The following is a 115,343-nucleotide window of genomic DNA, read 5'->3' as shown; positions in this document are numbered from 1 at the left end:
TCCCGGAAAGCCATGAGTCCAGAGGGGATCGTCTTTAGCTTGTTGTCATCGATAAAGATGATAGAGAAAAGAAATTCATTCCACGAAAAGTAGGCGGTGAGAAGTGTCGAGGTGAGCAAGATCGGTGTGCTGAGCGGCAAAAAGACTCGCGTGAAGACACCGAAGCTGCTGCAGCCATCGAGGTAAGCCGCTTCCTCAATTTCTTTCGGGATGGTTAAAAAATGCGCACGGATCAGCAGGATCGTAAAGGGGAGACGATACGCCACATAAGGGATGATTAACGCCCAATACGTATTGAACAAGCCTAAGCTTTGGATGAGCTTGTAGAGCGGAATCAAGCTTACCTGCGGGGAAAGCATCAGGCCACCGAGAATCAAGATCAAGATAAGGTTCTTGCCGCGAAATTGGAACCGTGTGAGCCCGTAAGCCCCAAGAGCGCTCAACAGGACTGTCAGAAAGCAGGTCAAGCTGGTCACAATCACACTGTTCAGGAAGTATTCCGAGATCCCTTGTTCCCAAGCTGTTACGTAATTCTCAAACAGCCACTGAGTTGGCAGCGCCCAGCTATCGCTGAAGATTTCGGAGGATTCCTTGAGGGAGTTCATCACCATCCAAAATAGAGGATAAGCGATAGCCACAAAGTACAGCAGGAGGACGAGAAAAAGGGAGTATGTACCCAGCTTAGGCGAACGCTTTCGCTTTGCGAGGGGGAGGAGGGGAGTAGTACTTTGCTCTGAAACCGTTTCCAAATTTCTCTCCATGTAAGTTACTCCTCTCCTGTTTTGGATAGTTTCATTTGAACGAGCGATATAACGAGGGTAATCGCCAAAATGACATTCGCAATGGTGGAGGCATATCCCATCTGGTCATTTATGAATGCGGATTGGTAGAGATAGGTCCCCAGTACCTCTGAAGCATGACCAGGACCGCCGCCCGTGAGAATGTACACTTCGTTGAAAACGGTAAAGGCACCCGCTAACGTAATGGTAGAAGTAACGAATGTCATCTCCCTTACCTGTGGGACCGTCACATGGAAAAACATTTGGACTTTACTCGCGCCATCCATTTCGGCTGCTTCGTATAGTTCCTGTGGGATTTTCTGGATCGCTACGATGAACAGCATCATGATGTAGCCGATACTCTGCCACTGGGAAACCGCGATCGCTGCGAAAATGGCAGTGGCGGAATCACCTACCCAAGCCCTTGTCCAACTCTCAAGGCCAATGGCAGACAAAAATCCGTTTAATAGACCGACTTGCGGATGATAGATGAAGTCGAACAACAGGGCGATCACTGTGATCGAGATGATGACAGGTGTAAAGAAAACGGTTCGAAATAAAGGGGAGAATCTTCGGAAAACCTTATCCTCGAGAATAGCTGCCAGGACCAGTCCGCCGCCTACCTGAAAGATCATGGAGATGACCGCGTAGTAGATGTTATTCGTCAATGCCTTATAAAAAATCGGATCGTGAAACAGCTGAACGTACTGGGTAAGTCCGACGAAAGTCCTCTCTGGGGAGAAGGCGCTCCACTCAAACAAACTAAACTCGATGTTTTGAACAATGGGGAAGTAAATGAAGATGAGAATCATGAGGAAACAAGGAAGTACATACAAGTATCCAGTAAATTTCCGCTGAAGCATATGGTCATCCCCCTTTCTGTATGAAGAGACAGTGGAGTCGTTCGGACTCCACTGCCACCTAGTCTACTTGACCTGTTCCCGCACTTGCTGCGCTGCCTTCCGAACGTCTTGCAGAACATCCTCTGGCGTCTTTTCCCCATTGAGCATCTGCTGTGTACCAGCCAAATAAGCATCAACGATCTTGATATCCAGGTCCGTATCCAGCCATAGAGCCAATCCTTCTGCACTGGTCACACGTTCGACTGCCTCGATTCCGAGTGGGGAGGCCGTGTTTTCATTCACAGCACCTTTGACTGCACTGTACTTGCCTACATCTTTAACGAACTTTTCGGCTTGTGCCTTTGAAGTTAAAAACTTGAGGAATTTTACCGCTTCCTCTGGGTGCTTGGTCGTAGAGGAAATCATGAAGCCTTCCGGGGCACCGGTTAAATAGTTCGGATTCCCTTTGCCGCCCTCGATCGCCGGAAAATCGAGGAAGCCCCATTGGAATTTGGTCTTCGGTTCAACAAGCCGGACTTCTGCGGTTTCCGCATAGAAGATCGCTGCCTTTTGGTCGACGAACATCTGTCTCGCAAACTCATGATCCAGCCCGTTCACGTCCTTATTGAAATAGGGGACGAGCTCCTGCAATTTTCTCAGTGCTTCCACGTAGCCAGAGTCTTCAAACGTACCGGATGCTCGATTGTAGTCCTTCTCCCGGACGCTTTCCTCGACCATGCGTTGATTGAGCGTCCCAATATAGTGGGAAGAGGCCCAAGGCGCCTTGTTCCCGAAAGTGATGGGGGTGTAGCCGTTGTCCTTAATCGTTTGCAGGGCAGAGATGAATTCCGACCAGGTCTTCGGTACTTGAAGGTTCAGCTTGGAGAAAATCTCTTTGTTGTAGAAAAACGTCTTGCCGTCAATCGTAAGGGGAACGCCATACAGTTTGTTGTCCAGACTGAACGGTACCAGCTGAGATTCCATCAGCTGTTCAGACCAAGCTTTGTCCTGCTGGGCATAATTCGTCAAATCCAAAGCTTTTCCACCACGTACGAACTTGTAGGCGTACTCACCGCTCCACGAAAAGTAGATGTCGGGGGGATTATTCGTGCCAAGCAATACGCTTATTTTTTCCTTGTAGGCATCATTGAGCACAGCCTCGGTTTCGATGTGGATGTTTGGATTTTCTTTCTCAAACTCCTTAACCACCTGTTCAAAGTACGTTTTGTCAGGGTCCCTTGGCCAACGATGGAAGAGGCGCAAGGTAATCTGCTCGCCCGAAGCAGGAGTGACTGCATTGCCACCGGGATCTGCAGAGGCTTGCGGCTTGGACGAATCTGCCGTGGAACATCCTGTTGCGAGAGAAAGAACGAGCAATAGACCAGTCGTGAATCTAACCATTCTCTTCATGACGTTGCCCCCTTTTATCTTGCAGGAAAAATATAACATAATATAACATTATATTACGATGTAAAATTAAGAATTGTCAAATAACTATTTTCCTGTATGGCCTAATAAGGGACCTTCCACATGTACCTGCGAGTGGATAGTGGGTGATTACGGGCATCCGCCAATTCATTTGCAAACTGGCGCAGGACAAAATTCAGGACGAGTGGCGAGATGTAGCCTTTGAGATCTTCATCGATGCCGGACAAGTCAAATTCTTTGGCGTCGATCACGATCAGCTTTTCGCCATATTGTCTACTGAAATGCAGGGCGCGCTCCTCCAGCGGGCGAGTCTCATCAAGTCCAAGAAGCTGGATGATCGGCACGGTTTTATCAAGAATTTCAAAGGGGCCATGGAAGTATTCGCCGGCGTGGATGGCGTGAGAGTGAATCCATTGCATTTCCATGAGGATGCAAATCGCAAAAGAGTAGGCGACGCCGTAGTTTGCTCCGCTCGCCATCGTGTAGATGACTTTCTCGTCCTTGTTGCTGGCAGCAAATGCTTTTGCCTGGTCAGCGAACTGAATCTTCGCACGATCATAGGCACCTTGCAAGCCTTGCAAGGAATGAATCATGCGGTGGAATTTCGCATTTTCTTCTTTTACGTAAAGCAGCCCCGACACCAGCTGGTACATGATCGAGTAATTGGTTTCGAAAGCCGGCGCTTCTGGTCCGTAGCTGTATTTGATGACATGCTCGGATGCTTCCGCCAACGGAGAAGCAGGCTCGTTCGTTAAGGAGACAGTGAGTGCCCCCTTGCTGCGAGCAAATTTTGCTGCCTCGGCTGTCTCTGGGGTATTGCCGGAATGTGAGCAAAGGATAACCAGGGATTTGGAGCCTAGTCGTACGGGGTTGCGGTGAATAAATTCGTTGGAGCTATACAGGTCAGCCGCTATAGTCTTCGCTTCCCGATCCAGGAAATATTTGCTCGGGTACATCAATGCGGATGAGCCTCCGCATGCGACGAGAAACACATTCTCAATGGGGCGGGAGCTGATCGCATCCAAAGCCTGCTGAACTTGTGGGTGTAACATGAAATGACCTCCTTAAATGGATGAATTGGTTATATAACAATATATAACATCTTATCAAAAGGTATTCAACTGATTTGTCAGAAAAATAAAATAAAAATCGTATAGACATAAAAACACTGGATTCTTCGTCCAGTGTCAGTTGTTGCGGGTGTGTCCTGTATTGATCGTGAATGTGACGCGGTCCGTGGGGATGAGAGAACAGGAGGAATGGAAGGGCTTTTCTTGATCATCGTAGGCAACCTTGTCGATTTGATAGAGAGGGGTACCAATGGGACAACGCAGCAATTGGGCTTCTTCTTGTGTGGCCATAATGACATTTAGCGTCTTCAGATTGGAAGCGGGCTGGATATCATAGTATTTCTTCAGCACTTGGTAGGTAGAAATCGATTCGGCAATATGCTTTTCTAGGTTTGGAAACCGGGTCAACGGATAATAGACGGTTTCCCATACGAGTGGGGCGTCGTTCACATAATGCAGCCGCTTCAACTGGAGTATGGATGTTCCGGGCGAAATTTGCAGAGGGGCAGCAATGACTTCATCTGCTTCAAGAATCGTAGTAGAAACGATCCGTGGCTGCGGCATCTTGCCGGTCTGGGTGAGAAATTCTGAAAAACCGTTCACGGCGATCAGCTCGCGTTTTAATTTGCTGGCTGTGACGAAGGTGCCTTTGCCTTGCTGACGCTGCAAGATTCCCGCTTCAACCAGCTCTGTTATCGCTCGGCGGGTTGTAATCCGGCTCACACCGTACATTTCGCAAAGCTCTCCCTCTGGAGGAAGCTGCTGTCCGACTTTGTATACGCCACGATTGATATCTTCCTTGATGACCTCTTTTAGCTGGAGATAAAGCGGCTTGAGGCTGGAGTTGTTTAATTTCATCGTTTCGTCTCCGATCAAAAAAATTTTGAATCGTCATATAATAATATATCACATTTTATTCAGGCAAGCATTTTACTAAATTTCGTTCTTTCCTAAGCGGGGAAAGACGAAGCCTTCGTCTGCGGCCCCCCTAAAAGCTCAGTTTAATCAGAGGGTTACCATGGTCGAGAGCGTGCCCTCGCGTTTTGATATAAAATAATATTCTGAATAATCTGGACGAATTGCAGGTGATGTGCTAATAATATAGAGAAGCTACTTTATAAAACCAGTGGAGAAAGTAACTGATATCTGCGATTGGAAGGGAGGAGGGCAGCAGTGGATAGAAACGAGTACGCAATCGGGCTAGATTTGGGTGGAACGAAGATTCTGGCTGGATTGATAGACGGCAGGGGACAGATTGTAAGCCAAAAGCAGCTGCCGACTTCTTCGGATGATGGTGAACAAGCGGTAATCAATCGGGTTTTGGCCGCGATCGAAGCCGTGATGGCAGACGCAAGCGTGGAGGGAAATCAGGTGCGAGGGGTGGGAATCGCTTCGGCAGGAGTCATCGACAGCGCGAAAAACGAGGTGATTTTTGCGAGCAATCTCGGGTGGCGCAACGTTCCCATCGGCCAGCTGATTCAGGAGAGATTCGACCTTCCTGCGTATTTGATGAATGACGCGAATGCTTCGGCGGTAGCCGAGTGGATGTGGGGAGCGGGCAAAGGAACGCAAAATATGATTTACGTCACTGTAAGTACAGGCGTAGGTGCGGGGATCATTTGTAACGGTCGCCTGCTCACAGGAAATGATGGCAGCGCAGGCGAATTCGGGCACATATCGATCGATTGGAAGGGGCCGATCTGCCGCTGCGGGAACAGGGGGTGCCTGGAGAACTATTCGTCAGGCACTGCGATTGAAAATATGGCGCGAACAAAAATAGCAAACCGCGATTCATCGTTTTCCGGAAGCTTATTGGAAGGGCACGAAGCGCTAACGGCAAAGCAGATTGGAGAAGCGGCTCTCCAGGGAGATCGGTTTTCGATCGGCATTTTGAAGCAGGCGGGCTTTTATTTAGGGATTGGAGCGACGAATTTAATCCATTTATTTAATCCGGAACTGCTCGTGTTCGGCGGTGGGGTCATGAACTCGGCTCCTGTTATTTTGGAGGAGATTGAAAAAGGCGTGACAGCGCATTGTATACCCGGCTTGGCGAACCAAGTTCGCGTGGAGCTAAATCAATTAGGGACAGAATCAGGCGTCATGGGAGCGGCAGGCTTGCTATTTTCTACGCAAGAGAGAGCTGGAAAATTTTCATTTTTATAACTGAACATGTATTGCAAAAATTGAGATAATTTTGTATCATCTATTTAATAACTCCAATGGAAAAATTAATTAGCGATGAAGACAGATCATTAGGAGGCTAAACGTGAGAAAAGTAAAGGTCGCGGTAATCGGCGCAGGTTCCATTTCAGACATGCATATGCAATCGTACCAAAACAATGAAAAAGCTGAGCTGTATGCTGTCGTAGATTTCAATCAGGAACGAGCCAAGGAGAAAGCGGAAAAGTTCAATGCCAGAACCTATTATTGTCGATTGGAAGACGTATTTGCAAATGAAGAAATCGATGCTGTAAGCATTTGCACCTGGAACAACACGCATGCAGAGATTTCGATCGCGGCTTTGAACGCAGGCAAGCACGTCCTGCTCGAAAAGCCTTTATCCACATCGGTTGAAAGCGCTCTGGAAATCGAGGAGGCAGTAAAACGCAGCGGCAAGGTCCTGCAGGTCGGGTTTGTCCGAAGATACGATACGAATGCTCAGCTCTTGAAGCAGTTCATTGATGCGGGAGACCTCGGGGATATCTACTACGCCAAAGCATCCTGCCTGCGCCGTTTGGGAAATCCGGGTGGATGGTTTGCTGACAAGGAGAGATCCGGTGGAGGGCCGCTGATCGACTTGGGCGTCCACGTGATCGATCTTTGCTGGTACTTAATGGGTTGTCCGAAAGTGAAGACGGTCAGCGGAAATACATACAACAAGCTTGGTAATCGCGCCAACGTCAAGAACCTTTCCTTTTACAAAGCAGCCGATTACGACCCCGGAAAAAACACGGTAGAGGACTTGGCCAATGCGATCATTCGCTTTGAGAATGGAGCCTCGCTCATGGTGGATGTAAGCTACACGCTCCATGCGAAAAAAGAAGAGCTGTCTGTCAAGCTATATGGCGACAAAGGCGGTGCCGAGGTAGAGCCACAGCTTTCCATCGTAACGGAAAAACACGATACGATCCTGAACGTCAGCCCGCAGATCGATAAATTATCGTTTGACTTTAAGCAAGGCTTTCAAAATGAAATTGATCACTTTATCTCCAGTGTTCTTGGTGAGAAAGAGACTCTCAGCCCTGTACAAGATGGCGTAGAGATGATGAAAATTCTTTGCGGAATCTACGAATCGGCGCAGCAAGGACGCGAAATCGAATATTGAGTCAGGCTATTGGCAGTGTACCTTGGGACATCCAGATTTCATCTATCAGATAAAAATTGTAAGGGGGAAAAGGTTATGAAAAAAGTGTCCTATTTTCGAGCAGCATCTGTCTTCCTTTTTTCAGTAGCTTTACTAATTGGGTGTTCCAGCGGTAACAGTCCTACGAGTTCAGGCAGCAGCAGTGGTGGCAGTGCTGCTCCAAGCACTTCCACTGCACAAGAGACGCCATCGACAAAGAAAGATGAACTGGTGGTGGCGGTCAATGAGAACTTCATCACGATGGACCCGCAAAATACGGGTGACGCTTTGTCATCTGGTGTGCAGACCTCGATGTACGAAGGGCTGATGATCTATGACAAAGATCTAAAATTGATCCCCGGACTTGCGACTGAATATTCTGCGAATCCAGAGGCTACGGAATACACGTTTAAACTGCGCCAAAACGTGAAGTTCCATGATGGTACCCCCTTCAACGCAGAAGCGGTCAAAATCAACTTTGACCGTATGAGCAATCAGGAAAACAACCTGCGTGCGTATCGAAATTATAAGTATATCAAGAGCACGGAAGTCGTGGATGAATACACGGTAAAAGTGACACTGAACCAGCCGTTTAGTGCGATGATCAACAAATTTACTACGGGAATCATCAGTCCGCAAGCTTTGGAGAAGTACGGAAAAGACATTGCGAAGAATCCAGTAGGAACCGGGCCTTACAAATTTGTAGAGTGGGTGCAGGGCGACCATCTGACGGTCGAGCTGAATCCGGATCACTGGAACAAAGGTGCAGCGAAGGTTGCCAAAATTACGTACAAACCCGTTCCTGAAAATGGCTCTCGCGTAGCGATGCTCAAAACAGGTGAGGCAGACGTCATTTATCCGCTGCCTGAACAGCAAGTAGAGACTTTGAGCGGAGCAGAAGGCGTTAAGGTAGAACGTACGCCATCGACGATTACCCGTTATGTATCGATCAATATGGTGAAGAAGCCATTTGACGACCCGCGCGTCAGACAAGCCATCAACTATGCAGTAGACAAGGATGCGTTCATTAAAGTAGTCAAAGCGGGTTATGGTGCGAAGCTGGAATCCCTCATGTCGCCTACGATCGCTCACTACGCCAAACAGGGTGAGTATGAGTACGACGTGGAAAAAGCGAAGCAGCTGCTCAAGGAAGCTGGCTACGAAAACGGCTTTTCGACAGAAATCTGGGGCAATACCAACTCGGATACGATGAAAGGTATGCAGTTCATTCAGCAGCAGCTGCAAAAGGTCGGCATCACGGTAGATGTGAAATCGATGGAAGAAGCCACCCTGTCTGACGAAATCTACAACATCAAATCACCAGAAGAAGCAAAAATGCAGATGTGGTATGTAAGCTGGTCTTCTGCAGACCCTGACAACGCGATGCGCTCCCTGTTCAGCAGCGAGAACTTCCCGCCAGCAGGAGCCAACACCGCTTTCTACAAAAACGATCTGGTCGATAAGAGCATCAAGGAAGCTACCCAATCCTCTGACCAAGCGAAGCAAAAAGAACTGTATGGAATTGTACAAGAAAACGTATTTAAGGAAGCGCCATGGATTTTCCTCGCAGTCGATGAAATTTTGTACGGAAAACGCAGTAACGTAGACGGTGTTTACATCACGCCAAGCGGCGGCATCTACGTCAGAGAAGCGGAAATAAAATAAATCGAAAAAGTGGCGTTGGGTCACAAGCCTGTTGCCCAGCGCCGCTTTACTTTTCCCTATTTAGGAGGAACCGATATATGTTCCGTTATATCGTGAAGAGGCTTATCGGGATCATTCCGATCATTTTCATCGTGTCGCTGCTCATTTTCTTCTTCATTCACTTGGTACCAGGTGATCCTGTACGTTTAGCGGCGGGAAAAGAGGCAACGCTGGAGGAAATCACGCGGGTTCGTCAGGAATTGGGATTGGATAAACCATTGGCTGTGCAATACCTGAACTATATGAAAAACTTGTTCACAGGTAATCTGGGTCACTCGTTAAAGACAGGTCTTCCGATTAGCGATATGTTCGAAAATCGGTACGAGATATCGTTGAAATTGACATTTATGAGTCTAGGCTGGGCGCTTGTTCTGGGTTTAGTAATCGGTACGATCTCTGCTGTGTTCCGCAATAAATGGCCCGATTTTTTAGGGATGCTTACGGCGATTTCAGGCATTTCCTTACCCGGATTTTGGCTGGGACTCATTCTCATACAAGTGTTTTCCGTTCAGCTCGGTTGGTTTCCGACAGGTGGGACAGACAGCTGGAAAAGCTATGTTCTTCCTTCCATTACGCTGGGAGCCGGAATCATGTCGATGCTAGCGCGCTTCACCAGATCCTCGCTGCTCGAAACCTTAAAGGAAGACTTTATTCGGACCGGTCGGGCAAAAGGCTTGAAGGAATCGGTAGTCGTACGCAAGCATGCGCTGAAAAACTCGATGATTCCTGTCGTCACGATAGCAGGCCTGCAATTCGGATTTTTGCTGGGCGGCTCGGTTGTGGTGGAAACCGTCTTCAGCATTCCGGGAATGGGGCGGCTTCTGATTGACTCGATTGCCTTCCGCGACTACCCAGTTGTGCAAGCGGTCATTCTGCTGTTCTCGCTGGAATTCATTTTGGTGAATCTCCTGGTGGATATTTTATACAAAGCGCTCAATCCGAAAATCCGCTTTGATAGCTAACCAAAAGGGGTGAGATGTTTTATGGAAGCAGTGAAAGAAGTGAGTCAAATCTCTTTGGTTTCCGAGGAAAAGAAGCGCTCGAGGATGAGTGAGTTTTGGACAAAGTGGAAGAAACAAAAAACGGCATTTTGGGCTGGCTTTTTTATCATCTTCCTGCTCCTCGTCGCCGTATTTGGACCCATTCTTGCGCCGTACGATCCTTATGAGCCCGATTATGATGCGATCCTGCAGACACCATCTCAAGCGCACTGGGCAGGGACGGACGAATATGGCAGGGATATCTTGAGCCGGATCATCGTAGGTGCCGGCATATCACTCAGTGTCAGCTTTACCTCGGTCTTGGTGGGAGCGGTGATCGGGACGATTTTGGGATTGTGCAGCGGTTATTATGGGGGCTGGCTGGATCGCCTCATCATGAGGTCCAGCGACGTGATGTTTGCCTTTCCTGATCTTCTCCTGGCGATTGCGATTGTCGCGATTCTCGGTCCTGGCTTAACGAACGTGGTGGTTGCCGTAGCCGTATTCAGTATCCCTTCCTTTGCTCGGTTGATTCGCGGGAACACGCTTGCTGCGAAGGAAGCGGTTTTTGTAGAGGCGGCGAGATCCATGGGAGCCAGAAGCAGCCGGATCATTTTTCGCCACATCTTTCCGGAGACCGTCTCGAGCATGATCGTTTTCTTTTCCTTGCGTATCGGAACATCCATCTTGGCAGCGTCGAGCCTTAGCTTCCTCGGATTGGGAGCAAAGCCTGAGAGTCCTGACTGGGGAGCGATGCTGAGCATGGGGCGCGATTATCTGGACACCGCACCGCACGTCGTGATGATCCCTGGTTTGGTCATCTTCCTGTCCGTGCTGGCGTTCAATCTGGTGGGCGATGGCTTGCGAGATATTATGGACCCGAAAACGAAGAATTAATCGAGGGAGTTGGGGCAGATGAGTGAAAACATCATCGAAGTAAGGCATCTGCAAACGCAATTTACGAGAGATAACAAAAAGACAGTCGTCTTGGACAATGTCAGCTTTCACATAAAAAAAGGCGAAGTGCTCGGCCTTGTCGGTGAATCAGGCTGTGGAAAGAGCGTGACCTCCCTTTCGATCATGCGTCTGTTTAAAGATACGACAGGGGAAATCACGAACGGAGAAATCAAGTATAACGGAACGAACCTATTGTCCATTTCTGAGAGCAGCATGCGCGGGATTCGCGGAAAAGAAATCTCGATGATTTTCCAGGAGCCGATGACGTCCCTCAATCCCGTGATGAAAATCGGTGAGCAGCTCATGGAGTCGATTCGTCTGCATCTAGGCTATTCTGACAAGCAGGCGAAAGAGCACGCGATAAGCATGCTGACCAAGGTAGGGATTCCGAGACCCCAAGAGATTATCAGCGAGTATCCGCACCAGCTGTCCGGGGGGATGAGGCAGCGCATTATGATTGCGATGGCCATGTCATGCCGACCGAATTTGCTGATTGCAGATGAGCCTACTACCGCGCTGGATGTGACGATCCAAGCGCAAATCCTCGATGTGATGAAGCAGCTCCAAGCCGAAGAGCATATGTCGATGCTTTTGATCACACACGACTTGGGTGTAGTCGCGGAGATGTGCAATCGCGTGGTCGTCATGTACGCAGGACGAGTGGTGGAAGAAGCATCTGTCTACGATTTATTCGATGATCCCAAGCATCCGTATACAAAAGGCTTGATCGGCTCGGTTCCAAAGCTGGGGCAAAAGCGTTCCAGGCTCGATTCGGTACCAGGCAATGTGCCCAATCCGAATCAAATGCCAAAAGGGTGCAAATTTGCTCCGCGCTGCAAGGAAGTCATGCCCGTATGCTGGGAGGAAGAACCGACGATTACAGCCACAGGTTCAGAACGCTTTTGCCGCTGCTGGCTCTATCGCGAAGAAAGTAGGGATGCGCATGTCTAAGTCGCTGGTGGTAGTAGACGGGATCAAAAAGACATTTCCCATAGACAGTGGATTTTTGGGCAGCAAAAAAAGCGTGAAGGCAGTCAATCATGTCTCCTTTGAAATCAAGGAAGGAGAGACCTTCAGCTTAGTTGGCGAGAGCGGCTGCGGCAAGTCCACTACTGGGCGTCTGGTGACGAGGCTGCTGACTCCCGATGAGGGGAAAATCTGGATCAATCAGGAAGAAATTTCAAAAATGAATGAAAACCGGCTACGGGAAGTGCGAAAGCAAGTACAGATGGTGTTTCAGGACCCGTACGCTTCGCTCAATCCGAGAATGAAAATTCGCGAAGTCGTAGGGGAGCCTCTCGTCATCCATACCAAGCTATCTGCTGCAGAGAGAGAAAAGATCGTAGAAGAAATGCTAGATGTGGTCGGGTTGAACAGCTACCATGCTGATAAATTCGCGCACGAGTTCAGCGGCGGTCAGAGGCAGCGGATTGGCATAGCGCGTGCACTCATATTGAAGCCGAAGTTAATTGTGGCGGATGAGCCGGTTTCTGCACTGGATGTGTCCATTCAATCTCAAATTTTGAATCTGCTGAAGGATTTGCAGGAAGAGTTTCAACTGACGTACTTGTTCATATCCCATGATTTGAGCGTGGTGGAGCATATCAGCGATAAAATCGGCGTGATGTATTTGGGCTCCTTGGTCGAATCGGGACCGAAAGAATCCATTTTCGCAAATCCCCAGCATCCGTATACCAAAGCACTGCTCTCCTCTGTTCCGATTCCCGACCCACGAGCAAAAAGGGAGCGGATTATCTTGCAGGGGGATGTGCCCAGCCCGGTAAACCCGCCATCCGGCTGTCTTTTCCATACTCGCTGTCCGTACAGCATGGATATGTGCAAATCCACTGTCCCTCGCTTGCGGGAAATAGAGGTGGGCGGTCATTTTGTAGCTTGCCACTTATAAGCAGTTATTCTACGAAGTAAAAGGAAGGGTACCATGCGCAGGACGGGTGATTTAAAGCTAATCCAAGAGTTGAATCGATCCATCGTACTCGACACGATCCGTCATTATGGACCCATTTCCCGAAGCGAAATAGCGAAACGGCACAAGCTGAGCCCTACAACCGTTACGTCGGCAGTCAGTGAACTGATTCGTGACTCGCTCGTCAGTGAAGTTGGAACAGGAACTTCAAATGGAGGACGAAAGCCGATCTTGCTGCAGTTCTCGCCCGACAGCCGTTTCTTAATCGGGATCTCGATTAGTGGGTCTAAAATAACGATTGCGGAAATGAATCTGGAAGCAAAGGTCCGCAAAAAAGAAGTATTCACGATCAAGCCCTATCAAGGTGACCAGGTTATCGCGTACTTGCTGCAAATCATGGAGCAGTTCGTTTTGCCCTATGAAAGCTTAGACAACTGCGTTGGCATATCCATCGTGACGCAAGGAATCGTGGATTCGGACAATGGAGTCATCCGCTATAATCCAAAGCTGAAATTAAAGGACATTCCGGTGAAAGAGATCGTAGAAAGCCGCTTTCACAGCAAAACCTGGCTCGACAATGACACCAATGCCTATCTGCTTGCCGAAAAGAGCATCGGTGATTTCAGCCATTATCAAAACATGATCTATGTGACGATCGGGGATGGCTTGGGCTCCAGCATTCTCGTGAACGGCTCCATCTACCGCGGATTTGCTGGCGGAGCCGGGGAGTTTGGGCATACCACGATTGACCGCACGGGCGTTCGCTGTGATTGTGGAAATATTGGTTGTTTGGAAAATTATGTAAGTTGGCCAGCGATTTACGCCAAGCTTTTGTCTGCGCTTGCAAAAGGGAAGCAAAGCTGTATTTTTGAGCTCGCCGGTCACGACGTCAATCGTATTTCCGCAGCGGTTTTTCGACAGGCGCTATCGCAGAACGACCCGCTCGCTGAGAGCATTTTAGAAGAAACAGCTTCTTATTTGGCGTCAGGTCTGGTGAATCTCGTCCATCTCTTTAATCCGCAGGCCATTATTCTCGGCGGAGAAATTGCGTTTGAAAATGAACTGCTCGTCTCCAAGGTAACGGAATATGTCCATGAATATGCCCATGGCATTTTTACCGAGGGACTTGCGATCCGTCTCAATTCCCTTGGAGAAAATGTGGAAGTCGTAGGGGCAGCTGCAGTCGTGCTGCAGGATACGTTTCAATTTTCGTTGTAGAACTTGATTGATTTGGAGGTGGGATGTCACATGTGGAAAGTAGTCATCGCGGATACAGCAGCAGGGAGCACGCAGCAGCAGTGTGCCTGGCCCGAGGTAAACGAGATAAAGATCATAGGTGTGGCAGACAATCTAGCTGTCTTTGGAGAATGGGTAAAAGATCAAGAGGTCGATGCTGTCGACATCGCCCCGAGTGTGACGGCACCTGAAAAATGGATCGAGCTCGCAGTAGAAGCCAAAAAGCATGTGATCTGTGATGCCAATGTGCAAATCGATATCGAAGCAATCAGTGAGCTTCAAGCAATCTGCGAGAAACAAGGCATAATGCTGCTGCTGCCAAATGCATGGCGCTTTTCCCCCGTGTATGTACAGGCTCGCGAGCACGTCTTGCAGGGCGCGATCGGCAAGCCAGGTGTGATCCGGATGCAACGGAGTGCACTGCCGGCGACAGAAGGATGCATTTTCGACGTCTTGGGTGCCGAGGTATTCGATTGGCTGAGGTGGACTTTCGGTGATGTCTTGCGAGTCATGGCCAGGAGTGTCAAGCACATGGACGAAACGGGGCAAGCAGTCGAATATGCGCTGGTTATCGTGAAGCATGCCGATGGAACGATTGCGCATATCGAGCTGTCTTTGGCAGAGGAAGACGAGCGGTCCTCTTTTGAATTGACAGGTGCCTCGGGCATGCTTCAGTACGACAGTGACGACTGTAAGCCGATTGTGTGGGACACGAATAGGAAGCTGGTACACACGGAATTTGCTGCCAAGCGTTTTGCTGGTGGAGCCGCTGCCGAACGTTGTACCAGCCGCAGAACGAACTTTATTCGCGCTGTGTCCGGCCAAGAGGCGCTCCGAATGACTCCAGAAGACGTGAGGATGGCGCGAATAATCGCCCAGGCTGCACGACAATCGGCTGGGGCGGGGCAACCGGTTCAGCTCATGGACGGGGGTAGTGCCAAATGAAAGTAGGGATCATCAGTTTCGCTCATATGCATGCTCACAGCTATGCTACTTACTTGCAAAAGCACCCAGATGTCCAACTCACGGCTATCTGGGATCACGACGAGGAGCGAGGGAAAACAGCAGCTGCAACCTATCAGGTCGATTACTATGGCGATCTGCGGGAATTTTTGCAGACGGATGTGGAAGCGGTCATTGTCTGCTCGGAAAATGCCAGGCATAAAGAGCATGTAATCGCTGCTGCCAAATCCAAAAAGCAGATTTTATGCGAAAAGCCGATTGCGACTGAAGTGAAGGATGCCGAAGAGATGATCCGCACCTGCAAGGAAGAAGGGGTCATCTTGCAAATTGCCTATCCTGTCCGTTTTGCGCCTGTAATGGAGCAGGTCAGGCAGCTGATAGAATCCAAGGCGATCGGAGAAGTTTTGGCGATCAATGGGACGAATCACGGGCAAATGCCTGGCGGATGGTTCATTGAGAAAGAGCTTTCCGGCGGGGGAGCCGCTACCGACCACATCGTTCATGTAATGGATCTCGTTCGCTGGCTGCTAAAGGATGAAGGGAAAAGTGCGTACGCCGAGCTGGATACCCGTTTTTACGACATCGATGTGGAGGATTGCGGAATCGTTTCACTGGAAATGGAGTCTGGTGTGATCGTGACCATCGACCCGAGCTGGTCCAGACCGAAAACATTTCCGACGTGGGGAGACGTGACCATGCAAATCGTAGGGACCAAAGGCACGCTGTCGGTCGATGTGTTTAAGCAGCATGCTCTCTACTACAATGATCAGGCCAACAGGGTGCTGCATCTCCCGTGGGCAAAGGATATGGACGAAGGGCTGATTGCGGATTTCATTCAATGTGTCCAAGAAGGAAGAGCACCATCGATTTCAGGAGAGGATGGTCTGCGCACACTGGAAATCGTCAAAGCCGCTTATGAATCAAACCGCTGCAAGCAAGCTGTCATCATCGACAGGGTGACTTTTCCCGAGTGATTCTTGCAATGGGAAAGGAGGGATGGAGCCAAAACCAAAATGATGTACAGAGCGTGCTGGATGACACGTAACCCATTGACCATGATAAAAAAGAAGAGGTGGATCTCATGAAAATTGGATTGAGCACATATAGTTTGCTGACTGCCATCAGAGCTGGAGAAATGGATGTCCTGGATGTTGTGCAATGGATTGCGGACAACGGTGGCGAGCATATGGAAATCGTGCCCTACGGCTTCACCTTGGTCGACAACTATGAGCTGGCCGACGCCGTACGGGACAAAGCCAAGGCTGTAGGGATTGAGCTGTCCAACTATTCGATGCCGACCAACTTCATTCAGGAAACAGAAGAAGCTTTTGAGGCAGAGGTCGCACGTGTAAAAACGCATGTGGATCTCCTAAACCGAATGGGCATCAAGCATATGCGTCACGATGTATCTGCGTTTACGGTTCCTGTAGAGCAAACGACGATCGAATATTTTGAGAACAACCTCGAAATCATGGTGGAAGGCAGCCGGCAAATCGCCGACTACGCAGCCCAATTTGGCATTACAACGACCATTGAAAACCACGGCTGGCTCGTCCAAGCGAGTGATCGCGTCCAACGTGTCTTGCAAGCGGTCAATCGCCCGAATTTCAAAACCACCCTAGATATTGGCAACTTTATGTGCGTGGATGAGCATTCTCTGGTCGGTGTGAAAAAGAATTTGCCATACGCCTCGCTTGTTCATTTCAAGGACTTTTATTTCCGTCCGTATTACCAAGAGCCAGGCGGCGGAAAGTGGTTCAAGACGGTTCTTGGCAATTTCTTGCGCGGAGCCATTGTCGGCCAGGGCGATATCCCAATTCGCGAAGTCGTCAAGCTGGTGAAGGAATCTGGTTACGACGGCTATATTACAGTGGAGTTCGAAGGAATGGAAGATTGCCGGGAAGGCTCAAAAATTGGTATGGACAACTTGCGGCGTTTCTGGGAAGAAGCGTAGGAGGAAAGGGGAGAAGCATTGCGATCTGCATCGTGATGCTTCCTTCTGTTTTTCGTTAGAAAATGCAGCTGTTTGCAGGAAAGAAGGTTTAACAAGGCCATGTCGTTCTCCTGGAAAAGAAATCTCGTGGTTCTGTGGATCGGGGTATTTTTCTGTAGTACTGCTTACTCCCTTTCGATCCCCTTTTTGCCGCTCTTTATGTACAACACGCTTGGGGTTCGCGAGCATTTGGAGGCATGGTCGGGAGTCTCCTTCGAATGCTGGAAGGTCTTTTAGCTGGCTTTGTACCATCCGCGATTGCGCTGGTCGCGACCAACACTCCCGAAGCACACGCAGGCTACGCTTTGGGAATCATGGCGACAAGTGGAGCGACGGGAGGCATTGTGGGGCCCTTGATTGGGGGCGTTGTCAGTCATTTGTGGGGCAATCGGGAAGCCTTTTCTTTTTTCCTCGGGTCTCGTACTTGTGGCAGCGCTGATTGCTACCTTCTTTGTCCGGGAGGTTCACGTCACTTTTAAGCAGCGGTCAAAAGTCCGGGACGATTTGCGTGTGGCGATGCTGAACCCTCGTTTCATGATTGTTCTGGGAATCAGCTTGATGGTGACCGTTTCCGTCATGCTTTTAGAGCCACTGCTGACCGTGTACGTGCTGCAGCTTGGAGCAGCGCAGCAGGATGCTTCGCTTAGCTCGGGCATCATTATTTCTGCGATTGGCGTAGCGACAGTCCTGGCAGCTCCGCACTGGGGGAAAATCGGAAGTAAAATCGGCTACACCAAGGTCTTGGTTTTCGGGCTGGTAGGCGGTGGAATCGGAAGTGTGCTGCAATACTTTTTTACCAATCTGTACGGGTTTGGTATCCTGCGATTTTTGTACGGCTTGTTTTTCGCTGCCGTTTATCCGGCGATCAATGCCCTGATTGTCAAAGTGATTGAGCCTGATTTTCGTGGAAGAGCTTTCGGGTTGAACCAGTCTGCCGTCCAATTTGCCAATATGATTGGGCCAATCCTTGGAGGTTTTCTCGGAGGTATCGTGCCGATCCGGGTCATTTTTATCATGAATGGGGCAGCGCTTCTGCTGACGTCCCTCTATGTCAAATACAAAGGGCTGGATGAGGCGGCCGTTCACCAATCTACTAGATAGCAGCCATCCGGGAGAGTCGGGTGGTTGTTTGCTGTGCCGTTGACGAACGCTAGGCGGACAGGTAGTGTAAGGATTACATAGAGAGGTATAAGGGAATGTCAAAGGTAAGAGGGGGTAGTAGCTATGAAAAAAATCGTAAAACATGACCAGGACGTAACCAAACAACATAACAAGCAAATGATACTCGATATTATAAAAAAACAGCGACCTATTTCCCGAGCCGAAATAACGAAAATCACCAAGATGAGTGCGACGTCGATCGGCAGGTTTGTCAGTGAGCTTTGCGAGGAAGGCTTTATTCGCGAAACGAATCTGACGTCTTCGGGTCTGGGCAGAAAAGCCGTCATGCTGGATATTGAGCCGGGAGCGATTTACTCCATCGGTGTAGACATCGAAAAAAAGCGGATCAGCTTTGGATTAATGGATTTTAGTGAAACCGTGACGGTCTATCGCCGGGTAGACTATCAGGCCCAAAAATCTATGCCTGAGGAGACGGCTGAGCTGATCTGCCGGGAGATACGCGCGATGGTGGAGGAACAAAACCTTCCCTGCGAAAAAGTGATCGGGATCGGGATCGGGGTCCCTGGTGTTATCAATTACGAGCAGGGCATTGTCCAATTCTCCGCAACCTTAGGGTGGAAGAACGTAGCGTTCGCCAAGATGATCGAAGCAGAGCTGCAGATCAAAACGGTGATCGATAACGATCTGAAAGTAAAAATTCTTTCGGAGTATCTGTACGGTTCTGCCAAAGGCTCAAACAAAACGGCCTTGATCGGGATCGGTACTGGCATTGGATCTGCGCTCATCATCAATGGAGAGGTTTTCCGGGGTGGCTCCAATAGCGCCGGAGAGCTTGGACATACGACGCTCGATCCAAACGGCAATCTGTGTGACTGCGGAAAGCGCGGTTGCCTGCAAACCTATGTCGACGAGAATTCACTGATCATGGAAGCGCGGCGTGTAAGTGAAATTACGGATGTTCGCCAAGTATACTCAGCCGCGAGAAACAACGAGCGCTGGGCAAAGGAGATCATCTGGCGTACCGCACTGTACATTGGCATTACCATTAACAACATCGTTTGCATGTACAATCCAGATACCGTCATTCTGAGCGGAGAGCTGATTGAGAATTATAGAGAGATCGTAGACTTGGTGGAAGAACATAGTGAGCAAGTGATTTGGGAGCCGTTTCGAGGCACATTCAAGGTCATCCCGTCCGAACTGAGGGGAGATGGCATCGTCATGGGAGCAGGTGCTTTGGCCATGCAGCATTTTGCACCGCTCGCGGGTCGCTTGTCAGAGGAGTAAGCGGAGGGAGAGCCTGCCAGACTGCAAATGGGCAAAGCTCCATTCCTCCTAGTGGCGTAGGTACTGGAAAAGACGGTTGAATGCGTCGAGTGACGATGCATTTCAAGCGTCTTTTTCGTTTCATTATTATTCTGCTGCCGAGTATTGCAATCGCTTTCATGATCACATATGATCGAATTAATATTTTGAACTGATCAATTTCTGATTATTCATGATTTTTAATTGATCGTATATGATCATTCGTGTATCATTTCACTCAAGAGGAGATCGATAAGCATGGCGACAGATCGCGAGAAAGACATTCTGAATTTTCTGAACGAAAAATCCCCGTTGTCGGTGGAAGAACTTGCTGCTTCCCTGTACGTTTCCGAGGTTACCGTCCGCAGAGACTTGGCCGCGATGGAGAAGAAAGGGATGATTGTTCGCAAAAGAGGAGGAGCTTCTCTACCCGAGCTAGGATTTGAGCCGATGTTTAATCAACGGCAAAAGAAAAACAACGAGCTCAAGCAATCAATAGCCAAGTATGTAGCAAACACGATTCAGGAGGGAGAGGTCATCGCACTGGATGTCGGTACTACGACGGCGGAATTGGCGAGAGAACTGGCCAAGCGCTCGGGGATCACGGTATTTACCTCCTGCATCCAGGTCGCTTCGATTCTCGCCAAGAGCAATCTTCAGGTGTATATGATCGGTGGGCTGATTCGTAAAACGGAAATGTCGATGGTCGGCAGCATCGCCCAAGAGACGATTAGGAAATTCACTTTTGATCGCTTTTATCTCGGGGTAGCGGGCATCAATCTGGAAACGGGTCTCACGGATTACAGTATCGAAGAGACGGAAGTGAAACGAGCATTTATCGATCGCTCCAAAAGAGTCATCGCCCTTGTGGACAGGACGAAATTTGGACATTCTTCCTTGATCCAGGTATGTGAAGCCGAGCAGATCGATGAAATGATCACGAACAAAGGCGACTTTGGCGGGGAGCTTCCAGAAGACCATTTCAAAGGAAAAATTACTTTCGTCTAGTCATGTCCAGCGCACTAGAGGCGATCTACTTGGGCTGCGAGGGGAGTGAAGAATGTGGCTTATGTGCTAGGGATAGATATCGGGACCTATGAATCAAAGGGAGCGTTGGTAAACGAGGCCGGCAAGCTCCTTTTGAGCGAGTCGGTGGCCCATCAGCTGGAAATCCCGCAACGCGGTTGGGCCGAGCATGATGCGGAGCATACGTGGTGGCACGACTTTGTGCATTTGAGCAAAGCCATCACGCAAAAGGCCGCTGCCAAATTCGGGATCCGACCGGACGAGATCAAAGCCGTGGGAGTCAGCTCGATCGCCCCAGCCGTCGTCCCGGTCGATAGCGAGGGAAAGCCCCTACGCAAAGCAATCTTGTACGGAGTCGATACGCGATCGCAAAAGCAGGTCCATGAATGTAACGAAAAAATAGGGGTAGAGCGGATCTTCCAAGTTGGGGCACAATCCTTATCAGCCCAATCGGCAGGACCGAAAATACTCTGGATCCGCCAAGAGGAGCCGCATGTGTATGAGCAAACGGCCAAGTTTCTCTGTGGTTCGGGGTATCTCGTCTACAAGCTTACGGATGAGCAGGTCATCGATCGTTACACGGCTGCGTCTTACTCACCGCTTTTGGACATTCATCAGTTGAAATGGAGCGAGGAAATGGCGGGTGCTATCTGTGAGTTGGACAAATTGCCCCGACTCACCTGGAGCCACGAGATCGTAGGAGAAGTAACGAAGCGGGCAGCCGCACAGACTGGACTTGCCCCCGGAACGAAAGTGATTGCTGGTACAGCCGACGCGCTTTCCGAGGCGATTAGCGTAGGAGCGGTGAACAAAGGCGATCTGATGCTGATGTACGGCAGCTCTACCTTCTTCATTCTTGCTGCTCCCCATTTGCCAAAGACACATACCTTATGGGCCAATTTGCACGCGGTTCCTGGCTACCACACCATTACGGGTGGCACGGCTACAGCAGGCTCACTCACCCGCTGGTTTATCGATCAATGCTTGTCGGCAGCTGGACAAAAGGGAAATGGCATGACGGTCGATGAAGCCTACACGTATGTGACGAAGCTGGCAGAGCAGAGCCCACCTGGGGCAAATGGGCTGCTCACCCTTCCCTACTTTAGCGGAGAACGGACGCCTATTCATCACGCTGCGGCAAAGGGTGTGTTTTTTGGACTCACCCTCCATCACACGCAGTCTGACATGTACCGCTCGATTTTAGAGGGCATTTCCTTTTCCATTCGCCACAATATGGACGAAATCCGAAGCATGGATGTTCCGATCCATCGAGCCATTGCGGTAGGAGGTGGTGTTAGAAATCGCCTTTGGCTGCAAAGTGTGAGTGACATTTGCCAACTGACTCAGATCATCCCGGAAATTACACTGGGTGCCTCTTACGGAAACGCCTTTTTGTGTGCGCTTGGACTCGGCTGGTATCGAGATCTTACGGATATGGCTCAATGGGTAAAAGTCAAGGAAGAGGTTGCACCGCAGAAGACGCATCTGCTTGTCTATGAGCGCTACTACGAACTCTATCAAAAACTGTATCAGCGAACACGAGATTTAATGGATGAGCTCACTTAACCAAACAACGGGGGAACGAAAGCATGATTCCAGACTATCAAAAAATGAAAGAGGTTCTGCGTGATTTGACGTCTTGCCTGGCTCTGTCCGGATACGAGGATTCTGTCATCCGTTATGTAAAGGATAGGCTGGCAGGAGCGGCGGAGCATATTCAGGTCGATGCGCTCGGGAATGTCATTGTGCGAATGAATCGGATCCAGGCGGAAAATCCGTTTCGGGTGATGGTGTTCGCTCACATGGACGAACTCGGATTGGTAGTTACCAAAGTGGAGGAAAGCGGCTTTTTGCGCTTGGAGCGGCTGGGCGGAATTCCGGAGAAGAGCTTGGCAGGTACGACTCTTTTGATCGAAGTGGAGGGAAAGCGGTGGAACGGGATTGTCGGCACGAAATCCCACCATGTCACAAAGCAAGACGAGAAATATAAGGTGCTTCCGGTAAATGAGATCTATGCGGACTTTGGCTTTCGGAGCAAGCAGGAGGCGCTGGATGCAGGAATTTCACCAGGTACACCGGTAGGCTACGCCCGGCAGTTTTTTGACAATGGCTCGATCGTATTTGGCAATACTCTCGATAACCGTGTGGGCTGCCTGACCTTGCTTGAGCTGGCAGACCGTTTGCAGCATACCGAGCTGCCCTGCGAGCTGTACATTGTCTTTTCCGTGCAGGAAGAGTTTAACCTGCGCGGGGTGCTGCCAGCCGTGCGAAAGATAAATCCGCACTTGGCAATCACGCTGGATATTACGATCGCGACAGATACACCTGATCTAAAAGGCAGCGGGGATATTCGTCTTGGTGGAGGCCCGAGCCTTGGCATGTACACCTTCCATGGAAGAGGCACTTTGGGTGGACTCATCCCCAATCCCAAGCTGGTGAAGCATGTGCAAAAGATTGCAAGCGAACAGGAAATCCCGCTGCAGCAAGCAGTCTTTATGGGCATTCTGACGGATGCTTCCTTTAGCCAATTGGAAAATGACGGCATTCCAATGATCGATCTCGGCTACCCAGCCCGTTACACACATGCGCCAGTAGAAGCAGTGGATTTACAGGATGTGGAGCAGCTCATTTGCTTGCTGGAAAAGCTTTTGCTCACTTTCGACCAAAATTTGGATCTTAGCCGCGGATAACCTATTATCTACCAGAGGAGTGGAGTCAAATCATGACTTGGTTAAAAGACGTAATCGGAACGGAAAAAGCAATCATTGCCATGTGCCACCTGCTTCCTTTGCCAGGAGACCCTTCCTTTCAGAAAGAAAAAGGGATGGAATACGTCGTGGAAATGGCGCGAAAGGATTTGCGAGCGCTCCAGGACGGTGGCGTGGATGCCGTGATGTTTTCCAACGAGTTTAGTCTGCCGTATTTGACCGAGGTAAAAACGGAGACAGTAGCAGCGATGGCGAGAATCATCGGAGAACTCAAAAGCGATATTCAAATTCCTTTCGGAGTCAACGTGCTCTGGGATGCGAAAAAATCACTGGATCTGGCTGCTGCAACTGGGGCACAGTTTGTCCGTGAAATCTTTACGGGCGTTTACGCGAGCGATTTTGGCATATGGAACACCAATGTTGGCGAGACGGTACGTCATCAGTATCGGATCGGAGCAGAGAATGTAAAGCTGCTCTTCAATATCGTTCCAGAAGCCGCGAAGTACTTGGCAGATCGGGATATTGAGAATGTCGCGAAATCCACCGTATTCAACAATCGGCCGGATGCCTTGTGCGTATCAGGATTGACGGCAGGGACAGAGACCGATTCGCAAATTTTGAAGCGGGTAAAGGATGCTGTTCCCGAAACAGTCGTCCTGGCGAACACCGGAGTCCGCATGCAAAATCTGGAGCAGCAGCTATCCATTGCGGACGGAGCAGTCGTCGGAACAACGTTTAAATTAGACGGAAAATTCGAAAATCATGTAGACCTAGAGCGAGTAAGAGCGTTCATGGAAAAGGTAAAAGCGTTTCGGCAGAGGTAGTGCATGACATGTGACCATGTCATTTTCATTACAAACAGAAGATAAGGGAGGTCGACGATCATGAACAGACAGAGAAGAAGCTTGACGCTCGTGAGCCTGATGCTGGCTGTATTGCTGCTCTTACTGTCAGCATGCAGTGGCGGCGAAAGTACACAGCCACAAGACCAGACAGGACAACAGGCCAGCGGGAAAAAGTACAAGATCGCCACAGTGGTCAAATTGACGGGTGTCGCATGGTTTGATCGAATGAACGAGGGAATCAAGAGGTTCGGTGAGGAAACAGGCAACGAAACGTTTATGCAAGGGCCGCAGAAAGCAGATGCGGCGCTGCAAGTGCAAATTATCGAGGACCTGATCGCGCAAAAAGTAGACGCGATTACTGTCGTCCCGTTTTCTGCCGAAGCGTTGGAGCCCGTGCTGAAAAAGGCACGTGAAAAAGGTATTGTAGTCATTACACACGAGGCAGACGGCTTTGAAAATACAGACTTTAATATCGAAGCGTTCGACAACTTGGACTACGGTGCTTTCTTAATGGACAGTCTGGCGAAATCGATGGGCGAGCAGGGCGAATACATGACAACTGTGGGCAGCTTAACGACGAAATCGCACATGCAGTGGGAAGAAGGCGCGTACAAACGCCAACAGGAGAAGTACCCGAACATGAAAGCAGTCGCCCGCAAGCTGGAAACGAATGACGATCAGAAAACGGCGAGTGAGAAATTCCGGGAAACACTGAAGGCTTTTCCAAATCTGAAAGGCTTCCAGGGCGCGTCGGGGAACGATGCTGCTGGTGCGGCACTGGCAGTAGAAGAAATGGGGCTGCAAGGAAAAGTGAGCGTCGTGGGCACAAGCGTACCGTCCGTGAGCAAGCAATATTTGGAGAGCGGTGCGATGAGCATGATTGGCTTCTGGGATCCCGCTGACGCCGGGTATGTGATGAACAAGCTGGCTGTCATGGTACTGGATGGTAAGAAAGCAGATATCAAGGAAGGTGCAAATCTCGGGGTGAAGGGCTACGAAAGCATCAAGGTCGTCAATGACAAATACTTGTTCGGCAGCGCTTGGGTCGGGGTCGGAAAAGATAACATGAATGATTACAACTTCTAATTCTACACACGTTTAGAGAGGGTGAACCGCAATCATGTCGCTCATACAATTGTCTGGGATCAGCAAATCATTTGCCGGTGTCCAAGCCCTGAAGGATGTCAGCATCGAACTGGATTATGGAGAAATCCACTGTTTGGCCGGAGAGAATGGTTGCGGGAAATCCACTCTGATCAAAGTCATGTCCGGTGTGCACGCACCGGATCATGGCGAAATGCGGATACATGGTCAGAAACGCAAGCTGCTGACTCCCATCGATGCGATTAATGAAGGGATTCAGGTAATTTATCAAGACTTCTCCATCTTTCCGAACCTGACCGTAGCAGAGAATATCGCTCTCAATACCGAGCTGGCCCAAAACAGAAAGCTGGTTAATTGGCGCAAGATGAAGCAGATGGCCAAGCAGGCACTGGAGAAAGTCAACATCCAGCTGGATCTCGACGCAAAAGTGGAAACGCTGTCGGTAGCCGACAAGCAGCTGATTGCCATTTCACGAGCGCTGATGCACAAAGCCAAGCTGATTATCATGGATGAACCGACGACAGCATTGACGCAAAAAGAAGTGAGCTCACTGTTCTCCATCATTAACGGCCTGAAAAGAGAAGGAATGACGATTCTATTCGTCAGCCACAAGCTGGAAGAAGTCTTTGCGATTTCCGAGAGAATCACCATATTGCGCAATGGCAAGAACGTGGTATCCGAAAGGGTCCAACAGCTCGATCGTGACAAGCTCGTCTTTTACATGACGGGAAGAAAAATTGAAGAAAGCTATTACGAGATAAAAGAAGATGCCAGCATCCCTATCCTGCAAACAGAAGATTTAGGATTGCAGGGGTGCTTTGAACATATTTCGCTGCAGGTCAAAGCAGGGGAAATCGTGGGTTTGACGGGCTTGCTCGGATCAGGTCGAACGGAGCTGGCGGAATCGCTCTTTGGCTTGAGAAGCGCTACGAGCGGCAAAATCTTCATCGAGGGCAAGGAGCAAAAGATCCATTCTGTACAGGATGCGATCGCGCAGCGAATTGCGTATGTGCCAGAGGATCGTCTGACCGAAGGCTTATTTTTGGAGCAATCCATCGAGCGGAATATGGTGATCAGCGTGGTCGATCAGCTGTCCAGCCGCTTAAACATGCTGAATCAAACAAAAGTGAAAAGTACGGTTCAGGATTGGATCAAGAGCTTGGGGATTGTCGCACACTCTCCTGCATTGCCGGTCAAGACACTATCCGGTGGCAATCAGCAGCGTGTCGTTCTTGCGAAATGGCTTGCAACCCGGCCGCGGCTGCTCATATTGAATGGGCCGACCGTCGGGGTAGATATCGGCTCGAAGGAAGACATTCATCAAGTGATACGTGCACTGGCACAGGAGGGCATGGGGGTATTGATGATCTCCGATGACTTTCCTGAGCTCAAGCATAACTGCAATCGGATACTGGTCATGAAAAATGGTCGACTAGTGGGAGAAATGGCCGGTAAGGAATGGAGCCAAGAAGAATGGACGCGATTGCAAGAAACCACATCGTAGTGAGGCGGCAGGGGGAGAGCCAATGAAAAAGGTCATGCAAACCAGTGAATTTTATGTAGCCATCGTCGTCCTTGCGCTGTTTCTCGTGATCGGCAGCCAAAGCAGTGCCTTTTTTACCATCACCAATCTGTTCGATCTAATCCGAAGTGGAATCGTCCCCGGAATCTTTGTGATGTGTGCCATGCTGGTCATTATTTCGGGAGGGATTGATGTTTCTTTCCCTGCCATTGCGACCTTCAGCATGTTTTGCTCCACGAAAATTCTTCATTCCATGCACTATGACGGCCCCGTGCTCGTTGCTTTTCTGCTGTCCGGGTTGATTGGTCTGTGCCTGGGTCTGATAAATGCTGTCTTTATTTCTCTGTTCCGTTTGCCCACGCTGATCGTGACCTTGGGTACCTCCTCCATGTTCAGCGGGTTTCTCCTGACTTTTGTAGGGAGCAGCCAGATCAGCGATTTGCCGAAGCCGCTCTTAACCTTTTCCAAAGAGCAGATTTTCAAGTTTACGAATGACAGCGGAATTACTGTAGGGCTACCGGTCGCGGTCCTTGTTTCGCTCGGAGTGATTGTACTCGTAGCATTGCTGCTGCGATATACGATGATGGGCAGAGGTATCTATGCGCTCGGAGGTGATGCCGTATCTGCGCAAAGGATCGGATTTTCTCCCATTCGCATTCAGTTTTTTATTTATGGCTTTGTCGGGCTAATGGCCGGGGTCGCAGGCATGATTCATACGACAATGATGCGAAATTCCAATCCGGTTGACTTGCTGGGAACGGAGCTGCTGATTATAGCAGCGGTCGTGCTCGGGGGGACGCGAATTACTGGCGGACATGGAACGGTGCTGGGCTCCTTGCTGGGATTATTACTCGTTATCACGATCCAAAACAGCTTGATACTGTTGGGTATTCCTTCCTACTGGCAGCGATTTGTCATCGGTGCCTTGATCCTGATCGGAACGGGCGTTGCGGCATATCAAGTGAAGAGATCGATCATGAAGCGAAAATCGATCGTTTCCTAACTATGAAAGGAGGGTAGCTATGACAAACCCAAACGGGAATAGTCCTGAGCCAATTACGCCAATCAGTAGGTCGTCTTTTTCTTTGCAGCGCTATTTGCCACAAGATGCAAGCATAACCCGATTGTTCATCATCATGCTCGTCGTCTTTGTATTGATGGCAGGATTAAGTCCAAACACTTTTTTGTCGCTGGACAGCTTTACCTCGATGTCGTTTCAATTCCCCGTTTTTGGTATTTTTGCGTTTGCCATGATGCTCTCGATGATTTCCGGAGGTATCGATCTATCCATTGTCGGGATCGCCAATCTCACCTCGATCATAGCGGCTTCGGTTATGGTGCGAATGCTGCCTGCGGAAGCATCCGCGAGTGAGAGCCTTTTGTATATCCTGCTTGGCGTAACTGCTGCACTCATTGTCGGACTCGTATGCGGTCTATTTAACGGCTTTGCGATTACAAAGATTGGCATTCCTCCCATTCTGGTGACCTTGGGCACGATGCAGCTATTTATGGGGATTGCCATTATTGTAACGAAGGGGCAAGCTATTGTCGGGTTACCTGAGCTGTATACCAAAATCGGAAACGGAAGCTTGTGGATCTTTCCTGTACCGCTGCTTATGTTTTGCTTGTGTATTCTGGGGACGTATGTGCTGTTGAACAAGCAATCGTATGGGATGAAGCTGCAAATGCTGGGAGCAAATCCAACAGCTTCCGTCTTTTCGGGCGTAAACAACACGCGTGTACTGCTTACGACCTATGCAATCAGTGGTGTGTTGGCTGCTATAGCTGGTCTGGTCATTGTCGCCCAAACCAATTCGGCAAAGGCGGACTATGGGACGTCGTACATTTTGCAGGCCATATTGGTAGCGGTGATGGGTGGAGTGGATCCAAGGGGTGGCTTTGGAAAGATAGCGGGGATCGTGATGGCTGTCTTGACGCTGCAATTTTTATCAAGCGGCCTAAATGCCTTGCACGTGGGGAATTTCTTCAAGGATTTTATGTGGGGCATCGTTCTCTTGCTCGTCATGGTCATCAACGAATGGAGCAATCGAAGGAAGGTAAGGAGTATTAGTTAGGGAAGATTGTTTTTCCAAAAAGATGGTAGCTGTGGCTGTCATCTTTTTTGTTGGTACGAAAGAAGATTTAGCTGTCTCCATTAGGAAAAACAATCAGTTCAAAGCAGCTTTAGGCGACATTTACGAGAAGGTAAAATCCGGAGAGATCACACGAGCGCAAGCAGCGGAACTTCTACAGAAATAGATTTATGACGGCGATCGGCATAAAGAAAGCGCAGAGAAAGATGAAGTGACCCCGAAAAGGTAGACAGGTTATTTACTTAAGCAGCTTGTAAGGTTTGAGTTCGGATTGTTGCCCTAGCACAAATCTATTGTAAGTGGCGGGCATCGGCCTAACCGCTTTCCTCAAACTAAAAGCGACAATGAAAGAAGCTGGAGAAAAACGAATTGTTTTTCACAGCTTCTTTACTTTTTTAGAGGCGAATTAGAAAGCCAAACCCATTAGCATACATTAGAAACGAAAAAATTGACAAAGTTCATAAATGGTGGTAGCATTTATTTGAAAATACAGAATATTTATAGGAGGGATCAGCATGCAGCAAACGCCAACCCCGTCTTGGATCCAAGCAGGTACGCTGAAGGCGATTCAAGAGAATGGCCACAAGCTAATCCACGGCGGTATCGCAGTGTTTTATCATGAGGAACAGGTGTATGCGGTGGACAATCGCTGTCCGCACTTGGGATTTCCTTTGCATATGGGCAGCTTGTGCGATGGAATACTTACTTGCCATTGGCATCATGCGCGCTTTGACGTCTGCAGCGGCGGAACGCTGGACCCGTGGGCCGACGATGTTCCATCCTATGAGGTGAAAATTGAAAATGGGATCGTTTGGGTGAATCCGCAGCCAAAGCAGACGAGTAGTGTTGAAAGATACAAGCTACGGCTGCGGGAAGGTCTGGAGCAAAATCTAGGTCTTGTCATTGCCAAAGCTGTCGTTGGCTTGGTGGAAGCAGGGGTTCCAGCAGCGGAAATCACGCAGATCGGCATCGAGTTCGGTACCGTTTATGGGAGAGGCTGGAGTTCTGGACTTACTATACTCACCGCGATGGCCAATGTGCTGCCGAAGCTAGATAAAGCAGGAACCATTCTCGCGCTTTATCAAGGGCTGCGTCATGTAGCTCGTAACAGCTCCGGTGCCCCGGCTCGGCATCTGCTTAAACCGCTGCCAGGAGACGGCGTACCGTTTGAGAGACTGACGGAATGGTACCGCAACTGTATCGAGGTCCGCGATACACAAGGCGCGGAAAGAGTCTTGCTTACGGCGATTCGCCAAGGGGCTTCCCTAGAACAGCTTTCGGAGATGATGCTGATAGCGGCGACCGACCACTTTTATTTGGATGGCGGCCATACGTTTGATTTTCACAATAAAGCCCTGGAAGCGATTGACCTTATTGGCAAAGCGCACACCAAGCAGATATTGACCGCACTGGTTCCGCTCCTCGAAAATCCTACCCGGAGCGAGGAACTTCATCAGTGGCAGTCGCCAGTGAATCTAGTTGCTCCGCTAAAGGAAGCCTTCGCGCAGCTGGATAGCTTTCCTCTTGTAGAGTCTTATGCAGATATTTCCGAAGTGGACGAGAAGAAAATTGTGGATCAACTGTTAAGCGACGAACCACTTGAAACGGTGCATCTGGTGACTAAGGTCCTGAAATCGGGAGCAAATCCCGCTCAATTGGCGCAGCTGGTTGCTTTGGCAGCAGCCGAGCGGATCGTCCGCTTCCATACCCAAAATGATTTTAGTGATTGGATTTCCGTACTGCATACCTTTACCTATTCCCATGCCGTGCATAAGCGTTTGCGCGGTTCGACCCATCCTCTGCTGCTACGGGCGATCTATCACGGAGTCATCCGGATCTACTTAGATCGTTTTTTGAACATCCCTGCGGCACCCCGCCCAGATGGCTCGATAGTCCCCGCCGTGGACACTGCCAAACCGGAGCGGCTGCTGCAAATGATGGATCTTCGCCAGCAGGTAAACGAAGCGGCCCGCTGGACAGCTGGTTACCTGCACGCAAGCGGTGACCCTGATGCCATTCTAAATACATTGGGACATGCGCTTTTGCGCGAAGATGCCGAATTTCATTCCTTCCAAATGTACGAAGCGGCGGTCTCTGAATATGAGCGATGGGCTACGCGCGATGATGCCTTTGCTGCCCGCGCTGGTGAGACGATGCTTTTGGCAGCAACCCGCTATCTGGCTGCCCATGCGCCAACCCCGCGCGAACAGTCGCACACTGCCCGCATTGCCACTCGGTTGTATCGGGGCGAGCGGCTTTTCGAAGAGGCGTAAGCCGTTAGCGAAGCTTTGTTTCTCATAAACAACTGAGGCTGCCGATAGAACTCGGCAGCCTCGTGCAATGTATGATTGTATGATAGAAATGCAACCATAGTATTTTCCCCAAGAGAAGGAGATTTTCAAAGGAGAGGGAGTATGAAAGAATCCATTAAAAAATCGTATCCGAATTCAATATACAGTGCGCTAAACCCCTGTGAGCTCTTTGGCGGCTTGAATGTAGCGGGTCAGCGTATCCATAAACGCCCTTGCGGCAAAGCCTACATATTTGTCCGAGCGATACACGATACAGATATCCTGGCTGGGAGTGGGATTCACCAGTGAAACGACCGCAATCTCCTTTTTGCCGAGAGATTCCAATAGCAGCCGGGGCAGTACGCATGCGCCAATCCCTTGCTCTACGAGAGAGAGAAGAGAGGACAAGGTCGTCGTTTCGATATGGGGCTGCAAACGAAAGCCTGCCTGCAAGCAATAATGGCCAATCAGCTGCCTGACTTGATGATCAGGTGGAAACATCACCATTTTCATGTCACGAAGCTGCTCGAACGCCACCTTCCCTTTTTCCGCAAGAGGATGATCAGAACGAACAGCCAAGGCGAATTCCTCGTGAAACAGCGGGACAACCGTGAAGCGCTCATCTGGAGAAGGGGTAGTCGTGACACCGATGTCGATAGTGCCGGCAGCGACCTGTTCTATGATTTTCGTCGTTTCAATGACAGAAAGGGACAATTTGGGGTAGGTTTGGTGAAATTGCACGAGCAGCGCATTGAAAAGCAGATCGGCGTCTCCTGGGAGGACACCAATCGTAATGGAGCCGCCTTGCATGTCTTTCATTTCGGCAATCGCATCACGTGCATAGGCAATATGGGAAAAAACATGACGACTCTGATCGAGCAAGACTTTTCCGGCATCTGTCAGGGCGATCCGCTTGCCCATTCGGTCAAACAGGGGAACGCCCAGTTCGTTCTCCAAGAGCTTGATCTGCTGGCTGAGGTTGGACTGCGTGGTACATAGCTTTTCAGAGGCTCTGGAGAAATGCAATTCTTCGCAAACGGCCATAAAGTATTCAAGCTGTCTTAGCTCCATAGATACACACTCCCGGTGAGACATCATTACTGCTACTAATGATTATAATCGGAATTACGTGATTGTTGGATGTTTTTGTAAGGGATACACTTGGTTTGACGATAAGCGCGCGCAGTCAATCGAGGAAAAAACGGAGGAGATCCCTTATGTCCCAAAGCATGATTCGTACAGCACTTTCTGTTCGCCAACTGGTCCTGCATCAGATCCAATCGATTCCCGAGGATTTATTTGATAAGCAGCCACCACAGTTTGCTAATACAATCAGATGGAATGTCGGGCACATTGCTTTTTGCCTGGATTACTTTCTCACGCTCGGGCTTCCGTTTTCTTCTAGCCTGCCAGGTACCTACGCTGCTTTCTTCCATACCGGGACGAAGCCAGCCGATTGGACTGCGGCACCGCCAAGTAAAGAGGAGCTGGTTCAATGCTTATCGGCTCAACTGGCCAGCCTATCCGAAATCTCTCCCCACGTCCTTGAAAATAAGTTGGAGTCGCCCATAGAAATGGGGCCGCTGCGCTTTGAAACTGTTGGAGAAGTATTCAATTTTGCCTTCATCCATGAAACCATGCACTTCTCGACCATATCCTGCCTGTTGAAGGTTCTGCAATACGAGCGCGAAGAGGGGAAGTGATCACCCATGCCATTCTTTGAAACGCGTGACGGTACACGACTGTTTTACCAGGATTGGGGAACGGGCAAGCCGGTTGTTCTAGTTTCCGCTGCCTTTATGAACTCCGAAATGTGGGAGCTGCAAATGCCGTTTCTCGTCTCCAACGGGCTCAGATGTATAGCCTACGACAGGCGTGGGCACGGACGTTCCGATTGGCCGGCAGAGGGCTACGACTACGATACGCTCGCCAGTGACCTCGCCGCATTGATCGATTGTCTCGATCTGCAAGACATCACGCTTGTCGGCTACTCGATGGGGAGTGGCGAAGTTGTTCGCTACCTGTTTCGTTACGGCACGGAGCGTATTGCACGGATCGCGATACTGGCGGGTACCGCACCGTTTTTGCAAAAGACCGATGACAACCCTGATGGGATCGACCAGAAAATGTTTGATTCCATGGTCGCGATGCGTTCCCAAGATCGGCCGAAATGGTTCGCGGACAACGCCCCGCCCTTTTTCGGCGTAGGTTTGCCGGGGATTTCGGTATCAGCAGAGAGGATACAATTGGGCACGCAGATGTGCATGCAGTGTTCAGCGAAAGCTACTATTGATTGCAGCGAGGCTATTTTTCACTCGGATCTCCGAGCACAGATGCGGGACATTCACGTACCGACTTTGATCATTCACGGTGACTCGGATCAGTCGGCACCTATTCACCTATGCGGGCGAAAATCCGCGCAGCTTGTCCAAGACAGTCAGTTCATCGTGTATGAGAATGCGGCACACGGTTTATTCATCACCCATGCGGACCAACTCAATATTGATCTGTTGAATTTCATCAACAGCTAAGTGGAAGAGCAGAGAAGAGGACCAATCGTATAGAAGTCAGGTAAGCAAACACCTCAAAAGGAACTGATTTCCTTTTGAATACACGTACATTAAAAAAGGTTTTCAATATATATTTCGTATTTTTTGAAGAAAACTCTCTCTTGGTGAGAAAATTTACGGGGGTTATACTTTTGAGTTTGATAAGCTGCTTGCTAAAATCCGAATGATATCGAATTTGAAAAAGAGAGAAGAGCAAAAACTTTTCAAGCGATTGTCAGCTACGTACATCTTGAATCCCATCGTCAATAACAGAAAGAAATAAAACCAATGTGTCCAGGTGGAATACTGAAAAAACACCCACTTACCAACGGAATTGCAAAAAACGAGGGGGCTCTTGGCTCCCTTTTTCCGTTTTAAGCGGTCGGTGCTTTCGTATGCTATTGTTCCCATATGGTGAGATTGTTTTCTTCCAGGATCCGTTCAAGCCGCTGGAAGTCTTGTTTGGCCTGTCCTTCCAACCTGCGGCCGCTTTCGTGTGCCAACAATTCATTAATCAAAATGAGTGGCACGCATGAGAGCAAGCTGTCGATTTCACCGGCAGAGTTTACCACGCGAGATAGACTGGTCAAAGGGTGCTGATCCTGGTTGCCAGTAGTGATGAGCATCACTGGAATCCCTAGTTTGTGGCAAAGTCCTGGATTCAACCTGATCCATCTGGAGAACAGGTGTTACAAGATGAAAGGGAGGTCCAAATAAATGGAAAAGATCGGTAAATAGTTATCGGAAAAATGTAATGGTGAATAAAAGGAAGAGTAAACGAACATACGAACACTGCTGTAAACAAAAACGAATAACATTGAAATCGAAAGTAAATCTAATCATCAAAATAATAGTCTTTAAAATACGTTTGATTATCAGTTCATGAAAATGCTATTTCATGAACTGATATTTTTTATAAAAAATATAGGGCGTACCTTTGTCGACTTGTGAAGCTGGTTGTACAGCTGGTACTTAATCCTATTTATTCTAAATAACATTACATTACATCAAATCAATCATGTTATTCCATGCAGATGAACTTTGTCACATTGATTATAAACGCTTTGAATGACCTTAACCAGCTACGATAGATTCTTATTTAAAACCACATACAGTGATCTAATCATCCAGGTATGGCGCTTACCAAAGTGCGAAAATTTCTAAAACGATTAAAGCCATCTATTTGTACAGGAAATCCATGCAGTTAATATCAAATATCTGGTCATTACACACATCCAGATTTCTTCTCTTTTTATAAGTTTACATAATATATATTATCGGACTCAAAATAAACAGCGGTTTTACAGCAAGGGAGTACACTCTGTTCTTATGAAACATGACGTCATTTGATTGCAAATCATCATGGTTCGCTCACCAGCACATCCGGATCTCCGACAACGTAAATCAGCATGAATAATCATTGCTGGCTATCCTTCAAATCAGTTACGAAATCTAGCAGCGTCCAAAATCTTGATCGAACCTTGATTGTTTATGTATCGCTAGTTTAGTTTCAAACAAACATATCAAATGACACGGCGTGGAGAAAAAATGCTAGCTTCATAGATTCACAGCAATCCTGGATACGCGTTCACGTGTTATTTATCGATGATACGCTGCATTAGCAGCTGTTACGTTCGTAGGTTTCAAATTGAGCCTTTGAATCGTTCATTATCATGCTGATCAATGTTGTCGTTGGTGACCGATCCATGAGGTTTCACCATGCAACTGCCAAGCTATAATTTAACCGAGAAAAAACTTTTTAAATAATTTTAAAAAAACTATTTACATTATTTGTAAATTCACTTATATTATAATTAAGATAACTATAACTAAAAATGACCGGAGGCCCACCATGACGAAAGTAAAAGCGAAACCAAATACAACCACTACTACGCAAAAGAAAAGATCCTACGAAGATACCTTGAACAACCTGGCTCACTACCTCGAAAGAAACAAGAAAAAATAAAACGAAAGGAGTGCCAAAGGGCGGCACTCTGCTTCGTCGTGTTACGGGTCCTCCGTTCTCCCGATACTCTGTATTCTTTATTCCTTTATTCCGCTCTCTTCATTCCCTCTCGCCTCTCCGCTTATTCCAAGTGTCCTGCACAGCTAACCGCTCCCATAACGCACAGCTTTAGCTCACTTCATAAACTACATGTTAAGGCATTTCAGTTCGGATTGTTTCTTACAGATTGCGAAGCTTGCTGAGCTTCCATGCAAAAAGAGAGCTGTCACCATAAGCGACAACCCTCCTCTGTCCTTCTTGTGCTGCTTATACGCAGATCATCGAGCCCAAATCTCTTGGGTAGTAAGTGAGCATTTCCATCCCATTTTCTGTCACGAGGACCGTATCCGAATGACGGAATCCGCCCAGTCCGCGTACGTAAATCCCCGGCTCCACCGTCATGACCATTCCGGGCTGCATGATGGTGTGATCCCCCAGATCGAAGAAAGGCGCTTCGTGTCCCAGTAGACCGATCGCATGGCCTGTGTGATGGGAGGTCAGATGCGAAATTCCGTTTTCTTTAAAGAAGGCTTGAACCGCCTCTTCTACATAGGACATAGGTTTGCCGGGCTTGATGTGTGCAAAAGCGATATCTTGCGCCTGCACCATGAAGGAAAAGTATTTCTCCTGTTCTTCGTTTGCCTCTTGGACAAACATCGTCCGCTCCAGCTCACTATGGTATCCCCAGACATCTGCCGCGGCTCCCGTCACCAGGGTATCTCCTTTTTTCAGCACGAGGTTTTGGGTAACGGCATGCGGGAAAGCAGACATCGGCCCGACCTGACCGCGGAAAATGGCATAGGCCGTATTTCCGTGTGGCTTATAGTCTGCCCCCAAGGTTTCGATCATGGCCATGGTCGCCTCGGTAGAAGCCTTCGATGTGATTTCAATTTCGCTCAAGCCTGGCTTGGAATACTTTTGCAGCAAGCGATGAGCGAGATTTCCCCAACGGCACGATTCTTTGATCAGCTCAATTTCAGCTGCCGACTTGACGACTCGCATTTCCTCGACCCAGCCATAAATCGAGGTGAAATCTTTTGCCTCTAAAAATTGACGAACCTTTTGTCCACGATACCCCATCGAGGAGCCGTAGCCTTCTGCATCAAAGCCGACTCGTTTTCCAGAGAAATTGGCTTCGACCAATGCATCCTTCAGGTACTCCATCGGATGACGAAGCCCGGGGTACTCCGGATAGGAATGAACATGGTCTACGCTGGCGAATTCTTCTGCATGCTCATGCTCAAGGGCAGGAACAAACAGATGGGTCTTCTGCTGCGGGTCGATGAAAAAGCCGATCGGTCTTTCAGTTGGGTGAAAATGAAAGCCCGTCAGGTAAAAGATATCGACAACACTGAAGAGAATGGCGCAATCCAGCTCGTTTGCCGAGAGCTTCTCCATGAGCTTTTTCTGGCGGCCGATGAGTTCTTCCTTAGAAATGGCGAGTAGCATGTTGATCTCCTCTTTTCATCTGTTTTCAGTTGCATATGAGTGGCAAGCGACGACATGATCTCCCACTTCCACGACTGGCGGCTTTTCTGTCTTGCAAATTTGCATGCAGTCAGGGCAGCGTGGATGGAAATGGCATCCCTCTGGTGGGTTAAGCGGACTGGGAACGTCTCCCTTTAAAACGACTCTTTCTTTTTCCTCATCTGGATGTCGGATCGGTACAGCAGATAGAAGGGCTCTTGTGTAAGGATGCTTGGGGCTTCGGAATAGCTCCTCTGTCTTGGCTTGCTCGACCAGCTTTCCCAGATACATCACACCCACACGGTCAGTCATATGCCGGACTACCCCTAAATCATGGGAGATAAAAATATAGGTGAGATGAAAATCGCGTTGCAGCTGTAAAAGCAGATTTATCACCTGTGACTGAATGGAAACATCCAGGGCGGAAACTGGCTCGTCGGCGATAATCAGCTCAGGCTGCAGGATGACGGCGCGGGCAATGCCGATACGCTGCCGCTGACCACCAGAAAATTCATGCGGATAGGAATGCAGATGATATTCAGACAATCCCACGATCTCGAGCATTTCAATGGCCTTTTGCACGCGTTCTTCCGGCGTGTACAGCCCATGGACGCGCAAAGGCTCCGTCAAAATTTGCAGGATGGTCTTTTTCGGGTTCAAGGAAGCGTATGGGTCCTGAAATACCATTTGCATTTTTCGGCGCAGCTGCCTCATTTCTGTATAAGGAAGCCCGGAAATGTCTCTCCCCGCAAACCGAATTTCACCGGATGTGTGCTCCTGCAGTCGGAGAATGGCCCGCCCTGTAGTCGACTTTCCGCACCCGCTCTCTCCGACCAACCCAAACGTCTCGCCTTTATACACGGTGAACGTGACATCGTCGACGGCACGTACCTGCTGCATGGGCTGGAACCAACCTTTCTTGATCTCGTAGTACTTTTTCAGCTGCTTGATCTCGAGTAATGGCTCAGGTAGCATGTGTCACCTCCGAGGGCTTGCTGATGGGATGCCAGCAACGGGTCCATTGGTTCTCGTATGCTTGCAGCACAGGCCGCTCTTGCCTGCATCGGTCGGTAGCGATGGAACAGCGTGGCGCAAATGCACAGCCAGGCGGTATTTCATCTGGGCGCGGAACACTGCCTGGAATAGACGACAGCTCTCCTTTGCGCTCATTGGCGGTAGGCATGGAAGCTAACAGTCCTTGCGTGTAGGGATGCGTCGGCCGGTTGAAAATCGTACGAACGTCGGCGCTTTCCACTACCTGCCCCGCGTACATGACCATGACCCGATCGCACATTTCTGCTACGACACCCAGATCATGTGTGATTAGCATCATCGCCATATTCGTAGTGGCTTTGATCGCTTTCATCAGCTCCAGAATTTGCGCCTGGATCGTCACATCCAAAGCCGTAGTCGGTTCATCGGCAATCAACAGCTTTGGCTGGCAAAGCATGGCAAGCGAGATCATGACTCGCTGCCGCATACCCCCCGAGAGCTGGTGTGGATATTCGTCGATGATCTGCTCAGCTCTCGGGATCCCGACCGATTGCAGCATCGAGATAACGGCATTTCTTACCTCTTTTTTGTTCAGCCGTGTATGCTGCTTCAGTGGTTCGCTGAGCTGTTGGCCAATGGTAAAAACGGGATTCAGCGACGTCATCGGCTCTTGAAAAATCATGGAGATGTCATTTCCGCGCAGCTTGCGCATTTCTTTTTCAGACAGCTGCGTAAGATCTCTGCCCGCAAAGTGAATATGCCCTGACTCGATATAAGCCATCGGTTTGGGAAGCAATCCCATTACGGCCAGAGAGGTCATACTCTTGCCGCAGCCTGATTCCCCGACGATCCCCACCGTCTCCCCTTCATAAATGGTGAAATCTACTCCATCTACCGCTTTCACGATTCCGTTTGCCGTCTTGATATGGGTCATTAGCTGTCTTACTTCCAGAATGGGGGCACGCTCTCGCATGTTTTTCACCTCTTTCAATTGCCCTTCAGCTCTGGATCGAGTACATCTCGTAGCCAGTCCCCAAACAAATTGACCCCTAGCGCCGTGATGACAATCGCGATTCCCGGGAACGTGATCAGCCACCAGGCGCTGAAAATGTAGTCCTTTCCTTCGCTCAGCATATTGCCCCATGCTGGCTGTGGAGGTTGAACCCCGAAGCCCAAAAAGCTGATCGATGCTTCCGCGATGATGTAGGTGGCAATCTGCAGAGACGATAGCACAATAATCGGTGTAAACAGATTCGGGACGATGTGCTTGAGGATGATTTCCCAGCGTGGTACTCCTGTAGCTACACACGAGACGATGAATTCCTTTTCCCGCAATGCCAGTACCTCACTGCGTACCACTCGTGCATAAATGACCCAGCCTGCGATTGCCAAGGACAGAATGATGTTTTTCAACCCTGTTCCGATCACAGCGTTGATGACCAGAACGAGCAAGATAAACGGGAAGCTGAGTACGACATCTACCAGCCGCATGATGATGGTATCAACCCATCCTCGAAAGTAACCGGCAATAACGCCCAAGGTCATCCCGACAGCTCCCGCTACCACCACCGCGCAGCTCCCGATGATGAGAGACACGCTTGTTCCGTGTATCAATCTGGATAAGATGTCGCGCCCGAGCTGGTCCGTTCCAAGCAAATGGCCCTCTGACATCGGGGGAAGCAGCTTTTTACTGAGCTCCGCCAGATTGGGATCATAAGGAGCGACCCAAGAGCCAAAGATGCCCAGAAACAGGACGATCAAGATAATCACAAAGCCTGCCATCCCTGACGGACTCTTTTTCAGCTGTCGAAGGTAGAGGCCCGCTTTTCCAGAGCCTGCCTTTCTCTTTTTCAGCAGTTGCGGGTTGACATTGGATTCCGTTACGGTTGTTTGGTTCATCTGGTGGCCCTCCTACTTATACCGAATTTGTGGATTCACGTAGGCATAGAGCACATCCACCACAAAGTTAATCACGGAGTAGATGAAGGCAATCAAAAACACGCCAGCCATGACCACCGGAAAATCGCGATTGAGCAAGGACTGCATGAGTAGACGTCCGAGCCCCGGCCAAGCAAAGACTACTTCCACAATAACCGCACCACCGAGAAGCACGCCCAAATCGAGTGCGACGAGGGTAATGATCGGAATGAGCGTATTCTTCAAGGCGTAGACAGACAGGATTTTGTACATCGGAATGCCTGATGCTTTAGCCGTCCGGATATAGTCTTTTCTCAGAACATCCAGCATGGTCGAGCGGGTAAACCGTGCAAATCGTGCCACACTGTACGCCGCTAGTGTCAGGGCGGGCAAGATGAGATGAATCATCGAACCTCCTCCGCCCGTCGGCAGCCATTTGAACTGCACGGCAAAGACGTAGATGAGGATCAGCCCTAGCCAAAAGCTGGGGAGCGCCTGCCCTAAAACCGTAAAAGCCACTCCTGTCTGGTCAAAGAGGGTGTTGCGCTTGTAAGCCGAGTTGATGCCGATCGGAATGGCAATCAACAAGGAAAGTCCCAGAGCTGTAAAGGCCAGCTGAAAGGTTGCAGGAATGCGGTTGAGCACTGTCTGCAAAGCATCCTCTCTCGTACGCAAGGAGTTTCCGAAGTCTCCTTGCACCGCATTTGTAATAAACTCCGTGTATTGCACATACAGAGGGCGATCAAATCCGAGTGCTTTGCGGAATTCCTCCAACTGCTCCCGTGGCGCATCCGGTGGCAAAAACAGTGCTGTTGGATCTCCCGATAGGCGGATAATGAAAAAGACTGTCGTCAGAGCCAAGAAGAGAACGACTAGCACTTGCACCGTCCGTTTGATCAGATAGTCTAGCATAGAGTCCTCCTATTTCCTGTCGCTTCCTACTTGGCCCATTTCATTTCGAACACAGCGAATTTTTCATCCGCACGCGGAGTAAACTGCAGATTTTTGTCTACGGCATACAAATCGCCTTGCTGCCAAAGCGGGACCCATGCTGCTTCCTCTACCAGCTTGTTCTGCAGCTCGTCAAATCCTTTTTTGCGCTCTACTGGATCAAACACAGGCAGCGCTTTTTGAATCATGCCCTCTACTTCTTTATCGTAGAATCCGCTGTAAGGCGCTTTTTCGGTAAACAGATTTTCTATCGTACCTTGGGCATCAAAAGCAGGTCCCCATCCGAGGATAAACATGTCTTTCATCTCGTGCTGGCGGATTTTGGCGAGGTGATTTCCCCACTCATTGACTTGAACGTTTACCGTGATCCCGATCTTTTGCAGCTGCGATGCAATCGCTTGGGCTACATGCGTATCCATGGGGTAACGACCATTTGGCGTATCCAGCTGCAGCTTCAAGGTTTTCGGGTCGATATTGGCTTCGTTCAATAGGGCAATCGCCTTGTCCGGGTCATAGCCATAATCTTTCGTTTCCGTGTAGTCGGCGTTTACCTTGGATAATGGACCCGTCATTTTCGTTCCATTGCCGTTCAGTACCGACTTCAACAGCTCATCCACGTCAATGGCGTAGTTAATCGCTTGGCGTACCCGCTGGTCTTTGAGTGGACCATCGTAGAACGTATTTAGGGCAACGTAGTTGATCCTTGACGATCCTACCATCTCGATCTTGCCGTTTTCGCTATTTTTCACCCGATCTACCGAGTCTACGGGAACATTTTTAAACAGATGAATTTCTCCACTCAGGAACGCAGACAAACGTGCGCTGAACTCAGGAATGATTTTAAACGTCAGTTTTTTAATCGAAGGTGCGCCCTGCCAGTATTCTTCATTGGCTACCAATTGAAGAGACTCGTCTCTTGTCCACTTCTCAAACTTGTAGGCACCAGTCCCAACCGGATCGGTCGCTGCTTTTTCCAAACCAACTTCCTGGGTATGCTTGGGTGCCATGATCAGCAAATCATCAGCAATGCGGAGCAGCAGGGTCGGGAATGGCTGAACGGTTATAATCTGCACCGTATGATCATCGATGACCTTTACTTCTTTGATATCCTTCCATCTCGAGCGATAGAACGAGTTGTTCTTTTCATCCAAAATGTAGTCGATGTTGAATTTGACAGCCTCAGCATTGAAAGGCTCGCCATTGGTAAATTTCACTCCTTCTCGCAGCTTGAACTCCCAGGTCAGCGGATCGATATTCTTCCATTCCGTAGCGAGTACCGGAATAAGCGCGCCATCTTTGTCCCGATCAATGAGTGGGTCATAGATATTGCGGATCTGAATGTCGGTCACGTAGTTCACATCGGTGTTCGCCAGCATCGTGGCTGCATCTGCTTCAAAGCCGATAACCAAATCTTGCTTGGGCGGGGCTGAGGGGGCTTCGCTACTGCCTGCTTGCTGGGTAGTGGGCGGTGGGTTACTGGGAGTCGTACCCGCTGTTTCAGGTGTGCAAGCTGTAAGCAGTAATGCAACGAACAAAAACAAGTACAGCAGTGTCTGGTTCTTCCGTAACATTTCAATCCCCCTCTTATCAATTGCTAATTAAATTTTCTGAATACATTAAATTTTATCAAAGAGGGCTTTTCTTTCTACGTATGTTTCTATGAATTTCGCTTACAAAACTTGTATGTTTTACACGAAAAGCTAGGTAGACCGTATCCTTCTAAATAAAAAAAGAACCCCAAAAAGCTGGAGTTCTTAAAATCTTGCTTGTACAACAAAAGGATATTTATGCTCGCAGCCTGCGCGCGGCTACGATCAAACCACTCTCGATCTGAATCTGCACCAGCTTTTGAATCGGAACGACCGTGTAGTCGAGGTCTTGCTCGAGCTTGTCGCAGCTTTTCACTAGATAGGCTGCTGCCCGGTTTCTCGCGTCTTCCAGGTCTGCCAAAGCTTGCTCTTCGGCATTTCCTTCCTTTTTCAGCCTTTCCATCTCGTACTCTGCACCGCGAGCGATCAGTCCCGCCGACAAGCTGTTGTAAAACCGTGCAATGACAGTGTTATCCAAGACCTCGGAAACCTTCGCTGGGAGCTCGAATTCCGGTGCCTCTGCCCATTTACGTTTGGCACCCTCTGCCGATTTGGTAAAGGTAATCATCTGTTCTACCAGAATCACAATTTGTTCCGCAATCGGCACCATCGGTTTATCCGCTACGAGAAGCTTTTGCGCTTCTTTATAGAAAGGAGCCCGTTCATCTTCTTTTACCAGAGCAGCACCTTTCTTCAGATTTTCGTCCAGCTTCGGATTGGAGTACTACATGATGTTCATCGTACCTTCAGATGCAAATCTACCATACAGTTCACCTGGGTCCGGCCCTTGGTAGCCGCTGAGGAGCGTAAATTCATAGTTTTTGTTATTCCATACTTTTTCGTCCCAAGCAGCGCCTTCCATGACATTGATCTTCACGTCGATTCCGATGTCCTTTAAGTTATCCTTGAGTACCGTCGCGATATCCGGGAACGGCTCGGAATTAAAGACATCGAGTGTGGCAGTTAGGTACATCCCTTTGCTGTCCGCTTTGTAGCCGGCATCTTCCATCAGCTTCTTGGCTTTTTCGACATCGCGATCCGGATAGACATCCGTAGAATTTAACGCCCATTGGTACAAAGGCGTCATGGCCGTCTTCGCACTCAGTCCTACTCCTTTTAGCGCCTTTTTGATGACTTCATCCCTGTAGATGCCATAAACCACAGCCTCTCTCAGCTTAAGATTGGCAAATGGTCCTTCACTGACGTTAATTAAAAGCGACATGGAAGCGGGACGGCCAATTCTGCTTGCCTGCCTTCAGCTGCGGGTCGCTCATAAATCGCTCTGCCTCGGCAAGGGGTGGCTCGATTCCCAGGAAGTCCAGCTGTCTGTTGTACAAAGCCTGCGTCGCTGTATTGGAGTCCGACATGATCGAATAGACCACCCGATCTAAGTACGGCACATCGCCCCAATATTCGTCATTTCTTTCCAACGTGATGCTGACTCCTTTTTGATGCTCGACAAACTTGAACGGCCCTGTCCCAACGGGTTTTTGGTTCGCAGGATTCGTTCCCCAATCTGTTCCTTCATACAAATGCTTGGGCATGATAAAGCATCCATACCAAGACAAGTATCCCAAGAGAGCGGAGTCATTTTGCTTGAGCTTGAAGACTACTGTATTGTCGTCCGGTGTGGTAATTTCCTGAATCCTCAAACGTCGTTTCCTTGATAATCCCCTCTTTTTCTCTCTGCATGTTTTCTACGAAAATCAAGAGAGGATGATCCAAGTTCTTTTATAATAGAGATGGGTGTCCCTACCAGGTAAGCCCGCTTTTCCCATCCTCTCTCTAGTAAAGGTGGCCACATGAAAAGTGATCTGAGTCACGGACAATTGCAGATGTTGATCCAGGTGTCCAACGCGATTAATTCCACGCTTGACCTGGACGTTGTTTTCAATACCATCATGAAAGAAACGCTCGCTGTTATTGAAGCGGCTGATGAAGGTTTCCTGTTTCTGTACGATCCAACAGATGACCACTTGGTTGCAAAAAGCGTTTTTCTCCGAGACAATGACGTGCTTTCTGTCGTTCGCCTCAAGCCTGGCGAATCGATGACAGGCATTACCTTTCTTCGAAAAACGTGCACGCATTTTCCCGATCGCGACAGTGTGCAGCGAGCGGCAAGTACCATGTCTACGTCCAATCAACAGAGACTGCGTGAGGCTGACCCGATCTTTCCCACCTCAGCAGCGAGCGCTCCTATCATGTCCAACGGTGAGTGTATCGGCGTCATCACTCTGGACTGCTTTCGACCAGATGCTTCTTTTAAACCCGAAGATCTGCAGCTGTTGGAAGCCATCTCGCATCAAGCTGCGATCGCTTTGGAAAAAGCCAATTTATACCGGGACAAAGAAAAATCGGTTGAGCTGCTGGAAACGCTGAATACCCAGATGAAGAAGCAAAATCATCTACTAAACCGATCATTGGAGATACATCAAAGCTTGGCAGCCCTTGTTTTGCAAGGAGAAGGCGTGAGCGCAATCCTCGATCATGTGAATCATCTCATGGAGCAGCCGATCATTCTCTTGGATCAAATGGGAGAAATCCTGTCTTCCGCCCCTGCCTTCACGGAATTGGGATATCAGGCAAAAACCAAGCTGGAAACCATTCAGCACTCGATTCCATCTGCCTTGACGCATGGAGCGGCCTATCCTCCTTTTGGCACTAGGAAGACGCCCAATGGCTGCATGGTTTTCCCGATAGGCGCCAAGCCGAATTTTTTAGGCTATCTCGCGCTTCTCAGCGAAAAGCCACTGGACGAAGTGAACATGGCCGCTCTCGAGCACGTATGTACGGTCATCTCTTTTGAATTGGTTAAGGAGCAAGCCGTCTTTGAAACGGAGCAAAATCTGAGAGGGCAATTTATTGAACAGCTTTTTACAGGCCATATCAGCTCCCGCTTAATCGAACAAGCCAAGCATTTGCATATGGACCCTCACCGATCCTATCAAGTGCTTACAATCAACTTTGAAAATGATCGACGTAAATCCACTGACTTTTACGATCGCTTGCTTGCCGCTCGAAGGAATCTCATACAGATCGCTACAGACTCCTTTCTAAAGACGCATCCCCTTGGAATGATCGTAGCCAAGCAGGAGCAATTAGTGGTCTTGCTCTCTTTTGCGAGTAATCAATCCTGGAAGGACATTCGAAGTGCTATTGAAGACCAATGCCAAAGATTCGCAGCTGCCATCTACATAAAAAATTGGGGGCTGAAGGCATCGATAGGGATTGGAGGCATCAAAAAGGGTCTTAAAGATGTCTATAAATCTTCGGAGGAGTCCATTCGCTGCGTCTCCTTTTTGAAGAATTACAAAATGGAGCAACCCTATTTGAGTTACCCGGAGCTGGGGAGCAAACGGCTGCTGCTCCAAAATGATACAGAAGATTTATTGGACTACGTCTTAGAGAACTTAGGGCCACTGCTGCGCTATGAAAAATCAAGGAAAAGAGAGTTTTTACATACGCTCACATCCTTTCTGGATCATAGCCTGAAGATGAAAGAAACAGCAAGCGCACTCAATATCCACCTGAATACGTTGATTTATCGTGTAAAGAGAATGGAAGAAATTTTAGGGATATCCCTGGCAAACCAGAGGCAGTTTCTCGATATCAGTATCGCCATTGAGATCTATCAGCTGTTGGAGACAGAGATAGAAGAACGGCTTACGCGAGAGACGACAGTCTACCTTTGAAGCAGATGAACGAATTAGGTTCTAGGTATGAGCATTCTCATAAAGAGAGATCTACTTATTATCTTGCTAGCCCTGCTGTGTGTACAGGAAACAAAAAATAAGAGGGCACCCCTCGGTATCGACGTTGGACGCACCATTCAGGTGAATCCACTCCGTTTGTCAGGGGTGCCTATTTCTTCCTATTATTCTACGGTCTTAACCTACGTGTGAAATGACCTGCTCGGAAACCTCTCTATGTGGTCAGAAAGCAGATATTCCGCAAATTCTCGTGCGCTCACAAAAGGCCAAGCTCCTAGCGCCGCAGCTTTCCACCTTTTGAAGTATAGCCTCATCCATTATCTCAGCTGCTGACTGTATTTCGTATCCTGCATTCCCAAGACTGTTGGCTCGATTGTCATGGGCTAAGCGATCAACGGAATAATACCGGTGTTTCTCTCCATAATTTTAGCGCTAGCTTTTCATCAATTGCCCACGGGCGCACGCCTTCCCGATTGCTTTCATCGAGGGCAACTTTTGCAATATCACTATTTTCACAGTAAACGCCACCATATCCGTCCAGATCTGAACTTACCGCGCACCAAACAATCGTCGCCGCCCCTTCTGGAATCGTTTTGTTCTCGTCGTTGTAGCTTGTAAATCTTCGTTCCCCACTTGCTGTAATCGCACCGATAGCCCTCATTTCCTCGTCCGTTAAGGAATCAGAGAGATTGGTAACAATACTTCCCGGATGCACGGCAAACGAACGAATCCCGTCCGCTTGATAAAGCATATCGAGTGCTACGGTCATTAAAGACATCGCCGTTTTCGAGTGCCCGTACGCGATCCACTTATCGTAGCGGGTATCTGCAAAATTTGGGTCATCGAAGTTAAAGGGCCCAAACCAGTGAGCACGAGAGGAAAGATTCACCACTCTAGCGCCCTTTGCGTTCTTTAATGACGGCAAGAGCCCCTTTGTTAAGTAATAGTGCCCTAGGTAATTACTGGAGATTTGCAGCTCATTCCCCAAAGAATCAGTCTGGTAGGGAATGGCCATAATTCCAGCGCAGTTGATGAGAATGTCCAATGTGTGAAAATGCTCCTGAAACCACGAGATAAACAATTCGACAGTGTCTCTTTTGTTTAAATCGAATTCAGCCGGATATAACACCACATTCTCTACTTCAAATAATGCCTCTCTCGCCTTCCGGATGTTTCTTGCCGGAACGATAACGGTAGCCCCCCCTTTTGCCAAGGACTTGGCCGTTTCCAATCCTAGTCCAGCCGACCCACCGGTAACAATGACGACCTTTCCGTGCAAGCGACTATTTTTGATCACTTCTTCTGCAGTTGTTCGTGCAGTGTAGTTTGTTTCTAGCGGCTGCTGCATGCTTTCCCCTCCATCCAATGATGCTCATTTATACCCAAGTGAATAGACTGCTTATAACGGTGAAAGCTAGCTCCTTTGACAAGATTCATTATTTTGCAAGCTCGCGGCGCACAACAGGTGCGACTTTGGTTGCCAGCAATTCAATTGATTTTGCTACCTTCTCATAGGGCATTCCCCCGATATCCATTTGGAGCATCAATCGGGTATGTCCAAAAAGCTTATGTTGATGCAATATTTTTTCAATTAGCTGCTCCGGACTTCCCACGGCAAGTACTGTAGCTTGCCTCGCGGAATAATCGAAATCGGAACGAGGTATTCTCCCTCTTCCTGTCCTCTTTCCAGAAAATTGGTAAAAGTATTGGCTGTAATACGGATAAAACTCATCCCTGGCTTGCTGCGAGGTCTCCGCTACGTAACCATGACTCGAGACAGCTACACGAAGCTTCGACGAGTCATGACCATGATCTCGACCGGTGAGACGATACAGGTCGACTAGAGGCTTAGCCCTCTCTGGTTCTCCACCTAATAGGGCTATTGCCATGCCTACACCGAGTTTTCCGGCATTCACCGCACTTTCGGGTGTTCCGCCGACACCGATCCATACAGGGATCTCGGGCTGAAGAGGTCGTGGAGAGATTTCCGCATCATTGAGCGCACTGCGGAACTGACCGCTCCATGTAATCCGTTCCTCCTTACCCAGTTTCAGGAGCAGATCCAATTTTTCGGTGAAGAGACGATGGTAGTCATCTAGGCGATATCCAAATAAAGGGAATGAGTCGACAAATGCTCCACGTCCGGCAATGATTTCTGCTCGCCCGCCCGACACTAAATCGAGCGTAGAAAAATCCTCGAACAGACGGACAGGATCTATCGTGCTCAGTACGGTCGTCGCACTGGTCAGCTTGATTCTTTTGGTTGCCTGAGCAATGGCTGCCAAAATAACGGACGTGGAAGATACTGCAAAATCAAGATTGTGATGCTCCCCGACTCCGAAAATATCAAGCCCGGACTCATCGGCCAGTACAGCAGCGTCTACCATTTCCTGTAAACGCTGCCTTGCACTGATCCTTCTTCCATCATCCTGACTGGGAACAAGATCGCCAAACGTGTACAGCCCTATTTCAAAGCGAGATGCGGTAACGTCAGCCTGTTTTGGCTCGATGTTCATCAGGATCCCTTCTTTCACACTTCAGATGGTAGTAAGTTTTCTTAGGAGAACGGATAACGGATACCATCTATATTGATAAATACCAAAATGATTGCGATCACACCGAGTACAAAGGCCGGCATTGTTTTGGAAACAGGATCTTTCACTTTCAGATGAGCGATGCAGCCAAAGAGCATCGTAATAGCGAGCCAAACTCCTGCCCAAGCTGTTACCCATGGATGCCAAAAACCGATAATGAGACCGGTTACCCCGATATATTGGACAAGACCGGTAATGACCCGAAACCATTGAGGCAGGCCCAGATGATTGAAAGCTTCTACTTGAGCCTTTGCCCCCGCAAGCTTACTGCCTCCTGCAAGAAGGAAGATGAGAATTAACAGACTTTGAATAATGATGGAAAGTGTCGTCATTCTGTTTACACCCCTATTTTTTATTGACTTCGAATGATAAGATAGATGCGTTTCTTCCGGTTTTTCAGTGAATAGTTTTGACGTCATCAACACCCCTAGAAATCCAACAAGGAGCGTGCGATATATGGAGCACACAATGGAGGCTTGTGCGCTAGATCCGGCGCTGGATGTAATTGTCGGGAAATGGAAGTGTTCCATTCTATTCCATCTGTTTCACGGTACGAAACGGTTTAGCGAACTGCAAAAAGGGATTCCCGACATTACGAAGAAAATGTTGACTTCACAATTGCGTGAATTGGAGGAGCACGATATCATCCAGCGTGTTGTTTACCCGGTCGTTCCTCCAAAAGTTGAGTATTCGCTCACCGAATACGGCCGTACGCTTGAGCCTGTATTAAGTTCGATACATCAATGGGGAAGATCTCATGCAGAGCATATGCGTGTGCGAAGATCGAGCCTGATCCTTGAAGATACTAGGCAAAGCCTGTAAGAAACGTCGTGAACCTCCAGCTGTCTCAAAAGCCATACCTTTGGCATTGGGGCAGCTTTTTTCATGTCTTACTATGTTGTTCATGGTTGCGTCTCCCTCCTCTGTATATGGACTGAATATCGTTATTCGATATCCGCATAGTCATTATGTTTTCAAACCAATCAATTGAGAAGTAGGTACATTTATGTGTCAAGGATACATTTATGTAACCTAAGCAAATTGCCAGGAGCTTATTGAAACAAAAAATGCCCTCACGATCTGCTCATTGCAGCGTGAAAGGCACTTGAAAGCTGGCTTCCGTTACACCGAATAAAAACCCTCGCCAAGTGTCCAAGTATTGGCGAGGGAATGGTTATTAGCGATTTCTGTTCATTTTTGACAATTGATCTCCGATATCATCAATTTGCTTGGCCAGCCCGTCTCCTTCGTCTTCCCCTACTATATCTGCATACTTCCTGTAGAGATCGTCCCACGCTTCGTTGATCTTAACAAGCATGGCTACTCCCTCCTCCGTTACGTATAGCAAGGAGTGCTTTCCAGACTGCTCACTGTACAAAAGCCCTTTGAATTGCAGCTTCTCCACAAAGCGAGTAATGGTAGACGGAGCAGTATGCAGGAGCTCGGCAAGTTCTTTTTGAGAAATACCCGGTTTCTCATGGACAGCCAAAATGATAAAACCATAGGTTGGGGAAAGCCCCGTTGACCGAAATGATTCCTCCGCCAGCTTATCAAGAATTCGGTCCAGCTTTTTCACTGTAAAGAATAGACATTCCTTCAAAAACTCTTCGATTCGATCCCTTCGCATCATGAAACCTTCTTTCAGTCTTACTTCGCTAAAATTGCGTGCACAAGCAAATTATTTGGTAACCCGATTTTATCAATTGAGTTAGCTGGATTCAAATGCTTTTCTCTAAGATGCAAACGGAGAGGTCCACAGATGACGCTCAAAAAGAGTTGACAAGGAGACAGATCGTCCGTAATATAAACATCAGTTGCATGTGCAAGCAACTAAAATTCAACTCTTGAATAAGGAGTGATCATTTCTCATGATGTAGCCTTGCATTTAATAAGTCGGGAGCTGAAATAATATTCTCAGACGAAATAAATTGCATGTGCACGCAATTATATTGTTACAAGAAGCGCATGAGGTTCCTTTTTCGTCTCCAGCTTTTATAAAACTTCGGTGCGAGAGAAATTCTAGATAAGGGCACGATCGCCTGAGGCATAGCTCGCTGCAAATGCTTTCCTACTTATGCAGCCTTCTAACATAAATTCGCTAGGAATGAGGAGTGTATAAATAATGTCATCTACCCAAAAAGTTTGGTTTATCACTGGTGCCTCTCGAGGTTTTGGACGACTCATGGTAGAAAAACTGCTTAGTCAGGGTCAAAAGGTCGTTGCGACTGCACGTAAGCCAGAAGCCATCACGGATTCACTCCAGCATAGCTCTGAACAGCTTCTAGTGCTCCCACTTGATGTTACAGATGAAAATCAAGCCCATGCTGCAGCAAAAGCAGCTATCGAGAAATTTGGGCAAATCGATGTGCTGGTAAATAATGCAGGCTACGGCATTTTGGGCGGCGTCGAAGAAACGAGTGCGGCTGAAGTAGAGAAAAATTTTGCAACCAATGTGTTCGGACTGCTTAACGTTACTCGTGCGGTACTGCCCTACATGCGAGCGCAGCGTTCCGGGCACATCCTGAACCTCTCCTCCATCGGTGGTCAATTTGGCTTTATCGGCTGGGGGGTTTACGGCTCAACGAAGTTTGCTGTTGAAGGTCTTTCAGAATCACTCGCGCAAGAAGTTGCTCCCTTGGGGATTCATGTGACGATTGTAGAGCCAGGATTTTTCAGAACGGATTTTCTTGCGGGAGAATCTCTTGCTCGCGTAGAGAATGTGATTGCTGATTATGAAGAGACCGTAGGCAGCATGCGTAGCCAAATGTCAGCAGCAAACAAGCAGCAGCCGGGCGATCCTCAAAAGGCAGCTCAAGCCATGATTGATATTGCTTTTGTAGAGAATCCACCGCTCCGCCTCATGCTAGGTGCAGATACACTTGAAATGGTTGCCACCAAAATCAAGCATCTCCAAGCAGATATGGAGGCTTGGAAGCACGTATCTGTAAGTACAGGCTTTGACGAGTAAACCATCCATAGCGATCACTCCCTTTACCGTTTGGGGAGTGATCGCTTTTGTTTTGAACCTGTCCTCTCCATCGAGCCATTTTTCTTGAATACCCAAGCACTGGATTGGTAACCATATGATTGGACAGATACTGGCAGGTGGTTCCCTATGCAAGATACGCTATTCAATTCTTTGCAAAAGCTTTCGAAGTCCCATGATTTTACTCAGAAAAAGGTACGAACGAAGTGCAATGTAGTCCATTTAACCTATTACCAATCCGTGATCAGCAATGAACAATTGCATCACGATCTGCTCCCCTTCTTTCAAAATACAACAAACAACATACAGACTGTCCACGAGCTTCGCACATTAATACCCATCCAGGATTTAGTCATCTCATCAGACCTGGATGAAATCACACAACATTTGACGAAAGGCTATATCTTTATCCAGCTGGACAGCTACCTGGATGAAGGTGTTTTGGTAAACATAAAAGATCAGGAAAGTGGCGCCAGAAAGTACAACAACACTGAAAATGAATATAGCGTTGTCGGACCGAAAGTTGGATTTGTAGAAGATATCGATACCAATTTGAAGCTGATCCGCCGGATTATCATATCGGATAAGCTGACTTTTGAAGAGTTAACAGTGGGCTCTTTATCGAAAACCAGGGTCGCCATCGCCTACATAGAAGGGATTGCCAATCCAGAGCATGTCAATACCTTGCGTCAGCGACTCTCCGAATTTGATTTTGACGTCATTTTTGATAGTGCGCTGATCGATCAAATCATCGCAGACAACTCCAATTCCATTTTTCCGCAGTTTATGACGTCCGAGCGCGCAGACCGAATCAAATACGGGTTGATAAACGGGCAAGTTGCTATCTTTTGCAACGGATCTCCCTATGTGATGTTTGGTCCATCGACTATCTTCGATTTTTTCATATCGCCAGAAGATTATTACCTGCCGTGGATCCTTGGCTCATTTTTTCGGCTGATTCGCTATCTTGGGGTTATTTTTTCTGTCATGGCAACCCCGATTTACGTCGCCGTTTTAAGCTTCCATTATTCGGTCATTCCCAAAAATCTGTTGGGGCCGATTATCGAATCACGAGTAGATGTGCCGTTTTTGCCGGTCGTAGAAGCATTGTTCTTGGAAATTACAATCGAGCTGTTGCGAGAAGCAGGAGCCAGATTGCCGACAAAAGTAGGGCAAACCTTGGGGATCGTGGGTGGTATCGTCATCGGACAAGCTGCCGTTGCTGCCGCTCTGACAAGCAACATCTTGCTCATTTTCGTTTCATTGTCGGCTCTCGCATCGTTCACTACCCCGATTTATAAAATGTCCAACACGATTCGATTTTTACGTTTCCCTTTGATCGGACTGGCTGCCGTATGGGGGGGACTGGGCATCGTAATGGGACTTGTCATCATTTTGGGGCATCTACTCCGATTGCAGTCGCTGGGCACACCTTACCTTGCCCCCGTCTATCCATTTCGCTATAAAGATTTTCGAGACAGCTTCATTCGCGCTTCGACAGAGTATACGTATTTACGCCCAGGATTTCTTCGGCCCGTTTCGATGAAAAGGTATAAGGTCCATCCTCAAAAAGACAATCCGAACAGCTACGACAACGAATAAAAATCTCAAGGACAGGAGATAAGAAGATGAAATACGCCTATCTAACCTTATCCCTTTTTCTTGTCCTGACAGGCTGTGCCAAACTGAAAGTGATTGATCAAATCAAAATCATCCAGGGCTTGGGATATGACATCGAGGGAAAGAACATTCGTGGCATCGCCCTTTACCCGTTGTACAAAAATACGCATAGAGGCAACCCGCTCATCCTGTTAAACGGCCAGTCAGATACGATACAAGGAACGGTTACGTCCTTCACAGCCCAGTCACAGCACCAGATTGAGCTGGGTCAAACACGAACGGTGGTTTTAGGGGACGCCTTCGCAAAAAATGGGATATCCGAGCTTGTCAGCGTACTGGTGCGAGATCCCCTCCTAGGCAGCAACGCAAAAGTAATCCTTACGAATCAAACGGCAAGCAAAGTATTAACTCAGTCTTTGAAACAGCCGCCATACTACCTAGCGAATCTAGTTGAGCAAAATATGACGGAAGGAAATACCCCGATAACCAATTTCCACTTGTTGCTCAACCAGTATTATGGCAAAGGTCAGGATGTATACTTGCCCATTTTAAATATAGCTGAAAAGGGTCTAATTACCATGGACGGAGCAGGGATCTTTAAGGGCGATAAATTACATGTAAAAATCCACAGTAAAGAGGCATTGCTTCTCAAGCTGTTGACAGACCGAGATCTAACCGGAAAATACGAATTTACAACAGGAAAAAATGAACGTGTCTTACTTTCCTTTTTATATGGAAAACGTTCCATTTCTTTATTGGAAGATAAAACGGTTATATCCCTTACACTACATACCCAGCTTCAGGAATATCCAGCTTCCGTCAGTCCGCTAAGTGCGAGTGAGATGAACCGTTTCAAGAAACAAATCGAGGAGGAGCTTCAAAGCAAGATAAAAGAGCTTTTGACGAAATTCCAGACGAATGGTGTTGATCCAGTAGGATTCGGAGAGTTGTACAGAGGAAAACAGCGGGAATGGACAGAGGAACATTTCCAAAAGGATACCTATCCTAACCTTCACTTTGTTGTGAAGCCAGAAGTGATCTTGTCTCAATCAGGGGTGGGTTCTTAGTGCAAACAATCGTAAAGGAAAATTACTTGATTTCCGGATTTTTTGTGTTTTTTCTCATCCATGCCTCTCAAACCGGGATCGGCATGCTTCAGTTTCAAAGGATGGCGATTTACGGTGCTGAGCAAGACTCTTGGCTTGCTGTTCTATTTACAGGCATCAGCCTTCATCTTGTGTTATGGATGATGTATCAAATGTTGCGGAATCCCTCGAAGGATGTAATCGAGGTTCATCAATTTTGCTTCGGAAAATACATGGGAAATGCCGCTTCGCTTTTGTTGATTGCCTATTTTTTTATGACTGCTCTCACCGTCCTGCGTGTCTATATTCATGTGCTGCAGGTCTGGATATTCCCATCCCTGCAAACCTGGGAGTTATCCCTGATTTTTATTGGCATTCTCTCTTATTTAGTCACAGGAGGATTTCGGGCACTGACGGGCTTCTGCTTTTTTAGTGTCATCTTATCTACTTTACTTATGGCCGCCTTTTACTTTCCGCTCGAATATGGTCAGCTCCATCATCTACTCCCGGTATTCAATCATTCCTTATCTGACTTACTCTTATCCGCGCAGTCATCGAGCATCATCTTTCTTGGCTTTGAAACCTTGCTGCTGTATTTCCCTTTTCTCAGAACTCCTCAAGAATCCATGAAATGGGCGCACTTGGGCTTGCTCTTTAGCACTCTAAAATATGCGGTTCTACTGGTTATTACACTTCTTTATTTCAGTCAAGGTCACTTGATCCACTCTCTTTGGCCGACTTTGGAGATGGCTAAAATTATCGAAATCCAGTTTCTTGAGCGATTTGAATTGTTGTTTATTTTCTCATGGTTTATGATCATCATTCCGACTGTTTGCATCCCCTTATGGTGCTGCACAAGGATCCTCAAACGAGTTTGCAGAATCAAGCCAAGTTGGTCCCTCGTAATACTGATGACCTGTCTTATGGTCGCCTCCATCTTGGTTCAGGATCAATTAGAGGTGGATTTTCTGGGCAATTTCTCTTCCGTCACCGGACTTTACTTTGTTTACGTTTATATCCCCCTGTTATTTATTTTCTATAAGATCATCGAGAGGATCAAGCTGAGACGTAATCATCTGTGAGATCGGGAATATGGATTAGTTAATTTCTTAAGAACCGAAGGAATTCACTTCCGGTATTCGCCTTCCATGAATTCCTAACCTACTCGGTGATTTAGGACACTATCTTAAAATTGTCGAGCAAGCTCCATTGCTTTATGAATGGCCTTGTCTTTGATAGCTGGTGCCAGATCAGGAGTAGCGCCCATTCCTTCAACGAAAATCGCTTCAGTGCTAGACACTCCTAAAAACTTCATAATCACTTCCCAGTGGCGGTGACTCATTTCAAAGCTAGCTTGAAGTGGGCCTTCGGATAAAATGCTCCCGCTCGCTTGAATATGGATGGCTTTTTTGCCTGCAAGCAGTCCAACTGGTCCTTGATCCGCCACATATTTAAATGTTTTCCCCGCAACGCAAATCGCGTCGATGTATGCTTTCATCGCTGGAGGATAAGAGAAGTTCCAAACAGGATTCACGAACACATATTTGTCGGCTGCAACGAATTGGTCTACAAGCTCACCAAGACGACTCACCTTCGCTTTTTCAGCACTGGTTAGGTTATCAAAAGCCTCTCCATTTCTTAGCTTGAACCAACCATTTAATACGTCTGCGTCAATTTGTGGAAGGTCCGTTTTATATAAATCGAGGTGGACGACTTCATCATTTTGATTTTCAGCTCGATAAGCCTCTACAAATTCCTTTCCGACAGAAAGGCTGTAAGATGCCTCTGTATCGAGTGGATGTGCGGTAATGTAAAGTACGGTTGCCATATAACTATTTCCTCCTGTTACCTAAGTGCTAGATATCAACTGTGTTCTATCTGCACTGTCATTATGTTTTCAAAAAGCAAGTTTGAGAAGTAGTTACATTTATGTGTCAAGGGCACATGGATGTAACCATGAGTGGATCAACCGTTCCTTCACGCAAAAAAAGCCTCTAGATGAGAGGCTGATCGTCTTGATCTATTTGACTAACCGACAAATTTATAGCCAACGCCCCAAACCGTCTTTATGCTTTGATTTTTTAGGGCGAGCTTTGATCGCAAATTCTTAATGTGTACGGTTACCGTATTTAAATCTCCGTATCCAAACTGTCCCCAGATGGCGTCATAAATCTGCTCACGGCTTAAAACACGGTTTTTATTTTGAACCATATAAAACAAAATTTCAAATTCCTTTGTAGTAAGGGACACTTTTTGGTTCTCGTGATAGACCTCATAAGTATCTTTATTAATGACAAGATCACTTGTTTGTATAGTATTTGTTAAGCATACATACCGATTTTCGCGACGCAAGTGAGCTTTAATACGAGCAACTAATTCATTTACACTAAATGGTTTTGGGATATAATCATCTGCTCCTACTTCCAATCCAATGATGCGATCGAGCTCTCGATTTTTCACACTCAATAGTAAAATCGGAATGCTGACGTTGGGTCTGATTTTTTTGCAGACTTCCAGCCCATCCCCATCCTGAATCATGATATCGAGTAAAAGAAGTGAGATATCTGGATCCATTACTTTTTTTACGATTTCCTCTTCAGATTTGAAGCTAGTGGCTTGAATCCCCTCTTCTAGGAGGGCTTCTGTAAGCAATTGGACAACATTTTGATCTTCAGATGCAATCAGAATGGTAGAACCACTCATACGTGAACCTCCTGTCATCGTAGTAGTTTTCTTTCCTTGTGATCATACCCCCTTGAAATCTGTTGTTGAAGTAGGCACCTTGAAGAGACAAGGTTTAAAAAAAGTAACCTAGAAAAAACAGTTTGCTTCTATCCCTTGAATATTTTCTTGAAACGTTTATGAAATAACTGTCGTCAGAATGTACGCAACCAACTTCATCGGCATAGCAGAGGTGATGGAAAACAAATAGTTACGAATAAGCTGCTAGAATCGAGCTGGGAAAAATGCTCACGAGTGTTCCGAGTGCAGAAGAAAAAACAAAAAATAAATCAGTAAAATTCCATGTAACACTTACGAATTACCACCGTCTAAAGAATAGTAACTAGCAACACGAAAGCTGAGGTGGGGAAACGGACAGACTAACAAGCATCATGACGATTGCTGGTAGAGGTAGTACTCAAAATGGCTTCAATCGGGTCAACAAATACAAGAATTTCGTGACGTGTCGCTAGAGCAGCACATCTAAGTTAAGTTTCGTTAAAGTATAGGCTTTAGTAAGTAAGTAGATTTGAAGCGGATGCAAGTTCACGCTCCCCTTGAAATCGTTCAACCAATCAACTACTCATAAGAAAAGGTGGTCACTTCCATGAAAATGAACCGTACCATTCTCGCACTTTCCACTTTCGCTCTTCTGTCTGCAGGCTTCCTGCAGCATGACGCATCCGCTGCTACTTTCTTCACGGATCAAAATACTACTGTGGATAAAGATACCATGCACATCATGGTTGACCAGCAAACTCAAGATGAGTTGGCAGCTGACTTTTTCCTGCCGGAAGCTACCATTACGACGGCTGAGGGGATTCAACTGATCGTTAACGCCTTTGATTTAAATTTGGACACGATTCGTTTTGTGAAGCCCCCGCTTGCCAGTGATTACTACAAAAACGCGAACAACAGCGCCTGGTATGCCAATGCGTTAATCATTGCTGCAAACAACGGCTTGGAGTTACCGGCAGATCTTGAGCCGAATAAAATGTGGACAAAAGAAGAGTTCGTCTTCCAGCTGATGCGCGCTATGGAATCGAAGAACGCTCTCCCCATGATTAACGTGGTTCCTGCTAAGCTAGCGGATGAGGCCGAGCTGAATATTGCCTATCAAGGTGCCATTCAGCGAGCACTCGCGCTTGGCTTCACGAAGCTCGATGAAAAAGGAAACTTCAATCCAAAGGGCGAGATTAGCCGTAAAGAGTCTGCCGAGCTGATCCAAAAGGCGCTGGAGTATGTGAAGGCACGTACACTCCCAGCTCAGCCATAAGGGTAACCGATTAGACAGCACATAAAAAGGAGCGTTAGCCTACACAGCTAATGCTCCTTTTTATGTGCTCTTTTTATTTTCCTGCTATTGTTCATGGATAATAAAGACTTAGACTGCCTCATTGAACTATCGAATCTGTTAGCGTAATGAGAGTCATTTTTATGTTAAGATAGTCTCATCTAAGATATCCGACCTTGGGATGTGAAAATATGACAAGAGACGAATTGAGCAAATTAATTGAACGGCGTGAAGAAGGAAGAGCCAAGCAAGATCAAGCAATATTAGGTGAGGTTAGAAATCACTTATTAGAACTACTTTCCTATTACCCTGATGATGCAGAGATCAATTACCAAACCGGAATAGCCCATGACAATTCCGGCCTTGGACGTGAAGCTATTCCATATTATGAGCGAGCTCTTGAATTGGGTCTTTCTGGGCCTGATCTTGAAAGATGCCTAATGGGATTGGGGAGTACATACCGCTACTGGGGACACTACCAAAGAGCCGTTGAGACGTTACGCAGAGGAATGAGTGAATTTCCAGAGAACCAGGCAATTAAAGTGTTTCTCGCTATGGCCCTGTACAATAGCCAAAGTTACAAAGAAAGCGTTGAGCTGCTGATTACAAATTTAATGGAAACTACCTCAGATGAAAAACTTCATTACTTTAAACGGGGAATATTGGCTTACAACGAAGACCTTGATGAAATAGCCGAATAAGTACAAATTAAATGCAACTATCACGGTTGCTTTTTCATTTTATCTGTTTTTAGCCTCCAGTTTCTAGGTATACTATCGATCCCTAGTATTCTGCCCGTTAGCGTAACAAAGCTGCCGGTCATCATCGCTGCAGCTTTGTCGTGGTTTGTTTTTGCGTTATCGATCCCGTTACTTCAACAACTTCTCCGTATTTGTTATACGGTTACGATTACGGTCATACCTGCAGTAAGTAAGGGTACTCGATGTAGGAATCTCAGTGGCACTCGCACGCAGATAGACAAGATACAGAGCAGCAAAGATCTATCACTTCATCCATTGCTCTCTTTTATCGATGGCTCATGCAATCCCCTTGCTACGGGAATGCCTGATAAAGCGAAGAAAAAAAGGGTATAGAACAGGAGATGGTAATCCATTAGCAAACTTACTAAAACGGAAGCGATCATACCGCCCACATAGCGGAAAGTGGAAAAGATACCAGAGGCAACCCCAGACATCTCCTTTGAAACAGCTTGCAGCGAAGCCGTTTGCATAGATGCTGAACCTATTCCTGCCCCTAGTCCTCCGATGACCAGGCCAATTGCGATCGTTGCGAGTGAATGGTTGGAATAGAATCCTACATATACGCCCACTGCTACGGCTGAGAAAAGAAAGGAAAGCAGAACTATCATTTTCTTTCCAACACGATCTGTTAGGTACCCGCCAACCCATGAAAACAGAGACATCGACAGCGAAAATACAAAGAGCAGCACGCCAATCGTTTCCACGGAGAAGTGGAATTCATTTTGCAAAAGTATCGGCATCACCAGGATGGTACTATACATGATGGCATTGCTAAACAGAATAGAAAAATTGGCACTGGTAAACATGCGGTTTTTGAATAATTGAAATTGAATGAGCGGTTCCTCACATTTCTTTTCCTGCCGGATGAACAGAAGAATTAGCATACATAGGAGTCCCAATGTCCAAATCGTCCTATATTCATTATGCGTCACTAACAGAATGAGCGATATGAGACTGATACCTAGAAGGACCGATCCATAGATATCCAGCGTTGCAGTCTTTTCCTTTTTGATGGCTGGTAAAAGAAAAAACGATGCACATAACGACACCAAAGCAAAGGGGACATTGATCCAGAAGATGGACGTCCAGCCCCATAAGCTGATTAAGATCGAGCCCATTAATGGGCCAAGCGCAGCGCCAATGCCCATGGAGAAACCAAACATTCCAAAGGTCTTGCCCATTTTCTCTCTGGGTGTCACATACCTGATGATGGCGCTGGCATTCGGAGCAGCCAATGCACCACCGACAGCCTGGACGGCTCGAAAAATGATCAACCACAGCAAATTCATCGTAAACAGACATGCGATGGAGGAAAGTAGAAAAAGCAGCATGCCTAAAAGAAACATCTCCCGATTGCCATAAATATCCCCAAGTTTTCCGGCAATCGGCTGAAGCACGGTCATCACGATCAAATAAACGGTAATGATCCAAGAGGCATGAGTCAGGCTGCTATGCAAGGATTCAACAATGCTAGGCAAACCAACAGCAATCATGGTTGAATTGACAGGGACCAAAAAAGTCCCTGTCAATATGGAGAGCAGCATGAGTCCGTGCCTATTGTTTTCCAAAGTGAACCACTCCGTTGGTACCATCTACTGTTACGATATCTCCATCCCGAAGAACGCTCGTCGCTACTTTTGTACCCACTACAGAAGGCACACGGTACTCTCTGGCAACGGTTCCTGCGTGAGATAAGATCCCGCCCGCATCGGTCACGACCGCTCCCACGACTGAAAACAGAACCGTCCATGGCGGGGTCGTTGTTTTACAAACCAGTACATCGCCAGCCTGAATTTTGGAAAAATCCTCAGGCCCTCGCACTACCTTTACAACTCCCGTGTACTGCCCCTGTGAAGCCGCATATCCGGAAAAATGTTTCTCCTGCTCATTCACGTCTGGTGTCTTTATTCCAAATACACGCTCCAAAATGGGATCGTCTGGAACTTGTTCTGGTGGTGTTCCATAAACGGGCGGCACGTTTTTCTGTTTGTTCTGCTCATGCTCCTGTTTCCGTCGCTCTATTGTTTGAGATACCAAAGCGGGTTCTGACAATACGTCGAGCAACTCATCATAGTACAGAAAGAAGATATCATTAGGAGCTTCCACTACATTCGCGTCCACAAGCATCTCCCCTACACGTAACAAGAAGAGCCTAGATTTCGCGGGGAGCATCGCATCAATATAGAAGTGGTGGTCCTCATCCAGCCCCCAGGCCTCCAGCGCCCATTGATGCAATTGTATAAACGCCTGCTTTCCTTCTCCCTCTGGCATTTTGGCTAACGTTTCAAGTAACTTCTCCTCGCGCTTTTGAACGATTTGCGCATATTCCTTTTCAAAATCATACTCTTTCTGCAAGTAGGCGCTGATCATGTATAGAACCTGATTGGGATTTTCGATCCAAGTTTCATCAAGGAATTCATGGGAGTTTGGGGAACGGTACCCGTATACATCGAGAAATGCCCGCAGGCCTGTTAAAAAAGCTCTTCCTTCTTCCTGTTGATCGAGCTGTGATACGATTTCTTCAGTGGGAAATCCGGTGAATATCCCTTCTAGTACCGCAGACTGTTTCACCCGCACAGCCAGTTTCCATAGCTCCCGATCTGTCTCCAGCGTCTTGTTCATCACACCTGACAGACATTCATAAACGGCCGTTGCATCCGACTCGTTGGTTAGTCGAGTGTACAGCTCCTCCAACGCCATCGAATGTCCGCTTCTTGGCATCACAATTTCAAAATGAAGCTGCCATGCTTTCTCGTAGAACGCAAATAGTTCCTCAACTCTTTGTTTGGCTTCATCTAATGTAGCCGTTTGGCTTCGATATGCATCCAATTGGCGATAAAAAGGGGAGAAGATATGTTCCACGGAATCCATCAGTCTTTGCTTTTGAATGGGAAACAAGGGACCTACCAGCTCTTGATGCTCTCGAATCCGTGAGGGCATATCTCCTTCATGAGGAAGTGTTGCTTGATAAAGGCGACCATCCGCCAATTTCATCATGAATTGACGGAGTGGCATTTTGAGATTTTCAAAGGCCGTTTTCGTTCCTTTTGTCATCGCCGGAATTTGAAACGACGCAAACAACGGGCTTACGGCATGGGCCAAATGAACATCATCCTGTATCCAAAAATAGTTCTGTTTGTCTTCTTCATTCAGAATGATCTCTCTTTGAAATTCTGTCAGTTGCGTCATCAATCCTGGCCTCCTCTTGTGGTAACAGGTCTCACTTGCAGGATGTAGATGTGGTCAGCCTTGATCGCAAATTCGACATCGACGGGATGCTGGTAGAATGCTTCCATTTTTTTCGTTTCTCTTACCAGTGACAATAGTTGCTCATCTGTGAGACAAAAGCACTCTTGCTCTTCACTAGTTGTCTCTACTTCTTTTACGCCCTTTTGCCCATAAACCAGTTTCATTTCTTTGCTGCCCAGATCTCTGTGAATGTAAGCAAGCTGTTTACTGAAACGAAAGCTATCTGGCGTAACCATGCCGGAAACAATTGCTTCTCCCAGCCCATAGCTCGCGTTAATCACGATCTCTTCCTTGTTTTGGGTTACCGGATTCATACTGAAAACGACACCTGAGACATCCGCTTCGATGCACCGTTGAATCAAGACCGCCATCGGAAAATTTTCAGCCGCAATCTTTTTTTGCTGGGCATATTGCTTCACCCTGTCTGAAAACAAGGAGCTCCAACACATTTTCACGCTCTCCATGAGATGAGGGAAATCTTTCACGTTTAGAATGCTTTCATATTGGCCTGCAAAAGAAGCTCCTTGCAAGTCCTCTGCTGCAGAAGAAGAACGAACGGCAACAGAAAGATCCGATTCTTTCGTCTCCACTTTCAGTCGCTCATAGGCGGCTGCAATGTCAAGCTCAATCTCTGACGGTACAGTCGCCTCCCATATTTTTTCCTTTAAATGATTCTCAATCATGAAGCGAGCGAGTGCATTTGAAGTAACGATAAATCCTTGTGGTACTCGGAAGTTTTCTTGAACCAATTGAGCTAAATGAAATGCTTTTGTACCCACTCGAAGGATGTCTTCCTGACCTGCCGATTGTAGGGATACCGTGTACAACCATATGCACTCCTTTACCGTAATGTAACGAAAATTTTACGAATGATTTATAATCCTTAAACAGTATTCAAGAGTGACCCTAATATTCGAAAAAAATATTCTACTGAGTAATGATTCCTTTGTACGGTGAAGCACGCTAAATTTCCTCAACGTGAAAAAGACACGAATTGTTGGCTTCATGCCTTTCGAAGTGTTGCCTGTCGTTTCGCTTAACTCCCCCGTCTTCCCATGTTCACGGGGTATTGAAGTAATGTCACTTTGACTGCTTTCCAGGTATTCCATTTATCGTTCCGTTTTTCAGCAAATCCGAATGTGACTCGAATGTTTTATCCTCTTTCTAAAACTCGCGAAAATGCACCCATTTTGACTATGGGGTCAGAGTGGTTTTTTACAGACAATACACTGTTCACGAACTTTCTCGGCAAAAATGTGGAAAACGAACGGAATTTTGTGTAATATTTGCTTTGAAGAAACGAAAATGTTTGGAATTGGGCGATGCCTTTGAGCCAAGCCCAGTAATGCATACCCATTAGGAGTGAGTGAAGTGAGTCAAAAAGTAAACCGCGCGTACAATTTTAATGCTGGACCATCTGCTCTCCCATTGCCAGTGCTGGAATTGGCTCAACAAGAGCTGATCGATTTCCGTGCAACAGGCATGTCCGTGATGGAGCTGAGTCATCGTAGCGCAGCATATGAAGTCGTTCATAATGAAGCGATCAGTAACCTGCGTGACTTGTTGTCCATTCCTGAAAATTATGAAGTATTGTTCGTCCAAGGCGGAGGAAGCCTGCAATTCTCGATGATTCCGATGAACTTTTTGCAGTCTGGTCAAAAAGCAGGCTACATCATGACTGGGGCATGGGCAGAGAAAGCGTTCGAGGAAAGCAAACTGTTCGGTGACGTGTATGAGGTTGCTAGCACGAAAGCAGGCAACTACCGTTCCGTTCCTTCCATTGATGAATTGAAATACCATGCAACCGATGCATACGTACATTTGACTTCTAACAACACGATTTTTGGTACACAATGGAAGCAGTTCCCGAACACAGGCGACGTTCCTTTGATTGCGGACATGTCGAGTGACATTTTGTCCAAGCCAATCGACGTGAGCAATTTCGCGATGATTTATGCTGGCGCACAAAAAAATCTCGGTCCATCCGGCGTGACGGTTGTCATCATCCGCAAAGACCTGCTTGAGAAAGCGAACAAAAACATCCCTACGATGCTCAAATATGGCATCCATGCGAAAAATAACTCGCTGTACAACACGCCTCCAACATTCGGCATTTATTTGCTTGGCGAGGTTCTTAAATGGGCAAAAGGCTTGGGCGGTATCCATGCATTGGAGAAGCAAAACGAAGCGAAAGCGAAGCTCATCTATGACGCGATCGATCAAAGCAACGGGTTCTACGCTGGTCATGCAGAACCAGCCAGTCGCTCGCTGATGAACATTACGTTCACACTGAAGGATGAAGCTGCAGAAAAACGCTTCCTCGCAGAAGCGAAGCAAGCCGGTTTCGTCGGGCTGAACGGTCACCGCTCGGTTGGCGGATGCCGTGCATCGACGTACAATGCAGTACCGTATGAAACGTGCAAAGCACTGAGCGATTTCATGGTTCAGTTCCAGAAGGTAAACGGATAATTGTTCCTTCTGTTCAGTGATAATAGAGTTTTAGACCGGAACCCCTTATGGTACAGGGGTTCCGGTCTTCTAAATTACCAGGTAATTGAAAATAGTTTCAGACTGACCAACGGAGTGCTCATATTCATTAAAGTAATAGGTTTTCAAAAATGACAATGTATATTGAACTAACCAAACTTCCATAGACAGACTTGGGTTCCATCCTAACCTTGTGTAACCATCTCCAAAAAACAAATGCTTCCGTGGGCGTCCAAAACGCTTTGTATATTTCATCGACACAATGCCATCCCCAATGCAAACTATTAGTATGATATTGTTTTTTATTGAACGTGTCCTTTGTTAAATAAATACCATCAGCAACCTCTGCTTTATCTCAAGCACTGTTAGAAACAGTAACTTACCGGGTGGAGATGGTTGACACCCTGTTTTCCAGTCAAAAGAGGATGCAATTTTGCATATTCAATCGCGGCTTCTAATGGCATTTGGGGGGGCATTTAACAATTAGTTGTTGCGCGTCTAAATGGGCATTCGTATGCTAAGAAGATGAGAAAAAAGAGAGAAGGTAGATACGAGAGAATGAACGGTAAGCGTAGTGCCTTCGTCCTGTTTTTTGTGCTAGCTTGGATGAAATGTGTCCTGTTTTACGGATTTCTCCTGGATGAGAGTCATGACACATCCCGATTTTTCTTGAGTTTTGTCATGATCCTTTGGCGATTTCCCTTTTACATCGGATTTTTGGGCTTGTTTCTCTGTCTGCTTTTCCTGTTTCGCGGGCGCGCAAAAGCGTGGATAGGCTGGGGACTTCTTGCGATATTATCGGCCATCGTCGTCAGTGATTTGTGGTATTTTCGTGGGTTTGAAACCTTGCCGTCTTTGCATGTGTTGCAGCAATCAGGGAACCTGCAAGACCTCGGCGGTTCCATTCGTTCCATGGCGCGCCCTTGGGACTTGTTGCTGATCTTCGATGTAATGATCATCCCGATCCACTTGTGGATGCGTCCGACTTGGTTTCAAGAGGAGGTGCGTTCATGGAGGGCGTTTTCCTGCTGGCTGATCGTTTGCCTCTTATGCACAAGTGCGATCCCTGCGCTGAAGGCCTATACCCCGCTTCGCGATTCTTGGGCGCTGTATTCCACGATCGACTCAGAGGGTACCGCCTACAATCTCAGTCCGATCGGCTATCACATACTAGATGCGATCGAAACGGCGAAAGAAGGAGAAACGCTTGCCCTTGACGCAAGCGAGAAAGAGAAAATCAAGGACTGGTACGCACAAAAAGAAACGAACTTGGAAGAAGCTTCGCGTGAGCCGTTCGGGCAGTTTCGTGGGTACAATTTGCTTCTTCTACAAGTAGAATCCTTGGAAGCGTTTGTGTGGGGACAGTCGGTAGAAGGACAAGCCATCACCCCCACTTTAAACGAAATGAAACAACATAGCTATTGGTTCTCTCGCTTCTACGAACAAGTGGGAGAAGGAACCACTTCGGATGCGGAATTTACTGCGAATACGGGCGTGTATCCTCTGAGAAAAAGCAGTGTATTTGTTCGCTTTCCGATGCACCGCTATCCATCGCTACCGAAATGGTTTGAAGAGAGCGGCTATTCAAGTATTTCCATGCATCCTGACAAAGGAGCGTATTGGAACTGGAAAACAGCCCATCAGTCTCTTGGCTATGACACCCGTATCGATTCGCTTGATATTGGCGAGTCAGAACGGATCGGCATGGGGATTAGTGACCAGGCTTTTTTGCAAGAAGTATCCCAAACACTTGCCAAGCAGCCACAGCCGTTTGTTTCTTTTGCGGTGACCTTGTCTTCGCATGCTCCCTTTGATTTGGATGAGAAGTATCGATCGATGCGCTTGCCCGCGCAGCTAGATCAGCATCGGATGGGCGGATATTTCCAAAGTATACATTACGTCGATGCCCAAATCGGGAAATTGCTTGCCTCGCTTCGCGAAAACAACCTGCTCGATCGCACTGTCGTCGTCGTTTATGGGGATCACGAAGGCATTCACAAATACTACGATGACGAAGTCGCAACAACTCCGCTTGCAGGGAATTGGTGGAAGGAAAATCACAAACGCGTCCCGTTTCTGATCTATCATCCTTCCCTTTCCGAAAAAGAAATTTCGATTCATGGCGGACAAGTTGATATATTGCCGACTCTCGCTCATTTGTTCGGGCTTCCTGCATCACCCCTCTCGCAGGCAACCCTTGGGCGAAATTTATTTACGACCGCTGACGACTTTGCTGTTCTCCGAAAGGGCGATGTCGTTGGAAATCTGCCCAATGAGCGGGCAACTTGGGCGAAACAAGGACCGCTCTATGCCGACAGGCTGATTCGCAGCAATATGCTTCTTCCATAAACAAAGCTCTCTTCTTCGAACAAAAACAGCCAAATCGGCTGTTTTTTTCATGATAGCAATAAACAGAAAATGATTGATTTTCCCATTCTTTTGAGTTTGTTTGTAAGTCGCTCCTTAAAGAACGCAAAAATAAAATGAATTCGTCCTTTGTTTGTCTCATCCCTCTCTTTTTCATTGTTTCAGAACCTTTATTACGTTAAACTGCCTGTTAGCGCAACAAAGCTCCATAAAGTCATAAATTACATTTTCTAAGCAAATAGAGTCAACTTTGTAAAGTGAATTTTTTATTAAAAGGTAGGAGCAGGTGGTTCGCCTATTTTCATACGGAGTAAACTATAAGGCTTTTGCCGCAGGTCATTTCCATAATGAAATCTTGCCTGCCGATGTAATTGGTTCACGATGAAATATAAGTATTGATCTGGACCTATAGAAAAAGTATCCGGCCATAAAATTCTCGGATCATGTGCGATGGTTTCCATTATTCCATTCGGCAATATCTTTCGAATACTATTGTTTTCATAGTCTCCAGCGTAAACGTTTCCTTTTGCATCGGTGATCATTCCATCTGAAGCACCTTTTTCTCCCCAATACTTCACGTGATGCTGTAAATTCATATCCGGTATCCTTCGGTCTCTAAGGGCTTCCGTTGAAATCGAGTACAGATGACGACTGGAGAGAGGACAGAAATACAACATCTTGCCGTCCGGGGAAATCGCTATACCATCGGATGCCAATCGAAAGGGTGAAGTAGATCCGTCTTTGTTTCGATTCATCAGGATTTTACCTTCAACTTTCGGTAAGAAAAAGAGATCGGGCGAAGTTGAATTTGCCCCGTTTAACCGTCTCCAAGCATAACCCGTTTCTAAATCAACGACAATAATGGCTCCTGGTCCTCGGGAAGACGAATCCGTTATATAAGCATAACCTGCTTTACCAACACGAAAATCAAATCGCACATCATTCAGATAAGTGGTTGGCAGGACAACATCTTCCGTAAATGTATATACACTTCTTATTGTATTTGAATGTAAATCTACAGCGACTAACTTCGCCCCCCCTTTGATAGGTTCTGAGAAATTAGGAGCTCCTGTATCCAGTACCCAAAGTGTTCCATTTCCATCAGCAACGACACTTTGGACACTAATGAAGGACTTTGTGATATTCGATGGGCTTACCACATTAGCGTCTAAACTAGGATAAGGCTGTAATGTATCGTGAACGATTTCAGCCACCGTAAATTTAACGTCGTCTCCCCATTTCGGAAAGCAAATAAAAATACGTCCGGTTTCAGAAACAGTAACGCCTGTAGGCATGGCTCCGTAAAATAAAAAAACCGCCTCAAACTTACCGAAATACTTTTCACTCGGTAACATCACTTGTATAAAATCCTCCTCAATAGTTTCGAACTGCTATCACCTATATATGACTGAATGTGGTTCAAGTGCCTGGATAATAAAATATTTTTACGGGAACCCCGCAAGTTGTGGAAGCGGCAAAACAAAAGAACGCAGCCAGTACGAACGTTCTTAAATAGGGGGATCCCCGAAGACGTCTCCCAGCTTGCACTGCCGCGCACCTGCTGTCGCCGCGCTGTAGTGCTGAAGAACGTCATCATTTTAACGACCAACCCGTAATACTAGGAAGCAGAAGCAAAAGGGAGGCTCCTTAAGGGCCTCCCTTTCGCTTGTCATGATGAGAGTGTCGGCTGACATTAGTGAGCTTGACTCCACTTGTATCCGAAAAAGAAGGAGAATCTCTGCCACTACCAAAGCTACCGATTTATTGTTGGTCCGACAGTCGTAATGCGGTGCACCTTCTGCCGTTTTCTTGCTTTTTCGGTGGAAGGATATTTGGCATGCGCATCTTTAGTAGATCATCGAGTTTTAATGAATTTAGAGATCATTATTGACAAGATATTAGCTGGTTTTATTTTAACAACTTTTCCGTTCGTTATGATACGGTTCACCTTAACGGTCATAGCGGCGAAAAGTGCAAAGAGACTGCCGCGGCAGTCCCATGTTTTGGTGATTATTGTTGCATTGAAACTTCAGTCTCTCTTGCACCCTACGCTTTGACGATATCTGCAACGATTTCGTAGGAGTGCAGGCGCGCCTTGTGGTCGAACATTTGGGCGATGACCATAACTTCATCAGCCTGGGTATCGTCCAGAAAGAATTGCAGCTTTTGCTTCACAGTATCCGGACTGCCGAATATGGATGAACCGAGCTGCTGCTCCAAGGCTCGCTTTTCGTATTCGCTCCAAAGACCATCCATGGTATCCACCGGCGGCTGCAGAGGCACTTCATTGCCCCGGATCAGGTTTAAAAATTGCTGCTGCAAAGTCGTTCCCAGACGTTTCGCTTCGTCATCCGTATCCGCTGCAATGACGTTGACACCGACCATCGCATAAGGTTTCTCCAGTACTTTCGATGGCTGGAAGGAACGCTGATATAATTGTATCGCCGGCACGGTGTTGGCAGGCGAAAAGTGGCTGGCATAGGCGAATGGCAGACCTAGCTGACCAGCTAGCTGCGCGCTGAACCCGCTCGAGCCAAGCAGCCATATAGGAATAGGCAAGCCCTCTCCAGGAATAGCCCTCACATGATTAGGGACTGATGATAAAGACGGGTCGAAGTAGGCCCGCAGCTCATCCAACTGATCCGGGAAATCTTCTCCGTCATTCCTACTGTCGCGGCGCAGTGCGCGTGCGGTTCGCTGATCCGTACCGGGTGCTCGTCCGAGACCGAGATCAATGCGTCCCGGGAACAAGGATTCCAGCGTTCCGAACTGCTCCGCGATCACCAGGGGCGAATGATTGGGTAGCATGATACCGCCTGAACCCACTCGGATTCTAGACGTGCCGGCTGCCACATGGGAGATCACTACCGAAGTAGCGGAGCTCGCAATAAAAGGCATATTGTGGTGCTCCGCCAGCCAGTACCGGTTGTAGCTCCACTTCTCTGCATGCTGGGCAAGATCAAGCGTGTTGCGCAAAGACTCGGCTGGACTGCCGCCCGCGACAATCGGGGACAGATCGAGAACAGAGAATGGGACGTCGCTCAGACGCTTGTTTGTTTTATTTTCAGACATGTCATCTTCCTCATTTCAGTGACGATATTGAAGATTCGACTCCCGACTTAGCCGCTTATGATCAATTCTTGATCCTTTATGTTGGCTTTAGGCCCCAAAATTTCCGGGTTAAATTCCCGCAGAGGCTGCCCTGCCGCGATTCGCTTGGGCCAGTCATGATTAGCAAGCGCTCCTTTACCCAAGGTGATAAGATCAGCCTCACCGCGTATCAAGAGCTGCTCCGCTTTCTCAGGATCTTCGAGATTGCCATTCGCAATTACCGGAACATTACTGAATTTTTTGGCCAATGCCGCCAGCGTATGTTCGGTTCCTTCAAATGCCGGTTGTGTCGCATCATATTCGGTTACATGGATATAATCCAATCCTACTCTGCTCAAGCTTGAAAAAATGATTTCAGCATCCTTTTCGGCTCCGGCCCATTTATGATGGTAATCACTGACCTTCCCTTGCGAGATACGGATTCCTACGACAAAATCGGTCCCAACCGCTTCACGCACAGCGTTAGCAACCTCGATAAGAATACGGACCCGGTTCTCTGTTGAGCCTCCGTATTCATCCGTTCTTTGATTCATATAATCCGTCAGGTACTCGTCAAGCAAGTAGCCGTTGGCACCGTGGATTTCTACTCCATCGAACCCTGCTGCTTTTGCTCGCTTGGCAGCTTCTGCAAAACTGCGAACGACCTCTTGGATGTCCGCTTTCGTCATTGGTTTTGGGTTTTTATAAGGCCCTTCCCCGACATAGAACGGAAGCTGTTCACCTTTTGCTCGTACGTGAGAGGGCGCGATGATCTCACTCTTGTAACGATTTCCTTGTGATTGGGCTCCTGCGTGCATCAATTGGACGATGATTTTGGATCCGGATTGATGTACCGCCTCAGTTATCTTTCTCCATGCAGCGATATGCTTCTCATTTGCTATTCCTGACTGATTCAAATACCCTTGGCTATACGTCTCATCGGGATAGGCACCTTCCGTGATCAAGAATCCAAAACCACCCTGTGCATAGCTTTTATAATAGTCAATCATGATTTGGGTTGCTTGGCCATCTTCAGTAGCGCTTACTCTGGTCATCGGAGCTAAGCCGATACGATTTTTTAATGTCAAATGACCAATCCGAATGTCAGTGAAAAGACGCGAAAACTTTTGATGGGTACTTGTTGTCAAGTTGATTTCTCCTTTTAACTTCTGCTGGTATTGCTATAGTTCCATGCGGGTGTATAGGCAAGCGGCAAACGTTGTTTTCGGCAAGTAGAGGAACGTCTTCTTATCCTGTTCGAACAGGGCGGCGAAGTGGGCAAAGAAAAGAACAAATTGCGTCTCATGTTGCCGACCTTGTCTCGACATTTCCTTTCTCATAGCCTATATACTTGCTCACTGTCTTTCATGAGATGTTCAGACGTTCAGCTATAGCCACCTGCCCCAGCCCTTGCGCCTGTAAATCTTTTATCGTTTCCACCTGACTCATCTTCAGCATCTCCAGTCTCCGTCCCCTTCACGATTGTCCTATGAAGAGGTATCGGAATATCTGGAATCGAACGTGTTACCCTAGCGATCTGTAATTTTGCACATGTATCGATTATTCCCCATGTACTCCCTCGTCATGCGGCATTATTTCAATGTACAGTAGACAGTTATAATAAGACGTTGTATACTTTCCGGCAAGTACACACTTTTTTGTAAGATAGTTTCTTTATTGATACTAATGAGGGGGATAACGGATTAACCCCCTGATTTTGGACACATACTCCCTTAATCTTTGTTTTCCTCCGAATTGTACTCATAGACAAACAGCTTTTATCGAGATAAGCTTTTTTTTGTTTTTTTCGTAAAACGCATATGGAGAAAGGTCTGAATGCTAGAATGGATTCGTCGCTCATTGTAATACCGAACGTACTCTGTAACTGCCTGGTAGGCTTCTCCATACGTCTGAAACTCATATCGTGACAAACACTCATCCTGGGGAAGCCGATGAAATGACTCGATGTGAACGTTCATATTTGGCGTTTTTGGTGGAATTCGTTCATCCTTTGCTTCGCAGCTCAGTCCGATGTGAAAGGCAATAATCGAGCGGTCATATACGTCTATGAAAGATTGAATAAAGAAGAATCGCTCCTCGCCTACTATAAATCCGTACTTTATATCTGTTTCGAAGAGCTGGTTTGAGTCAGTAATCGTTCGATTACGAGCCAGTTCTCGCGGATACACAACACGTTTCTGACGTGTGGGCGTAGAATGGCAAGCTCAATTCTTGAATCTGTTCATCCGACACTTTCGTTCCATTCGTTTGATACGAATAGCCTGGTGCTGGTCGCCCCTCACTGGCTGTTTTCTCGATGACTTTTTCACTTTTGAGTAATAGTAAGTCGAACGTGGGATTTTCACCAAAGGCAGCACGAGTGTTACAGCGTACCCCTGGGAAACTTCACCCAACTTCCCTGACTCATAATCCTTTACCCATCGATGCAGCATATTGGTGGCAATCTCATAACGCCTTGCTACTGCTGCTTTATTTCCGCTTTCTAATGCTTCCTTTACAATTTGTAATTTAAAATCATTCGAATGTCTTGTTCGTTTCATCAGTTATCAACCTCTGTCACTAGTAGTGTAAACTAGATACACTCTTAGTGTCCAAGTTCATTAGGGCGCTTTAGAACTAAGTTATCTTGCCCGCTAGTTAAGCAAAGGCTGCCGGTATTAACACCAGCAGCCTCTTTTCGTGTTTACGCCACTATCGAAACCGAGAAAACACTACTTATTTAAGCGAATTTTCATAGTAATAATAAAAATCCATTCCGTTATCTACAGAAGTTCCAATGGTATCCGCATGAGAATGTCTAAAATTATACTCCTCATCATCTTCGATATCTTTAAACCTATCGGCTTGATACGCCAAGTATAACAGTATATCTCTGTTTCCTGAAACGGCCAGATACTTAGAAAAGGCTTTAGTATTAAGTAGCCTTTTCAATCTCCAATGATTCCAAGTGTCTATATAATCATTAAGCAAAGTGGATTTGGACATTAGATTAATCTCTTTCCCCGGAAGATATGTTAGGGAGTTTATAACCCTTTTAATTTCCTTTGGCCTAATTTGTAGTATGTGATAATTAAAAAGAACGAGGTCTAAATCATATTTCCCAATGTTGTATCAGGATCTTATCTCTTTTGTTGCAAGCACAGGCGTATGATTATTTTTGTATGGTCTAGGAACAAAAAACATCACATTAGGGATTTGGTTTTCAACAGCTATCAAAAAAAGTTCAGAAAGAAAGGCAAATCCCAGTCTACTACTTTATTATTCAGCCTAAGACTATTCATCACCACTGAAAAGAACTCGCTTGACCAGATCTGTCGCATAATGGGCGGGTTCTTGGTGCGCTATGGCAGCCACCGCTTCAATCTCTACTAATTGGTTCGTATATCCAAGTACAGTTACTCCAGACAAGGTGCTTGGAACATCATGATCGCCAAATTGCGTACGGATTGCGCGCCAAGCTGTTACTAAATCCTCCTGGTTCTGTGACGCGACAAGCACTCTCGTGTAGACAACATCCGTCAGGGTGGCACCGCTTGCCTGCAGGGCTTCTTTCAGATTGTCCATACAAAGCTCCGATTGCTTGGCGTAATCTGTGGGGTAAGGGACGTTCCCGTCTTGATCGAGCGGGCAGGCGCCAGCCAAAAAGATGACATCCATTCCCGCAGGCACAACACTCGCGTATGCATAATCGACAGCGGCCAGCTTCGCTGAACGAATCAAGGATATGTTTCTGTTCATGTGATTTCCCCATTCTTTTACTTTTGTGAATCGGCAAAAAAGACTCAAAGTGATTTTACCACAGATCTGTCCTGTTATTGGAAAAATCATCCTATTCCTCGAAGCCTCGACTCCTCCCTGCAAATCTATTTCCGCTGAGAAATGAAAAATCCCGCCAAATCGTAGAGGCGGGATTCCGGTTTCCATTCATTTGTAGGAAGATCTATTTCAGGCAGTCTGTTCTTATTAATAAACGTCCCGCTGGTAACGGCCTTGCTCTTGCATGGCGCTCAGATACGCTTCTGCGTTTTCGCGAGTCATTTTTCCTTCTTTTTCAATGACATCGATCAGCGCACTATGCACGTCTTTCGCCATATTTTGCTTGTCTCCGCAGACATAGAAATATGCGCCGTTTTCCAGCCACGCAAACAGCTCTTTACTGTTTTCAAGCATTTTATGTTGAACGTATACTTTTTGCTCAGAATCCCGAGAGAATGCCGTATCCAGACGGGTTAGTCCCCCCTCTTTCAGATAGGCTTCGAATTCGTCCTGGTAAAGGAAATCAGTCGCAGAGTGCTGGTCTCCAAAGAACAGCCACGATTTGCCTGTGGCTTCCGTCACACTGCGTTCTTGGATAAAGGAACGAAATGGTGCGATACCTGTTCCTGGACCCACCATGATAATATCTTTCTCTGGAGAGTCGGGCAGATTAAAGTGCTTATTCACCTGGATAAAGACAGGGAGTGTTTCTCCTTCTGGCAAGCGTTCCGCGCATTGCACAGAGCAAACCCCTTTTCGTTCACGCCCGTGCGCCGTATAACGAACAGCGCCGATGGTCAAATGTACTTCCTCTGGGTAGGCAGTCAGGCTGCTTGCAATGGAATAAAGACGTGGTGGCATTTTTCTTAATAAAGAAACGATCTCTTGCACAGAAGCCTTCCACGGTCCAAAATCACGAAGCATGTCAAGCAAATCGCGGCCATTGATGTACTCTTTCAGTTCATTTATGTGATCTTCGGATGAAAGTTGTTTCAGCTCTTCGTTGTCTGTGAATTCAGCAGCTTGCTGGATCATTTTTTTGGTCAGAAGTGTAATTTCAAAGTGAGTGGTGAGGGCGTCCCGCAATGGAAGGGTCTCTCCCAGCTTGCTGATGGTAACAGCCGTCTCTGGATCCCACTTCATCTCTTCAAGCAAGGAAGCGACCAGCTCTGGATCATTTTGAGGATAGATTCCTAGGCAATCGCCTGGGACATAGGAAAGGTCAGATCCCTTCAAGGATAACTCAATATGTCTCGTTTCTTTTTTGGAGCCTGCACCGTTTAAATTTTGATTTTTAAGTACTTTCGCTGGAAATGGATTCGTTCTAGAGAATGTAGTCGGTACCTTATTGGCTATCGTATTTTGCATAAAAATCACCTCAAGAAGTAGTATAGAGTGGCTACAAACTATTACTTGGTGTAAATGCAATATAAGTGAAACCGAAATCTCGTCTCCCATTCATCATCTTACTGTCTTACGATTGATCAGCGACTCGTTGGCGATCAAAGACCGCACTTGCAGGATATCCCAATTTTGCCCGTTTCAAACCCGGTTCATTGGGGCAGCTGCTCCCCTTTTTTACTTTATGACCCTCCTCAGTGCTTTGCCAGCCCTTGATATTTCAAAGATGTCGTTCCTGTTTGCTGTCGTACTTCGTTTTCATCATATTCTGAATCTATTACATTTGTAAATACTAATACCCCCAGAAGTATGAACTCTTCTTGAAATTCCAAGGCAAGACTGGCATGCAAAAAAACAGAGGCCCGATCAAGTTGCTCTCGGACCTCTGCTCGTTCTTCTCCATGGTTTCAGGTCTTAGCTGCGAATAATTCGTTTCGCTTCTCTCAATGCCCACGCCACGCGATTTTGGCCGCGTCGCAAATGATTGATCGTCACATTGTACAGATGGGTATCTGGTGCAAGATTTTTTAATGTCGTAGCAGGCGCGATATCCGGCAGCTTGGGAACGTCGAGAGCCGGGTCATGGCGGAACTTGCCGCGGCGCGAGAAGTTGATGGTGATCAAGTTGCGTCCGAGCTCCTGGAGCTGCTCATTCACTTTTTTGACCTGCGGGTCTGTCACTTCGCCATCCTGCAAGCCTTCGATCGCCTGATAATACGCCTCCAATTCTTCACGCAGTTGACGGGCCTCTGTCAGTGCCGTTTCAAAGCTGAAGTGGGCTCCTGCTGCTTCTTGATACGTTTGAATCGTCTGGGCAAATTCATCTACCGTATTCCGGAAGTTGTACGGCAGCACAGACGCATTGACGACGCGCAGGATCGACGCTGTGTAGATTTTGATGTCCTTTAATAAAATGTCCAGATCCGCTACGTGCAGCAGGTCATCTTCGGTATGCCACTCGATGTTGGCTCCGCAGCCGCCCACGGGGTAATACCCTTTTTCCTTCAGCAATTCCTCTGGCATACTGGAGGACAGCATGTAGAATGAGGTAATTCCGATATTGTTAAACGAGTAGTCTCCGGCACGGGATGGTCTGCTGCCCTTTGAGCCTTGCTGGACCGTGTCCAAAATAGCTCCCTTGCACAGCTCATCTACTTCACTCATCCACTCACTGTAGTCGTAAGAAGTGGCCCAGCGGCAGCCTGGAGAGTCGCAGTTTACTTGCGCCACGCAATTGGCATCCAGATCCAGACCATACGTGTCGGCAAACCAGGTAGAGCCAGCGTAGCGTCCGGTGGAGTGACCTGGCCAAATGGCGATCCTCAGGCTGCGCTTCAGCTTGTCGCGATGCTTGTAAAACACGCGTGCCATCTCCAGCATAGCGGCGTCCCCTGTAGTATTGTCTCCGATCCCCACATGCCACGAATCCAAATGGCCATGGAGCAGGACGTATTTCTCCGGTTCCTCTGTCCCTTCGATGAAAATGTCAATCAGCGGGCAGGCAAACCAGCCTTTTTTGTGGACGGTCTGGAACTCGACCTGTACTTTCCCTTGCTTGCACAGCTCGATCAGATCGTCTCCATCCGTACGGTTGACCGCAAGTGCAGGGATTTTCGGTTCATTGTCGATCGTGTCCAGATCCGGAGCTCCCCAGATTGTCGTGCAAATCCCATCGTGGATGTTTTTCCCCGGGTTGACGAAGATCGCTCCCAGCACCCCCAGCTTGTCAAAGGAGGCTACTTTTCCTGGCATCGCGAGACCTTCGGTGATGACCACCTTTCCTTTCAGGTCGCTCGAATCCACACTGACCTGCGAATGGAAAACCTCCTGCATGTCGGCTGCATGCCCGGATGGGACGTAAACAAGCTCGCCGCTAACCCATTGATCTCCTGTAGAAACGGCGAACGCTGGCGTTTTTGCCCGAATTTCCTTCACTGCTGGGCTTGTCACTTTGACGCCAGCGTGGACAGGCACACTCAAGTACAGCTCTGGATAGTGCACCTTGTGCGGCACGCCCCATTCCTCCAAAAAGTGAGTCAGGTGACCAAATGCTATGCGCTCATCTTCACTGGAGGATTCGCGAACCAGCGTGCTGAACTTTTCCAGGATAACCTTTGAAGCATCCAAATTGATTTCGTCCAGCAGCGTTTTTTCCGTGTTTTTGTAAATGGTATTCATTTGAACTCTCTCCCATCATGATTTTTGACTGCTTCAACCCGCAGCTGACCAAGGATTCTGCCAGCTTTAATGCCGCTTTTGCCGGATTGATCACGGGGATGCCGAGCTGCTTCTGCATATCTTCTGCGACTTGCAGGAAGGCCATGGACATGCAGCCTAGCACCAGAACATCTGCGCGATCCTTCTCGATGGCGTCCCTGCCTATTCGAACGAGCTTTTCCAATGTCTGCGTGCGGTTATGGGAGAGCTCCAGAACAGGGATATTGACGGCAAGGACAGATGCAACGCTACTTGCGAGTCCTGATTTTTGAATCAGCTCGTAGCTGCTCGCGATCATGCTGTCTTCTACCGTCAGCAGGGTAAACTTTCGCCCAAGCAGGGCAGCTGCGTGAAAGCCACTCATTCCTGGTCCCACGACAAGCATGTTTGTACATAGCTCCCGATAGGCGTCTATCCCCGGGTCACCTGCACAACCAACGATCGCTGCAGCAAAGCCTTCCCTTTCCAAACGAACCATGTTTTTCGCGTACTGTGGGATTGCTATGTACTCTTCATACATGGACTCGATCGAAGCAGGACCTTCTGTTGCATACGCCATTTCAATGGTTGTGCCAGAAGCGGCCCATTGCTGCAAAAGACGCCCCCGTCTTTCCACTTCTTCAGCCGATTTTGGCGCAGCTCCGACATAGGCTATCTTCATCTGCCTATCCCTCCTCTCCCAGTCGAGAACTAGACGATTACGGCGAAGTCCTTTTGTGGAGCAGGTCATCCAGCGATTTTGCTTTCCCCGAAGATAGCTTCGGCGGGTAAGCATAGCCATTCTTGGAATGGTGCAGCCCGCACATAACCAGCGCTTCCGCTGTCTTGAGTGCAGTTCTAACCGGATTCATGACTGGTATCCCCAGCCGTACCGTCATCTCCTCTGCTACGTTCAAAAAGCCCATCGACATGCAGCCGAGAACCAGGCAATCTGCGTGGTGGTGCTCGACTTCTTCTTGACCGATCTGCACCAGCTTTTCTAAAGCCGCCGATCGATTTTGTGCCAGTTCGAGGACGGGGATATTCAAGGCACGCACATGAACGAGCTTTGAGCGTAGTCCTGCAATCAGCGCAAGTTCGTGGCCTCTGGGGATTCTGCTGTCCGTAACCGTAAGCACACTAAACCGATGGCCGAGCATGGCGGCCATGTTCATGCCTGCCTCTCTGGGACCGACAACCAGCACGTTTTGGGTGATTTCGCGCAGCCCATCCAACCCAGGATCACCTGCACACCCGAGTACAACCGCAGCGTAGTCTTCCTGATCCAGCCGATATATGACCTTGGCTGCCTCGAGAATGCCCAAGTATTCTTCGTACATGGATTCAACCGAAGCTGGTCCTACTGCGACGTCTATGATCTCCACAGTGACACCGGGATTCGCCCACTTCTGCAGCAAAAGCTGTCTTCTGCTGATCTCCTCCCGTTTCATAGGTCCTGGGACGACGTATGCGATTTTCATAGCCTTTTCCATCACCGAAATTAGGAACGGCTTACTAGCAGCTCGTCGAGTGATTTCACTTTTCCACTGGCAAGCTTGGGTGGTAGGGAATAAGCCTTCTTGGAATGGACGAGCTCGATCGACACGAGGGCTTCTGTCATTTTCAAAGCAATTTTCGCCGGGTTGACGACTGGAATACCAAGTGCATCCTGCATCTCTTCCGCTACATTCAAAAAGCCCATGGACATGCAGCCGAGAACCAGTACGTCCGCGCGATCTAACTCGATGGCTTCGCGTCCGATGCGAACAAGCTTTTCCAGCGTTTCCTCCCGATTCGTCGCCAGCTCCAGGACAGGTATGTTAACGGCTCGTACCGAAGCCAGCTTGTCAGTCAGTCCAGACTTTGCGACCAGCTCATGGCTCGAACCAATCATGCTGTCTGCCACGGTGAGCAAGGTAAATTGATGGCCAAGCATGGCTGCTGCATGAAAACTGCTTGCAGCGGGACCGACGACTAGCATGCTGGTGGTAATTTCTCGAAACGCGTCCAAGCCTGGGTCACCTGCACAACCGAGTATTGCCGCATCATAGCCTTCCTGTTCCAGCTGATACATGATCTTCGCTACAGGCGGAATCGACAGGTATTCTTCATACATCGATTCGATGGAAGCTGGACCTTCTTGCACCGTGACGATTTCCACGTTTGTCCCAGGTGCTGCCCACAGCTTCAGCAGGTCACCTCTGCGGGCGGCTTCTGCCTGATCCATGGGGCCTGGCACGACATACATGATTTTCATATCACATGCTCCTCTCTTTCTGCCTTTCGATCAAAAAAGGGCGTAACCATGTGGCAAGCAACGATCTGACCGGTTTCCGATTGCCGCAGCTCTGGCGTTTTTTCTCGGCAGATGGCCTCGGTGTAGGGACATCTGTCTTGGAAGTGGCAGCCATTGGGCATATTGATCGGGCTTGGCACATGATTTTTTATGAGAACCTCTTCCGGCTCCTCGTCGGGATCGGGAGAGGGTACTGCCGCAAGCAAGGCCTGGGTATACGGATGCTTCGGTTTCTGCAAGACGCTCATGGTATCCCCGATCTCCACGACTTTTCCCAGGTACATGATCGCCGTCTGCTCACACATGTAGGAGATGAGCGATAGATCGTGGGAGATGTAGACCGTGGTCAGCTGCAGTCGCTCTGTCAAGGTTTTCATCAGGTTGAGAACGCCCGCGCGTACCGATACATCCAGCATGGACACTGGCTCATCCGCCACCAGGAAGATCGGGTCTACGATCAATGCCCGTGCCAGTACGACCCGCTGGAGCTGCCCCCCGCTCATCTGGTGGGGATACTTTTCAAAGAAGTTTTCAGCCGGAATCAAATTCACTTGCTCAAGGGCCTGCTTGATGAGGGCGGCTCTCTCTTCCTTTGTACCGATATCATGGACAATGAGCGGCTCCAAAAGTGAACGGAAAATGGTGAAGCGAGGGTTCAGTGCCTCAAACGGATTTTGAAACATGAGCTGGGCTTGCTTGCGAAACTGTTTGAGCTCTTCTTTTGCTCTCAAATGTGTGATGTCTTTGCCGTTGAACAAAAAGGAACCAGAGGTAGGTTCATACAGCTTCAGCAGCATTTTGGCGGTCGTCGTCTTTCCGCAGCCACTCTCGCCAGCAATTCCGAGAGAGTGACCTTTCGGAATGCGAAAGCTCACGTCGTCAACGGCTTTCAGGACGCCAGCTCCCGTGCTGCTTTTCCGGAACAAATGCTGTCTGGCCTCGAAGTGCTTGGAGAGACCGCGCACCTCTATGATGGGATTTTCCGCCATGTGTCCACCTCCTTCGCCTTTGCCTGGAGAACAGCGATTTCGTCCAAGCGATGGCATGCCGCGAAATGACGATCACCTACAGAAACGAGTGATGGCTCTTCATGCGCGCACGCCTCGATTTGAAACGGACAACGGGCAGCAAATCGACAGCCTTTGGGTGGGTCTACCAAGTCTGGCGGAGAGCCTTCGATCGAGATCAGAGTGCTCTCCGTTTTCTTCAAATTGGGGAATGCGTTTGCAAGTCCCATCGTGTATGGGTGCATGGAGTGCTTCAGCACACGCGAGACAGGTCCGAGCTCGATGATTTTCCCTGCGTACATCACCGCTACATCGTCACATGTCTCTGCCACGACAGAAATATCGTGCGTGATCATCACCAGCGTGAGACCCAATTCCTTTTTCAAATTTTTCAGAACGCGCAGGACCTGATTTTGCACAATCACATCCAGGGCGGTAACAGGTTCATCAGCAATGACGAGCTTGGGACTTAAAGCCAGAGCTAGCGCAATCATTGCCCGCTGCTTCATCCCGCCAGAAAATTCATGGGGATAGTATCGAAGCCGTTTCGTATCCAGCCCAACCATGGTAAACAGCTCTTGTGCTCTTTGGATTGCGTCTGCTCGCGAAAGCTTGCCTTTGAGCATCAAAATCTCCAAGAAGGAATCAATCACCGGATAGACCGGATTGAGAGAGTCCATGGCCGCCTGTGGGATGAGCGACAAATCCTTCCAGCGAACCTGGCGAATGTGGGATTCTGCCATTTTCGTCAAGTCATTCCCGTCAAAGTTGACTGATCCCCCTGCGATGACGCCGTTTCCTGCGAGAACGCGAATGATGCCTTTCACCAAGGTGCTTTTCCCACAGCCGCTTTCTCCCACAAGTCCGAGGCTTCTTCCTTGGTCGACCGCAAATGACACCCCATCGACTGCTTTGCTGATCCCCCGCGACGTTTTGTAGTAGATTTTCAGGTCGTTTACTTCCAATAGCGACAATGACTTCACCCCCTTGGCTATTGATTTTTCAAACGAGGATACAGGATTTCTTCCGAGCCTCTTCCGATGTAGAAGCCGGCCATGACCGTCAGCATGATAAAAATGCCCGGCGGAATAATCCACCAGTACGCCTCGCGACTCAATGCCTGGGAAGCGTAGGCGTCATTTAGCATGAAGCCCCAGCTCATCATGGCCGGATCTCCAAAGCCGAGAAAGCTGACCGCCGCCTCCGTCAAGATCGCCCAGCCCATGGCAAGCGAGCCATACAGAAACGACAAAGGAAGAATATTCGGTGCCACCTGCACGAATAGAATGCGTAAATCGGATGCTCCTGATATCTTCGCGGCTTCCACAAAGCTGCGCTCGCGGACCGTGAGTACCTGGGAGCGAATGACGCGGGCCGTATCCCGCCAGAGAAGAAGCCCCATCGCGAGGACGATATTCCAGACGCTCGGACCTAAAAAGGCAACGAGAACGATGACGAACGGCTCAAAAGGAATGCCGAATGCGATATCGGTAACGCGCATAAGCACACCGTCCACACGGCCTTTGTAGTAGCCGGCGAACAAACCGACCAACGTCCCTACGACTACAACGAAGAATGCGGCTGTCAAACCAACCATCATCGCTGGTTTTGCCCCATACACAAGCTGGGAGAAAATATCCCTGCCCATGTTTGTCGTCCCTAGCCAGTGCTCAGCAGAGGGCGGCTGGTTAAATGCCAGCTTTCCGTTGTGCTTGATCATTTCATGCGGATCATAGGGAGCGAGGAGTGGCGCAAACAGCGCGATCAAGATAAAAAACAGGTAAATCGCTGCTCCTGTCATGCTGAACGGGTCGTTTTTCAAAAAACGGTAGACTCCTGCTAGATTCTTTCCCAAGACTACTAGAAATCCAGCTTTTCGATAGGCGACTTGTACAGGCCTCTGTTCCATTCTTACGTCCGTGTTCATTCCACTCACCTCCCTTTGCCAAATGTGACCCGCGGATCCAAAAAGCTGTACAGGATATCTGCCACAAAGTTCATGATGACCATGACAGCGGCACTCAAAATAAAGGCTCCTTGAGCCAGTGCATAGTCGCTTGCCGACACAGCATTGACAAGCAAACGTCCCAAGCCCGGCCAGCTGAAGACCATCTCAATGACCACATTGCCGCCAAGCGCGTACCCGATCCCCACTGCCATCGCGGTGACTACTGGCAGCGCTGCATTTCTCGCTGCGTACTTGAGCATGATCCTTTGCTCGCTAAGTCCTCTCATTCTCGCAACTTCCACGTAGGATTCCCCCATCACGTCCAGCATGTTGGACCGCATCAGGAGCAGAGGAAGGCCCATCAAATAGATGGCTGCGGTTAAAGAGGGCAAAAACAGGTGCTTCAGAAAGGAGAGAGAAGTAAGCTTCTCCCACTCAGACGCATAGACGACTCCTGTCGCCGAAGCCCCCCCTGAGGGAAACCAGTTCAAATGAAAGGAAAAGATCACAAGGACGATCATTCCTACCCACATCTGCGGCGCTGATCTCGTAAACAGAGTGGCGATAATCCCGATGGTCTCGAACCTGGTTTTCCGTTTCCATGCGAGCAATACACCGCCCAATATCCCTACGAGGTAGGCGATGACAAAGGAAAAGAGCATGAGATACAGCGTGTTGGGCAGGACGCCCCAGATGACTTCCATGACGGGAGCCCGGAATTTAAAGGAATCTCCCAGCTCACCCTGCACCAGATTTGCCAGGTAGATCAAATATTGCATCCACAGTGGTTTATCCAGGCCAAACTGCGCCATTAAAATGTCTTGTTGCTCTTTGGTAAAGGTAGGGTCGATATAGGCAACTAGCGGATTGCCAGGCATCAGCCGAAAGATGAAAAACAGGATCGTCGCGATGATCCATAGCGTCAGAACCATCTGAGCCAGTCGACTCCATATGAACTTGGATCGGTTCCCCAATGCGTTCGCTCCTTTCTCTGAGGAATTCCAAGGCGTGGAACGCTGGTCATTTGCCGCTCCCAGCATTCCGCGCACCTAGAGATTGAAGAGGGAGTCAGCTTTTATTTGCCGAGCTCTTCTTTTTTGCCAGCCGGATAGAGCAGCTTGCCTGCTGCATCCCACTCATAGCCGGCTTCCTGCAAAATCTTCTTCGCTTCCTCTACTCCACCCGATGGATACGGCAGGCTCGGGTTTTTCCAGATCGGCAATGCTGGCGAGATGACCGAATCACCTGGTTCGGCAAAGCCTTTGTACACGACTTGTGCCATCATATCGCGGTCAACGGCGGCTGCCAAAGCGCGGCGGAAAGCCACATCGTTGAACGGTGGACGGCGATGATTCATGGCGAAGAATTGGAAGCCCAGGTCAGTCGTTGTAACCATAGTGAGGTTGGGGCTTGCTTCTACTTTCTGCTGCAGCAGCTGTCCATCACCCGGGAATACGGCGAGGAAGTTGATTTCGCCATTTTCAATCATGCCGAGAGAAGCTTCGGTATTGGGAATCTCTCTCATGATCCACTTCTCGATTTTCGGAGGAGAAAAATGCTCTGTATTCGCACTCAAAACAACTTCTTCTTTGAATTTCCAGTTCTCGTATTTGAAGGGTCCAGAACCGATTGGGGTCTTCTCCTGGTAGCTCTCCGCATTCTCGGGCTTGTTCTTCAGATCTTCGATGATCGGTCCCCAAATATGCTTGGGAACAAGATTCAGTTTGGATAAGCTAGCCGTTTCAAACGCTGCCCACGGACGCTTCAGTGTAAACTCCAGCGTAAGCGGGTCTTTGATATCGATCTTATCGATGATTTCCACAAATGGCTTATACATCGGCACTTCTCCTGTCAGAGGGGCCTCATAGGAGAATTTCACGTCTTCCGCAGTTACGGGCTTGCCGTCGTGCCATTTCATGTTTGCGCGCAATTTAATTTCAATCTGTGTATCCGTCTTCCAGGTGACGGATTCGGCAGCCCAAGGCTTGGGCAAACCGTCTTTGTCGATCCGCATCAAACGGTCCCAGATCAGCTCTGTTACCCACGAATCAAAGGAGCCGCTGATATAAAAAGGATTGAGCGCCTGGACAGAGTCGTTGCTGTTCAAGACCATGTTTTTTTGCTGGCCGATTGGTGCGGCATTCAAGTACGTCCAAATGTTGCGGATACCCATACCCGCCATCTCTACGATGGAATTCGGGTCAAACACTTGATGGTTGTAGACGTATTTTAATTTGGGATGGACGTTGAATAGGTAGGCGACATCGCTTGCGATCAGCTCCTGTGCTTTGAAGATCAGGTTTTTTCTCTCTTCGCGATCCACCGTGATCCGTTGCTGCTCCGCAATCTTGTCGTATTCCGGATTGTTGTAGCCGATGAAGTTGTAACCATCTTTCGCTGTGCTGGAATGGAACAGGTTATACACAAATTCATCCGGATCCAGCCTTTCCGGACGTGCTGCCATTTGCCAGCCCGTCATATCCCACTCGTCGCGTTTGTACCAGACAATGTCTGATTGCTGCTCGTACGGCATCGCCTTGATCTCTGCGTTGATACCCAGCTCTTTCATGGCCCCTGCAATCAGGTTGGCTCGTTCGTATTCGTCAGGTGCGGACGCTTGCGGCCTGCTCAGGATCTGCAGGGTACGAATCTCTCTGCTTTTCGCGTCAGCTGGCTCCGTTTTTGGCGTATCCGTGGACTTGGGCTGTGTTTGTGTCTCGCTCGTGCAAGCAGACAGGACAGTTCCCAAGAGAACGGTTGTGGCCATCAGACCGTACTTCCACTTGGCTGCTTTTTTCACTCGGTTTCCCCCCTAAAAAATCGATTACGCCAGAACGCTGCGCTTGGCTTGGTGCAATGTCCAGACAAGACGGTTCTGTCCGCGCATCAAATGTGTCAATGTCACCCTGTACAGATGCGCCCCCACTTCAAGCTTGGGCAAGGTGGTGGCTGGTGCGATATCAGGCAATGGCAAAATATCAATGGCAGGATCGTGCCAAAACTTGCCGCGCCGGGTAAAGTTGATGGGCACTAGCGTTCGACTCAAGCCTCGCAGAATCTGGTTGGCATGCTTGACCTCTGGATCGTTGATATCACGCGTTTGAAGTTTCTCGCTTTGATTATAAAAATCGACGAGTGCGGCCCGGAGCTCTCTCGCCTCCCCGAGGGAAAGCTCAAATGAAAAATGCTCGCCAGCAGCATCCTGGTAGCTTTGAATCGTGCGGATAAATTCATCAACGGTGTTCACAAATTGGAAGGGATGCAGGGTAGCATTCACGATGCGGTACAGAGATGCCATATAGACCTGCACATCTCGCTGGAGGATTTCGTAATCAATGATGTGGATGAGGTCTTCTTCGGTATGCCACTCAATATTCGAGCCACAGCCGCCAACTGGGTAATAGCCTTTTTGCTGCAGCACTTCGTCCGGAATACTGGAAGAAAGCATGTAAAAAGCAGTCAATCCGATGTTATGGAAGGAATAATCACCCGCACGCGGCGGCCGTTGACCGATCGAGTCCATGCCGATTGCTTCCTTGATAGACGTTTTACAAAAGGAATCGACTTCGCTCATCCAACTCATCTCGTGGTAGGAAGTAGCCCAGCGACATCCCGGAGAGTCACAATTCACCTGGGCGATGCAATTTTCATCCAGGTCCAAGCCAAAGGTGTCTGCGAACCAGGTCGAACCAGCATAGCGTCCCGTGGAATGTCCTGGCCAAATGGCAATGCGCAAGCTGCGTTTCAACAGATGCCGATTTTGATAGAAGACTCTTGCCATCTCGATCATAGCTGCATTGCCGGTAGCGTTATCTCCCAAGCCTTGATGCCAGGAATCCATGTGCCCGTGAAGCAGCACGTACTTATCGGGTTCCTCTGTGCCCTCGATGAAGATGTCGAGTAACGGACAAGGGAACCAGCCTTGATCCAAATGCGTTTGGAACTGCACCTCCACCTTGCCTTGGGCGATTCGCTCGATCAGCTCCTGTCCATCCGGACGATTGATCATCAACACAGGCAGTTTCGGGACATTTTCATGCGTATCCAGATCAGGTGCTCCCCAGATGGGAGTGCAGATGCTCTCGTGTATGTTCTTACCGGGGTGGATAAAGATGGCGCCGATAATTCCCTGCTCGTTCAGCTCCCTGATTCTCGCCGGCCTCGGAAACCCTTCCGTCAGTACGATTTTCCCATTCAGACTGCCAGACGCCGGATCAAAGGATGTATCTTTTTGGTTGTCCCACTTCTTCTTGAAGCCAGTGGGCACATAGACTACTTCTCCTCCTCTCCATTCATCGCCGGTGATCACAGAGAAGGCCGGATTTTTTGCCCGAATTTCTTTTTCCTCCGGTACAACCAGCTTCAGCTTCGCAGCTCTAGGCACACTTAAGAATAGATTGGGGCGATGTACTTGATACGGTACCCCCCACTGATCCAACAAACTGGACAAAAACTGTGCGGCGATTCTTTCATCTTCACTGCCCGATTCTCTAACAAGGCTGCCAAAGCGCTCCAAGATTGCCTTTGGCGTCTCCATGCTGATCTCATCCAGCAGCCTTTTCATGGCTCCCACCAACACTCATCTACCCCCTTTTGTCATTCGCTTGCCTCGGTTGGTGAAATACGCAAGTCCCGTGCCAAACGAAAAAGCCGCAAACAATGCCCATCTGCCTGCTGTTTTGCGGGAATGATCTGTTTCAATTGCAAATTTAGGGTAGGAAAGCCATACCTGATGTACCCCAAAATCACCTAAGATTCTGATAACTCACCAATGCAAAAAAGCAGGACAGCCATTTACTCTACTCGAGAGCCATGACCGTCGCTGCCTTTATTCATCGTTTCCTTCACCGTATAGGAATCGAATTGAGGTGGATGAGGAAAAAATTATAGCGAAATGTGCCAGTCAAGCAAAGCAGCCATTCATTCAATGTATGCACACATACCCATTGGCCTGTCCACCTTAGCGAGAATAGCTTGCCTTCTGGATACCGCCCCAAAAAGATCAGTACTGTGCTTGTAAACACGATGAGCTCACCCAGGACACAAATCAGCTCACTGTTGAGAGGCCATTGGGGATGCAGATACCATAAGCGATGATGATACGTGATGTAGTAGTAATGGACGTTGAGCAGCAAAAGATATAGAATCGTAGGCTGGTACTTTTTCCAGTGCCTCCAGTCGCCCCATCGCGTACCGGCCAAGGTCTATCTATTCCCATTTTGTTCCATAGCCATTCGTCCCTCCAAAGCCCTCACGCACCGAAAGAAAAAAACGGATGCAGAAGCACCCGTTTGGTTTGGCGGAGCTGGTGAACAGCAGCTGACCCTCCATTTCATCCAGATAGGAAGCGGTCGCAATAGATGCTGCTGTTACGCTTTGCCAATTATTTTTTGCGCTTCTTTCATTGCCCATACGACTCGATTTTGGCCACGGAGCAGATGGGTTTGCGTGACACGGTAGCGGTGAGACCCTGGATCTAGTGCGGCTAGCTGCAGAGCGGGGGCGATATCAGGCAAAGCAGGAATTTGAACCGCAGGATCGTGATGGAATTTGCCACGGCGAGTAAAGTTGATCGGAATCAGCGTTCTCCCTAGCTGCAGAAGCCTTTCATTTGCAGCCTTCACTGCTGGCGAGGCGAGATTCTCCGTTTTCAGGAATTGCAGCTCCAGATAAAAATCCTCTAACGACTGACGAAGCTCTTTTGCTGCAACCACCGCTTGATCAAACCGGAAGTGTTCGCCGCAAGCCTCTTGATATCGTTGGATCGTATCCATGAACTCGTCAGCAGTCTTGCGGAAATCATAGGGAAGGATCGTTGCCTGCAGGACGCGATAGATCGATGTCATATACACCTTCAAATCTCTATGCAGAATATCGAGGTCAGCCACATGCATTAAATCATCCTCGGTATGCCACTCGATATTAGAACCGCAGCCACCAACGGGATAGTACCCTTTTTCCTTCAGCTGCTCCTGCGGAATACTGGACGATAGCTTGTAAAAGGAGGTAATCCCAATGTTGTGGAACGAATAGTCGCCCGCGCGATTCGGACGCTTTCCCTTTGCTTCTTCTTTGACTGCGTCGAGGATCGCTTGTTTGCAATGCTCCCCTACCTCAATCGTCCAGTCCATTTTTTCATAGGAGGTCGCCCACCGGCAGCCAGGAGAGTCGCAGTTTACTTGCGCGATGCAATTGGCGTCGAGATCCAGCGCGAACTGGTCCGCGAACCAAGTGGACCCTGCGTAACGCCCCGTCGAATGTCCGGGCCAGATGGCGATGCGAAGGCTGCGTTTCAGCTTGTCACGGTGCTTGTAGAAGATTCGTGCCATTTCCATCAAAGCCGCATCGCCTGTCGTATTATCCCCGATCCCGATATGCCAGGAATCCAGATGGCCGTGCAAAAGGATGTACTTCTCCGGCTCCTCGGTGCCTTCGATAAACAAGTCGATCAGCGGGCATTCATGCCAGCCTTTTTCCAGACTCGTCGTAATCTCGATCACGGTTGTATCTGTCTGACACATCGTTTTTAGCGCTTCTCCGTCGGATTTGTTGACAGCCACTACGGGGATCTTGGGCTCATTGCCGATGGTGTCCAAGTCTGGGGAACCCCAGATCGTGGTGCAGATCCCATCGTGAATGTTCGTACCCGGATTGATGAAGATGGCACCCAGCACGCCTTTGTCGTGGAAGGTGGCGACTTTTTCGGGCATCGCCAGGCCTTCGCTGATGACGATTTTTCCCGCCAGGTCATTCACTTCTTCTTTTACTTTGGCATCGAAAATATCGTAGCGGTCTGTAGCCTGAGCGGATGGAACGTATACGAGCTCGCCCGTTACAGGCACTCCGTTGGTTGATACGGAAAAGGAAGGCGTTTTCGCCCGAAACGATTTGGCAGCTGGAGCAAGAGCTGTTACCGAAGCTGTTTTCGGAACACTCAAATAAATGGAAGGATAGTGGACCGTATGTGGCACGCCCCATTCCTTCAAAAGCGACGCGAGAAAGTGGGCTGCTGTGCGCTCATCCTCACTCCCAGATTCTCGAATCAAGCCGCTGAATACATCTAGTATTCGTTTGGGTGTCTCCATACTGATTTCATCGAGCAAAAGCTTTTCATGCTCTTTCACGATACTTGTCATGGGTACCTCCCTTGAATTTATGCCTGTTTTCCCGTGTCCCTTTACCCGTTTTTCAGCAGCTTGCGTAAGCGCTGAAAGGTCCACGCCACACGATTTTGACCTCGGGTAAGGTGTGTGAGGGCCACTCGATACGGATGTGACCCAGGCTCCAATCTGGACAAATGGTGCACGGCTGCCAAGTCCGGTAACCGAGGCATGTCAACGGCTAGGTCGTGACGGAACTTTCCTGTTCGCGAGAAGTTGATCGTGACGAGCTCACGTCCGATTTGGCGGATAATTTCATTCACTCGTATCACACTTGGATCACTGACAGAGGCAAAGGAGAGGAAGGGCAGCTGCCGATAAAATTCTTGCATTTCTCGAAGCAGAGCTGTGGCCTCTCCTTTCGCGGCGGCAAACGAAAAGTGATCGCCTGCTGCTGCTTGGTATTCCTCGATGGTCTCCATCAGCTCTTCTACTGTTTTTGTAAAAGCGAATGGATGAATAGGTGATTGGACCACACGTAGTATGGTCGTCATATATACCCGAATATCCCGTACGAGAATATCCAAATCAGCGACATGCATGAGGTCATCTTCGCTGTGCCACTCGATATTAGATCCGCAGCCCCCGACCCCGTAATAGCCCTTTTCTTTCAATTCTTCTGCCGGGATGCTAGACGAAAGCATGTAAAAGGACGAAATTCCGATGTTGTGAAAAGAATAATCGCCTGCTCGGTGCGGACGAGTGCCTTTGGAATGCTCGTCGACGGCATCCTTAATGGAGGACTTGCACAGCTCTTCCGCTTCACTCATCCAGGTCATGTCCTCGTACGAAGTCGCCCAGCGGCAGCCGGGAGAGTCGCAGTTGACCTGCGCAATACAATTTTCGTCGAGATCTAGACCGAACTGATCGGCAAACCAGGTAGAGCCTGCATATCTGCCTGTCGAATGCCCAGGCCATATCGCAATCCGTATGCTGCGCTTCAGCTTTTGGCGGTGCTTGTGAAAGAGGCGTGCCATTTCCAATAAAGCGGCATTCCCCGTCCCATTGTCACCGATTCCTTGATGCCACGAATCCAAATGACCGTGCAATAAGACGTATTTATCCGGCTCCTCGGTGCCTTCGATCCATATATCGATCAGCGGACACGCAAACCAGCCGTTGTCCAGATGCGTCTGGAATTGTAAGCTCACCTTTCCTGCTTGGCATGCGCGGATTACATCTTGCCCATCCTGCTTCCCGATCATCAAAGCGGGTATCTGGGGCTCTTCGTTCATGGTGTCCAAATCCGGTGAGCCCCAGACGACGCCAATTGTGCCCTCATGTATGTAGCGGCCTGGACTGATGAAAATAACGCCAAGCGCGCCTTCCATGCACAATTCCTTCGTTTTTCCAGACACTGGATATCCGTCCGTCAAGACGATTTTTCCACGGACATCTCCATACTTGTTGGTTGCAAGCGGGTCAAAGGCATCGCTCAGATCGTCTTCATCCGCTGGAATATACATGACCTCACCACTAATCCAGCGATCCCCTGTGGAAATCGAGCACGATGGTGTCTTGGCTTGGATTTCCTTCGTTTCCGGGTGGGTGACGATGATGGCAGCCTTTTTCGGGACGCTTAAATAAATCCGCGGGTGATGAATCCGATACGGTATGTTCCAATTCTCCAAATATTGGGTCAAAAAATGAGCGGCAATCCGTTCATCTTCACTCCCGGACTCACGGGTAAGCGTGACAAATCGCTCCAGAATGGCTTTCGGCACCTCGGTAGAGATGTCGTTTAACACCGTCCTTTCGAGTTGGTCAATCTCGAAAGTCATGGGCAACCCCTCCCTCTCGAACCTGGTTGATGGTTACTTGGAGATCGCATCTTGTGGATTCTGCTTACCCGACACTCTCTGGCAATAGTGGTCAAAGAAGATTGCCATTGACTTCTCGAAGTCGAGAACGCCTTGTACCGTGCAGTACTCGTCGCTGGAGTGTTGTCTGGCCCCGTGCCCCATTCCACCTGTCACATAAGGAATCTGCAAGTAGCGCTCGAATACATAGTAGGGAGCACTTCCTGGATTCAGAGGCTGGATTTGCGGCTCTTTGCCCATCGTCCGGTACGTATCGATCATGGCTTGCACGACATTCTCCTCTACCGATACTTTTGACCAGTAGTATTTGTTGGCGACATTCATTTCGATGTCGGCAAATCCATGTTTATCCAGATGCTCGCGAATAGAGCGAACCACTTCATCCGGCTCCATATGAGGCACCATGCGAACGTCGACTTTGGCTGTTGCAATATGAGGCAGCAGCGTTTTCGTCCCTGGACCCGTGTAGCCGGAGTAGATTCCGTCGATGTTCAGCTGAGGCCTGCTGTACAGCTTTTCCCATACGTCCATTCCGGTTCCATCGTATTTCAGGCGTTTGACATCATAGTTTTCGAGGAACACGTTTTCGTCATAGATGCCTTCCTCGATTTGCTGTTTCAGAATATCCCTTTCTTTTGCAGGAATCTCTGACACATCATCCAAGAGGCCTTCTATCAAAATATTTTCATCGACGTCCACCATGGTAGAGAGAGCTTGCACGAGGCGCCACGCAGGGTTTTTCACCCATGCGTTAAAGGAGCCATGAATGCCGCGGGAGGTAGGACCTCCCCAATCTCCGCCCTGACAAACCAGCTCAAAGTAAAGCAGTCCTTTTGTGCCAAGCACCAGACCGGGTGTACCGACTTCATCCTGCTCGAAGAAAGGGAATAGGACAGCTTCTGCTTTGGACAATTTCTCTTTGTACTGCTCGAGGAAGGCCGGAAAGTTGCGGCTGCCCATTTCCTCTTCCCCTTCAACAGCAAAGATCAAATTGACCGGAAGCCTGCCATTCACTTCCCGGATCGCGCGGATCGTATTGAAGAAAGCGCCCAGCGGTCCTTTTGTATTCACTGCCCCACGGTTGACGATGCACGGCCCAAACTTGGGCAGATCCTTGATTTCTGCGCCCCACGGATCGACGGTCCAGCCCTCTTCATCCGTCGGCATTACGTCGTACATCCCGTAGACCAAAAGAGTATGGTCCTGTCCTTCGTCAAACTCTCCAAATACGATGGGATGCCCTTTGGTCGGCACCACTTCCGCAGTTCCTCCCAGCTCCTCGATGATCTCTTTTAATTTGTTTGCCGTCTCTTCGATTCCTTCGCCTGTGTAGCTGATGCTGGGCATGCGGAGAAATTCACGGACACGTTCCAGATCTTCCTCGAAGTTTTTTTCCAAATGGGTGAGAACCTCTTGCAGATTCATTCCAGTACCCTCCTCGGTTTTCTTTTTACTAGGATTGCGAATGTTATTTTGCGAGAAATTGACGAACACGGCTCAAGTACTTTTCATTTTCTTCGATGTGCGGCGAGTGTCCGCTATTTTCGTAGATAACCAGCTCGGATCGCGGGATGAGGCTCGCGATTTCCTCTGACGCATCCACCGGAGTAATCCAATCGTGTCGCCCTACCGATACGAGAACGGGCACGTCAATCGCTGGCAGCTTGTCGCGGAGGTTGAAGGTCGGCTGGTTCACGCTGAAGGCAAAATTATGCGTCTCATAGTGATAGTAGATGCTATCGATTTTCTCCTTTGCGACCACGGGATCGTATTCCACCGTATACAAGGGCTGGAGGGCAAAAAAGACTGATTTCAGCTCTTCGTTGGAGCGCATTTCGCCCGCGAACATCCGGACCAGCTCATCCTCGGTCAGCCCTGGCAGATCGGCTTCCAGTGCGCGTTTTGTCGCTACATCCTGGCGATCGGAGCCTGGCTTCGTATCACGTAGCATGACATGAGAGACATGCTGCGGATACCGGGTAACGTATTCCAAAGCCATGTAACCGCCATAGGAGCCGCCATGGATCACGATTTTGTCCACATTCAGCTGTTTGCGCAATTCATCGATGTCAGATGCCCATTGCTCATGCGTATAAGGAGGCTTCTCTTCCGACCGACCTGAACCGCGCATATCCAAAAACACGAGCTTATGGGTCTCCTCCAATGGTGCAAACGCTTTGCGATCCGCTCGACAATCTCCCAAGCCAGGAGCACCGTGGATGAAAAAGATCGTCTCGCCATCGTCTTTTCCGTGAACCTCATAGTAAATGCGGCAGTCGTTTATCGTCGTGTACATGCTCATCCTCCTATACGTTGATAATCAGTTGATCCAAGGACTTCGGAAATTGCGTGACGACAAGCGGTTCGTCGTCCGTGACGATGATCGTATCGGAATGGCGGAATCCGGAGAAGCCTTCGATGTAAATGCCAGGCTCGCTGGACAAGACCATGCCTGGTCGCAGCACGGTATGGTCGCCCACCTCGATCCAAGGAGCTTCGTGCTCCTCTAGGCCCTTTCCATGCCCTGTCCGGTGCAGCAGGTACTGACCGTAGCCGGCTTTTCGAATATAATCCAGTGCGATCGCGTCGATATCCGAGCACTTATTTCCCGGACGCATGGCCTCGATCGCCATCTGCTGTGCGGTCGCCATCACCTCGAGTACTTTTGCCTGCTCAGCACTCACGTCTCCGATGAAGCACGTGCGTTCACATTCTGCCCGGTAGCCGCCTATATTTGCGCCGCAGCTGAGGATTAACGTCTCTCCTTTTTCCATACGCTTCGCACTCGGCAGCGCATGCGGCATCGCAGTACGAAGGCCACTGGGAACCAGTCCGCCTGCAGGTCCACCGGGGACGTACACGACATCGCCCAAATCTTCAATCATTTTGTTCAGGGTATCTCCCGAAATGGTTAGCAGCATCTCCAGCTCAGACATGCCTGGTGCAGCTACCTCTGTTCCCCGCTTGACGATATAGTCGGAGTACTGCCCGGCAGCACGGAGCAATTCGACTTCATGCGCATCCTTCGTCAGCCGCATTTCGTGGATAAGCGGATCGACGGACAAAGAGGTAGGCGCAAACAATTCGCGCACGCGATAGAAGAGCTCGCGGCTGCCGCCATCGATGCTCACTTGTGACAGCTTCGGATAGGTTTGCTTGATGCTGCCCACCATCCAGTCAATCGGGTGAACGACTCCCGGGTATTCGAAATAGTCGCGAATGTCCCGGAAGATCGTCTGATGTTTCGCCTCTTGCAGCTCCATCACCGGAACAAACAAAATCGATTCGCCAGCTGCCGGGACAAACAAGGCAACAGGCCGTTCGTTTGGAAAATGGAACAGCCCTGTGGTGTAAAAGATGTTGTACGTGTTGGTCACGAGCAGGCCGCTGATCGACTTCTGGCGCAAATGCTCCTGTATGCGGGCAATCCTCTCGGCATAAACTTCTTTCGGAATCCTGGTCAGCATTTTACGTCCCTCCTGGAAAATTATCTTTTTCTCAAGCGCGGATTCAGTGCTTCATTGATGCCGATACCGAGGAAGTTGAAGGACAGCACCAGAACGACGATAGCGATGCTCGGAAACAACGCCAGCCACCACGCATGGATAATGACACCGGTAGAATGCGCATTTTGCAAAATAGTCCCCCAGCTCCAGCTCATAGGGTCGCCCAGACCGAGAAAGCTCAAGCCTGCCTCGGATAACACGGACGTTCCCATGATGATCGTCATGTTGACGAGGATCGGAGGAAAGGCATTTAACAGAACGTGGCGGAAGATGATTTTGGACTCTTTTGTTCCAATCGCTCTCGCAGCTTCGATGTATTGCTTTTCACGAATCGCCAGCGTTTCCGCACGGGTCACCCGCGCAATCTGCGGCCAGCTGAATAGGCCGATGATAATCGCGATATTACTGATGCCCGTACCCAGAACGGCCGCCATAATGATCATGAGCGGAAGCACAGGCAGCGTCAGAAAAATGTCCGTAATCGCCATGCCGATGTGCGACACTCTCCCCCCGTAGTAGCCGGATAACAGGCCGATCGGTACTCCGATCAGGATCGAGATCACAGCAGAGGTCAGACCGACGTACAAGGAAACGCGCGTCCCCCAGATGACCTGATCGAAAATGCTCAAGCCAACCGAATCCGTACCAAACCAATACTGGGCGTTTGGCGGCTGCAGCATGTTGGTGACGTCCCCGTACCCGGTAGGACGATCACTAATGGCGGGTGCGAAAACCGCCAGAAGCAGCAGCGCCAAAATGCCGAATAATCCAATGACCCCGAGTCGATTCCTCCGAAAGTGCTTGATGAACTCCCGCAGAGGGGACGTTCTGGGCTGCTGGATCGAAAGGGGCAGCGAGCCAGGGACATTTTCTTTGACCAAAGTGGTATTTTCCATTCCCCTTCCCCCCTAGCTGTTAGTTATTTTCGGATCCAAGTACGAATAGACAATGTCTGTCAAAATGTTCACCACGACGACGGTTACGGCAAGTATCAAGAAGGTCCCCTGTAAAATCGGATAATCATGCTCTTTAACTGCTTCATAGATCAGCCTGCCAAGACCTGGATAGGCAAACACGGTTTCCGTCAGGATGGCACCGCCGACAATGGCTCCCAGCTGCAAGCCCATCATGGTAACTGTGGAGAGCAAGGAATTGCGTACTGCATGGCGCCACAGCACGACCCTCTCCTTCAACCCTTTGGCGCGGGCTGTGCGAATGTATTCCTCATTTAAAACGTCAATCGTGCTTGCCCGCATATAGAGCACGTAGCTGGCCAGATGCACGATCGTCAAGGACACGACTGGCAATACCAAATGCTTTGTGGCATCCCAGATGTAATCCCAGCCCTCCAAGCCGACGGTTACAGCGCCGCCTATGGGGAACCAAGGAATTTTCAGTCCCAGGAAATACAGGAGTATGATCCCCAACCAGGGAATGAACAAAGCAATACCCAGGATCGACAAAGCATTGATTGCCTGGTCCAGAAAGGAGCCCTTGCGATAAGCTGCAATGACGCCCAAGGGTATGCCAATCAAAGCGGTAATCAGCATAGATACAGACATCAATACCAATGTCCAGGGAAGTCTCGACAAGATCACATCCATGACGGGAACCCTTTGCACGAAGGACGTACCCAAATCGAAACCAAGAAATAGCTGCTTGAGAAAGATGAGATATTGCGTAAACAAATCTTTGTCCAATCCAAAATCCTTTAAGAGCTGCTGTCTGATTTCCTCAGGAACGCGATTGTCCAGCATCATGGTCGTCGGGTCGCCGGGCATTACACGCAGGATTAAAAAGGTAGCAGTCACGGCAACCAGCACGGTGATCACGCCGCGCAGCAGCCGGGCAATGAGAAAATGCGTCATGAGCGGCACTCCCTTACGTGGATCATACTACCCGAGCAGCCAATGATGAGCCGCTCGGGTAGATGTCCGTTTTACTTTTTGTAGACGCCAACGAGTGAGTTTGGATCCACCAAGCCTTGCAGGTCTCCTGGGAACAACGTAAAGCCCCCAAACTTATCTGCGTTATAGGCGAGGTTGAATTTTTGTACATAGATCGGCACCACCGGGAACTCTTTGACGAACAGCGCTTGGGCTGCTTTTACATCGTCACGCGCAATCTGCTCGCTCTTCGCGTATTTCGCTCCGTCTGCCAAACGGTCCATCTCGGTATTCGTATAAGTGGCCATGTTGTTTTTTGCTTTGGAATGATACAGATTGGAGAAGGTTTCGCTCGGCTCATCCAGAACGCCCCATTTTCCGATATGCATTTGAAAATCGCGTTCGTTAAACACTTTCGCTACCAGCGTGTTGTACTCGACCGGCTTCAAAACCAGCTTCACGCCGATATCAGCCGCGTTTTTCTCCAGAATTTTCGCAACCTTTTGGTGGAAGACGTTCGCCCCGTCGTAGATGACTTCCGGTTCTACGTTTTTGCCGCCAAAGCTGCCTGGAGCATTCAGAATGCCATCTCCGTCGGTATCGCTGTATCCGGCACTCGTGAGGATCTCTTTTGCCTTGGCCGTATCGTATGCAGGTGCTTTCGCGTCGGGGTTGATCCAGTCGGCAAACAGCGGGGAAATCGGCGTGTCGATCTGCATGCCTGCTCCCTCCAGCGCTACGTTCAGGATGGTGCTGCGGTCTGTCGCTGTCGCCATCGCTTGGCGGAAGTTGACGTCTTGCGTCGGAGATACGCCTTTGGATGCATCTGTATTAAAGCTGTAGTAAGCGAAGCCAAGGCTCGCTGTTTGCTCCACCTTGATAGACGGGTTGGTCGCCAAAAGCTTGGCTGCTGATGTCGGCAAATCGGAAGAGGTCACGTCCACTTCCCCTTTTTGCAGCGCAAGTGTCATCGTATTGGCGTCCGGGTAAATCTTGAAGATCACTTTATCCAGATAAGGGCGTCCGCCTGGTGCAGAAAACCATTTGTCGATCGCAGCCAGCTCGATGTACTGACCTTTTTCATACTTGACGAGCTTGAATGGACCCGCCCCAACCGGCTCTGCGTTTTCAAAGGCTTTCGGATCGTCGACTTTTTCCCAAATATGCTTCGGAACGATCCGTACCCAGTAACCGATGGCCCCAGAGAAGGCAGGATAAGGACCTTTTAAGGTGTATACGACGGTCAATTTGTCCGGTGTTTCGACCTTGGCTACCTGATCAAAAATCTCTGCCGTCCATTGAAGCTTTTTGTCGTGCAAGAGCTGGCCCGTGAATGCGACGTCCTCCGAGGTGATCGGCTGCCCATCCTGCCACGTCACGCCATCGCGAAGCTTGATCGTGATGGTAAGCCCGTCCTCTGAAGTCGTGACGGATTCAGCCAGGTAAGGTACCTTTTTGCCGCTCGGATCCATCTGCATCAAATGCGGATACAGATTGTTGACGACCCAACTGCCCGGTGTCGTGTTGGAAACGAGTGGGTTTAGGGTATCGGGTCCAGACAGCGTTCCCACTACCAGTGTTCCCCCGACAGCAGGCTGCCCGCTTGCTGGTGCAGGCTGAGAAGTGGTCGCGGCCGGAGTACTCGTGCCGGATGGACTGGCCGCGCTTTGATTTCCATTGCTCGTCGGCTGCGATGAGCAAGCTGCCAGCATGCTTGCAGACAGCAGGAGTGAGAGCATGACATTCTTTCTGTTCATTGGCTTCACATTCGTTTCCCCCTGATCTTGTTTGGTTTGAAGTGATTGACGAGATGCTATTCGCTGTATAAATGGCAGGCAACAGCCTCCCCGTCCGCAGTATGTCGCAAGGCTGGACGTACCTGCTTGCAGATGTCCATACAAGCCGGACAGCGCGGGTGAAATGCACACCCCGAAGGTGGATTGGATGGACTGGGAACGTCGCCGGTCAGGATGATTCTGTCCTTCTTGCGCTTCGGATCAGGACTGGGAACCGCCGATAGAAGCGCCTGCGAGTAAGGATGAAGCGGTCTTTCAAACAAACTCTTTTTTGAGCTGATTTCAACCACCCGGCCCAGATACATCACCAAGATGCGATCACAAAAATGATTCACCACACTTAAATCATGGGAAATAAAAATAAAGGTCAGGGCATATCGCTGCTGCAAATCCTTCAGCAGGTTCAATACCTGCGATTGAATGGAGACATCCAGGGCCGATACGGGCTCGTCTGCGATGATCAGCTCGGGTCCGAGCATCAGTGCTCTTGCTATGCCGATCCGCTGTCGCTGTCCTCCACTAAACTCATGGGGATAGCGATGAATCGCTTGCTCACCCAGTCCCACGACTTGAAGCAGCTCCAGAATCTTTTCTCGCCATTCATTTTTGGGGGAAAGCTGGTAGTTTGCCAGTGGTTCTTCGAGGATCTGCCCGACAGTCAGCCGGGGATTCAGCGAAGAGTACGGATCCTGAAAAACCATTTGCAATTCCTTGCGAAGCTCGCGCATTTCTTCCTTTTGGGTGTGCAGGATGTTTCTTCCCTTGTAAATGACTTCGCCTTCCGTCGCTTCCAAGAGGCGAATTAACAGCCTGCCCGTCGTCGATTTTCCACAGCCGGACTCACCGACGATTCCCAGCGTTTCGCCTTTGAGGACGTGAAATGACAAATCATCTACTGCTTTTACCTGGGAAACCGTGCGGCGCAAAAACCCTTTCTTCATGGGAAAATACTTTTTCAAGCCTTTTGCTTCTAACAAAATCTCACTCATACAGACACCCCACTCGTTTTCGGATATAACCAGCAGCGGCATCTGACTTGCTCAGATAGCTCTACCAGCGGCGGGGATTCTCGGATACAGCGCTCCGTCACTTCCGAACAGCGTGTGGCAAAGCGGCAGCCTTTGGGCATTTCAGAAAGCTGAGGTACGGTTCCCTCGATCGTATGTAGGCGCTCCTTTCCTTCCCCGATTTTGGGAGTCGAAGCAATCAGTCCTTTTGTATAGGGATGGTTGGGGGATTCAAACAGTGTGAGAACCGGTGCTTCCTCAACAATCTGTCCCGCGTACATGACGATGACTCGGTCGCAAACCTCTGCGACGACACCAAGGTCATGCGTAATGAGCAAGATCGCCATGTCAAACTGTTCCTGCAGTCTTTTCATCAGCTCGAGGATCTGGGCCTGGATCGTAACATCGAGAGCCGTCGTTGGTTCATCCGCAATTAAGATATCGGGATTGCAGGCGAGCCCCATGGCGATCATCACCCGCTGCCTCATTCCACCGGAGAGCTGATGCGGGTATTCGTCGATGACCTCATGCGGTCTGGGAATCCCGACGGTCTGGAGCATTTCGATGGCTTTCTTTTTCGCCTTTGCCTTGCTCATCGTGGTGTGCTCTCGTAACAGCTCGATTAGTTGAAAGCCGATGGTATACACCGGATTCAAAGAAGACATCGGCTCCTGGAAAATCATCGACATCTCTTTTCCCCGTTTTTTCCGATAGGCGTCCTTGCTGATCGTGAGCAAATTGGTGCCCTGCAAGCGAATCTCTCCCTCGCTTACACTGGCGTTTTCTGGCAAGAGCCCCATGATGGACAAGGCCGTCATGCTTTTTCCACAGCCTGATTCCCCGACGATCCCAACCGTCTCTTTGCTATCCACGTGGAAATCAATTTCCTCGATGATGGCGTACTCCTTGCTCTCCATCTTGATCCGCGTTTTCACATGTTTGACTTCCAGTACTTTTGGCTTGTCTCGAGACATGACTTCCCCCCCCTGTGAAACGACATCTTCTATCGTTACCTTGGTTTAATAGCAAGGACTATGCCAGATGGTTTCATCGTGGGAAATCGTGCTACTACCCTCCTTTTTGCGTCCGGGATAATTGAAGACGGCCCATTAGGTTCAGGCATGGTTGGTTGGCAGACCCCAAATGACCCTAAGAACAGTTGTGTTCGAATCTCGGAAAAAGAGAAAAAAGCTGTCCCCAGCAGCGGAACGAATCTGCCGGGAACAGCTATCTTTGCTCGTTTCATTTTTGCAAGCACCGGAGTGTTTCCTGCACCAGCCGATTTGCTTGCTTCAGCGCATAATTGACTTCATTTCGCTTCCTTTGCAGGGATGTCAGCAGAAAGTAATACTCTGGCAGATCCGGTGTGGTTTGCACCAGCAGCTCGAGATCAGAGAACTTCGGAACGGCTGGCTGCTTCAGAGCCAAGTCATGCTCGTAGATACTGCCCTTTACGTAGTTGAGTGGAACCAGATAACTGGAAAGCTCCAGCAGGCAGTGATTGATGAGTGTTACCTTCTCTTCCTCTAAAGCTATCTTCATTTCGTCCTTTAACTCCAGCAGGCTTGCTTTCACACTCTCAATCCGTGCAAGCGTGGACGACAAATCAAAGCGATTCCCTGCTTTCACCTGCCATTTCTGGACGCTTCCCTCAATGTCAGCAATCGCTTCCAGCTGGTCGATTGGATAGAGTGGACTCGTCAAAGAACGCCAGACAATGGACAAGTAGATTTTGCAATCCCTCTCCAAAAGCTCAGGATCAATTTTATCCATCGTGTCTTCCGTCGTATGCCACCACCAGCCAAACCCTCCTGATTTCCCCGATCCAAAAAGCTGACTGAAGGCTTTTGCGGCGGGATCCTCGGATGGTTCTTGTTCAGAGAGGCCCATGAAAAGGGAAGGTGTTCCCGTCCCCCAGAACGACTGATCGCCAGAGCGCCCAAAGCGCGAGCCCGTAAATTCCTGATCGGCGACCAGGCTTATGACATCGTTTGCAAGCTTTCGCGTTTCTCTCATCGTATTGGCTTCGGTCAGAACCGTTGCATCCATCGCCCCGACGGAATCGATATTCAGATGCAGGAGACAATTCTCCCGCAAATCCTCCCAGTGCGTGTCGCAATACCAGGCAGAGCCTGCATAACGACCGTGAGAATGACCGGACCAAAACGCTAGACGCAGCGTCCGTTTCAGTTGGGAGCGTTGGGTGGAAAGAATACGCGCCACCTCCAGCATAGCAGCGTTGGCCGTCCCGTTATCCATCGCCCCGTAGTGCCAGGAGTCGATGTGCCCGCTAAAGAGCACGAACTTATCCGGCTCGGCTTGCCCTTTGATGTCCGCGATGAGGGTAGGAATGGTGCGAATACCCGTTTCTACCACAGTCGAAATCGTACATATGCTTTTTCCTTCTGCCAGGTAGTTCTTGATTACTGCGCCCGTTTCGATCGTGACCGACACCACTGGGATGCTTGGGAGCAGTCCCTTGTTCTCGAGGGTCGGAGTTCCCCAGACGGTAGAGACGATCATCTCGTGGGTATAGGTCGCATTGATAAAGACAGCCCCAATCGCTCCCTGCTCCTCTGCTGTTTTCACGGCAATGGGTGTAGCTAAACCATCCAGGAGCACGATTTTGCCTACAACCTCCAGCCTTTGATAATCCTGTGCAGTGCCAGAGGCCGCATAAACGAGCTCAGCCTCCAAATGATTGACGGATTGCCCCATCGAATGGGTGATGGAGGGAATCGGTTGATCGGCCACGGTGAGGTGGGACTTGACGGGCAAGCTGATATACGCCTGGTGAAAATGCAGCTGTGTTTCTACACCCATCTCTTCTAATGTTTCTTTGACATAGTGGAAAGCACGCAGCTCTTCTTCGGAGCCGGACAGACGCACTTCTTTGGAAATGGTCTGCGTAAACTCCATCAGCTTGCTTTTGTTAACCTGCAGAAGCAGGTGTTCCTCTGGAATAAGCGTCTGCCATTGGTTCATATACGGTCCTCTTTCCTTTTCGATTTTAAAAGCATTCGGATAGGAGCAATCAGCCGACGATGTTTTTCGTGAGGACGGTAAGGATCTTCGTCGTCTGAATCAAGTCTTCGATTTCCATACATTCATTAAAGCCATGGATGCTGTTCTCGCTGGTGCCGGGCCCGAAATTGATGCCGGGTATGCCATTCTGGATGAACCAGCGCGTATCTGCTTGTGCCAAAATTCCAACTACAGGCAAGGTACGTCCCGTTACTTCTTGGACGGCCTGCTGGAGCTCGGAAATGAGCGGCGAATTTTCATCTGTGATGGTTGGCTCTGTCTGAAAGTCAGTAATGCGCGTGAGCTTGGCTTTAAAGGTGGGGTCTTCAAGCTCTAATGACTGAAGGATCGCCTCTACACGACCATAGAGTGAATCGAGGCTATGCTCGGGAATGACACGGAAATCTACTTCGATCTCACATGATGCGGGGACAACATTGACCTTTGTTCCTCCCTGGATCGTACCGATATTGACAGTTGTATACTTCATCCCGGGAATAGAGGAAGGCTCTCCCTCGAGCTCCTCCTGTAATTTTTCCAGCCCCTGTACGACCTTCGCCATCTTTTCTACAGCGTTTAACCCTTTCCATTTATAGCCGGCATGGGCAGGGATGCCCTCCGTGACGATTTTTAGCTGCAAAACGCCTGCCATCGCCCGCACAATGTGATTGCTGTAACCTTCTACGATCACCATGTCTCCGTGTACATGCCCGTTCTGATTGATATAGCCTGCACCCAAGATACCGCCTGTTTCCTCGTCGCAGGTCGCCGCTATGATGACGTCCCCTTTTCGCGCAATATCGGTTTTTGCCAATGCGACAGCAGCCATGATGTACGCGCTCAATCTTCCCTTGGAATCGGTCGCACCTCTCCCGTAGATACGCCCATTCGCAATCGCTCCGGAAAAGGGAGGATAATCCCACTGCGCAGGATCTCCAGCTGGAACGGTATCGAGATGGGAGTTAAAAATCAGGTTCCTTCCCCCACCCGAACCGCGCAGGATGGCCACGACATTCTTGCGTGGAGTACTCAAGCCTGCCGCCTGGGTCAAACCATCTGGCACAGAGATGACTTGCACTTCAAACCCTAACTCCGTCAGCCCTTTCTCTAAGAAATCACATATTTCCACGTAGTTTCCCGGTGGATTTTCACTTGGGATTTGGACCAGGCTTTGAAGAAATGTAATGATCTGCGGTCTCATCTCTTCGACCACCTGGAATAGCTCCTGCGTTTTCGTTTCATTCATGCGTTACCCCTCCTCGAGGATGAATAATTGCAAAGTCTATGCCAATCAAAACATGCTGAAAAGCGCCTGAATTTCGTTTTTTGGAGGGGGATTGTGGTGTCTTAGGGTGTGAGCGGGAACCTAATCGTAAAAAGGAACGTCATAGGTGTTATGGTGAGTCACCCACTTGAGCGGCAGACGGCTTTTGGGAGCAGCTTCTTCCACGGAATAACCAATGGGCAAAAGTCCGATGATCCGAACGTACTCGGGGATCCGAAGGCTTGCTTTGATCGCCTGCTCGTTGATCCCTCCTACCCAGCAGCCGGACAAACCCAGAGCGGTAGCGGTTAACAGCATATTTTGCACGGCAGCCGCCGTGTCGATCATCGCCCACTCTGCTCCTGCTGGTCCATATCTGGCTGCTGTCCGCTTTACGTTGGTGCAAGCGACGATCACTACTGCAGCGTCGGCGATCCAATATTGATAGTTTTTTCCTTTGGAAAAGTAGCCGCTGTAGGTGGAGCGTACAATTTCCTGCTTTTTGTCGGGCTTATCTATCACGATGAACTCCCAAGGCTGCATGTTGCCACTGGAAGGGGCCCGTGTGGCGGCTAGCAAAAGCTGCTCGAGCATTTCGGGTGCAATAGGTTGTTGGGTGAACTTTCGTTTGCTCACACGCTCAAAAATCGCAGGAATGGGGTAACACGATTCTGATTTCATCCTGTCCACGTCCTTTACGTGAAGATCTCGGCAACCGTCAGTCGCGGCGGAATTTCCTTTTCTTCCTCGCTGTAGCCGATAGTAAGAATCGCAATTGGCTCTATGTACCAGGGCAGTTCCAAGTTTTTGTGCAGGATTTGCGGGTCAAATTCCCGAATGACCGACGTACTGAGGCCATGAACAGCAGCAGACAAGCGCGCGTTCTGGATGGCGCTAAACGTATCTTGAATCGCAAAGATTTCGCCTCGCTCCCCTAGCCGTACCAAAGCCCTTCTCTTTTCAAGCATCACCACTACGATGACAGGTGCGCTCTTCAACCACGCTTGCCCTCCGTAGCTATCTGGCGACAGAAAGGGATCCAGTGTGGCGGCTATCAGCTTCTCCCTCTCTTCGGATGTCGTGACCAGCAGCAGCTCCCAAGGCTGTGTATTCGCCAAGGACGGCCCTAATGTAAAGGCATGGAATACTTCATTCAAAGCCTGCTCTGGTACGGGTGCTTCCAGGTAGCTTCGCACATTTATGATCGTGTTCATGACGTTGTCCCACTCCGCATTCTCGGTATGAACCAAAGCAATCATTCCTTTCTCTCATAAATCTATTGAATATTCGGAACCACATTTACGCACGCAGCTCCATCGATTGCTTCATCATAGAGAGCATATGCAAACCTTTGTCCGTGATACGGCTGCCTTGCCCCCTTCGCCCTGAAAAAATGTAGCCGAGATCTTTTAAGCTATCCATCCGATGGCGCACTTGCTGATCCGTTATCGGCACGCCTTTTCGCGAGGCGAATTCTACGATTTTTCCTCTCCCTACACATTCCAATCTACTTTTTGCCTGCTCCAGACATTCCAGTATGACAAAGAAGCTTAACAGCTCTCCTTTGGCCTCCAGCTCCTCCATGTCCCCGCGTTTGGTTTCCCTCACCAGCTGCTCCGTTTCCCGGAACTGTTCGGGAAGATCATTCTCCGTGATGGTGCTTCCAGTCATTACACTCGTCATATATTGCACCACGCTGTTGAGCTCCCGTACATTCCCGGGCCAATCGTAGGTGAGAAGACGATGCATGACAGCGGGCTCCATCTGTACTTTCACGACGGTATTTTCTCGGATAAAATGGTCGACGAGAAGCGGAATGTCTTCTCTTCTTTCTCGCAGTGAGGGTACTCTCAGCGGCAGAACAAATAAACGGTAGTACAAGTCCTGGCGAAATTTCCCTTCCTCTACGAGGTCCTTCAGACTGCGGTTGGTCGCAGCGATGATTCGAACGTCGATGGGGATGATTTGCTGCCCCCCTATTCGCATCACCTGCTTTTCCTGCAAGACACGGAGCAAGAGTGCTTGCAGTGAGGGAGAAGCATCCCCGATCTCATCCAGAAATAACGTCCCATTGTGCGCTAGCTCGAACAACCCAGGCTTCCCGTTCTTCTTTGCTCCCGTAAAAGATCCACCCTCGTAGCCAAACAGCTCGCTTTCCGCCAGCGATTCGGGCAATCCTGCAAAATTCACCGGCAAAAAGGGACCGTTTCTACGTTTCGATAGGCTGTGAATAGAGTGAGCAAATAATTCCTTACCAGTGCCGTTCTCTCCCAGAATCAGGACGGTTTTGTCCGTAGCTGATATTTTTTGGAGCACGTCCAATGTTGAGGTAAGACGTTCACTTTTCCCGATGATGTCTTTGATCGTGTATTTTGAGGATAAGCCTTTTCCCTGCAATTCCTTCCGCACTTCCTGCTCGACCTTCTGGATGTTGGTCACGTCTTGAAACGCAGTCACAACCCCTATCTTTTCATCCTCCAAAGTGATCGGGGTGTTGTTCACGACCAGATTCAGATGCTGAACGGCTTGCACCTTGTTGACCTCGATCTGCTCTTTGCCTTCCGGAAGGGAAAGCCATGGCAGTACCTCATCGACGGGTTTGCCTACCAGATCTTTGTTTAAGTCTGAGATGCCGAGGATGTTCTTCGCTGCTTGGTTGATTTGAATGATGGTTTTATTGGGATCGGTCGTGATGATGCCTTCGTGGACGGTATTGAGGATGGTATCCAAATGCTTGTTCAATTCTTTCATTTGATTCAAGGTTCGGTAAAAACGTCTGCTGTGCTCAATGATTTCCCGGATGTACCTGGCCGCATATAGATTTGCTCGGTCCACATTGGTGTTCAGGCGAACGGCTAGCTCAATAATAGTAGAAACATCGAGTGGACGAATTCCGATATTGACGACCTTCTGCATGCCCCGCGGCAGCAGCTCTGCTCCTTCCGCGTAAATCGCCGTATGAATACCGTCGATCGGCTGTTTGCATCCTGGATAGTACGGCACCATATCGAACTGAAAGCCAAGATTTCGGAGCAGCTCAATCGTTTCATAGGAGGTCTCGAGCATATTGTTGACGACAAGACAACGCACATCCGAGGGGAGGGTCACAAGCTCTTCCATTTTGGCGATGTTAATGGCTCGTCTAGCAATAATGAGCTTCTCACTTGGTATGTTCCAGCCCTCCATCACTTTCGGTGACGATACGAGAACCAAGTCAACCTCATCAGTATTGGAGATTTTCGACTCATGGAGAATGGTAATGCGATTTTGGAAAAAATCATTGATTTGATTCGCAAAAACAGAATGGGTGCGATGATCTTTTGCCACAACCAGAACGGTTCGCTTATCCACAGTATCCCCTCCCAAGATAGTCATACGGATATTCTCTACCATCATAGTATGGGAACTCCTCTGGTTAATAGGGTCAAAAAATTTTGGTGTGACTGGATTTTTCTGGAAGTTGCTTGATAAAGAAAGATAGCTCTCTTATTAGCGAAGAAATGCTAAGCGAGAACTATCCGGATGAATCGTTTCGAATTAGGACTGACCTAGCAAAGATAAGATGGATCAGGCGCGAGCTTTTTCATCCTTCTTGCCTACACTCATCGATTTCGGATCATACCAGACCTCTTCCAGTACGCGCATGATATTTCCGCCGATCACTTTGGCGATATCTTCATCGGAATATCCACGAGTGATCAACCAGCGCACAATATTCGGGAAGGCTTCTGTCGGATTTTCGATCCCTGCTACATAATCGACTTCCTCGAAATTTTTCTTTCCGTGTGCAGCTGAGATGGACAGGGCACTGGCAAATACGCGGTGGATGCCCACGTGGTCTCCGAACAGCACATCTGGACCGAATGCGACATGATCAATGCCCACGAGGTTCGCGCAATACTCGAAATGCTCCATGAAAGAGTCCAGATTGTGCCTTGGCTGATTTTTCGTCATCGTCGTATGAGGAGCTGCTTCAATTCCGATGACGCCCCCACGCTCTGCGCATGCCTGAATAATGTGATCCGGCTTCAAGCGGTTGGATTCCCACAGAGAACGCGCCCCTGCATGGGTAATGAAGATCGGTTTGTCGCTCGTCTCAATCGTATCCAACGAGGTTTTGTCTCCAGAGTGAGAGATATCGATAGCGATGCCCAGCTTGTTCATGCGGCGCACCGCCTGTCTGCCGAACTCCGTCAGTCCCCCATCGTTCTTCTCCTTCAATCCGTACCCTAACGAATTTCCTTCACTATAGGCGATCCCCATGCAGCGAACACCGAAGCCGTACAGAATATCCAGGCGATCCAGCTCGTTCTCGATCATCGTGGAAGCCTCCAGCGATGGCACAAAAGCGATTTTTCCATTTTTCTTCGCCTGGCGGATGTCCTCTGTGGTGAGTCCGAGCACTACCATGTCCTGATGCGCGATATCACATAAGCGCATGCCTAAATCAAACAGGATGTCATCCCATTTCCACCCGGCACGAGAAGTAATCATGGCTGTTCCATTCATGAGATTGTCAAACACGCAATCGAGCCCTGACTGACTCAGTCCTTCATAGCCCATGCTGTCTCTGCCCCACCGACGAAACTCGAAGAACTCATTCAGATTCTCAGGCGCGACAAACATGTGGTCATGCAGAGAAATCACGACGTTTTCCTCGAAAAGCCGCCTCGCTCGCTCTTCTTGTGCGGTCGTCAATGGAATCGTATACGCAGGGAATAAACCTGTTTCTTTGGATAGCTTGAATTCTTTGAAATCAACTCCTGGCTCCAAATACTGATAAGCGCGATACCCTTTGTAATCCTTTTTTTGCATAGAAATCACACCTTTCTGTTCTTCATACGATGGATAGGAGGCTCTCTGTCATCGCACGAGCCATTGGCTATTCATAGTGAACAAGATGCATTTTCGATGCCAAGTGGGAGCATAAGGAAAAAGGCAAGACTTATCAGCGTTTTTCCTGGGCTGTCTTCACTGCTATACAGAAAAGCTAACGATGTTTGAAACCAACTTCACCCTAATAGAGCAACCTAAGAGAACTCATTTTGAGTAAGCCTAAGTCCAAGCCTTTCTTTTCTTTGCCTTAGCGATCTAAAGAAAGGAATGCGCAAAGCCCACGTCGAAAAGATAGCTCTTGCCAGCATCTGTGACAATGCCTTACACCGAGGCAGAAAGATTGGGAGGGATATCGATGAGCGGAATTGCCAAAACACCACAGCCACCGTACTATGCCGTCATTTTCACTTCGGAACGGACGGATGGAGACAACGGATATGGGGACATGGCGGATGAAATGGTAGAGCTAGCATCCTGTCAACCTGGTTTTCTGGGTGTGGAAAGTGCCCGAGAAGGTCTCGGGATCACCGTGTCTTATTGGGAATCACTTGAAGCCATTCAAAATTGGAAGCAGAACGAAAGACATCTCGTCGCTCAAAGGAAAGGAAGGTCGGAGTGGTATCAGCACTATAAAACAAGAGTCTGCAAGGTCGAGAGAGATTACGAATTTGAAGCGAGAAATACATAGGAAAACACCCATACAATACCCCCGATAACAACCAGCATTATCGGGGGGTATTGTATGGGGATAGATTGTTTATTTTCCTGCAAGCCAGTCAGGCCCTGTCTAGTCCATCTCCGCTAGCGCCCGCATCGCCAAGTTGCGTATCACGTTTTCGTCCATGGGTGGATTGTGCAGCCCTGCCCGAACGTCACGATACATCCGCTCCAAAGGCAAGGAACGGGACAAGCTCGCCCCACCCACAACCCGCATCGCCTTATCTACGATGGAAATAGCGTGATTCGTTGCGACGTATTTCACCAGCCCCAGCTCTGGAATCAGCTGAAGCCTGCCCGATGGGTCTTTGTCCCAACGATCCGCGATTGCATACATGAGGTGACGTGCGACTAGCAGCTCTGACTCCAAAAGCCCAATTTGCTGTTGGACAGTAGGCAAGTCAGCGATCGGCGTGGGCAGGCTCGCAGGATGATAGCTTTTGGCAAAAGAAACAGCAAAATCCCGCGCAGCGTGGGCAATGCCTAAATAGCACGCAGGAATATGCAATAGCCACGCGCTGGCATCACTCGGTGCCTGTGGCTTCTGCCCAACCGGATAGGAGCTGATGAGCGCCTCATCCGGGACAAATGCCTGATCCAATACCACGTCATGACTTCCTGTAGAGCGCATCCCCAGCGTATCCCACGTCTCATCGATGTGAATCCGGTCGGAGGAGCGTACCAAGAAGCTCCCTATTTCATTTCGTTCCACTATGCTGACCGAGACCAAAAATGTATCCAGCACAGGACTTAGTGTGCTAAAGGTTTTTCTCCCGGAGAGTAACCAGCCTCCCTCTGTCTTCACGGCTGTCGTCTGCGGTGTTCCGCCTCTGCTGGGGCTGCCAGACGATCGCTCTGTCGAAAAATGGTTCAGGAGCGTGCCTTTTTCCACCACTTCTCGGCAAAACGATCGGAACAGCTCCTCTGGCCAGGAACGAGTCGTCCGGTAGTGGAGCATCAAACCCATGTGCCAGCCGATCGAAAGCGCTGTAGAGCCATCCCCCCGCCCAAGTTGTTCTTGAATCAAGAGCATTTCATAGAGCGAAATTTCTTCTCCTCCATACTCGCGAGGAACGGTTAATTTCACATAGCCCGAGTCCTTTAGATCCTGGATATTTTTAAAAGGAAAGCTTCCTTCGCGATCATGCAGAGGCGCCCTTGCGGCAAAACGCTCGGCCAACTCCGCAGCTGTCTTCACCAAGTGCGCTTCCTTTTCATTGCGGATAAATGGATCGTTTCTTTTCTGTGTAGTCACACGACCGCACCTCCTATCCTACTTGTTATCATATTCGCTTTTCTTGGATCCTTCAATCATTGCGCTGTTTTCCACGCATTTGCTGCCTCGTGAAAGGTAGTTCCGTCCCAAACCAAAACACCCCCAGACAAGCAGTTTGCTCGTGTGGGGGTGCTCGAAAAGGAATGTCGTCTGCGCGTAATTACCGAGGGGGGAGCTGCTGCAGAAAACTCTTCGTGTCCAATCCCGATCTCCTGATCCTGGCATCTACCTTGACCTCGATGTTTGCTTTTTTGAACGCCTCCTGCCATCTGTCCGAAACTTTGTGGAAGTAAGCCGGATCCTGAAGATGCATGTGATCTCCAAAACCAAAAATGTCAGTACCAAAATCCTTTTGCACTTTCTTGATCGTTGCGAGCACCTCCGCTCGGATAAAATCTGCCGCCTTCTTCTCATAATCCACATAAGAAGAATGCTTGGACAAGTCTGCACCACATTGAGTACCATCCAGGATCGTCTCCACTTTGATGTTCAGTTGAATATGCGGAACGTCATTTTTGCCGCGGGCTTTTACATTTGTAGATGAATTGTAGACGAGGACATTGATGTATTTATCCTTGGAGCAGGGAACCGACAACGAAGTATGCCGCAATTTGTTTTGCGTCCAGAGATAAACACGCACACCTTCAAGCGGCAGATAACCCACCAATTTTTCTTTATCAAAGACAGCCATACCGGGTACAGTGATCAAGGAAGGTGGGATCGGATGCTTCATGATATCTGTCGAATTTTGAATGTGCTTGGTACCGGAAACAGTCAATGCCACCGCTACAGGGCTCCTCCCTTTCGATACCAATGCCTTGATAAAATCCTTGAGACGCACATCGGGATCGCCGCCCCACTCATCCTGCAGAGTGTTTAGCTGAACCTTGAGCTTAAGCGTGGAGATTTTTTGGAACGGATAGAGAACCGTAAGTATTTCTTCTGCTTCCACTCCCTTGGCTACTACCAGGTTAAAATCATTGCGTACCTCCCGATAGCGATCCATATAATCAAGAAATTCCATTAAGCTCGATTTGGCAATCTCCTCCGAAATCACCACTACGCTCATATGCGATAGGATCAGTTTTCTCGAGAGGCCTGTATTCATCTTTTGCACAAGCTCGGAAATGGTGTCCCCTTCCTGCGTGTACACGACGGACGGCGTCTCTCCGCCCTTTGTCTTGGGGGACAGCTCCGTGATATTGACCGTTTCCGCACTCAGCTTGTACTTCTTATTCTCACCCTTGTCTATGGCAATTCCGGAAATCAAGGAAATCTCGTTTAACTCTTTGCGGTCCCAGCAGCCCGTCGTCATGAATGTGAATACACAGCACAAAAGAAGCAATTTTATGACTCGTCTATACCCCATTATGTCCCTTCTTTCTGCGGAGGTGTGGGCGAATGGGCATTGGGCTGCTTGATGACATCAGCAGGCTGGTTCGAGGTGGGTCTTTTTTTCATCGTGAATACCGGAAGACGCAGGATGACATCTTTTTGATCCTCCAAAATAAACGGTGCCATCGGCGAAAGATACGGGATGCCGAAAGAACGCAAGCTGTTTAAGTGTCCGACCATGAAAAACAACCCCAGCATGACACCATAGAGTCCCAGCGAAGCCGCCAAAATGACCAACCCAAACCGAAGCAGCCGCGCCGCCATGGAAAAGCTGTAAACGGGACTTACAAAGCTGGCAATGGCCGTAAGCGCGACGATGATAACCATAATACTGGAAATAATCCCCGCTTCTACAGCTGCTTGTCCGATTACTAACCCACCTACGACCGATACAGTCATCCCGACGGCGCGAGGCATGCGAATCCCTGCTTCACGAAGGATTTCAAAAGTGAACTCCATGATCAGAACTTCGACGACGGCTGGGAACGGAATACTTTCCCTTTGAGCCATAATACTGATCATGAGAGGCGTCGGTAATAATTCGTGGTGATACGTAATGATGGCTACATAAGCAGCCGGCATGATCAGTGCGATGAGAAAGGCAATATAGCGAATGAAACGGATAAAGGTCGCCATCATAAATGGCTGATAGTAATCCTCCGAGATTTGAAAGAAATCGTTTAAGGTCGCTGGCATAGATAGTACGAACGGAGAGCCGTCTACAATGATCATCGCTTTTCCGGAGATGAGATTGGCTGCGGTAGTATCTGGACGCTCTGTATTAAAAACCAATGGAAACGGAGTCATTGTTTTATCCGTAATAAACTCCTCAATCATTCCCGAATCAAAGACTGCGTTCGTATGAATAGATTGAATGCGTTTGCGAACTTCCTGAAGGATCGCTGGATTGATAATGCCTTCTATGTAAGCCAGATAAATCGAAGTATGGGTTTCCGTCCCCAACTGAAATGGTTCAAAACGCAGCTTTGGATTTTTAATCCGTTTGCGGATCAACGTGATGGATTGCTCCGCTGATTCCGTAAATCCTTCCTTCGGTCCTTTAATTACCGTTTGGGTAGTAGGTTCTTCTATGGCTCTTTGGCTTTTTTGGGGACAATACAAGGCAACTGCCCTCGTCATGCCATCCAAGCAAACAACGACATAACCAGACAGGATCAACCACGTGAGCTGATTTAACGTACTCGCCATCACGTACTTTTTGCCAGAGAAAGAAGTTTGCATGTAACGTTCCAGCTCTTCGTCATTATCGATTTCAGATTCTGTTCCATCGAGATCCGACAGCGGTTCCATAAATATCTGATTGACCATCTGCAGATCGATGGTGGATGACAAATAGCTGAGCATACCCTCGCGCCCCTGTACTCTGATTCCGATGGTATGCAAATCCGCCGTATTTCCAAATATGCTGCGAATCTCTTGCTTGTTTATTTCCACTTCTGAATGGATGTGCTTGTCCCCTTCGGTAGAAGAATGATAGCTGTAAATCCGTTCCTCTCTGATCTGCATTTGCCTAATTTTCGCTTTGAACCACGTTGTCAAGTCCCTCATGCTTTTTTTCCCCTTTTCTTCTTCTCACCTTTATGAGGAGTATCACCGTTGTTACTAAAGGGATGCCGATCTGAAATGGGATATGAAGATAAAGCGGGACTGCAACTAATCCCTCCTCAATGTGCTCGGCAAAGTTGGCCGCAATAAACACAGATATGGAAGAAACGAGCAACCCAATCGGGAAGACAAAGTTCCGATAAGGAATCAGGGTTATAGATTCCATCCCTTTTAACGCTGCGAACAAAAAGACGCACACCTTGAGCCAGATTCCCAGCATCATCACGAACACGACCAGGGCATCCAGCCTCTCGATAAATTTCGCAATGGAAATGTCGCGGATGGTACTCAAGAGTGGAAACTCAACTCGATCGATCATATCCACCCCCAAAACACTCACATTAATCATCGTGAAAATCATCAGGATCGTTCCCGCAACTGCTACGGCTGATATACCTACCTTTGTTAAGTAATCTTGTCTAGTTACCGCAACCATAACCGTGGTCAAAGCGACGATTTCTCCAAAAGGAAACCCGAGCATCGACGGAAAAACAGCTTGAAAAACGGGCCCCCAACCAAACTCCAGCACAGGCCGAAGATTTTCGCTATGAAAAGAACGATTAATAAAGAGGAAGATCACCAATAGAATCAAAAATGCAGCAGAATACGGAAACAAGATCTCTGTTGACCTGCCGATAACCTCTATCCCTTGATATAGAAAATAACAGCACATAAGAGCAAGAGAAAGTGAAATAATCTCAATCGGCGTTTTGGGATAGATCGCAGTCGTAAGGA

Annotated in this window: 98 protein-coding genes and 1 pseudogene (2 of these 99 cut by a window edge); 35 read left to right on the top strand and 64 right to left on the bottom strand. The window is 48.7% G+C overall.

Features of this window, described 5'->3' with window-relative positions:
• The 5 genes from ACLIN2_RS15860 to ACLIN2_RS15840 form a co-directional block, all read right to left on the bottom strand.
• Window positions 1–761, bottom strand: partial view of a carbohydrate ABC transporter permease gene (locus ACLIN2_RS15860; protein WP_411501525.1) — the 5' portion only. 130 nt of this gene lie to the left of the window's left edge; only the first 761 of its 891 coding nucleotides appear in the window; the start codon lies at window positions 759–761; its stop codon lies beyond the left edge, outside the window.
• A 5-nt stretch (window positions 762–766) separates the two neighbouring features.
• Window positions 767–1,642 carry a carbohydrate ABC transporter permease gene (locus tag ACLIN2_RS15855; RefSeq protein WP_301168736.1) on the bottom strand — a complete coding sequence of 292 codons (876 nt, stop codon included), beginning with the start codon at window positions 1,640–1,642 and terminating at the stop codon, window positions 767–769.
• Window positions 1,643–1,705: 63 nt separating this feature from the next.
• Window positions 1,706–3,031 (bottom strand): ABC transporter substrate-binding protein, encoded by a 1,326-nt coding sequence (locus ACLIN2_RS15850; protein ID WP_411501524.1) that lies wholly within the window; start codon window positions 3,029–3,031, stop codon window positions 1,706–1,708.
• A gap of 101 nt (window positions 3,032–3,132) precedes the next feature.
• Window positions 3,133–4,101 (bottom strand): SIS domain-containing protein, encoded by a 969-nt coding sequence (locus ACLIN2_RS15845; protein WP_411501523.1) that lies wholly within the window; start codon window positions 4,099–4,101, stop codon window positions 3,133–3,135.
• A gap of 135 nt (window positions 4,102–4,236) precedes the next feature.
• Window positions 4,237–4,977 carry a GntR family transcriptional regulator gene (locus tag ACLIN2_RS15840; RefSeq protein ID WP_411501522.1) on the bottom strand — a complete coding sequence of 247 codons (741 nt, stop codon included), beginning with the start codon at window positions 4,975–4,977 and terminating at the stop codon, window positions 4,237–4,239.
• 315 nt (window positions 4,978–5,292) lie between these two features.
• Here ACLIN2_RS15840 and ACLIN2_RS15835 point away from each other — a divergent pair, with 315 nt between their 5' ends.
• The 22 genes and pseudogenes from ACLIN2_RS15835 to ACLIN2_RS15730 all read left to right on the top strand — a co-directional run bounded on the left by ACLIN2_RS15835 (window position 5,293) and on the right by ACLIN2_RS15730 (window position 31,217).
• Window positions 5,293–6,282 (top strand): ROK family protein, encoded by a 990-nt coding sequence (locus tag ACLIN2_RS15835; RefSeq protein WP_411501521.1) that lies wholly within the window; start codon window positions 5,293–5,295, stop codon window positions 6,280–6,282.
• 103 nt (window positions 6,283–6,385) lie between these two features.
• A complete protein-coding gene (locus ACLIN2_RS15830) occupies window positions 6,386–7,444 on the top strand; it encodes a Gfo/Idh/MocA family protein (protein ID WP_411501520.1) in 1,059 nt (352 codons plus the stop codon).
• A 75-nt stretch (window positions 7,445–7,519) separates the two neighbouring features.
• Complete coding sequence (locus ACLIN2_RS15825) at window positions 7,520–9,127, top strand: glutathione ABC transporter substrate-binding protein (RefSeq protein ID WP_411501519.1); 1,608 nt, start codon at window positions 7,520–7,522, stop codon at window positions 9,125–9,127.
• A 77-nt stretch (window positions 9,128–9,204) separates the two neighbouring features.
• Complete coding sequence (locus ACLIN2_RS15820) at window positions 9,205–10,128, top strand: ABC transporter permease subunit (RefSeq protein WP_092276625.1); 924 nt, start codon at window positions 9,205–9,207, stop codon at window positions 10,126–10,128.
• A 21-nt stretch (window positions 10,129–10,149) separates the two neighbouring features.
• Entirely contained in the window at window positions 10,150–11,043 is an 894-nt protein-coding gene (locus tag ACLIN2_RS15815) for an ABC transporter permease subunit (RefSeq protein WP_092276628.1), read from the top strand.
• Window positions 11,044–11,061: 18 nt separating this feature from the next.
• Window positions 11,062–12,054, top strand: a complete 993-nt coding sequence (locus ACLIN2_RS15810; RefSeq protein WP_411501518.1) for an ABC transporter ATP-binding protein — start codon at window positions 11,062–11,064, stop codon at window positions 12,052–12,054.
• The gene (locus ACLIN2_RS15805) at window positions 12,047–13,009 is read left to right on the top strand and encodes an ABC transporter ATP-binding protein (RefSeq protein ID WP_092276635.1); all 963 of its coding nucleotides are present in this window, start codon (window positions 12,047–12,049) and stop codon (window positions 13,007–13,009) included. The genes ACLIN2_RS15810 and ACLIN2_RS15805 overlap by 8 nt, the downstream gene beginning before the upstream one ends.
• Window positions 13,010–13,042: 33 nt before the next feature.
• Complete coding sequence (locus ACLIN2_RS15800; RefSeq protein WP_411501517.1) at window positions 13,043–14,245, top strand: ROK family transcriptional regulator; 1,203 nt, start codon at window positions 13,043–13,045, stop codon at window positions 14,243–14,245.
• Between the two features lie 30 nt (window positions 14,246–14,275).
• Window positions 14,276–15,208 (top strand): Gfo/Idh/MocA family protein, encoded by a 933-nt coding sequence (locus tag ACLIN2_RS15795; RefSeq protein WP_411501516.1) that lies wholly within the window; start codon window positions 14,276–14,278, stop codon window positions 15,206–15,208.
• Window positions 15,205–16,200 (top strand): Gfo/Idh/MocA family protein, encoded by a 996-nt coding sequence (locus ACLIN2_RS15790; RefSeq protein ID WP_411501515.1) that lies wholly within the window; start codon window positions 15,205–15,207, stop codon window positions 16,198–16,200. The genes ACLIN2_RS15795 and ACLIN2_RS15790 overlap by 4 nt, the downstream gene beginning before the upstream one ends.
• Window positions 16,201–16,307: 107 nt before the next feature.
• Window positions 16,308–17,180, top strand: a complete 873-nt coding sequence (locus ACLIN2_RS15785; RefSeq protein ID WP_411501514.1) for a sugar phosphate isomerase/epimerase family protein — start codon at window positions 16,308–16,310, stop codon at window positions 17,178–17,180.
• 99 nt (window positions 17,181–17,279) lie between these two features.
• A pseudogene (locus tag ACLIN2_RS15780) lies at window positions 17,280–18,320 on the top strand (MFS transporter).
• Window positions 18,321–18,443: 123 nt separating this feature from the next.
• Window positions 18,444–19,628 (top strand): ROK family transcriptional regulator, encoded by a 1,185-nt coding sequence (locus tag ACLIN2_RS15775; protein WP_411501513.1) that lies wholly within the window; start codon window positions 18,444–18,446, stop codon window positions 19,626–19,628.
• A 276-nt stretch (window positions 19,629–19,904) separates the two neighbouring features.
• Window positions 19,905–20,654 (top strand): DeoR/GlpR family DNA-binding transcription regulator, encoded by a 750-nt coding sequence (locus ACLIN2_RS15770; protein ID WP_411501512.1) that lies wholly within the window; start codon window positions 19,905–19,907, stop codon window positions 20,652–20,654.
• A 54-nt stretch (window positions 20,655–20,708) separates the two neighbouring features.
• Window positions 20,709–22,238: an FGGY-family carbohydrate kinase gene (locus ACLIN2_RS15765; protein ID WP_411501511.1), complete on the top strand. Its 1,530-nt coding sequence runs from the start codon at window positions 20,709–20,711 to the stop codon at window positions 22,236–22,238.
• Between the two features lie 23 nt (window positions 22,239–22,261).
• A complete protein-coding gene (locus tag ACLIN2_RS15760) occupies window positions 22,262–23,362 on the top strand; it encodes a M42 family metallopeptidase (protein ID WP_411501510.1) in 1,101 nt (366 codons plus the stop codon).
• Between the two features lie 32 nt (window positions 23,363–23,394).
• Complete coding sequence (locus ACLIN2_RS15755; RefSeq protein WP_092276661.1) at window positions 23,395–24,204, top strand: BtpA/SgcQ family protein; 810 nt, start codon at window positions 23,395–23,397, stop codon at window positions 24,202–24,204.
• Window positions 24,205–24,264: 60 nt separating this feature from the next.
• Entirely contained in the window at window positions 24,265–25,311 is a 1,047-nt protein-coding gene (locus tag ACLIN2_RS15750) for an autoinducer 2 ABC transporter substrate-binding protein (protein WP_092276664.1), read from the top strand.
• A gap of 34 nt (window positions 25,312–25,345) precedes the next feature.
• Window positions 25,346–26,833, top strand: coding sequence for a sugar ABC transporter ATP-binding protein (locus ACLIN2_RS15745; RefSeq protein WP_411501509.1), 1,488 nt, complete (start codon window positions 25,346–25,348; stop codon window positions 26,831–26,833).
• 22 nt (window positions 26,834–26,855) lie between these two features.
• On the top strand, window positions 26,856–27,854 hold the full coding sequence (locus ACLIN2_RS15740) for an ABC transporter permease (RefSeq protein ID WP_092276671.1): 999 nt from the start codon (window positions 26,856–26,858) through the stop codon (window positions 27,852–27,854).
• A gap of 19 nt (window positions 27,855–27,873) precedes the next feature.
• Window positions 27,874–28,926 carry an ABC transporter permease gene (locus tag ACLIN2_RS15735; RefSeq protein ID WP_411501508.1) on the top strand — a complete coding sequence of 351 codons (1,053 nt, stop codon included), beginning with the start codon at window positions 27,874–27,876 and terminating at the stop codon, window positions 28,924–28,926.
• Window positions 28,927–29,459: 533 nt separating this feature from the next.
• Window positions 29,460–31,217, top strand: coding sequence for a Rieske (2Fe-2S) protein (locus ACLIN2_RS15730; protein WP_411501507.1), 1,758 nt, complete (start codon window positions 29,460–29,462; stop codon window positions 31,215–31,217).
• A gap of 189 nt (window positions 31,218–31,406) precedes the next feature.
• Here ACLIN2_RS15730 and ACLIN2_RS15725 read toward each other — a convergent pair whose 3' ends face one another.
• Window positions 31,407–32,306 carry a LysR family transcriptional regulator gene (locus ACLIN2_RS15725; protein ID WP_411501506.1) on the bottom strand — a complete coding sequence of 300 codons (900 nt, stop codon included), beginning with the start codon at window positions 32,304–32,306 and terminating at the stop codon, window positions 31,407–31,409.
• Window positions 32,307–32,452: 146 nt separating this feature from the next.
• On the opposite strand from ACLIN2_RS15725, the gene ACLIN2_RS15720 reads away from it, so the two are divergent.
• Window positions 32,453–32,938 (top strand): DinB family protein, encoded by a 486-nt coding sequence (locus tag ACLIN2_RS15720; protein WP_411501505.1) that lies wholly within the window; start codon window positions 32,453–32,455, stop codon window positions 32,936–32,938.
• Between the two features lie 6 nt (window positions 32,939–32,944).
• On the top strand, window positions 32,945–33,766 hold the full coding sequence (locus ACLIN2_RS15715) for an alpha/beta fold hydrolase (protein WP_411501504.1): 822 nt from the start codon (window positions 32,945–32,947) through the stop codon (window positions 33,764–33,766).
• A 416-nt stretch (window positions 33,767–34,182) separates the two neighbouring features.
• Here the strand turns inward: ACLIN2_RS15715 and ACLIN2_RS15710 are convergent, their stop codons facing one another.
• The 10 genes from ACLIN2_RS15710 to ACLIN2_RS15665 all read right to left on the bottom strand — a co-directional run bounded on the left by ACLIN2_RS15710 (window position 34,183) and on the right by ACLIN2_RS15665 (window position 44,358).
• Window positions 34,183–34,449, bottom strand: a complete 267-nt coding sequence (locus ACLIN2_RS15710; protein WP_411501503.1) for a hypothetical protein — start codon at window positions 34,447–34,449, stop codon at window positions 34,183–34,185.
• 1,607 nt (window positions 34,450–36,056) lie between these two features.
• Window positions 36,057–37,238, bottom strand: a complete 1,182-nt coding sequence (locus ACLIN2_RS15705; protein ID WP_092276444.1) for a M24 family metallopeptidase — start codon at window positions 37,236–37,238, stop codon at window positions 36,057–36,059.
• Between the two features lie 15 nt (window positions 37,239–37,253).
• Window positions 37,254–38,231 carry an ABC transporter ATP-binding protein gene (locus ACLIN2_RS15700; RefSeq protein WP_411501502.1) on the bottom strand — a complete coding sequence of 326 codons (978 nt, stop codon included), beginning with the start codon at window positions 38,229–38,231 and terminating at the stop codon, window positions 37,254–37,256.
• The gene (locus ACLIN2_RS15695; protein ID WP_411501501.1) at window positions 38,221–39,222 is read right to left on the bottom strand and encodes an ABC transporter ATP-binding protein; all 1,002 of its coding nucleotides are present in this window, start codon (window positions 39,220–39,222) and stop codon (window positions 38,221–38,223) included. The genes ACLIN2_RS15700 and ACLIN2_RS15695 overlap by 11 nt, the downstream gene beginning before the upstream one ends.
• Before the next feature lie 14 nt (window positions 39,223–39,236).
• Window positions 39,237–40,148 (bottom strand): ABC transporter permease, encoded by a 912-nt coding sequence (locus ACLIN2_RS15690; protein ID WP_411501500.1) that lies wholly within the window; start codon window positions 40,146–40,148, stop codon window positions 39,237–39,239.
• Between the two features lie 12 nt (window positions 40,149–40,160).
• Window positions 40,161–41,078, bottom strand: a complete 918-nt coding sequence (locus tag ACLIN2_RS15685; protein ID WP_411501499.1) for an ABC transporter permease — start codon at window positions 41,076–41,078, stop codon at window positions 40,161–40,163.
• 26 nt (window positions 41,079–41,104) lie between these two features.
• Window positions 41,105–42,688 (bottom strand): ABC transporter substrate-binding protein, encoded by a 1,584-nt coding sequence (locus tag ACLIN2_RS15680; protein ID WP_411501498.1) that lies wholly within the window; start codon window positions 42,686–42,688, stop codon window positions 41,105–41,107.
• 214 nt (window positions 42,689–42,902) lie between these two features.
• The gene (locus tag ACLIN2_RS15675; RefSeq protein WP_411501497.1) at window positions 42,903–43,316 is read right to left on the bottom strand and encodes a hypothetical protein; all 414 of its coding nucleotides are present in this window, start codon (window positions 43,314–43,316) and stop codon (window positions 42,903–42,905) included.
• 114 nt (window positions 43,317–43,430) lie between these two features.
• Window positions 43,431–43,928: an ABC transporter substrate-binding protein gene (locus tag ACLIN2_RS15670; RefSeq protein WP_411501496.1), complete on the bottom strand. Its 498-nt coding sequence runs from the start codon at window positions 43,926–43,928 to the stop codon at window positions 43,431–43,433.
• Window positions 43,912–44,358: an ABC transporter substrate-binding protein gene (locus tag ACLIN2_RS15665; protein WP_411501495.1), complete on the bottom strand. Its 447-nt coding sequence runs from the start codon at window positions 44,356–44,358 to the stop codon at window positions 43,912–43,914. Before ACLIN2_RS15665 ends, ACLIN2_RS15670 begins: the two co-directional genes overlap by 17 nt.
• A 150-nt stretch (window positions 44,359–44,508) precedes the next feature.
• On the opposite strand from ACLIN2_RS15665, the gene ACLIN2_RS15660 reads away from it, so the two are divergent.
• On the top strand, window positions 44,509–46,398 hold the full coding sequence (locus ACLIN2_RS15660; protein WP_411501494.1) for a helix-turn-helix domain-containing protein: 1,890 nt from the start codon (window positions 44,509–44,511) through the stop codon (window positions 46,396–46,398).
• Window positions 46,399–46,807: 409 nt separating this feature from the next.
• Here the strand turns inward: ACLIN2_RS15660 and ACLIN2_RS15655 are convergent, their stop codons facing one another.
• The 3 genes from ACLIN2_RS15655 to ACLIN2_RS15645 all read right to left on the bottom strand — a co-directional run bounded on the left by ACLIN2_RS15655 (window position 46,808) and on the right by ACLIN2_RS15645 (window position 49,342).
• Entirely contained in the window at window positions 46,808–47,764 is a 957-nt protein-coding gene (locus ACLIN2_RS15655; RefSeq protein WP_327929156.1) for an SDR family NAD(P)-dependent oxidoreductase, read from the bottom strand.
• 88 nt (window positions 47,765–47,852) lie between these two features.
• Window positions 47,853–48,932 (bottom strand): LLM class flavin-dependent oxidoreductase, encoded by a 1,080-nt coding sequence (locus ACLIN2_RS15650; protein WP_122922659.1) that lies wholly within the window; start codon window positions 48,930–48,932, stop codon window positions 47,853–47,855.
• Window positions 48,933–48,973: 41 nt separating this feature from the next.
• On the bottom strand, window positions 48,974–49,342 hold the full coding sequence (locus tag ACLIN2_RS15645; protein WP_122922660.1) for a DoxX family protein: 369 nt from the start codon (window positions 49,340–49,342) through the stop codon (window positions 48,974–48,976).
• 124 nt (window positions 49,343–49,466) lie between these two features.
• Between ACLIN2_RS15645 and ACLIN2_RS15640 the strand changes: the two genes are divergently transcribed.
• Window positions 49,467–49,832 carry a winged helix-turn-helix transcriptional regulator gene (locus tag ACLIN2_RS15640; protein ID WP_122922661.1) on the top strand — a complete coding sequence of 122 codons (366 nt, stop codon included), beginning with the start codon at window positions 49,467–49,469 and terminating at the stop codon, window positions 49,830–49,832.
• A 355-nt stretch (window positions 49,833–50,187) separates the two neighbouring features.
• Here the strand turns inward: ACLIN2_RS15640 and ACLIN2_RS15635 are convergent, their stop codons facing one another.
• Complete coding sequence (locus ACLIN2_RS15635) at window positions 50,188–50,637, bottom strand: MarR family winged helix-turn-helix transcriptional regulator (RefSeq protein WP_122922662.1); 450 nt, start codon at window positions 50,635–50,637, stop codon at window positions 50,188–50,190.
• 495 nt (window positions 50,638–51,132) lie between these two features.
• Here ACLIN2_RS15635 and ACLIN2_RS15630 point away from each other — a divergent pair, with 495 nt between their 5' ends.
• The 4 genes from ACLIN2_RS15630 (at window position 51,133) to ACLIN2_RS15615 (ending at window position 55,783) form a co-directional block, all read left to right on the top strand.
• The gene (locus ACLIN2_RS15630) at window positions 51,133–51,978 is read left to right on the top strand and encodes an oxidoreductase (protein ID WP_327929161.1); all 846 of its coding nucleotides are present in this window, start codon (window positions 51,133–51,135) and stop codon (window positions 51,976–51,978) included.
• Window positions 51,979–52,125: 147 nt separating this feature from the next.
• A complete protein-coding gene (locus tag ACLIN2_RS15625; protein ID WP_327929162.1) occupies window positions 52,126–53,598 on the top strand; it encodes a spore germination protein in 1,473 nt (490 codons plus the stop codon).
• Window positions 53,599–53,624: 26 nt separating this feature from the next.
• A complete protein-coding gene (locus tag ACLIN2_RS15620; protein WP_411501493.1) occupies window positions 53,625–54,683 on the top strand; it encodes a Ger(x)C family spore germination protein in 1,059 nt (352 codons plus the stop codon).
• Window positions 54,684–54,709: 26 nt separating this feature from the next.
• Entirely contained in the window at window positions 54,710–55,783 is a 1,074-nt protein-coding gene (locus tag ACLIN2_RS15615) for a GerAB/ArcD/ProY family transporter (protein WP_411501492.1), read from the top strand.
• A 104-nt stretch (window positions 55,784–55,887) separates the two neighbouring features.
• Here ACLIN2_RS15615 and ACLIN2_RS15610 read toward each other — a convergent pair whose 3' ends face one another.
• Window positions 55,888–56,529, bottom strand: a complete 642-nt coding sequence (locus ACLIN2_RS15610; protein ID WP_327929165.1) for an FMN-dependent NADH-azoreductase — start codon at window positions 56,527–56,529, stop codon at window positions 55,888–55,890.
• 200 nt (window positions 56,530–56,729) lie between these two features.
• On the bottom strand, window positions 56,730–57,404 hold the full coding sequence (locus ACLIN2_RS15605; RefSeq protein ID WP_327929166.1) for a response regulator transcription factor: 675 nt from the start codon (window positions 57,402–57,404) through the stop codon (window positions 56,730–56,732).
• Between the two features lie 625 nt (window positions 57,405–58,029).
• On the opposite strand from ACLIN2_RS15605, the gene ACLIN2_RS15600 reads away from it, so the two are divergent.
• Entirely contained in the window at window positions 58,030–58,698 is a 669-nt protein-coding gene (locus tag ACLIN2_RS15600; protein WP_327929167.1) for an S-layer homology domain-containing protein, read from the top strand.
• Between the two features lie 209 nt (window positions 58,699–58,907).
• Window positions 58,908–59,417, top strand: coding sequence for a tetratricopeptide repeat protein (locus ACLIN2_RS15595; protein WP_310230953.1), 510 nt, complete (start codon window positions 58,908–58,910; stop codon window positions 59,415–59,417).
• A 308-nt stretch (window positions 59,418–59,725) separates the two neighbouring features.
• Here the strand turns inward: ACLIN2_RS15595 and ACLIN2_RS15590 are convergent, their stop codons facing one another.
• The 3 genes from ACLIN2_RS15590 to ACLIN2_RS15580 are packed head-to-tail and all read right to left on the bottom strand — an operon-like array spanning window position 59,726 to window position 63,553.
• Window positions 59,726–61,045: an MFS transporter gene (locus ACLIN2_RS15590; RefSeq protein ID WP_411501491.1), complete on the bottom strand. Its 1,320-nt coding sequence runs from the start codon at window positions 61,043–61,045 to the stop codon at window positions 59,726–59,728.
• Window positions 61,032–62,666: a PEP-utilizing enzyme gene (locus ACLIN2_RS15585; RefSeq protein WP_411501490.1), complete on the bottom strand. Its 1,635-nt coding sequence runs from the start codon at window positions 62,664–62,666 to the stop codon at window positions 61,032–61,034. The genes ACLIN2_RS15590 and ACLIN2_RS15585 overlap by 14 nt, the downstream gene beginning before the upstream one ends.
• A complete protein-coding gene (locus tag ACLIN2_RS15580; protein WP_411501489.1) occupies window positions 62,666–63,553 on the bottom strand; it encodes a PEP/pyruvate-binding domain-containing protein in 888 nt (295 codons plus the stop codon). Before ACLIN2_RS15580 ends, ACLIN2_RS15585 begins: the two co-directional genes overlap by 1 nt.
• A gap of 544 nt (window positions 63,554–64,097) precedes the next feature.
• Here ACLIN2_RS15580 and serC point away from each other — a divergent pair.
• Both serC and ACLIN2_RS15570 read left to right on the top strand, forming a co-directional pair.
• The gene (serC, locus tag ACLIN2_RS15575; RefSeq protein ID WP_310230946.1) at window positions 64,098–65,195 is read left to right on the top strand and encodes a 3-phosphoserine/phosphohydroxythreonine transaminase; all 1,098 of its coding nucleotides are present in this window, start codon (window positions 64,098–64,100) and stop codon (window positions 65,193–65,195) included.
• A 576-nt stretch (window positions 65,196–65,771) separates the two neighbouring features.
• Window positions 65,772–67,562: an LTA synthase family protein gene (locus ACLIN2_RS15570; protein ID WP_411501488.1), complete on the top strand. Its 1,791-nt coding sequence runs from the start codon at window positions 65,772–65,774 to the stop codon at window positions 67,560–67,562.
• Window positions 67,563–67,849: 287 nt separating this feature from the next.
• On the opposite strand, the gene ACLIN2_RS15565 is transcribed toward ACLIN2_RS15570, so the two are convergent.
• From ACLIN2_RS15565 to ACLIN2_RS15395, 35 genes are all read right to left on the bottom strand, one after another.
• Window positions 67,850–68,935, bottom strand: a complete 1,086-nt coding sequence (locus tag ACLIN2_RS15565) for an L-dopachrome tautomerase-related protein (protein WP_310231718.1) — start codon at window positions 68,933–68,935, stop codon at window positions 67,850–67,852.
• 691 nt (window positions 68,936–69,626) lie between these two features.
• Window positions 69,627–70,652 carry an LLM class flavin-dependent oxidoreductase gene (locus ACLIN2_RS15560; protein WP_411501487.1) on the bottom strand — a complete coding sequence of 342 codons (1,026 nt, stop codon included), beginning with the start codon at window positions 70,650–70,652 and terminating at the stop codon, window positions 69,627–69,629.
• Window positions 70,653–70,699: 47 nt separating this feature from the next.
• Entirely contained in the window at window positions 70,700–71,818 is a 1,119-nt protein-coding gene (locus ACLIN2_RS15555; protein ID WP_411501486.1) for an NADH:flavin oxidoreductase, read from the bottom strand.
• A 630-nt stretch (window positions 71,819–72,448) separates the two neighbouring features.
• A complete protein-coding gene (locus tag ACLIN2_RS15550; protein WP_411501485.1) occupies window positions 72,449–72,859 on the bottom strand; it encodes an integrase core domain-containing protein in 411 nt (136 codons plus the stop codon).
• A 36-nt stretch (window positions 72,860–72,895) separates the two neighbouring features.
• Window positions 72,896–73,231 carry a transposase gene (locus ACLIN2_RS15545; protein WP_411501484.1) on the bottom strand — a complete coding sequence of 112 codons (336 nt, stop codon included), beginning with the start codon at window positions 73,229–73,231 and terminating at the stop codon, window positions 72,896–72,898.
• A gap of 175 nt (window positions 73,232–73,406) precedes the next feature.
• Window positions 73,407–73,676: a hypothetical protein gene (locus tag ACLIN2_RS15540; protein ID WP_411501483.1), complete on the bottom strand. Its 270-nt coding sequence runs from the start codon at window positions 73,674–73,676 to the stop codon at window positions 73,407–73,409.
• Window positions 73,677–73,964: 288 nt separating this feature from the next.
• Complete coding sequence (locus ACLIN2_RS15535; RefSeq protein ID WP_122960427.1) at window positions 73,965–74,429, bottom strand: RidA family protein; 465 nt, start codon at window positions 74,427–74,429, stop codon at window positions 73,965–73,967.
• 225 nt (window positions 74,430–74,654) lie between these two features.
• Window positions 74,655–75,815 carry a sulfite reductase subunit alpha gene (locus tag ACLIN2_RS15530; protein WP_411501482.1) on the bottom strand — a complete coding sequence of 387 codons (1,161 nt, stop codon included), beginning with the start codon at window positions 75,813–75,815 and terminating at the stop codon, window positions 74,655–74,657.
• Between the two features lie 447 nt (window positions 75,816–76,262).
• Window positions 76,263–78,026 carry a M28 family peptidase gene (locus tag ACLIN2_RS15525; protein WP_411501481.1) on the bottom strand — a complete coding sequence of 588 codons (1,764 nt, stop codon included), beginning with the start codon at window positions 78,024–78,026 and terminating at the stop codon, window positions 76,263–76,265.
• Window positions 77,914–78,726 carry an aspartate/glutamate racemase family protein gene (locus ACLIN2_RS15520; protein ID WP_411501480.1) on the bottom strand — a complete coding sequence of 271 codons (813 nt, stop codon included), beginning with the start codon at window positions 78,724–78,726 and terminating at the stop codon, window positions 77,914–77,916. Before ACLIN2_RS15520 ends, ACLIN2_RS15525 begins: the two co-directional genes overlap by 113 nt.
• Before the next feature lie 37 nt (window positions 78,727–78,763).
• A complete protein-coding gene (locus ACLIN2_RS15515) occupies window positions 78,764–79,525 on the bottom strand; it encodes an aspartate/glutamate racemase family protein (protein ID WP_411501479.1) in 762 nt (253 codons plus the stop codon).
• Window positions 79,526–79,545: 20 nt separating this feature from the next.
• Window positions 79,546–80,301: an aspartate/glutamate racemase family protein gene (locus tag ACLIN2_RS15510; protein WP_411501478.1), complete on the bottom strand. Its 756-nt coding sequence runs from the start codon at window positions 80,299–80,301 to the stop codon at window positions 79,546–79,548.
• Window positions 80,298–81,329, bottom strand: a complete 1,032-nt coding sequence (locus ACLIN2_RS15505; RefSeq protein WP_411501477.1) for an ABC transporter ATP-binding protein — start codon at window positions 81,327–81,329, stop codon at window positions 80,298–80,300. The genes ACLIN2_RS15510 and ACLIN2_RS15505 overlap by 4 nt, the downstream gene beginning before the upstream one ends.
• Complete coding sequence (locus ACLIN2_RS15500) at window positions 81,308–82,330, bottom strand: ABC transporter ATP-binding protein (protein ID WP_259676080.1); 1,023 nt, start codon at window positions 82,328–82,330, stop codon at window positions 81,308–81,310. The genes ACLIN2_RS15505 and ACLIN2_RS15500 overlap by 22 nt, the downstream gene beginning before the upstream one ends.
• Before the next feature lie 8 nt (window positions 82,331–82,338).
• Window positions 82,339–83,274 (bottom strand): ABC transporter permease, encoded by a 936-nt coding sequence (locus tag ACLIN2_RS15495; RefSeq protein WP_411501476.1) that lies wholly within the window; start codon window positions 83,272–83,274, stop codon window positions 82,339–82,341.
• Window positions 83,275–83,279: 5 nt separating this feature from the next.
• Window positions 83,280–84,269, bottom strand: coding sequence for an ABC transporter permease (locus ACLIN2_RS15490; RefSeq protein ID WP_246070798.1), 990 nt, complete (start codon window positions 84,267–84,269; stop codon window positions 83,280–83,282).
• A 101-nt stretch (window positions 84,270–84,370) separates the two neighbouring features.
• A complete protein-coding gene (locus tag ACLIN2_RS15485) occupies window positions 84,371–86,095 on the bottom strand; it encodes an ABC transporter substrate-binding protein (protein ID WP_310231651.1) in 1,725 nt (574 codons plus the stop codon).
• Window positions 86,096–86,119: 24 nt separating this feature from the next.
• The gene (locus ACLIN2_RS15480) at window positions 86,120–87,874 is read right to left on the bottom strand and encodes a M28 family peptidase (protein WP_411501475.1); all 1,755 of its coding nucleotides are present in this window, start codon (window positions 87,872–87,874) and stop codon (window positions 86,120–86,122) included.
• 265 nt (window positions 87,875–88,139) lie between these two features.
• Entirely contained in the window at window positions 88,140–88,496 is a 357-nt protein-coding gene (locus ACLIN2_RS15475) for a hypothetical protein (protein ID WP_411501474.1), read from the bottom strand.
• Between the two features lie 168 nt (window positions 88,497–88,664).
• Complete coding sequence (locus tag ACLIN2_RS15470; protein ID WP_411501473.1) at window positions 88,665–90,431, bottom strand: M28 family peptidase; 1,767 nt, start codon at window positions 90,429–90,431, stop codon at window positions 88,665–88,667.
• Window positions 90,432–90,472: 41 nt separating this feature from the next.
• Window positions 90,473–92,236: a M28 family peptidase gene (locus tag ACLIN2_RS15465; RefSeq protein WP_411501472.1), complete on the bottom strand. Its 1,764-nt coding sequence runs from the start codon at window positions 92,234–92,236 to the stop codon at window positions 90,473–90,475.
• Between the two features lie 33 nt (window positions 92,237–92,269).
• Window positions 92,270–93,700 carry a M20/M25/M40 family metallo-hydrolase gene (locus tag ACLIN2_RS15460; RefSeq protein ID WP_092276330.1) on the bottom strand — a complete coding sequence of 477 codons (1,431 nt, stop codon included), beginning with the start codon at window positions 93,698–93,700 and terminating at the stop codon, window positions 92,270–92,272.
• A gap of 43 nt (window positions 93,701–93,743) precedes the next feature.
• Window positions 93,744–94,571: an alpha/beta fold hydrolase gene (locus ACLIN2_RS15455; protein WP_411501471.1), complete on the bottom strand. Its 828-nt coding sequence runs from the start codon at window positions 94,569–94,571 to the stop codon at window positions 93,744–93,746.
• 10 nt (window positions 94,572–94,581) lie between these two features.
• Window positions 94,582–95,742, bottom strand: coding sequence for a M24 family metallopeptidase (locus tag ACLIN2_RS15450; RefSeq protein WP_411501470.1), 1,161 nt, complete (start codon window positions 95,740–95,742; stop codon window positions 94,582–94,584).
• A gap of 20 nt (window positions 95,743–95,762) precedes the next feature.
• A complete protein-coding gene (locus ACLIN2_RS15445) occupies window positions 95,763–96,677 on the bottom strand; it encodes an ABC transporter permease (protein ID WP_092276321.1) in 915 nt (304 codons plus the stop codon).
• 12 nt (window positions 96,678–96,689) lie between these two features.
• Window positions 96,690–97,649, bottom strand: coding sequence for an ABC transporter permease (locus ACLIN2_RS15440; protein ID WP_092276318.1), 960 nt, complete (start codon window positions 97,647–97,649; stop codon window positions 96,690–96,692).
• 71 nt (window positions 97,650–97,720) lie between these two features.
• Window positions 97,721–99,424, bottom strand: a complete 1,704-nt coding sequence (locus ACLIN2_RS15435) for an ABC transporter substrate-binding protein (RefSeq protein WP_328211743.1) — start codon at window positions 99,422–99,424, stop codon at window positions 97,721–97,723.
• A gap of 56 nt (window positions 99,425–99,480) precedes the next feature.
• Entirely contained in the window at window positions 99,481–100,452 is a 972-nt protein-coding gene (locus tag ACLIN2_RS15430) for an ABC transporter ATP-binding protein (RefSeq protein ID WP_122960355.1), read from the bottom strand.
• Window positions 100,449–101,444, bottom strand: coding sequence for an ABC transporter ATP-binding protein (locus tag ACLIN2_RS15425; protein WP_122960354.1), 996 nt, complete (start codon window positions 101,442–101,444; stop codon window positions 100,449–100,451). Before ACLIN2_RS15425 ends, ACLIN2_RS15430 begins: the two co-directional genes overlap by 4 nt.
• A gap of 268 nt (window positions 101,445–101,712) precedes the next feature.
• Entirely contained in the window at window positions 101,713–103,455 is a 1,743-nt protein-coding gene (locus ACLIN2_RS15420) for a M28 family peptidase (RefSeq protein WP_411501469.1), read from the bottom strand.
• A gap of 49 nt (window positions 103,456–103,504) precedes the next feature.
• A complete protein-coding gene (locus ACLIN2_RS15415) occupies window positions 103,505–104,740 on the bottom strand; it encodes a M20 family metallopeptidase (protein WP_092276303.1) in 1,236 nt (411 codons plus the stop codon).
• Window positions 104,741–104,860: 120 nt separating this feature from the next.
• Window positions 104,861–105,439 (bottom strand): nitroreductase family protein, encoded by a 579-nt coding sequence (locus tag ACLIN2_RS15410; RefSeq protein ID WP_411501468.1) that lies wholly within the window; start codon window positions 105,437–105,439, stop codon window positions 104,861–104,863.
• A 14-nt stretch (window positions 105,440–105,453) separates the two neighbouring features.
• Window positions 105,454–106,017: a nitroreductase family protein gene (locus ACLIN2_RS15405; RefSeq protein ID WP_411501467.1), complete on the bottom strand. Its 564-nt coding sequence runs from the start codon at window positions 106,015–106,017 to the stop codon at window positions 105,454–105,456.
• A 40-nt stretch (window positions 106,018–106,057) separates the two neighbouring features.
• Entirely contained in the window at window positions 106,058–108,109 is a 2,052-nt protein-coding gene (locus tag ACLIN2_RS15400; protein ID WP_411501466.1) for a sigma 54-interacting transcriptional regulator, read from the bottom strand.
• Window positions 108,110–108,325: 216 nt separating this feature from the next.
• Window positions 108,326–109,573, bottom strand: coding sequence for a dipeptidase (locus ACLIN2_RS15395; protein WP_310231605.1), 1,248 nt, complete (start codon window positions 109,571–109,573; stop codon window positions 108,326–108,328).
• A gap of 376 nt (window positions 109,574–109,949) precedes the next feature.
• On the opposite strand from ACLIN2_RS15395, the gene ACLIN2_RS15390 reads away from it, so the two are divergent.
• A complete protein-coding gene (locus tag ACLIN2_RS15390) occupies window positions 109,950–110,282 on the top strand; it encodes an antibiotic biosynthesis monooxygenase family protein (RefSeq protein ID WP_092276288.1) in 333 nt (110 codons plus the stop codon).
• Between the two features lie 99 nt (window positions 110,283–110,381).
• Here ACLIN2_RS15390 and ACLIN2_RS15385 read toward each other — a convergent pair whose 3' ends face one another.
• From ACLIN2_RS15385 to ACLIN2_RS15370, 4 genes are all read right to left on the bottom strand, one after another.
• On the bottom strand, window positions 110,382–111,566 hold the full coding sequence (locus tag ACLIN2_RS15385) for an acyl-CoA dehydrogenase family protein (RefSeq protein ID WP_411501465.1): 1,185 nt from the start codon (window positions 111,564–111,566) through the stop codon (window positions 110,382–110,384).
• A 181-nt stretch (window positions 111,567–111,747) separates the two neighbouring features.
• Window positions 111,748–112,956, bottom strand: coding sequence for a Ger(x)C family spore germination protein (locus tag ACLIN2_RS15380; protein ID WP_411501464.1), 1,209 nt, complete (start codon window positions 112,954–112,956; stop codon window positions 111,748–111,750).
• Window positions 112,956–114,551 carry a spore germination protein gene (locus ACLIN2_RS15375; RefSeq protein ID WP_411501463.1) on the bottom strand — a complete coding sequence of 532 codons (1,596 nt, stop codon included), beginning with the start codon at window positions 114,549–114,551 and terminating at the stop codon, window positions 112,956–112,958. The genes ACLIN2_RS15380 and ACLIN2_RS15375 overlap by 1 nt, the downstream gene beginning before the upstream one ends.
• Window positions 114,514–115,343, bottom strand: the 3' portion of a protein-coding gene (locus ACLIN2_RS15370) for a GerAB/ArcD/ProY family transporter (protein ID WP_411501462.1). Its footprint extends 319 nt past the window's final position; only the last 830 of its 1,149 coding nucleotides appear in the window; its start codon lies beyond the right edge, outside the window — the gene reads right to left on this strand; it ends in the stop codon at window positions 114,514–114,516. The genes ACLIN2_RS15375 and ACLIN2_RS15370 overlap by 38 nt, the downstream gene beginning before the upstream one ends.

Origin of the sequence: Brevibacillus centrosporus (genome assembly GCF_046622605.1) — a bacterium.
Classification (GTDB): Bacteria; Bacillota; Bacilli; order Brevibacillales; family Brevibacillaceae; genus Brevibacillus; species Brevibacillus centrosporus.
Note: the sequence above shows the minus strand (reverse complement) of the source record. Positions and strands in the feature narration are given on the sequence as shown.

Excerpts from the sequence above, each read along its gene's own strand:
- ACLIN2_RS15695 (WP_411501501.1), bottom strand. The coding sequence starts at position 39,222 with ATGCGAGAGCGTGCCCCCATTCTGGAAGTAAGACAGCTAATGACCCAT.
- ACLIN2_RS15545 (WP_411501484.1), bottom strand. The coding sequence starts at position 73,231 with ATGAAACGAACAAGACATTCGAATGATTTTAAATTACAAATTGTAAAG.
- ACLIN2_RS15380 (WP_411501464.1), bottom strand. The coding sequence starts at position 112,956 with ATGGGGTATAGACGAGTCATAAAATTGCTTCTTTTGTGCTGTGTATTC.
- ACLIN2_RS15435 (WP_328211743.1), bottom strand. The coding sequence starts at position 99,424 with ATGAACAGAAAGAATGTCATGCTCTCACTCCTGCTGTCTGCAAGCATG.
- ACLIN2_RS15805 (WP_092276635.1), top strand. The coding sequence starts at position 12,047 with ATGTCTAAGTCGCTGGTGGTAGTAGACGGGATCAAAAAGACATTTCCC.
- ACLIN2_RS15570 (WP_411501488.1), top strand. The coding sequence starts at position 65,772 with ATGAACGGTAAGCGTAGTGCCTTCGTCCTGTTTTTTGTGCTAGCTTGG.
- ACLIN2_RS15525 (WP_411501481.1), bottom strand. The coding sequence starts at position 78,026 with ATGAATACCATTTACAAAAACACGGAAAAAACGCTGCTGGACGAAATC.
- ACLIN2_RS15825 (WP_411501519.1), top strand. The coding sequence starts at position 7,520 with ATGAAAAAAGTGTCCTATTTTCGAGCAGCATCTGTCTTCCTTTTTTCA.
- ACLIN2_RS15675 (WP_411501497.1), bottom strand. The coding sequence starts at position 43,316 with ATGGTGCCGATTGCGGAACAAATTGTGATTCTGGTAGAACAGATGATT.
- ACLIN2_RS15440 (WP_092276318.1), bottom strand. The coding sequence starts at position 97,649 with ATGACGCATTTTCTCATTGCCCGGCTGCTGCGCGGCGTGATCACCGTG.
- ACLIN2_RS15755 (WP_092276661.1), top strand. The coding sequence starts at position 23,395 with ATGACTTGGTTAAAAGACGTAATCGGAACGGAAAAAGCAATCATTGCC.
- ACLIN2_RS15565 (WP_310231718.1), bottom strand. The coding sequence starts at position 68,935 with ATGTTACCGAGTGAAAAGTATTTCGGTAAGTTTGAGGCGGTTTTTTTA.
- ACLIN2_RS15690 (WP_411501500.1), bottom strand. The coding sequence starts at position 40,148 with ATGAACCAAACAACCGTAACGGAATCCAATGTCAACCCGCAACTGCTG.
- ACLIN2_RS15795 (WP_411501516.1), top strand. The coding sequence starts at position 14,276 with ATGTGGAAAGTAGTCATCGCGGATACAGCAGCAGGGAGCACGCAGCAG.
- ACLIN2_RS15515 (WP_411501479.1), bottom strand. The coding sequence starts at position 79,525 with ATGAAAATCGCATACGTCGTCCCAGGACCTATGAAACGGGAGGAGATC.
- ACLIN2_RS15750 (WP_092276664.1), top strand. The coding sequence starts at position 24,265 with ATGAACAGACAGAGAAGAAGCTTGACGCTCGTGAGCCTGATGCTGGCT.
- ACLIN2_RS15730 (WP_411501507.1), top strand. The coding sequence starts at position 29,460 with ATGCAGCAAACGCCAACCCCGTCTTGGATCCAAGCAGGTACGCTGAAG.
- ACLIN2_RS15760 (WP_411501510.1), top strand. The coding sequence starts at position 22,262 with ATGATTCCAGACTATCAAAAAATGAAAGAGGTTCTGCGTGATTTGACG.
- ACLIN2_RS15495 (WP_411501476.1), bottom strand. The coding sequence starts at position 83,274 with ATGAACACGGACGTAAGAATGGAACAGAGGCCTGTACAAGTCGCCTAT.
- ACLIN2_RS15535 (WP_122960427.1), bottom strand. The coding sequence starts at position 74,429 with ATGAACAGAAACATATCCTTGATTCGTTCAGCGAAGCTGGCCGCTGTC.
- ACLIN2_RS15375 (WP_411501463.1), bottom strand. The coding sequence starts at position 114,551 with ATGAGGGACTTGACAACGTGGTTCAAAGCGAAAATTAGGCAAATGCAG.
- ACLIN2_RS15715 (WP_411501504.1), top strand. The coding sequence starts at position 32,945 with ATGCCATTCTTTGAAACGCGTGACGGTACACGACTGTTTTACCAGGAT.
- ACLIN2_RS15445 (WP_092276321.1), bottom strand. The coding sequence starts at position 96,677 with ATGGAAAATACCACTTTGGTCAAAGAAAATGTCCCTGGCTCGCTGCCC.
- ACLIN2_RS15635 (WP_122922662.1), bottom strand. The coding sequence starts at position 50,637 with ATGCGAAGGGATCGAATCGAAGAGTTTTTGAAGGAATGTCTATTCTTT.
- ACLIN2_RS15560 (WP_411501487.1), bottom strand. The coding sequence starts at position 70,652 with ATGTCTGAAAATAAAACAAACAAGCGTCTGAGCGACGTCCCATTCTCT.
- ACLIN2_RS15810 (WP_411501518.1), top strand. The coding sequence starts at position 11,062 with ATGAGTGAAAACATCATCGAAGTAAGGCATCTGCAAACGCAATTTACG.
- ACLIN2_RS15425 (WP_122960354.1), bottom strand. The coding sequence starts at position 101,444 with ATGTCTCGAGACAAGCCAAAAGTACTGGAAGTCAAACATGTGAAAACG.
- ACLIN2_RS15645 (WP_122922660.1), bottom strand. The coding sequence starts at position 49,342 with ATGACGACACTTTCCATCATTATTCAAAGTCTGTTAATTCTCATCTTC.
- ACLIN2_RS15585 (WP_411501490.1), bottom strand. The coding sequence starts at position 62,666 with ATGACGCAACTGACAGAATTTCAAAGAGAGATCATTCTGAATGAAGAA.
- ACLIN2_RS15670 (WP_411501496.1), bottom strand. The coding sequence starts at position 43,928 with ATGTCGCTTTTAATTAACGTCAGTGAAGGACCATTTGCCAATCTTAAG.
- ACLIN2_RS15800 (WP_411501517.1), top strand. The coding sequence starts at position 13,043 with ATGCGCAGGACGGGTGATTTAAAGCTAATCCAAGAGTTGAATCGATCC.
- ACLIN2_RS15840 (WP_411501522.1), bottom strand. The coding sequence starts at position 4,977 with ATGAAATTAAACAACTCCAGCCTCAAGCCGCTTTATCTCCAGCTAAAA.
- ACLIN2_RS15850 (WP_411501524.1), bottom strand. The coding sequence starts at position 3,031 with ATGAAGAGAATGGTTAGATTCACGACTGGTCTATTGCTCGTTCTTTCT.
- ACLIN2_RS15405 (WP_411501467.1), bottom strand. The coding sequence starts at position 106,017 with ATGATTGCTTTGGTTCATACCGAGAATGCGGAGTGGGACAACGTCATG.
- ACLIN2_RS15595 (WP_310230953.1), top strand. The coding sequence starts at position 58,908 with ATGACAAGAGACGAATTGAGCAAATTAATTGAACGGCGTGAAGAAGGA.
- ACLIN2_RS15610 (WP_327929165.1), bottom strand. The coding sequence starts at position 56,529 with ATGGCAACCGTACTTTACATTACCGCACATCCACTCGATACAGAGGCA.
- ACLIN2_RS15420 (WP_411501469.1), bottom strand. The coding sequence starts at position 103,455 with ATGAACCAATGGCAGACGCTTATTCCAGAGGAACACCTGCTTCTGCAG.
- ACLIN2_RS15460 (WP_092276330.1), bottom strand. The coding sequence starts at position 93,700 with ATGAATCTGCAAGAGGTTCTCACCCATTTGGAAAAAAACTTCGAGGAA.
- ACLIN2_RS15505 (WP_411501477.1), bottom strand. The coding sequence starts at position 81,329 with ATGGCGGAAAATCCCATCATAGAGGTGCGCGGTCTCTCCAAGCACTTC.
- ACLIN2_RS15605 (WP_327929166.1), bottom strand. The coding sequence starts at position 57,404 with ATGAGTGGTTCTACCATTCTGATTGCATCTGAAGATCAAAATGTTGTC.
- ACLIN2_RS15620 (WP_411501493.1), top strand. The coding sequence starts at position 53,625 with ATGAAATACGCCTATCTAACCTTATCCCTTTTTCTTGTCCTGACAGGC.
- ACLIN2_RS15470 (WP_411501473.1), bottom strand. The coding sequence starts at position 90,431 with ATGACAAGTATCGTGAAAGAGCATGAAAAGCTTTTGCTCGATGAAATC.
- ACLIN2_RS15390 (WP_092276288.1), top strand. The coding sequence starts at position 109,950 with ATGAGCGGAATTGCCAAAACACCACAGCCACCGTACTATGCCGTCATT.
- ACLIN2_RS15680 (WP_411501498.1), bottom strand. The coding sequence starts at position 42,688 with ATGTTACGGAAGAACCAGACACTGCTGTACTTGTTTTTGTTCGTTGCA.
- ACLIN2_RS15410 (WP_411501468.1), bottom strand. The coding sequence starts at position 105,439 with ATGAAATCAGAATCGTGTTACCCCATTCCTGCGATTTTTGAGCGTGTG.
- ACLIN2_RS15845 (WP_411501523.1), bottom strand. The coding sequence starts at position 4,101 with ATGTTACACCCACAAGTTCAGCAGGCTTTGGATGCGATCAGCTCCCGC.
- ACLIN2_RS15785 (WP_411501514.1), top strand. The coding sequence starts at position 16,308 with ATGAAAATTGGATTGAGCACATATAGTTTGCTGACTGCCATCAGAGCT.
- ACLIN2_RS15625 (WP_327929162.1), top strand. The coding sequence starts at position 52,126 with ATGCAAGATACGCTATTCAATTCTTTGCAAAAGCTTTCGAAGTCCCAT.
- ACLIN2_RS15600 (WP_327929167.1), top strand. The coding sequence starts at position 58,030 with ATGAAAATGAACCGTACCATTCTCGCACTTTCCACTTTCGCTCTTCTG.
- ACLIN2_RS15790 (WP_411501515.1), top strand. The coding sequence starts at position 15,205 with ATGAAAGTAGGGATCATCAGTTTCGCTCATATGCATGCTCACAGCTAT.
- ACLIN2_RS15395 (WP_310231605.1), bottom strand. The coding sequence starts at position 109,573 with ATGCAAAAAAAGGATTACAAAGGGTATCGCGCTTATCAGTATTTGGAG.
- ACLIN2_RS15530 (WP_411501482.1), bottom strand. The coding sequence starts at position 75,815 with ATGCAAAATACGATAGCCAATAAGGTACCGACTACATTCTCTAGAACG.
- ACLIN2_RS15465 (WP_411501472.1), bottom strand. The coding sequence starts at position 92,236 with ATGACTTTCGAGATTGACCAACTCGAAAGGACGGTGTTAAACGACATC.
- ACLIN2_RS15815 (WP_092276628.1), top strand. The coding sequence starts at position 10,150 with ATGGAAGCAGTGAAAGAAGTGAGTCAAATCTCTTTGGTTTCCGAGGAA.
- ACLIN2_RS15520 (WP_411501480.1), bottom strand. The coding sequence starts at position 78,726 with ATGAAGATAGCCTATGTCGGAGCTGCGCCAAAATCGGCTGAAGAAGTG.
- ACLIN2_RS15745 (WP_411501509.1), top strand. The coding sequence starts at position 25,346 with ATGTCGCTCATACAATTGTCTGGGATCAGCAAATCATTTGCCGGTGTC.
- ACLIN2_RS15700 (WP_411501502.1), bottom strand. The coding sequence starts at position 38,231 with ATGCTACCTGAGCCATTACTCGAGATCAAGCAGCTGAAAAAGTACTAC.
- ACLIN2_RS15430 (WP_122960355.1), bottom strand. The coding sequence starts at position 100,452 with ATGAGTGAGATTTTGTTAGAAGCAAAAGGCTTGAAAAAGTATTTTCCC.
- ACLIN2_RS15640 (WP_122922661.1), top strand. The coding sequence starts at position 49,467 with ATGGAGCACACAATGGAGGCTTGTGCGCTAGATCCGGCGCTGGATGTA.
- ACLIN2_RS15740 (WP_092276671.1), top strand. The coding sequence starts at position 26,856 with ATGAAAAAGGTCATGCAAACCAGTGAATTTTATGTAGCCATCGTCGTC.
- ACLIN2_RS15770 (WP_411501512.1), top strand. The coding sequence starts at position 19,905 with ATGGCGACAGATCGCGAGAAAGACATTCTGAATTTTCTGAACGAAAAA.
- ACLIN2_RS15720 (WP_411501505.1), top strand. The coding sequence starts at position 32,453 with ATGTCCCAAAGCATGATTCGTACAGCACTTTCTGTTCGCCAACTGGTC.
- ACLIN2_RS15775 (WP_411501513.1), top strand. The coding sequence starts at position 18,444 with ATGAAAAAAATCGTAAAACATGACCAGGACGTAACCAAACAACATAAC.
- ACLIN2_RS15725 (WP_411501506.1), bottom strand. The coding sequence starts at position 32,306 with ATGGAGCTAAGACAGCTTGAATACTTTATGGCCGTTTGCGAAGAATTG.
- ACLIN2_RS15855 (WP_301168736.1), bottom strand. The coding sequence starts at position 1,642 with ATGCTTCAGCGGAAATTTACTGGATACTTGTATGTACTTCCTTGTTTC.
- ACLIN2_RS15650 (WP_122922659.1), bottom strand. The coding sequence starts at position 48,932 with ATGAACATCGAGCCAAAACAGGCTGACGTTACCGCATCTCGCTTTGAA.
- ACLIN2_RS15660 (WP_411501494.1), top strand. The coding sequence starts at position 44,509 with ATGAAAAGTGATCTGAGTCACGGACAATTGCAGATGTTGATCCAGGTG.
- ACLIN2_RS15455 (WP_411501471.1), bottom strand. The coding sequence starts at position 94,571 with ATGTACACGACGATAAACGACTGCCGCATTTACTATGAGGTTCACGGA.
- ACLIN2_RS15655 (WP_327929156.1), bottom strand. The coding sequence starts at position 47,764 with ATGCAGCAGCCGCTAGAAACAAACTACACTGCACGAACAACTGCAGAA.
- ACLIN2_RS15450 (WP_411501470.1), bottom strand. The coding sequence starts at position 95,742 with ATGCTGACCAGGATTCCGAAAGAAGTTTATGCCGAGAGGATTGCCCGC.
- ACLIN2_RS15705 (WP_092276444.1), bottom strand. The coding sequence starts at position 37,238 with ATGCTACTCGCCATTTCTAAGGAAGAACTCATCGGCCGCCAGAAAAAG.
- ACLIN2_RS15415 (WP_092276303.1), bottom strand. The coding sequence starts at position 104,740 with ATGAATGAAACGAAAACGCAGGAGCTATTCCAGGTGGTCGAAGAGATG.
- ACLIN2_RS15820 (WP_092276625.1), top strand. The coding sequence starts at position 9,205 with ATGTTCCGTTATATCGTGAAGAGGCTTATCGGGATCATTCCGATCATT.
- ACLIN2_RS15510 (WP_411501478.1), bottom strand. The coding sequence starts at position 80,301 with ATGAAAATCATGTATGTCGTGCCAGGCCCCATGGATCAGGCAGAAGCC.
- ACLIN2_RS15735 (WP_411501508.1), top strand. The coding sequence starts at position 27,874 with ATGACAAACCCAAACGGGAATAGTCCTGAGCCAATTACGCCAATCAGT.
- ACLIN2_RS15630 (WP_327929161.1), top strand. The coding sequence starts at position 51,133 with ATGTCATCTACCCAAAAAGTTTGGTTTATCACTGGTGCCTCTCGAGGT.
- ACLIN2_RS15540 (WP_411501483.1), bottom strand. The coding sequence starts at position 73,676 with ATGTCCAAATCCACTTTGCTTAATGATTATATAGACACTTGGAATCAT.
- ACLIN2_RS15685 (WP_411501499.1), bottom strand. The coding sequence starts at position 41,078 with ATGCTAGACTATCTGATCAAACGGACGGTGCAAGTGCTAGTCGTTCTC.